The organism is Romboutsia faecis (assembly GCF_014323405.1).
Taxonomy (GTDB): domain Bacteria; phylum Bacillota; class Clostridia; order Peptostreptococcales; family Peptostreptococcaceae; genus Romboutsia_E; species Romboutsia_E faecis.
Map to the genome: position 1 here is coordinate 1 of NZ_JACRWE010000004.1, position 115,343 is coordinate 115,343.

A 115,343-nucleotide genomic window follows, 5' to 3' on the forward strand; every position below is an offset into this window, starting at 1 on the left:
TATGTGGTTACTATAGCAAAGAGGATACACCTGTTCCCATTCCGAACACAGAAGTTAAGCTCTTTAGCGCTGATGGTACTTGGGGGGCAACCTCCTGGGAGAGTAAGACGTAGCCACGTGATCTTTTTTTTATTGTTCAAATATAATTTAGCTTATTATAAAAATACATATTTGTATAAATATTATCCATAAGTTAAACTTAAAATAAATATATCTTTATATTTAAATTATAAAGATATATTTATTTTTTTTAATAAAAAATTTGCATATGGACAACTTAATTATAAGCATATTATTTATTAAAGGAGATAAATTTATGGACAATATGAGAGAAATGAGAAAAAAACGTGAAGATGGGAAGTATGATTTAACATTAGAAATAGGCGATGGAGCTTATTTCGGAACATATGAAGATGTAGACTTAAAATCAGGAGAAGATTTAGTTAGGAATTATTTAAGAAATAATTCAGATGATGCTAATTTTGAAGACATAAAAATAAACTACAATAAAAATAGACATACTATAAGGGTTACTGCTGAATTAGATTATTATAGTGGTGAACATAAGGATTATACTAATAGAGGAAAATTAATGTAAAACAGAAAATTAATGAGCGTAATTCAAAATAAATTTATTAAATAAAATTTGATTTGATACGCTCATTTTATTTTTTATATAGTTTTAAATTTAAACTTAAAATAGAATTCATATTATAATTATCATTTTATATTGATGAAACTAAAAAAAGGTAATAAATAATATTTTTATGATAAATAAATTGCACATTAAAATATATATTGCTACAATTACATTGTAAAGATTGCTAGATATACATCAATTAAATTTATATATTTCACAAAAATTAATGTAGATATCAGGAGGTGTTTATGAACGGAATAATAATAATAGGACATGGCAACTTTGGATCCGGACTTAATAGTACGTTGGAGATTATAGCTGGTAAGTATGATTTCGTTAAATATGGAGATTTTACATCAGAAAAATCACCTGAAGAGTTTAAAGCAGAGGTTAGATTAGAATTAGAAAAGTTAAGGGATAAGGATAAGATTTTCTTTTTTACAGATGTAGTTGGTGGAACTCCATTTAAAGTTGCTTGTGAGTTAAAATTAGAGGATGATAGAATAGAAGTTTTCTATGGTACAAATATGGCTATGATAATAGAAACTTGTATGAATTCACAGTTCGATATAGAATTGGACAATGATTCAATTGCTAAAATTGGAAAATCTAATATAGATTCATTTAAATTAACTAAAAAAAATCAAGCTCAAGAAATGGCAGAGGAAGGTATATAGAATAAAATTTATGAATATACATTTTCTATATAGGTAATTTCTACAAAATGATGAAAATGTATAATAATGTAGAAAACGTTTACATATTTGTGGTAATTTGTAGTAAAGATGTATATTTAGAACAAATTAGAATTAATAAAGGGGTAATTTAGTATTATATTATGTCGTATATATACGATGTGTGATATAAATGTATGATTATTAAAAAATTTATAAATACAAGAAAAAATATATATAAATTAATTTTTATATTAATCAGTTAGAAGATTTTCTAATAAGATTAATATAAAATTACAGTTTAAAAGGGGGATATTTTAATGCCAAATATAGTATTAACAAGAATAGACAATAGATTAATCCATGGTCAAGTTGCAACAATGTGGACTGCAAGTGTAGGTGCGAATTTATTATTAGTTGCTAATGATGAAGTTTCAAAAGATGAATTTAGACAAAGTTTAATGGATATGGCGGCACCAGCAGCTGCTCAGACTAGATATTTCTCTATAGAAAAAACTATAAATATAATACATAAAGCAAGTCCTTCTCAAATGATAGCTTTAATATGTGAAAGTCCTCAAGATGTTTTAAAATTAGTAGAGGGTGGTGTACCTATAAAAAAAGTTAATATAGGTAATATGCATATGGCTGAAGGCAAAAAACAGGTATCTAAGGCTGTTTGTGTGGATCAAAGTGACGTAGATGCATTTAAAAAATTAAAAGAATTAGGTGTTGAATTAGAGATACGTCGTGTTCCATCAGAATCAGCAGAAGATATAAATAAATTATTTGAATAGGGGGAATTATCATGGATTTAAGTTTTGGTCAAATTGCACTAATACTTATTGTAACAATGATAGCAGCTATAGACCAATTTAACTTCTTAGAGTCTATTTATAGACCTATAGTTATTGGTCCTATAATAGGAGCTATCATGGGAGATTTACAAACAGGACTTATGATAGGTGCATCATATGAACTTATGATGATAGGAGCTATGCCAGTAGGTGGAGCTCAACCACCAAATGCTGTTATAGGGGGGATAATGGCAACCGTATTTGGTATAAGCTTAAAACTTGATGTAGCAGCAGCATTACCACTTGCAATACCATTTGCATTACTTGGACAATATGCTGTTACTGCTTTATTTACAGTGGTATCTCCATTAATGGTTAAAGCAGAAAAATATGCAGAAGAAGCAAATCCAAGTGGAATAGTAAGATTAAACTACTTAACAATGGGATTATTAGCAGTATTATTTGCTGTAATAGTTTTAGCAGGTTTAGTAGCAGGTTCAGCAATAGGTAAACAATTATCAGAAACAATACCAGTTTGGGTATTCGCAGGATTAGGTGCAGCAGGTAAGATGATGCCAGCTCTAGGATTTGGTATGTTATTAAGAGTTATGTACAGTAAGGAATTAGCAATGTTCTTATTTGTAGGATTTGTATTTGTTGCTTATATGCAATTACCATTGCTTGCAGTTGCATTTATAGGAGTTGCTGTAGCAGTGTATGATTTCCAAATGAATACAAGAAATGTACCACATGTAAAGGAGGCTGATACTGATGGCATCTAAAGCAAAAGAATATTATGTAGATAAGCAAGAAGCTCCAAAGTTAAGTAATAAAATACTTAATAAAATGGTTTGGAGATCATTATTCTTACAAGCATCATTCAACTATGAAAGAATGCAAGCTTGTGGATGGTTATATGGTATACTACCTGGATTACAAGAAATCCATAAAAATAAAGAAGATTTATCAACATCAATGACTCACAACTTAGAGTTCTTTAATACTCATCCATTCTTAGTAACATTTGTTATGGGGATAGTATTATCATTAGAGCAAAAGAAAACTGATGTACAAACAATAAGAGCATTAAGGGTTGCAGCAATGGGACCTTTAGGAGGAATCGGAGATGCTATATTCTGGTTTACTTTAACTCCAATAGCTGCTGGTATAGGTGCTAACTTAGCGTTACAAGGAAGTATTTTAGGACCAATTATATTCTTGCTACTATTTAACGTAGTTCAGTTTGCTTTAAGATATTGGTTAATGCATTGGTCATACAAAGTAGGGATGGATGGTATCCAAGCTATGACTAAGTTTGCTAAGCAGTTTACTCGTTCTGCTACAATATTAGGTTTAATAGTTGTAGGTGCTTTAATAGCTTCTTATGTTGGTGTTAACGTAGCATTGGAAATACCAATAGGTGAAACTAGTGTAGTAGTTCAAGAAGTATTAGATAGTATAATGCCTTGCTTATTACCATTATGCTTAACATTTATGATGTATAGTTTAGTTAAGAAGAATGTAAGTCCATTATTAAATATTGGATTATTAGTATTAATAGGATTAGTTGGTGGATACTTCGGTATATTTGTATAAAATAAACTTTTAATAAAAATAGAAAAGCAGTGATAATCTTGAATTATCACTGCTTTTCTATTTTTATCTGTATATTATATTTCAAAAGCGACTTTACCTCGACATATAGTTTTTACTACATTGAATTCGCTATCAAGTATAACTATATCAGCATCTTTACCTATATCTAAGCTACCTTTTCTAGTAAGTATTCCTAACTCTTTTGCAGGGTTAATACATGCCATAGTAATGGCATCATCTAGAGAACATCCTGAGAATTCTATTACATTTTTAACACTATTTATCATAGTATTAACACTTCCAGCTAAAGAACCAGATTCTAATCTAACTTCATTTTTAATTTTTATAACTTTTTGTCCACCTAATTTATACTCTCCATCTTCTAGTCCTTTTGCTTCCATAGCATCAGTAATTAATGTTACATTATTAGGTCCTTTAATTTTAACCACTGATTTTACAGTATTAGGGTGAAGGTGAATACCATCAACGATAATTTCAGTATTTAACTCATCAAAAGCAAATCCAGCAGTTACAACACCTGGAGTTCTGTGATGATGAGGACTTTGCCCATTATGGAAGTGAGTAACACTACTAAGTCCAAAAGAAATAGCTTTTTCTATATCTTCAAAATTAGCAGAACTATGTCCTACTGATGGAATTATATTATTTTCAGAAAGGTATTTAGTAAACTCAAAGTTCTTATCTAACTCTGGAGCATAAGTAACCTTTCTTATATTATTATTAGCTTCTTTCTCAAATATCTTGAAAGATTCAACTGTAGGATCTAGTATAAATTTCTCTGGTTGAGCACCCTTATGATGACAGTTTATAAAAGGACCTTCTAGATGGATACCTAATATCTCTGGCTGTCCAGCTATGTTATTATTATTCATATAACTTGATATATTATTTAAAGCTTTATTTATATTACTTATCTCTTGAGTCATAGTAGTTGGTAAAAAAGACGTTACGCCTTCCTTAGCTAGTGTTTTGACTATATGGTCTAAAGATTCGAAAGTTCCGTCCATAGCATCTGCACCATGAGAACCATGTATATGTGTATCTATAAAACCTGGAACAGCATAATATCCTTTTGGTATATTAATTTTCCCTCCTGAATTAGAGATTTTACCGTCTTTCATAAAAATACTAGTATTAGTTAAAACTTTTATCATTTTAAATATTATCCCCCTGTTAAGATTATTTTTTTGCTGGTTTATAATTCATTTTATAAACTACAAAAGCTATTAAACATGCTAATGTAATTTTTATACACGCTATAAATAAGAATAAACGAAGTAATGACATAAAATTTAATTCATTAAAAATTAAATATATTATAACTGTAGAAGAAGCTAGAATTTCAATTATAGAAACAAACTTAAGTGACATAGTTTCTATCTTGATTAAATGCTCTTCTTTTTGAGTTATCTTTGGTGCAATTATTCTTCTAACGTATGTAAATATGTTAAAAGCTAAAAATAGAATTAAAGCTATTTTTATTATTAGCATCTTTATTAAATCCCCCTTTTGAATATTATTCCTTAAGTAAATTATACTGTACTTTATTAAAAAGATAAAAAAAATTAAAAAAATTGTATAAATATTTTTTAGGAAGGATATAATACATATGTAAAACTTAATAAATAAAAATTACTCAATCTCCCCCATTTAATAAGATCTCTATCCCCCATAGAGATCTTTATTTTTTTATCTTTAGAAAATCTTTAGAATTATATAAACTTTATCTTTAGAGTTTTTATTTACTATATAGTTATAACAGACAAACTTACTAAATTATGTAAAAAGGAGATGATATATTTATGATATTATATAATCATGAAATTTTAAAAATGTGAGGTAATAATATGAATTCATATAATATTTTAGTTGTGGAAGATGAAGTAGATATAGCAAAAGCTATAGAGGCTTATTTATTGAATCAAGGCTATAATGTGTTTTTAGGTAATAATGGTATAGATGGACTTGAAATTTTAGAAAAGGAAAATATACATTTAGCTATAGTAGATATAATGATGCCTAAAATGGATGGAATAACATTTACTATGAAAGTAAGATTAGATTATGATTTTCCAATAATCATGTTATCAGCTAAATCAGAAGAAATAGATAAAATAACAGGATTAAACATAGGCGCAGATGACTATGTAAGTAAGCCATTTAAACCATTAGAATTACTGGCTAGAGTAAATTCACAATTAAGACGATATAAAAAATTTCTAGATATGAAAGAAAATAATATTATAAATAGAAATCTATATACTGTAGGAGGTCTTGAATTAGATAGCAGTACAAAAGATGTAACTATTGATGGAAAGATTATAAAAACTACTCCTATAGAGTTTAAGATTTTAGAGTTAATGATAAAAAATCCTGGGATCGTATTTTCAGCTGAAGATATATATGAAAAAGTATGGAAGGAAAGAGCTGTAAATACAGATACAATAATGGTTCATATTAGAAATATAAGAGAAAAAATAGAAATAAATCCTAAAAATCCGAAGTATTTGAAGGTAGTATGGGGAGTTGGATATAAAATTGAAAAACAATAAATTTATAGTAAAAATAATTTTGATATTAAGCATATTAATTAGTGCTATAGGAGTTTGTACAGCATATCCTAAAATAGAAAAAGATAGTACTAAATTTAGTTACAATGTATTTGAGTCGGAACACCATTTCTTAAAATATATAAATAGAAGTAATTATGCATTGTATTATAGTACATATAAAAATAATGGTGAAGAAGTATTAAACCCATCACAACTTTTGTTAAATTTAAAATCAGTTAAGGATGATCGATATAGAATAAATAACTATGAAAAAGTATTTAATGAAAATATATATAATTGGACTGATGATTTAAAAGATCGATTAGCAAACTTGGAATATTATGCCGTAAACAAAAGTAATAGTGTAGTTGTAGAAAGAAGTAATTTAAAATTAGAAGAGTTAATAAATGATGAATCTAGCTCAGATAAAATTAGTGAATTTAAGAAAATATATGAGTTTTATGTGATAATAGATTATGATGAAAATGGAAACATGAGTATATCAAATAGTTATAATGCAAATAAAAATGAAATATTAGGTAAGCTTGATGAACTACAAAGAGACAATTATGAATTTGAAATTTCTTCACTAGAGGGTGCAAAAATTAATCCTATAAAGAATATGACATACATATATGCAGTGCCACACAATTTAATATTTTCTGATCATATATCTTATATTATGCAAAATGAAGAGTATTATGCATATTCACAAGCGTCTTATTTATTTATAAATATAGCTATAATATTTATTATATTTGTATCATTATTAGTTCCATATAAAGAAGTAAAAGATATAAAAATATTTAAAGTAATAGTAAATATACCAGTAGAAATTTTAATAATAATAGTATCTTGTGCAATAGCATTTATATATAATTCGTCTGAAATTATAATGGTAACCTCTATAAAGGGAGAATTAATAAACTTAGTTCAATTAGAATTAAATAATCAGATAAAAAATCTAATTACTTACTCATTGAACATTATTTATTTTGCAATATGGTTTAGTATAATATCAATCGGAATATTTATATTAAAACATATAAAGAGAAAAAAGGTAAGGTTGTATTTAAGGGAAAACTCTATCATAATTAAATTTATTTTAAGGATTTTAACAGCTATAAAAAAAGGTTGGAACCAATTAACGGATTTTGATTTAGCTAATAAAAACAATTCTAAATTAGTTAAACTTCTTTTAATAAACTTATTGATTATATCATTAATATGTACCATGTGGATATTTGGTATAATAGTGGCGATTATTTACACAGTAGTGATATTTTCAATTTTAAGAAAAAAGTATGAAAAGATTAATAATGATTATAATGATTTGCTTAAATTAACTAATGAAATAGCAAATGGGAATTTAGATATTAATAATAAAGAGGATCTAGGTATATTTAACTCATTAAAAGATGAGATAACGCAGATACAAAAAGGATTCAAAACTGCTGTAAGAGAAGAATTGAAGAGTCAAAAGATGAAAACAGAACTTATATCAAATGTAAGTCATGATTTAAAAACACCATTAACTTCTATAATAACTTATATAGACTTACTAAAAGATGAAAACTTAAGTTGTGGAAATCGTGAGGAATATTTAGAAGTATTAGATAGGAAATCTCAAAGGCTAAAGGATTTGATAGAAGATTTATTTGAAGTAAGTAAAGCTACAAGTGGCGATATAAATCTAAATATTATTGATGTAGATATAGTATCTCTTATGAAACAAACTTTATTAGAGTTAAGTGATAAGATAAATGAATCGGATTTAATAATAAAGAAAAATTTACCTAGCGACAAGGTAGTTCTTAAATTGGATAGTCAACGAACTTTTAGAGTATTTGAAAATCTTATATTAAATATAACTAAATACTCAATGAAAGGATCAAGAGTTTATATTGATATATTAGAGGGATTAGATAACGTAACTATAAGTTTTAAAAATATAGCAGCTGAGGAAATAGATTATGATGTAAACTATATAACAGATAGGTTTGTAAGAGGAGATAAATCTAGGAATACTGAAGGAAGTGGTCTTGGACTTGCAATAGCTAAAAGCTTTGTAGAACTTCAAGGCGGAAGTTTTGAAGTGAGTACAGATGGAGATTTATTTAAAGTTATTATAGTTTTTAAAAATTAAAATATAAAAATAAAAAAAGCGTTTCTGGATGAAATTAAATATCTAGAGACGTTTTTTAAATTAGTCTCATGATTTGGTAGGATTTAAAATTAATTAAATTGGGTAAAATATGTAAAAAATGTTCTATAAATTGAGGATAGAGTTTATATTATGATATAATTATACTTATTAGGAACGAATGTTCGGAAAGGAGTGATATTGTGGATTTTAAAATAAGCTCAGATTTTAAGCCTACAGGAGATCAACCAGAAGCAATAAAATCGATTGTTACTGCTATAAACAATGATGAAAAGTTTTCAACTTTATTAGGAGTTACAGGTTCGGGAAAAACATTTACAATGGCAAATATTATACAAGAGGTAAAAAAGCCAACGTTGATACTTGCACATAATAAAACTTTAGCAGCACAGCTTTATAGCGAATTTAAAGAGTTCTTTCCAGATAATGCAGTTGAATATTTTGTAAGTTACTATGATTATTATCAGCCAGAAGCTTATGTAGCTCATAGTGATACATATATTGAAAAAGATGCTAGTATTAATGACGAAATAGATAAGTTAAGACATTCCGCTACTGCATCAATTTTAGAAAGAAGAGATGTAATTATAATATCATCTGTGTCATGTATTTATGGTTTAGGAGATCCAGAAGATTATAAAGAATTGATGGTATCATTAAGACCAGGTATGCAAAAAGATAGGGATGAGATTATAAAACGTTTAATAGAGATTCAATACGAAAGAAACGATATTAACTTTGTCAGAGGTACATTTAGAGTAAGAGGAGATATTCTAGAGATATTCCCAGCTAGTAATGATGAAAAAGCTATTAGAATAGAATTCTTCGGCGATGAAATAGATAGAATTACTGAGATAGATTATGTAACAGGAAAAATTGCAGGAGTTAGAAACCATGTAGTTATATTCCCTGCATCTCATTACGTAACAACACCAGAAAGAATTGAACAAGCAATTATAAGGATAGAAAAAGAGCTTGAAGAAAGAGTTAAGTATTTTAAAGAAAATGATAAATTACTAGAAGCTCAAAGAATAGAACAAAGAACGAAATACGATATAGAAATGTTAAAGGAAATTGGATTCTGCCAGGGAATTGAAAACTATTCTAGACATGTAACAGGCAGGAAAGAAGGGGAAAAGCCATATACTTTAATGGATTTCTTCCCAGATGATTATTTAATGATAGTAGACGAGTCTCACGTTACGATACCTCAGGTAAGAGGAATGTATGGAGGAGATAGATCAAGAAAAACATCACTTATAGACAATGGATTTAGATTACCATCAGCTTATGATAATAGACCTTTAAATTTTAATGAATTTGAAGAAAATATAAATCAAATTCTATTTGTAACTGCTACACCAGGACCTTACGAAATAGAGCATTCTACAACCATAGCAGAACAAATAATAAGACCTACTGGATTATTAGACCCTATTATAGAAGTAAGACCTATAGAAAACCAAATAGATAATTTAGTTGGAGAGATTAATACTGTTATAGAAAAGGGTGAGAGAGTATTAATTACTACATTAACTAAGAAGATGAGTGAAGATCTTACTAACTATTTGAAAGAAATTGGTATAAAAGTTAAGTACTTGCACTCTGATATAGATACTTTAGAAAGAACAGAAATTATAAGAGATTTAAGATTAGGTAAGTTTGATGTTTTAGTAGGAATAAACTTATTAAGAGAAGGTTTAGATATACCAGAAGTATCATTAGTTGCAATTTTAGATGCAGATAAGGAAGGTTTCTTACGTTCTGAAACTTCTTTAATACAAACAGTAGGACGTGCTGCAAGAAATTCAGAAGGTAAAGTTATAATGTATGCAGATAAGATAACTAGATCTATGCAAGCAACAATAGAAGAAACTAAGAGAAGAAGAGAAATACAATCTTTATACAATAAAGAGCATGGTATAGTTCCAAAAACTATACAAAAACGTGTTAGAGATAGTATAGAAGCTACTAAGGTAGCAGATGAAGAGGTAGTATACGGAATTAAGGATACTAATGATATAGAGGAAATTAAAAATAATATAGCAACTCTACAAGCTGAAATGATGGATGCTGCACAGAATCTACAATTTGAAAGAGCAGCAGAGCTTAGAGATAAAATAAAACAACTAGAGGAAAGGATAAAAGATTAATGGAAGACAAAATTGTAATTAAAGGCGCAAAAGAACATAATCTAAAAGATGTTAATTTAGAACTTCCTAGAAATAAATTCATTGTTTTCACAGGGTTATCAGGTTCGGGAAAATCATCTTTAGCATTTGATACTATTTATGCTGAAGGTCAAAGAAGATATGTAGAAAGTTTATCTGCATATGCAAGACAGTTTTTAGGACAAATGGAAAAACCTAATGTAGAATATATAGAAGGTCTATCTCCAGCAATATCAATAGATCAAAAAACAACATCAAAAAATCCTCGTTCTACAGTGGGAACAGTTACTGAAATATATGATTATTTAAGATTACTATTTGCTAGAGTAGGAGAAGTCCATTGTCCTGTATGTGGTGAAAAAATAAGTCAAATGACTATTCAAGAAATAGTAGATAAAATATTAGAGTTTCCAGAAAGAACAAAGTTACAGATATTATCACCAGTAGTTAGAGGTCAAAAAGGAACTCATAAAAAGGTCATAGAAAATATTAAAAAAGATGGCTTCGTAAGAATAAGGGTAGATGGAGAAAACTATGAAGTTACTGATGAATTTGATTTAAACAAGAATCAAAAACATAATATAGAAGTTGTAGTAGATAGAATAATCGTAAAAGACGGAATTGAGTCAAGATTAGCAGATTCAATAGAAACTGCAGTTAAATTATCAGATGGACTTGTTATTGCTCAAATCATTGATGGAGAAGAAATTCTTTATTCTACTAAGTTTGCTTGTCCAGAACATGGAATAGGTATAGAAGAGTTATCGCCAAGAATGTTCTCATTTAATGCTCCTTTTGGTGCTTGTACTGTTTGTAATGGATTAGGAGAAAGTAAAGAAGTTGATCCTGACTTAGTTATACCAAATAAAGAATTATCAATAAAGCAAGGTGCAATAGCTGCTTGGGGTTCAGTAAGTACAAGTGATGATACGTACTATAGTAAAATGGTACAAAGTTTAGCTGCACATTTTAATGTGTCACTAGATACACCATTTAAAGACTTACCAGAAGATTTTGTTCAAGAATTACTTTATGGAGAAAATAATGTAATGGTAGAGTTTATATTTGAATCTAAGTTTGGAGGTAGAAGAGAATATAAAGCTCCATTTGAAGGTGTTATAGTAAACTTAGAGAGAAGATATAGAGAAACTAACTCTGATTATTCTAGAGATAAGATAGAAGAGTTTATGGCAGAAAGACCTTGTCCAAAATGTAAAGGTTCAAGGCTTAGAAAAGAAGTTTTATCTGTATTAGTTGATAATAAGAATATAATGGATGTAACTGATTTATCAATTAATGAACTTATAGATTATATAGAGAATATAGAGCTTACAGAAAAACAAAAATTTATAGCTCATGAAATATTAAAAGAAATAAAGGGAAGAGCATCTTTCTTAAAAGATGTTGGTCTAGATTATTTAAATCTATCTAGAAAAGCAGGGACTTTATCGGGAGGAGAAGCACAACGTATAAGACTTGCTACTCAAATAGGTTCTGCTCTTGTAGGTGTATTATATGTTCTAGATGAACCAAGTATAGGACTACATCAAAGAGATAATGATAGACTTATCGCTACTTTAAGGCATTTAACTGATTTAGGAAATACGCTTATAGTAGTAGAGCATGATGAAGATACTATGAAGGAAGCTGATTATATAGTGGATATAGGTCCAGGAGCAGGTGTTCATGGTGGAGAAATAGTAGCTCAAGGTACTTTAGATGAAATTTTAGAAAATGAAAACTCTATTACAGGTCAGTATCTAAGTGGAAAGAAACAGATAGTAATTCCTGAAAAAACTAGAGAAGGAAATGGAAGTTTTATAGAGGTAGTTAGAGCAAGTGAAAATAACTTAAAAAATATAAATGCCAAATTCCCATTGGGTAAATTTATATGTGTTACTGGAGTTTCAGGGTCAGGAAAAAGTACATTAATAAATGATATCTTATATACAGGTATTGCTGCTAAGGTAAATAGACTTAGAGAAAGACCAGGTAAACATAAAGAAATAAAAGGTATAGAAAATATAGATAAAGTAATAAATATAGATCAAAGCCCAATAGGTAGAACTCCAAGATCAAATCCAGCAACTTATACAGGTGTATTTGATCAAATAAGAGATATATTTGCTGCTACTAATGAAGCTAAAGCTAGAGGCTATAAAAAGGGTAGATTTAGTTTTAATGTAAAAGGTGGAAGATGTGAGGCTTGTAAGGGTGACGGTATAATTAAAATTGAAATGCATTTCTTACCAGATGTTTACGTACCTTGTGAAGTTTGTAAAGGAGAAAGATATAATAGAGAAACTTTACAAGTTAAATACAAAGATAAGACGATAGCTGACATATTAGATATGAATGTAGAGGAAGCTCTTACATTTTTTGAAAATATTCCAAATATAAAAAGAAAGCTTGAGACTTTAATGGATGTTGGTCTTTCATATATAAAACTAGGTCAACCTTCAACTCAATTATCAGGTGGTGAAGCTCAAAGAATTAAGCTAGCTACAGAATTAAGTAAAAGACCTACTGGTAAAACTTTATATATTTTAGATGAACCTACTACTGGTCTTCATATGGCTGATGTAGATAAGCTTATAGATGTATTACAAAGGTTAGCAGATACAGGAAATACTATCGTTGTTATAGAGCATAACTTAGATGTTATAAAAACTTGTGATTATATAATCGACTTAGGTCCAGAAGGTGGAGATAAAGGTGGAACTATAATTGCAAAAGGAACTCCAAAAGAGGTTTCTAAAGTAGAAGGATCTTATACAGGTAAATTTTTAAAAAGATACTTTGAAGAAGAAAAATAAAATATAAAGTATTTTAATAATACCTCCTATTTTAAATATTACAGAAATAGTAATGTAAGTTTAGGGGGTATTTTTTTACAAGGAGATATTTTAGGTTTTTAGGGTATAATTTTAATATAAATTTTAGTTTTGGAGGGAATAATTTGTTTGACATACAAGAACAATTAAAAAAGCTTCCAGCTGAGCCTGGAGTATATTTAATGAAGGATCAATTTGATAATATAATTTATGTTGGAAAGGCTATATCATTAAAGAATAGAGTAAGGCAGTATTTTCAATCATCGAAAAATCACTCTTCAAAAGTTAAATCAATGGTAAAGAATATAAAAAGTTTCGAGTATATTATAACTGATTCTGAGCTAGAGGCATTAATACTTGAATGCAACTTAATAAAGCAATATAGACCCAAATATAATGTTTTATTAAGAGATGATAAGACTTATCCATATATAAAGGTAACTATAAATGAAGATTATCCAAGAGTATTAAAAGTTAGAAGAGTACTAAAAGATAAGGCAAAATATTTTGGACCATATACAAATTTAACTGCAGTAAATGATACCTTAGAAATAATAAGAAATACTTATCCTATAAGAACATGCAATATAGATATAGATAAGGCTATAAAAAACAATATGAGACCATGTTTAAATATGCATATAAAGAAGTGTGTAGGGCCTTGCACAGGTAATGTATCCAAAGAAGAATATAATGAGATGGTAGAAGACATAATTATGTTTTTATCTGGAAAAGAAGAAACATTAATAGAAATATTAAAAGAAAAAATGAATAAATCTGCTATGGAGTTTAATTTCGAAGAAGCTGCCATATATAGAGATAAAATTAGAAGTTTAGAAGAAATGATGCAAAAACAGAAAATAGATGCTACCACTTCAGATCTAAATCAGGATGTAATAGCTATGGCAAGAGCTCATGATGAGGCTTGTGTTCAAGTATTCTTTATAAGAAATGGTAAGATAGTTGGAAGAGAACATTTTATATTAGTTGGTGTTATGGACAGTTCTAGGGCATCAATTTTAGGATCTTTTGTAAAACAATTCTATATGGAACAAGAGTACATTCCTAGAGAATTAATTATAGAAGATGAAATAGAAGATAGTTTTATTTTAGAAGAATGGTTGTCGGCTAAAAAAGGTCAAAAGGTAACTATAAGAGTACCTCAAAAAGGAGAAAAAAAGAATTTAGTAGATATGGTTAGGAAGAATGCTATAGAATATCTTGAAAAATTTTCAGATATGAATAAGCTTAAATATGAAAAGAGTTTAGGAGCATTGGATCAATTAAAAGATTTATTAGGATTAGAAGAAATTCCAAAGAGAATAGAATCTTTTGATATTTCTAATATTCAAGGGGTAGACTCAATAGGTTCAATGGTTGTATTTACAAATGGAAAGAAGGATAAGAAAGAATATAGAAGGTATAAAATAAAAACTGTAATAGGACCAAATGACTACGATTCTATGGCTGAAATAGTAGAAAGAAGACTAAAATACGGTGATTTACCAAATTTAATTTTATTAGATGGAGGAAAAGGACAAGTAAGCTCAGTTCAGAGGGTTTTAGATAAGTATGGTGTAGAAATTCCTCTATGGGGAATGTATAAAGACGATAAACATAGAACGAAGGGCTTAATTTCCCAGGAAAAGGAGATAGAATTAGATAAAACTACTAATTTGTATAGATTTGTAGCAAGTATACAAGAAGAAGTCCATAATTTCGCTATTAGCTATCATAGAAGTTTAAGAAATAAATCTTTGACAAAGTCAGTTTTAGATGATATACAAGGTATAGGGGAAAAAAGAAAAAAAGCTTTATTAGCTCACTTTAAAGATATAGATGCTATAAAAAAAGCCAGTGTTGAAGAATTGGCAAGTGTTGAGGGAATGAATACAGCATCAGCAGAGAGTGTTTATAATTTTTTTAAGAAGGGATAGTAAAATAGAATGGAATACTTAGATAGGGTATCAATAAATGATATTATAAAGGATTTGAAGTTAGATATTGTATATATGCCAGAAGGAAAGGAATATTATGTTGCTTCTCAAGACTTGAATAGAACAGGATTACAGTTTGCAGGTTATTTTGAGTATTTTGCTTATGAAAGATTACAAATAGTAGGTAAGGCAGAGTATAACTATTTTAGTAATATGGATTCAGATACAAGAGAAGTGGTGTTAGATAAATTCTTTTCATATGAGATACCTGCACTAATCGTTTCTAGAAATTTAGAAGTTAAACCAGATGTAATAGAAAAAGCCAAGAAATATGATAGAGTAATCTTAAGCTCGAGAAGAAACACAACAAGAATTATGAATTCATTATCAAGTTATTTAGACAATAAATTAGCACCTCATACGACTATACATGGAGTTTTAGTAGATGTATATGGGATAGGTGTATTAATAAAGGGTGAAAGTAGTATAGGAAAATCAGAAACTGCTCTGGAGCTTATCCAAAGAGGTCATAGATTAGTAGCCGATGATGCAGTAGAAATAAGAAAATTAGATGATAGTTTTTTAGTTGGTCAATCACCAGAATTACTAAGACATTTTTTAGAGATAAGAGGAATAGGAATAATAGATGTAAGAAGCTTATATGGAGTAGGTGCTGTTAAAACCTCTAAGAAAATAGATTTAGTAATACATTTAGAAGGATGGGATGAAAATAAGTATTATGATAGACTAGGATTAGATAAAGAGTATGAAGAAATTCTAGGAGAAAAAGTAGAACAGCTAGTTGTTCCAGTTAAGCCAGGTAGAAATACAGCAATGATTATTGAGGTTGCTGCAATGAACTTTAGGCAAAAAGGAATGGGGTATGATGCAGCTCAAGAATTCACAAAAAAATTATCAGATTTAATAGATAGTAAATAAATATTATATATATTAAAAATTATACAAGTTATAGATTTTTCTTTAGGAGATAAAAATATAATTAAGTTAAACACAATATAAAGGTAGTACCTAAGACTAAAGGTACTACCTTTTATTTTAATTAGTTATTCTGCAGAGCTATCAGTAGCAAGTTCTGGCTCAGTTTGAATTTCACCATATACGTTACTTTTATCAAAGTAATGAGTATGTAAGTACTTATGAGCTATATGGCCGTTAGGTTCACCTAAGAACTCGGCATATAATTTTTGTATATCTGGGTTTTCATGAGATTTACGAAGAGGTTTATGTGCATCTATTTCATATAATCCAGCGCCTCTAGCTTTAACTTTTTCATAATCTCCTCCATGGAATGGTTGACCACCACCAGCTACACATCCACCAGGACAAGCCATGATTTCTATAATATGATACTTAGATTTACCAGATCTTAATTCGTCCATAAGAACTCTGGCGTTACCTAAACTACTAGCGGCAGCAACATTTACAGTCTTTCCATTTATATTTATGCTAGCTTCTTTTATTCCCTCCATACCTCTTACGGAAGTAAAGTTAATGTCTTCTAGAGTTTCATCAGTTATTACTTCATAAGCAGTACGAAGAGCTGCTTCTAAAACTCCGCCAGTAACACCAAATATATCAGCAGCACCAGTAGAATATCCAAGAGGGCTATCAAATTCAGATTCTTCTAAGTTAGCTAAATCTAAACCAGCTTCTTTTATCATTCTAGCTAATTCTCTTACAGTTATAGATAAATCTGTATCAATTATTCCATCTTGGCCTAATTCTTCTCTTGCTACTTCGTATTTTTTAGCAACACAAGGCATTATAGATATAATTATAACTTCATCAGGTTTTTTATTTAATACCTTATCAGCAAAATAATACCTAGCTATTGGAGAGAACATACCTTGAGGAGATCTACAAGTTGATAAGTGATTTATTAAATCAGGGTATTCATGTTCTACAAAATTTACCCAAGCTGGGCAGCAACTTGTTAATATAGGAAGATTTTGATTTTGTTGTAATCTTCCTATAAACTCAGTTCCTTCTTCCATTATAGTTAAATCAGCTGCAAAGTTAGTATCAAAGACATAATCAAATCCTAATGCCTTTAAAGCAGACACTAATTTACCAGTAGATATAGAACCAGGAGCTAATCCAAATTCTTCACTTATACCAACTCTTACAGCAGGAGCTATTTGAACCATTACAGGCTTTTCTTTTTGAGATAAAGCAGCCCAAGCTTCAGATGTATTGTCTTTTTCCATTAAAGCTCCAGTTGGACACACACTTATACATTGACCGCAGAATGTACATTCAGTATCGCATAAATCAGAATTAAAGAATGTACCAACCTCTGTGTTGAAACCACGATTAACACCAGAAAGTACACCTACAGTTTGAACTTCATTACACATAGTTTCACATCTTCTACATAGTATACACTTATCGTGGTCTTTAACTATAGATTTAGAAGAAGTATCAGTTGGAGCAGTAGCTTGCTCACCTCTGAATCTTACTTTTCTTATTCCTAATTCTGCAGCTATATCTTGTAATTCACATTTTCCGTTTTTAGAACAAGATAAACAATCTTGTGGATGATCTGATAATAATAATTCAACAACGTTTTTACGGAACTTTAATGCTTCTGGAGTATTAGTATTAACAACCATACCTTCTTTAACATTTGTACCACAAGCAGGAACTAAACCTCTTCCAGCACTAACCATACATACACGGCAAGATGCACATTGGTTAACCATATTTATTTCATCCATTTTTAAATGGCATAAATTAGGTATATTAATATTTACTTGTTTTGCAGCATCAAGGATTTTAGTACCAGCTGGTACAGAGACCTCTTTGCCATTTATAGTTAAATTAACTAAACTCATTGATATCCCCCCTAAACTAATTACTTAGTGATTATAGCGTTAAATTTACACTTATCTATGCAAGTACCACATTTTAAGCACTTAGAAGTATCTATAACATGTTGTTCTTTTTTGTTACCAGTTATGCAACCAGCAGGACAAACTTTAGCACACATAGTACATCCTTTACAAGCATCTGTTATATAATAATCTAACATAGCTGTACATTTACCAGCAGGACATTTATGATCTTTGACATGAGCCAAATATTCATCATAGAAATATTCAAGTGTACTTAAAACTGGGTTAGGAGCACATTTACCTAGTCCGCATAAAGAAGTAGTTTTTATAGTAGTAGCTAAATCCTTTAAGTCAACAAGATCTTCTTCAGTTCCTTTACCTTCAGTTATTTTAGTAAGTAATTCTAGTAATCTTTTATTACCTATACGACAAGGAGTACATTTACCGCAAGATTCTTCAACTGTAAACTCAAGGAAGAATTTAGATATATTAACCATACAGTCGGAATCATCAAGAACAAGCATACCACCAGATCCCATCATAGACCCTATCGAACTTAAGGATTTAAAATCTATAGGAGTATCTAAATTTTTAGCAGATATACATCCACCAGATGGTCCACCAGTTTGAACAGCCTTGAACTCTCTTCCGTTAGGAATACCTCCACCTATTTCATAAACTATTTCTCTTAGAGTAGTTCCCATTGGTACTTCAACAAGCCCTACGTTATTTACTTTTCCACCAAGTGCGAACACTTTAGTACCAGGAGAATCTTCAGTACCATAGCTATTAAACCAAGAAGCACCTTGATTTATTATAGCTGGAATATTAGCGAAAGTTTCAACGTTATTTAAGCAAGTAGGAGAGTCCCATAATCCACGTTTAGATGAACTATAAGTTTTCATTCTAGGTTCACCACGTTTACCTTCGATTGAATGTATTAGAGCAGTACCTTCACCGCATACGAATGCACCAGCACCATATTTTAATTCTATATTAAAGTTAAATCCAGTTCCCATTATATTATTACCAAGAAGACCAGTCTCCTCAGCTTGTGCAATTGCAACTTTTAATCTTTCTATAGCAAGAGGATATTCAGCTCTTATATATATATATCCAGTATCCGCGCCAATAGAGTAGCCACATATTGCCATAGCTTCTAACACACTATGAGGATCACCTTCAAGAACTGATCTATCCATGAATGCTCCAGGGTCACCTTCATCAGCATTACAGACAACATATTTATTACCAGGAGCAGTATTAGCAGTAGATTCCCACTTGATACCAGTAGGGAAACCAGCTCCACCTCTACCTCTTAAACCAGAAGTTTTTACTTCAGCAATAACATCTTCAGGTTTTAACTCAGTTAAACATTTTCCAAGAGCAACATAACCATCGTTACCTATGTACTCATTTATATTTTCAGGATTTATGTGCCCACAGTTTCTAAGGGCAACACGACATTGTTTTTTATAGAATGACATTTCATCATGTCTTTCAACTTTTTTATGATCTAGAGCAGGCTCTTCAAATAATAATCTTTCAACGACTCTGTGATTAAGTATATGCTCTTGAACGATTTCTCTTGCATCTTCAGGTTTAACTTGAACATAGAAAACGTTATCCGGATAAACTTTAACTATTGGTCCTTTAGCACAGAATCCAAAGCAACCTGTTAGTTGAACTTCTGCATGATCAGAAAGACCTGCTTTTTCTATTTCAGATTTTAAATTTTCTATTATTTCCATACTGTCAGAAGATGAACATCCAGTACCTCCGCAAACTAGTATATCTCTTTTAGCTAAATCATCTTTAGTAAAGTTTTCTCTTAATTGAAGAGATGGTTTAAACTCTTTAACTGCTTTCTTTAATTCATCAAATGAATTTATTCTACTCATTATCTATCCCCCCTTAACAACTTAACTCTAGTTCTCTGTAATGATCTAAAATTTCACTAACTTTATCAGGTGTTACTTGTCCATAAACTTTACCGTTTACAACAACGACTGGAGCAAGTCCACAAGCACCAACACATCTCAAACCTTCTAGAGTAAACTTAAGGTCCTTAGTAGTTTCACCAGCTTTAATACCTAACTGTTTTTCAAATTCAGCTATTATCTTGTCTGCACCCTTAACAAAACATACAGTACCTAGGCAAACACTTATTTTATATTCTCCTATAGGCTCTGTAGTAAAGTAAGAATAGAAACTAACAACGCCATAAACCTTAGCAGGAGAAACCTCTAGTTTGTCTGCTATATAGAGTTGAACTTCTTTTGGAAGATAGCCAAAAATTCCTTGAGCAGTATGTAAAACTTGAATTAAAGCTCCTTTTTTAGATGGAAGAGAGTCTATAAATCTATCTAACTCTTCAAACAAGTTTTTGTTGCGAGAAACAAAATCGCACATAAAAATCCCCCTTTTAAATTTAAAGTTATTATTATATAAAAAATAATAAACTAGCACCTAAAATTAAAAAATCCCAATTTTAATATAATTTGAATAAGAAAATAAACGAAGTTGATGAGTTTTATGAATTGCATAGATGAATTAAGATAAATTTCTTGTTATTATTAACTATATTATTATTATAGTATATAAAAGTATCGAATAGTTAATATTGAAAGTTAAATATATGGAAAACATTTATAACATATATTTAGAATAGCAATGTACATCTATGATTAATTATAATAAAAAATACTCCTAAATGCATTAAATATAATTGTATTTAAGAGTATTTTTATATTAATATATATAATTTTTTTATAACAGAGGAGATAGTAGTCTAGAAATAGCTTCTTTGATTTTAATAGATCTAGGTCTAGAATTGTACATTTCTATAGTCATCGATTTAGATTTAGTAATATCCTTCTCAAATATTAGCCTTTGCTTCTTAGAAACATCTTCAGAATAAATAAAAGCATTTACCTCAAAATTAAGTTCAAAACTTCTAATATCCATATTGGCAGTTCCTATGGAACAAATAGAATCATCAATAACTATAGTTTTTGCATGTAAGAAAGCATCGTCACCATAAGTATAAATTTTAGCCCCAAATTTTAACAACTCACCCGCATAAGAACAAGATGCCCAATATACAAATGGATGGTCTGGTTTAGATGGTATCATTATTCTTACATCAACTCCAGATAAACATGCTATCTTTAATGAATCAATTAAAGTCCTATCTAAAATAAGGTACGGACTTTGTATATATATATATTTTCTAGCTTTTTGTATCATCTTAATATATCCATATTTAATTTCATCTAATTCAGTTATATCCGGTCCGCTAGAAACAATTTGAATTCCAACATTACTAGATGAATCATTGTAGTATATATTAGATGTTTGGTAGTCGTTAAAGTATTTTGCTAAGTCAAGATTTTCCTTAGTTGTGTATCTCCAATCTAAAATAAATCTTGTATTAAGATCAATAACAGATCCACCAGTAAGCCTTAAATGGGTGTCTCGCCATTCTCCAAACTTAGGGTCTTTGCCTAAATATTCATCACCTACATTATTTCCTCCGACAAATGCAACATTACCATCAATTACAACAATTTTACGATGATTTCTATAATTCAAATTGAAGTTGACTATCTTAAGTAGAGAAGGGAAGAATGCTCCGGTTTTAACACCATTCTTTTTTAATTTTATTAAAGTTTTATCTGAAAGTAGTCTACTACCAACTGAATCATATAAGAGTCTGACTTCAACTCCGCTTTTAGCTTTTTCAATAAGGATATCTATTATTTGATTTCCAATATTATCATCCTTAAAAATATAAAATTGTATATTTATATAGCTTTTAGCATTTTTTAGCTCTAGTAAAAGAGAGTCAAAGAAATCTTTAGAACGATCATAAATATTAACACTATTATTATTAGTGTAATGAGCGCTATTTGAATTAGTAAGAGCATCTATCATATCTATATTATTTTTTAAATTTTTATCATGCATAGATGAATACTTTAATATATCTTTTGTCTTAGATATATTTTCTTTTATAATCTCATCTTCTTGTTCTTTTATTTTAAACATATTGTCTTTTGCTACACCTCTACCAACTAACATATATAATATAAATCCCCCAGCAGGTAGAATAGTAAGAACTGCAGTCCAGGCAACTATTGTCTCTATACTTCTTTTTTCTTTAAAGATAAGAATTAGAATAACAATGAAGTTGATTATATATATAGATGTAGCGATAATTTCATAAGCTGAATACTCTAAAAATGATAACAATGAAGCACCTCCTAAATTTTGGGATTTATTCTATTATATAAAATAAATTAATAATTAAAAAGGATAAATATAAATCACAATACTAGTATAAACAAAAAGAGATTGAACTATCTTAGTAGAACAATCTCTTTTTGTTTATAATTAAGCAGCTATATTTTCAGTAGCTTTATTTTTATCTTCTTTTACGAATAAGAAATAATATACACCAGCAACAAATATTGCACCACCTAATATATTACCTATAGTAACAGGTATTAAGTTATTTATAAACATGCTAGGTATATTTAATTTTGCAGCTTCTTCTGCAGTTTTATGAGCAGCTTCTAAGTATAATGGATTAGATTTAGCAAATAATCCAGCGAAGAAATAAGCCATATTTGCAACGCAGTGTTCAAATCCTGTACATACGAATAAGAATACACCGAAGAAACCAGTTAAAACTTTTCCAGTTATATCTTTAGCACCATAAGTCATCCAAACTGTAGCACATACTATCCAGTTACATAATATACCAGACGCTATTGCAGCAGTCCAGCTGAATCCAAGTTTACCAATAGCATTCTTAACTACAACGCCACCGTATAAACCATTACTCCAATCAAATACACCAGATAAGCTTACTAACCAAGCTACTAATATTCCACCAAGTAAGTTACCAGTCCATACTAAAGCCCAGTTTTTGAAAGCTTGTCCCCAAGTAACTCTTTTCTTTAAAGCAGCTAAAGTTATAAGTATATTACCTGTAAATAAATCCGCACCAGCTATTAAAACAAATATAAGACCAGCTGGGAACATAAGTCCTGCTAATGCTTTACCTAATCCGTAAGTAGCAGGGTTTGCTAATAAGTTGTAAGCAGCACCTATTGAACCTAAAGCACCAAAAGCTATATAAGCTCCTGCAAGGAATGCAGATGCTAAAACTTTTTTAGTAGGTGTAGTTGCTTTTTTTACACCAGCTTCTATAGTATATTGAGCTATTTCAGCTGGAGCTAACATCATTTTTTGTGACATTAATAATTCCTCCTAAAATTTTTATTGTAAAAATTATAAATTTCGATATAAAGTGTCATTATCGACACAGCATTTAATATTATACAATAAAAAAAAATCTTTGTATACATTAAACAATGTATTATTATTGTTTTAATTTGGAAAAAGACAACAAGTATACCAATTAAGTTAGATTAAAAATATTGTATACATGAATGTGGCTTTAATATAAAAAGAAAAGGAATGATATAATAAATATGTAGTAAAAAATACCAAGGCTAATAAAGGGGGGAATTTTATGGACAAAAAATTCTTAACACCCGGGGAAATAGCTAAAGCAACTATAAATGCAGGTATCAAAAAGGCAAATCTTTCAATAAAGTCATGTATGATTCTAGGAATTCTCGCAGGTTTTTTCATAGGTTTAGGTGGTTTAGCAAATATAATAATTAGTCAATCAATTGGAGTATTTGATGCAGGTTTGGCTAAATTTTTAGGGGCAATGGTGTTCCCTGTTGGACTTATGTTGGTTGTAATCTGTGGGGCAGAGCTTTTTACAGGTAACAATCTAATGTCATTAGCAGTTATGGATAAGAAGATAACTATAGGTAAAATGTTTAGAAATTGGGGACTAGTATGGTGTGCTAACTTCATTGGATCATTGGCTTTAGTACTTCTTATATATTATTCAAATAGTCTAGGTGGAGATGCAGCTGCAAAGGCTATAGCTATAGGAGAGGCTAAGGCAAGTATTCCATTAATGGATGCTTTTTTAAGAGGTATACTTTGCAATATAGTTGTTGTACTAGCAGTATGGTTTGCTACAGCAGCTCAAGATATTATATCTAAGATATTTTCATGTTGGTTTCCAATTATGTTATTTGTATTATGTGGATTTGAGCATAGTGTTGCGAATATGTTCTTTATACCAATGGGAATGATATTAGGTGGAAATATAGCAATACAAAATCTTATTGTAAGTATAATAGTTGTAACTTTAGGTAATATCGTAGGAGGAGCATTGATAGTTCCATTTATGTATTATCACTGTTACATCAAAGAAGATAATAATAAATCAGTAAGTAATGCGACAAAATAAAACTGATACTTATAGAGAAAAAGCATATCTCAAAATAGAAATTATTTTGAGATATGCTTTTTTGTATAGCGTATCTATAATATATAAAACTTAGTTGATAACTTATATATTTTAGTAATAGCAATAGATTTTAAAATGTAAAAAAAGACTATTTATGTAATTTAATAAGTAGTTGAGGACATGAGTGAAGCGGATTTTTTATTATTTTTACTTCTTTAATATATATTGTTATTTTTTTTTTAATACATTATTATATTAAATATATAAAATTAATATAGTTAAATATAGAAATGATGAATAAATAGTATAAACTAGGAGGAAATATAATGAATAAGCAATATATATACGAAAGTTTATTAAATATAATAGATAAAAATAATATAAAAATTGATGAACCTATGAAAAAACATATATCTTTTAGAGTAGGTGGACCTGCAGATATATTAGTTAAACCAAATACAGAGAAAGAGTTAAGTGAATTAGTTAAATTTATTAAAAAGGAAAACATTCCTTACTTAATAATAGGTAATGGTTCAAATCTTTTAATAAAAGATGGTGGAATAAGAGGAGTTGTTATAGAATTATCGGATAATTTTAACAACTTCGAAATAGATGGAAACTTAGTTAATATACAGTCAGGAGCGTTACTTTCTATAGTAGGAAAGGCTGTTTTAAGAGAAGAATTAAGAGGATTTGAGTTTGCTTCAGGAATACCTGGAACTTTAGGTGGGGCATTAGCTATGAATGCAGGTGCTTATGGCGGAGAAATGAAGCATATAGTTAAATCTGTTAGACTTATGGATATGGATGGAAACATACATGAATTTAATAATGAAGAGATGGAGTTTGATTATAGAAAAAGCATACTATCAAGAGAAAACTATATAGTTTTATCTGCTGTAATAGAGTTAGAAAAAGGTAGTTATGATGAAATAAAAGAAAAGATGGCTGATTTTACTCAAAGAAGGGTTACAAAGCAACCTTTAAGTTTACCAAGTGCAGGGAGTACATTTAAAAGACCACCAGGGTATTTTGCCGGTAAATTAATTGAAGATAGTGGATTAAGAGGTCTTACTTTAAGAGGAGCACAAGTATCTGAGAAACACTGTGGCTTTGTTGTTAACTTAGGAAATGCAACAGCTAAAGATCTTTTAGATTTAATGTATGTAGTTAAGAGTACAGTAAATGCAAAATTTGGAGTAATGTTAGAGGAAGAAGTCAAAATACTTGGAGAGGATTAATAAATGCAAATACTAGCAGATTATCATACTCATACAATTTATAGTCATGGAAAAGGTACTATAGAGGAGAATGTTAAAGTGGCTATATCAAAGGGAATCAAAACTATAGGCATATCAGACCATGGATATAAGCATATGTCTTATGGAGTAAAAGTAAGAGATATAGCTAAGATGAGAGAAGAAATTGATAAACTAAATGAAAAATATAGTGAAATAGATATTCTTCTAGGAATGGAATGTAATGTATTAGATGAAAAAGGAAATATTGATCTTAGTGATAAGTTTAAATCATACTTAGATTATGTCATGGCAGGATATCATTTTGGATCTACACCTAATAATCTAAGAGGATTACTTAATCACTGCGATAATTATATTATTAGAAGTGTAAAGGCTAAGGAACATAATACAAATGCGATTATTAATGCTATGAGAAATAATGATATATTTGTTATTACTCACCCTGGAGATAAGGGGGATGTTTATATAGAAGAAATTGCAAAAGTAGCAAAAGAAACCGATACTAGATTAGAGGTCAATAGCAGTCATGGTTTTTTAAATGTTGAACAATTAAAGGCTATAAAACATTTAGAAAATAAATTGATCATAGGTTCAGATGCGCATGTACCAAATAATGTAGGTAATTTTAAATTAGCGATAGATACTATAAGAAAAGCAGGTATAGATACAAAACTAGTCGAAAATATAAGACTGTAAGAGGGGGAGTTAGGATGAAATTTGTAATTGTTACAGGTCTTTCTGGATCTGGCAAAAGTGAGGCTATGAGAGCATTAGAAGATATGGGATTTTATTGTGTGGATAACTTACCTCCTGCACTAATAACAAAGTTTGCGGAATTATGCTATCAGCCTAATTCAAGTATTGATAAGGTTGCATTAGGTATAGACATAAGAGGAAGAAAATTCTTTGAAGCTCTTCATGAAAGTTTAAACTATTTACGCAATGCAAATTATAAGTATGAAATGATGTATTTAGATTGTTCTGATAATGTTTTACTTAGAAGATACAAGATGACTAGAAGAAACCACCCTCTGGCTAATAATACTCAAATTCCTGAAGGCATAAAAATGGAAAGGAAAATAATGGAGCCATTAAAGGAAATTTCTGACTGTATAATAGATACATCTAATATGAAACCGAAGGATTTAAAAGAAGAGATATCTAAGATATATTCTGATGGAGAAAATAATCAAAATCTAACTATATCTGTTGTATCTTTTGGGTTTAAGCATGGAATTCCAGCAGATTGTGATTTAGTATTTGATGTTAGATTTTTACCGAATCCATATTATGTAGAAGAATTGAGACCTAAAACAGGCGATGATAAAGAAGTTAGAGAATATGTAATGGACTCTAAAATCAGTGAAGAATTTTATGAGAAGCTATTAGATATGATTAATTTCTTAGTTCCTCAATATATAGAGGAAGGAAAACATCACTTAGTTATAGGAATAGGATGTACAGGTGGAAGACATAGATCGGTTACTATATCTAATATGATATATGATGATTTATCAAGTAAAGGATATAGAGTAGTTAAAAAACATAGAGATTCTATGTTGAGATAACTTGGAGGAATTTATGAAAACCATATTTATTATAATTGGTATTTTAGGATGGATTTCCTTATTTATATCTTTATATCTATATAAAAAAATAACTAAGAATAGGAACCAAATCTTAGGTTCAAAAAATACCGAAAAAGAAGGACCTAAGGTAGTTGTTATTGGAGGAGGAACAGGGCAATCTATATTTCTAAGAGGGTTAAAGCACTATACTCAAAATATTACAGCTATAGTCACTGTTGCTGATGATGGAGGCGGATCAGGTGTTTTGAGAGAAGATTTAGGAATGTTACCTCCAGGAGATATAAGAAACTGTTTACTAGCTCTTGCAAATATAGAGCCTACTATGAATGAAGTTATGCAATATAGGTTTACAGATGGAAATCTAAAAGGTCAAAGTTTTGGAAATTTATTTATTGCAGCTATGAATGGACTTTATGGTAATTTTGAAACTGCAGTCTATAAAATGAGCGAAGTATTTGCTATAACAGGCCGTGTTCTTCCTGTTACATTAGAAGATGTAAATTTAATAGCTAAGTTGAAGAATGGAAACATAATAAAGGGTGAGTCTAGAATACCTGTAGAAGTTAGATCTCAAAAATCTAATATTGATAAATTAACTTTGGATCCTATGGATGTTACACCTTTAGAAGAAGTAATTACATCAATATATAATGCAGATATAATTGTCATGGGTCCAGGAAGTTTATACACAAGTATAATACCTAATTTATTAGTAAAAGGAGTAGTTAAAGCTATAAAAAAATCTAATGCACCAAAAGTATATATATCAAATATCATGACACAGCCAGGAGAGACAGGAAATTACAATGTATTAGATCACGTTAATGCTATAAATAAGCATACCAATAAAGAATTAATAGATTATGTAATTGTTAATAATGAAATATTGCCTGAAGATGTTTTTGAGAAATATAAAAAAGATGGCGCAGAACAAGTTTTATTAGATGAACTTCAAAATAAAGAATTAGATGATATGGGTATAAAAATTATAGAAGATAATTTAGTTGAAGTTAAAAAGAATTATATCAGACATGATGCAAAACATATAGCTGATATAATTGTTAACTTGGCACTAAGTCATAATTATGACAATGATAAGTAAAAAAGGATTTTAAAGATTTGTGTAGAAATCCTTATTATTATGTTAGTTTTAAGGAGTGAACATCTATGAGAGAAGAGGTTAGTGCCGGTGGAGTAGTATTGTTTGGAAATGCCGTTCTTTTACTGAGGAAGTTTAATGGAGACTGGGTTTTACCTAAAGGAAAAGTAGAAGAAGGGGAAAATAAGCAAGAAGCAGCACTAAGAGAAGTTTTAGAAGAAACAGGTGTCAAAGCAGATATATTAAAATATTTGGGAGAAATACATTATACGTTTAAAGAAAACTGGGATGAGAATAGAGCAGTTCACAAAACAGTTTTTTGGTATTTAATGAAAGCTAGAAGTATGGATACTATACCGCAAAAAGAAGAAGGATTTATTGATGCTAAATTCATTCATCTAGATAGGGTCGTTGACTTAGCTAGATACGATGATGAAAAAGAAATAATTAAAGTAGCGTTACAAGAAATAAAAAAAAGAATTAAGAATAATAGCTAGTCTATAGATTATGGGTGAATAAGATGTCATTTTCAGCTGAAACAAAGAATGAATTAGCTAGGATAATGCCTGAAAATAGAAATTGTAGCTTAAGTGAATTATCAGCTATAATAAAGTTGTCAGGAAGTATACAAATCGTAGGCTATAAGAAATTAAATATAAAAGTAATAACTGAGTTAAACTCTATAGCAAGAAAGGTATTTAAGTTATTAAAGCAAAATTTTGATATAAATACAACTATAAGTGTAAATAAGAATCAAATGTTAAAGAGAAATAATAGTTATGTTCTTGTTGTTAAAAGTGAAATGGGAGCGGAAAAACTATTAAGAGATTTAGGTATTTTGCCTTCGGAGGATGCATTTTACCCTTTAAATGAGGTGCCAAAAGAACTTTTAAAGAATGATGAATGTATAAGATCATTCTTAAGAGGTGCATTTTTAGGAGGAGGATCCATTAGTGATCCAGAAAAAAATTACCATATGGAGTTTGTGACTAATAATGAAGATTTCGCAAACTCATTAAAAGACCTTATAAATTCTTTAGGCTTTAACTCAAAAATAGTATCAAGAAAAAATAATTATGTGGTATATCTTAAAGAAAGTGAGCAAATATCTGATTTATTAAGTATAATAGGAGCACATAATGCTCTTTTAAGCTTACAAAATACTAAAATAGTAAAAGAAATGAGAAATAATGTAAATCGAATAGTTAATTGTGAAACAGCCAATTTATCTAAAACTGTAAATGCAGCAGTAAGACAAGTGGAGAACATTAGATTTATACAGGAAACTATAGGAATAAGTAGTTTACCAGAAAATCTACAAGAAATAGCAAGAATTAGAGAAGAATATGAGGATATGACATTAAAGGAACTAGGGGAAATGTTAAATCCACCTATAGGTAAATCTGGGGTAAATCATAGGCTTAGAAAGATAGAAGAAATAGCAAATAAATTAAGAGAAAATACTTATAAGTAAGGGGTTATATTTTATATAGCCTCTTTTTGTTTTAACACATGAATTTATGGTAAAATTAAATCTATAAGCAGGAGGTGATATAATGAGCAATAAATTTGTTCATCTTCATGTTCACACAGAGTATAGTTTACTTGATGGATTTTCAAGATTAAAGAAGCTTATAAATAGATGTAAAGAACTTAATATGGATTCTATTGCTATAACTGATCATGGTTGCATGTTTGGTGTTATAGATTTTTATAAGGAAGCTAAAAAGGCAGGTATAAAGCCAATAGTAGGTTGTGAGGTTTATACAGCAGCTCGTAGCTTAAATGATAAAGATCCAAATTATGATAAGTCTCAAGGACATTTAATTTTATTAGCTGAAAATATGACTGGATACAATAATCTAATAAAGATGGTATCTAAGTCTTATGTGGAAGGATTCTACTATAAACCAAGAGTAGACATGGAGGAGCTTAGACAACACAGTGAAGGAATAATAGCATTATCAGCATGTTTAGCAGGAGATGTTTCTCAAGCTCTTATGGATAGAAATTATGATAAAGCTAAAAAACTTACACTTGAATATAGAGATATATTTGGTGAAGATAATTATTTTTTAGAGATACAAGATCATAATTTACCAGAACAAAAAGAAGTAAATGCTGGAATAATAAAATTGTCAAAAGAATTGAATATACCATTAGTAGCAACTAATGATATTCACTATGTAAATAAAGAAGATTCGAAAATACACGATGTTCTAATGTGTATTCAAATGGGTAAAACAGTAAATGACCCTAATAGAATGAGATTTGGTAGCGATGAGTTCTATTTAAAATCAAGAGAAGAAATGGAAGAACTATTTCCGTATGCAATTGATGCATTAGATAATACTGTAAAAATAGCAGAGAGATGTAATATAGAGTTTGACTTTAATACAATACATCTTCCTAATTATGATGTACCGAAAGGATATACAACAGATAGTTATCTAAGAGAATTATGTTTTAATGGATTAAAGGAAAGATATGATAATCCAAGTGAAGAAGTAATAGAAAGATTAAATTATGAGTTAAGTGTTATTGAAAAAATGGGGTATGTAGAATACTTTTTAATAACATGGGATTTTATAAACTATGCAAAAGAAAATAAAATAATGGTAGGTCCAGGGCGTGGTAGTGCAGCTGGTTCTATTGTTGCTTATACATTAAAAATAACAGACATAGACCCAATCAAATACTCTTTACTTTTTGAAAGATTCCTTAATCCAGAACGTGTATCTATGCCCGATATAGATATAGACTTCTGTTATGAAAGAAGAGAAGAAGTTATTGATTATGTAAAAAGAAAATATGGTGAAGATCACGTTGCGCAAATAATTACATTTGGAACTATGGGAGCAAAAGCTGCTATTAGAGATGTTGGTAGAGTTTTAGATATACCTTATAATAAGGTTGATAAAATAGCAAAAGAAATACCTTTTGCTCTAGGAATGACTATAGATAAAGCATTAGATACTAATCCTAACTTAAGGGAATTATATGAAAATGACTCAGAAACTAAAGAAATTATTGATGTGTCTAAACAAATAGAAGGTATGTTAAGACATGCTTCAACTCATGCAGCAGGTGTTGTTATATCTAAAAATCCTGTTGACGAATATGTGCCATTATATAAGCATCAAGATGCAATAACTACACAGTTTACAATGACAACATTAGAAGAATTAGGTCTATTAAAGATGGATTTCCTTGGTTTAAGAACTCTTACGGTTATAAGGGATGCTCTAGACTTAATTGAAAAAAACTATGGAAGAAAGATTGATTTTTCAAAAATGGATTATGATGATCCTAAAGTATATGAGCTTTTATCATCAGGTAATACTTTAGGAGTATTCCAATTAGAAAGTGCTGGTATGAGGAGTTTCATGAAGCAACTGAAACCAGATAATTTTGAAGATATAGTTGCTGGAATTTCTTTATATAGACCAGGTCCAATGGACTCAATCCCAACATATATAGAGAATAAAAATAATCCAGACAAAGTAACTTATATACATGAATCATTAAGACCAATAATGGAAGTTACCTACGGTTGTTTAGTTTATCAGGAACAAGTAATGCAGGTTGTTAGAGAATTAGGTGGATATAGTTATGGACGTAGTGACTTAGTTAGAAGAGCTATGGGAAAAAAGAAAATGGATGTCATGGAAGAGGAAAGACAATATTTTATATATGGTAAAAAAGATGATGAGGGAAATACTGAGATTAGTGGATGTATTGCTAATGGGATACCAGAAGATATAGCAAACCAAATCTTCGATGATATGATAGATTTTGCAAAGTATGCATTTAATAAATCACATGCAGCTGCATATGGTGTCTTATCATATGAAACGGCATATTTAAAAGCTCATTATCCAGTAGAATTTATGGCAGCCTTAATAACTAGTATTATGGGTAATACGGATAAAGTTGTAGAATATATTAGAGAGTGTAATGCATTAGGAATAGATGTTTTAAAGCCAGATATAAATAAAAGTTTTTCTAAGTTCTCAGTTGAAGGAAGTAATATAAGATTTGGATTAGCAGCTGTAAAAAATGTAGGTGTTAATATAATTAATAATATTATAAATGAAAGAGAACTTAATGGTACTTTCGTAGATTTTGTAGATTTAGTAAAAAGACTTGATTCAAAGGATATTAATAAGAGAGTATTAGAAAGTTTAATTAAATGTGGAGCTTTTGATGATATAAGTCAGAATAGAGCAAGCTTGATGGCAGGTTATGAACAATTATTAGATAGTATTTCTATGGATAGAAAGAAAAATGTACAAGGTCAGATATCTTTATTTGATGCATTTGGTGGAAGTGATGAAACAGAACAATTCCAAGAGATATATACAATGCCGAAATTAAAAGAGTATGAAGAAAGAGAAAGGCTTAGTTTAGAAAAAGAAGTTTTAGGGATGTATGTAAGTGGTCATCCTCTGTCTCAATATAAAGAGAAATTAGAAAGAAACACTTCTATTGATAATGCAAAATTAAATTCATTAAAAGAAGATGAAGAAGCATATATAAGTTTAGACGAAAAGGAAGTTATAATGGGTGGCATGGTAGTTAACAAGACCATCAAAACAACTAGAAGAAATGATATTATGGCATTCTTAGAGTTAGAAGATCTATATGGTGCTATAGAAATTATAGTATTCCCTCAACTTTTACAAAAATATAATAGTATACTTAATGAAGATAATATTATATATGTAAAAGGTAGATTAAGCATAAAAGAAGGAGAGAATGCAAAAATTATAGCTAATGATTTTAAAGAGATAAATGAGGAACGTAATTTCAGAGACGTTGGAAATAATAGAGTTAAAAAAGAATCAAAAACAGGGCTATATTTAAAAGTTAATAGCTTTAGTAATAATAATTTACTAGAGGAAATAAAATTAGTATTAGCGAACTCTCAAGGTAAAGAATCGGTATATTTATATGCAGAAGATACAAGACAATTATATAAGTGGAATGGAATTTATGTAGATATAAATGACAATACCATTTATAGGTTAGAAAGCTTACTACCAAAAGACAATATAAAGATAAAAAGATAAGCAAAAAAAATAAAAAAATAAATACTTAGAATAGTATAAAAAATGTTTTGAGATATGATATAATATCAAAAAATGGATATTTTTAGAGATTTTTAATTTTTTTACCTGGCATGGGATGAAAAAACGATCTAGGGACTTGAAATGTCCCTGTAATTTAGAAATCAGGAGGAAATACTATGAAGACTATAGGGATTTTAACAAGCGGAGGAGATGCTCCAGGAATGAATGCAGCTATAAGAGCTGTAGTAAGATCAGCTATATATTATGGATGTAAGGTGTATGGCATTAACAGAGGATACAAGGGTTTATTAGAAGAAGATTTAGTTGAAATGAACTTGTCTTCTGTTGGTGATATTATACATAGAGGGGGGACTATATTAAAGTCTTCTAGATGTGAAGAATTTAAGACTCAAGAAGGTAGATTAAAAGGTGTTAAAGTACTTAAAAAGTATAAAATTGATTGCTTAGTCGTAATAGGTGGAGACGGTTCTTTTAACGGAGCTCAAAAACTAAGTGAGTTAGGTTTCCCAGCAATTGGAATACCTGGAACTATTGATAACGATTTAGCTTATACAGATTATACTATTGGATTTGATACTGCTATGAATACAGTAGCTGATGCTATAAGTAAAATAAGAGACACATCTTCATCCCATGAAAGAGTTAATATTGTTGAAGTTATGGGAAGACATTGTGGTGATTTAGCTTTATACTCAGGTCTTGCTGGTGGAGCTGAAACTATAATAGTTCCAGAAGTTGACTTTAAAGTTGAAGATATATGTAATAGATTAAAAACTACTCAAAAAAGAGGTAAAAGACATAGTATAATAGTTTTAGCTGAAGGAGTAGGTAATGCAAATGATTTAGGTAAAGAAATAATAAAAATAACAGGTGCAGATTTAAGGGTAACAGTTTTAGGTCATGTACAAAGAGGAGGGTGTCCATCGGTATTTGATAGAATTCTTGCTAGTAGAATGGGAGTAAGAGCTGTAGAATTACTATTAGATGGAAAATCAGCTAAAGTCGTAGGAGTAAAAGATAATAAAATAATTGATATGGATATAAATGAAGCGCTTTCTATGACAAGATCTTTTGATAAAGAAACTTATGAAATGGCAAAAATACTATCTATATAATAAATAGGAGGAATATATATATGCTAAAAAATGTAAAAAGGACTAAAATAGTTTGTACTCTAGGACCAGCTTCAGATAGTGAAGAAGTTTTAACGAAGCTTGTTGAGAATGGATTAAATGTTTGTAGATTCAACTTCTCTCACGGTTCACATGAAGAACATAAAGGAAGATTAGATACAGCTAAAAAAGTTAGGGAAAAATTAAATAAACCTGTAGCATTATTGCTAGATACTAAGGGCCCTGAAATAAGAACAGGACAATTTGCAGATCCAGAAGTATTCTTAGAAGAAGGTAGTCAATTTACTATAACAATGAAAGATGTTGTAGGAACAAAAGAAATGTGTACAGTAAGCTACAAGGGTCTTGCTAATGATGTTAAAGCAGGGGATGTAATATTAATAGATGATGGCTTAGTAGGACTTAGAGTACAAGAAGTAAATGAAGATGACATAGTTTGCTTAGTTGAAAATTCAGGTATAGTTAAAAATCATAAAGGGGTAAATGTTCCTGGTGTTAAAATAAATCTACCAGCTATAACTCCTAAAGATATAAGTGATATAGAATTTGGTATAAGTCAAGGAATAGATTTTATAGCTGCATCTTTCGTAAGAAAAGCATCAGATGTATTAGCTATAAGAGAAATATTAGAAAATAATAATGCTACAGATATACAAATAATATCTAAAATAGAAAACCAAGAAGGTGTAGACAATTTAGAAGAAATATTAAAGGTATCTGATGGTATAATGGTAGCAAGAGGTGACCTAGGCGTTGAAATACCAACAGAGGAAATGCCTATCGTTCAAAAAATGATGATAAAAAAATGTAAAGAACTAGCAAAACCAGTTATAACTGCTACTCAAATGCTTGATTCTATGATAAGAAATCCAAGACCAACAAGAGCTGAAGTAACGGATGTTGCAAATGCAATATACGATGGAACAGATGCAATAATGTTATCTGGAGAAACTGCTGCAGGAAAATATCCAGTAGAAGCGGTAAAAACAATGGCTACAATAGCTAAGAGAACTGAAGAAACTTTAGAATATGCTAGATTATTAAAAGAAAATTCTTCGAACAATGAAACAGTTACAGATGCTATAAGCTATGCGACTTGTTCAACTGCAGTTGCACTAAACGCATCAGCTATTGTAACAGCAACTTCTTCAGGATATACTGCAAAAATGGTATCTAAGTTTAGACCACAATCTCCAATAGTAGCTGCAACTGCAGATGAGAAGGTTATGAGACAATTAAATCTTAGTTGGGGAGTTTATCCAGTTAAATCTGAATTAGCATCAAACACAGATGAAGTTATAGAAAACTCTATAGATTCAGCTAAAAAAGCTAATTATGTAAATGATGGAGAATTAGTTGTAGTAACAGCTGGAGTTCCAGTTGGAGTAAGTGGTACAACTAACTTGATTAAAGTTCATGTAATGAGCGAAGAAATAGTTCAAGGAATTGGAGTAGGTAACAAAACTGTAGAAGGTAAAGTTCGTATAGTTAATTCAGGAGAAGAGTGTGTGAACTTTGATGAAGGAGATATATTAATAACTACTATGACTGATATAGAAATGAATCCTTATATCGAAAAAGCCGCTGCTATAGTTACGGAAGATGGAGGAATGACATCTCATGCAGCTATAGTTGGATTAAACTTAAATAAAGCTGTAGTAGTATCGGCTTCAAACATACTTAACTCAGTTAAAGATGGAGAAGTTATAACTGTGGATTCTTCTAGAGGTGCTATATACAGAGGATCAACAAGGGTTTTATAAAAATTGTGAATTATCAGAAAATACTTGAATGTTATGGAAAATAATGTTATTATGTATTTAAGTTATTTATGCCACTAGGTTACTAGTAAACTTAGTGGCTATTTTATAACCTTAAATTTACAGAAAATTTAAAAAAGTTAAAAATATATAATGTATACAATCTACATTTTTATTATATTAACAATTAAAAAAGGAGGGATATATAATGACTGAAAGTAGAGAAAACTGGGGATCAAAAATCGGTCTTATATTAGCAATGGCAGGAAATGCTGTTGGACTAGGGAACTTCTGGAGATTCCCTTATGTAGCTGCTTCTAATGGAGGCGGAGCATTTATGGTGCCGTACTTCTTTGCACTAATAGTCATAGGAATACCTATAATGTTAGTTGAGTGGAGTATAGGTCGTTATGGAGGAAAACATGGGCATGGAACACTTGGTCCAATGATGTATATACAAGCAAAACAAGCCATGTCTCCTAAAAAGGCAATTATAGTAGGTTCATTATGTGGAATGATAGCATTTGCAGTAACAATATTAGTTAATTCTTATTATAATCATATAATAGGTTGGTCATTAGGATTTGCAATACACTCACTACTTGGTACATACAAATCAGATCCAGGCGCATTTTTTGGAGCATATGTGCAAGATCCAAAGATGTTAGTATTTTGGGTAATATCATTAGGAATATTAGCAACTGCAGTAATGAAGGGTATACAAGATGGTATAGAATCATGGGCAAAGATAATGATGCCTGTACTTTACGTATTTGGTATTATATTAGGAATAAGAGCTTTAACACTAGGTTCACCGATTAACCCAGACTGGAGTTCCTTAAAAGGTTTAAATTTTGTTTGGAATCCAGATTTTAGTCAATTATCTTGGAGTTCAGCAATAGCTGCAGCAGGTCAAATATTCTTTACATTATCTTTAGGAATGGGGATTATACAAAACTATGCTTCATACCTAAAACCAGATGAAGATATAATAACTGCATCAGTAGCTACAGTATCATTAAATGAATTTGCAGAAGTTGTATTAGGTGGTACTGCAGTTATACCTATAGCATATGCATTTTTAGGACCAGAAGGTATAAAAGGGAGTATAGGCTTGGCATTTATGGCTTTACCAAATGTATTTAGTACTATGACTGGTGGAGGAATATTTGGAGCTTTATGGTTCTTATTATTATTCTTTGCTGGTATAACATCAGCTATAGCAATGTACAACTACTTAGTCGCATTACTAGAAGAAGATGCCGGTATAGATAGAAAAAAAGGTGCTTGGATTGTTTTTATAGGGTACTTAATAGTAGGAGCACCGATAGCTTTAGAATCAGTACTAACTAAAAGTGCAAATCTAATGTACTTTACAGAAGTTGATAACTGGATAGGGAACTATTTATTAATAGTCTTAGGATTAATAGAGATAGTAGTTATTGGATGGTGTGTAAAAGATAGTGCACTTGAAGAAATGAATAAAGGTGGGTTATGGAAGGTACCAAAATGGTTCTTTAGATTATTCCATCAGTTCTTAACTCCAGTAACAATAATAACTTTCTTAGTATTCTTTACAAGAGATTATTGGATACAAGGAAACTTTAAATTAATACCATCGTATGTTTCATCAACACCGGAGTTTATTCCTTGGGTTAACTTGGGTAGAGCAGTGGTAATTATAGTTCTTGTTATAGGATTTATACAATCTTATAAATCAATTAAAAGTAAATATACTAAAGAAATAGAAAATAATAAGGCTATGAATTTATAAGGAGATGATATATATGACTAGTTCAGCATGGTTATTTTTAGGTTGCATATGGACTACAATATTTACAACTATAGCAATATCAATGAAAAAAATAATAAAAAATCAATAGAATAAATCAAGGGGTGTATTATAAGAGATGTGTTAAAATGAGGCGAATAACCCTTTTTAAGACAAGCTCTATGAATATACTCCTTTTTAACAATTAAGAATGGACAACATTGGAGGTGTTTTTTTGAAGACAAATTTAATTTTAAGTACAGTTAATCAATTATTAGAAGAGATAAATAAGGTAAGAACAATAAAAGAGAATAAAGTTAAGAAATATAAAAAAGAATTGAAAATTATAATGTCAGAGTATGAAAAAATAGATATAGAAGAGAATTTAAAAAAACAATATAATCAATTAAATTCAAAAGGTATAGAACTGTTGCAAGGGTTAAGAAATAATAAAAAACAAGATAAAAATAAAGTAGAACATAGTATAGAAGTGTATATAAGATATCTAAATGCATCTTTATATGACTTTCAAGGCAAGACTATATATCTAAAAAAATATATAACAAGCTTTTTATTTTCATCAATATTATTTTTAGCACTATCTCCGCAGTTTTATGGATTTATTCTTCCTATATTATTCTTCTTACCGATATATATGGGATTAAAAGGTGTTAAGCAAAGATCAATTACAGGATTTTACATGACAATGAGTGTGGTACCAGTAGGTATTATGACAGCTGTAACATGGATAAGATATGGTATAAATGCTAAATCAAATTATAATGAATTTGTACAAGCGATAGTTAATGATGGAGTATCTTTAAATTTAGCTAAAAATTTAGTTTGGATAGGCCCGTTATTAGGAAGTATATTACTAGGGCTTTCATTACTACAAATTTATAGAGGGATTAAAGCTAAAAATTTATTTATATAAAATATAATTATATGATAGAATGTAATATTAAAAAAAGATTGAAAATTAGATAGTAAGCTGTTATCATATGCTTAAGTTATAATATATAAGCCACTAAATCATAGTGGCTATTTTTAAAACATTATTTATCTGAAAATTCAGTTAATTAATTTAATTATATATCTATGAATTTTATTATATATATAATTAAATTATTCATAATATATATTTTTTTTTCATATGTATTACTAAAAGGGGGGGAATAAATGACTGAAAATAGAGAGAATTGGGGCTCCAAAATAGGTCTTATATTAGCAATGGCAGGCAATGCTGTTGGTCTAGGAAATTTCTGGAGGTTTCCTTATGTAGCTGCTTCTAATGGTGGAGGCGCGTTTATGATACCATACTTCTTTGCACTAATAGTAATAGGTATACCTGTAATGTTAGTAGAATGGAGTATAGGACGCTATGGTGGTAAATATGGACACGGAACATTAGGACCTATGATGTATTTACAAGCGAAACAGGCGATGAAACCTAAAAAAGCAATTATTGTAGGGGCACTATGTGGAATGATAGCATTTGGAGTTACTATATTAGTTAACTCTTATTACAATCATATTATAGGATGGTCATTAGGATTTGCATTTAATTCATTAATTGGAGGATATAATAGTGACCCAGGAGCTTTTTTTGCAAATTATATCCAAGATCCAAAGAATCTAATATTCTGGGTTATTGCACTATGTTTTTTATCTTATGCAGTAATGAGAGGAATACAAAAAGGTATAGAGTCATGGGCTAAGATAATGATGCCTACTCTATATGTATTTGGTATTATATTAGCAATTAGATCGTTAACACTTGGAACTCCTGTTGACCCCGATTGGAGTTCGTTAGCAGGATTGAATTTTATATGGAATCCAGACTTTAGTGCGCTATCTTGGAGTTCAGCAATAGCTGCAGCAGGCCAAATATTCTTTACATTATCTTTAGGAATGGGGATTATACAAAATTATGCTTCATACTTAAAACCAGATGAAGATATAATAACTGCATCAGTAGCTACAGTATCATTAAATGAATTTGCAGAAGTAATATTAGGTGGTACAGCTGTTATACCTATAGCTTATGCTTTCTTAGGACCAGATGGTATAAAAGGAAGTATAGGTTTAGCATTCATGGTATTACCGAATGTATTTACTACGATGACTGGTGGAGGAATATTTGGAGCCATATGGTTCTTATTATTATTCTTTGCTGGTATAACATCGGCTATAGCAATGTATAACTATTTAGTGGCATTATTAGAAGAAGATGCTGGTATAGATAGAAAGAAAGGTGCATGGCTAGTATTAATTGGTTATTTAATTGTTGGAGCACCGATAGCACTGGAAAGCATATTAACTAAGAGTGCAAACTTAGTATACTTTACGGAAGTTGACAACTGGATAGGTAACTATATATTAATAGTTCTAGGATTAATTGAAATAGTAGTAATTGGATGGTGCATTAAAGATAGAGCGTTAGATGAGATGAATAGAGGAGGATTATGGAAAGTACCAAAATGGTTTTTTAGATTATTTCATCAATTTTTAACACCTGTTACAATAATTACATTCTTAATATTCTTTACAAGAGATTATTGGGTACAAGGAAACTTTAAAGTTATACCAAGTTATATAGCAGATATACCAGAGTTTGCCATTTGGGTTAATTTAGGTAGAGTAGTAGTATTTGGTGTTTTATTAATAGGATTTATTCAATCGTATAAATCTATAAAGACTAAATATTCAAAAGAAATAGAATCAAATAAGTATAATGATAAACAGACTAATAAGTAAAACCAATATCCATAAGAAGTAAATCTATAAAGGAGGAGAACTTTATGACTGGAGCTGCGTGGGGATTTATGATAAGTATATGGGTTATAATATTTGGAACTATAGGTGTATCAATGAATACAATAATGAAAGATAAGTAAAATAAGATAAAGTTCAGATAAATAAAAACCCTACTTACAATTTAGGTAGGGTTTTTTATATAATAGAGTAGAGCAAAGGGGGAAAATATAATGAATACTAAATTAGTTTTAAGCACGATAGACCAATTATTAAAAGAAGTAAATAAAGCAAAGTCTATAAGTGATAAGAAAAAAGAAAAAATTATTAAGTCATTAAAGGATGTACATATAAAATATGAGGATCTGGAAGTACCAGAAGAATTAAAGCAACAATATAATCAGTTAAACTCAAAAGGTATAGAGTTAGTAAAAGAGTTAAGAAATTCAAAAATAGATAATAAAAATGAGATAGAAAATAATATAGAAACCTATATTAGATATTTAAAAGCATCGGTTTTTGATTTTGAAGGGCGTAATAATTATCTTAGAAAATATATAACAAGTTTCTTATTTTCATCAATATTATTTTTAGCTTTATCGCCACAGTTTTATGGATTTATACTTCCTGTATTATTCTTTTTGCCAATATACTTAGGTTTAAAAGGTGTGAAACAAAGATCGATGACTGGATTTTATATGACAATGAGTGTAGTGCCTGTAGCATTTATGACGGCTGCAACATGGATTCGATATGGAATTAGTGCAAGTAAGGATTATACTCGAGCAGTAGCATCGATAGTAGAAAGTGGAGTATCTCAAAATCTAGCGCAAAATTTGGTATGGATAGGACCTTTATTTGGAGTTTTATTGTTATTATTTTCAATAATACAGCTATACAGAGGATTTAAAAGTAAAGATTTATTTATTTAAGGGCTTTATAAGCCCTTGTTTTTTTGGTAAAATAAATTCTTGTAGTTTCTTAAAAAATATGTACGGAGGATTAACCTATGTTGTCAAAAAATAAAGAGTATGTAGTAGATATAGTTGATATAGGTCAGGGTGGAGTTGGAATAGGTAAATACGATGGATTTACAGTGTTTGTAGATGGCGGACTAATAAAAGATAAAGTTAAGGTAAGAATTAATAAATCTAAAAAGAATTATGCAGTGGGAGATATAGTTGAAATAATAGAAGAATCTCCGTTTAGAGTAAAAAGAAAATGTAGTGACAATCTAAAAGATTGTGGAGGATGCCAAATTCAAGAATTAGACTATCAAAAACAACTTGATATAAAAACAAATGAAGTAAAACAAGTTATAAGTAGAATCGGAAAATTAGAAAATGTAGTAATTCATGACACTTTAGGAATGGAGGAGCCAGTAAGATATAGAAATAAAGCTCAATTCCCAATCCAAAAGGTTAATAATAATCCATTAATAGGTTTTTATAAAAAGAAAAGTCATGATATAATACCTACTGATAAATGTATAATACAACATGAGATAAATGATAAAATCATGAAAATAATTAAAACTTATATAAATGCATATAAGGTTAGTGTATATGATGAAAAATCTCATACAGGAGTTTTGAGACATTTAGTAACAAAAGTAGGGTTTACAACAAATGAAGTGATGGTTGTTTTAGTTGCTAATGGTAAGAAATTACCGTATTTAAAAGAGTTAGCATCTGTACTAGAAGAAAATGTGCCAGGGTTTAAAACTTTAGTTGTAAATGTCAATAGAGAAAAAACTAATGTTATATTAGGTAGAGAAAATATAGTTGTTTATGGAAACGGAAAAATAAATGATTATATAGGAGAATTAGTATTTGAAATATCTCCACTATCATTCTTCCAAGTTAATCCTATTCAAACTGAAGTTTTATATAATAAGGCTTTAGAATATGCGGATTTAAAGGAAGATGATACTGTATTTGATATATACTGTGGAATAGGAACAATATCTTTATTCTTAGCTCAAAAAGCTAAAAAAGTATATGGTATAGAGATAGTTGAAGATGCTATTAAAGATGCAAAAATAAATGCTAATTTAAATAATCTAGATAACGTTGAATTCTATGTAGGAAAAGCTGAAGAAGTAGTTCCTAAGATGTATAAAGAAGGTAAGAGAGCTAATGTTGTTGTTGTTGATCCTCCAAGAAAAGGATGCGATGAAAAGGTTCTTGATACTATAGTTTCTATGAAACCAGATAGGGTTGTATATGTTTCTTGTAACCCATCTACTTTAGCTAGAGATTTAGCTTATTTAGATGAAAGAGGATATAAGTGTTCAGAGATACAACCAGTAGATATGTTCCCTCATACAATGCACGTTGAAAGTGTTGCTAAGCTTGAAAGAATTAAATAATTTTTAAAAATAGACCGATATATATATACTAAATATTAGCATATGTATATCGGTTTTTAATTTGTTACATATAATATTTATATAGATAAAACAATGAGAATTTAAAATTTAAATAATATAACGAAATTGTAAGAAAATTTGTAAGATAAATTTAAGATTTATATTGTATACTAAGAATATAAGAAGGATATTAATGGATAAAAGGTCAGGGGATTAAAATGAAAAATAATATAAATAAAAATTTATTACAATATGGATTTCTAATTTTATTAATAGGTATTACTACTAGTATAGTATTTAAAACATTAGATATAAGTTTATTATCCAATGTTTTAAATATGGTAGATGAGAGATATTTAGCAATCGGAGTTTTAGCTATATTAGTAAATATAGCGTTAGAAGGTTTAGTATTAAGGATATTAATAGACGGAATATACAAAGTAAATGTTAGGCTTAGAGGATTAAAACTAGCAACTATAGGGTTTTATTATAATTTAGTTACTCCTTTTGCATCAGGAAGTCAACCAATGCAAATATATATTTTAACTAAGTATAAAATGCCTTTAAGTAAAGCTGGAGCGATAATCACTAATAAATCTATACTTTATCAACTTGTAGTTACTATGTATTGCTCAGTATTAATAATTTTCAACTTTAAATTAATAAGAACACAAATGAGTGCCATAATTCCTCTTGTTGTTTTAGGGATAGCTATGAACTTATTTACAGTATTAATGGCACTTTTAGTAATTCTTAATCCAAGTAAAGTAAAGCATTATACTAGATTATGTATAAACTTTATTTGTAGATTTAAATTATTCAAATCTTTAGAGAAGAAATGTAATAATGTTGAAGGTTTTATAGATGATTATAGCGAATCGATACAATTTTTTATGAAAAATAAAAAATTAATGATATCAACAGTTCTTATAACTGTAATACAAATAAGTTTTTACTTTAGTATTTCATTTTGGATATACAAAGCATTTAATTTACAAGGTCACACATATTTAAATATATTGACATTGCAAGTTCTTTTATATATGGCAATATCTCCAATACCAACACCAGGAAATGTTGGGGCTAATGAGTTAGCATTCTTTACAATATTTAAAGGTGTATTCCCAACATATCTAATGGGATATGCGGTATTTTTATATGGAGGATTTATGTACTATTTAATATTAATTGGAAGTGGAATATTTACAATAATTACTCATCATAGAATAAAATCGAATTGTTCACCTAAACAAAATTTAGCTTCAAGTAGACAGATATAAGATAGAAGAATCTTCTTTAATATGATATAGACATATTAGAGAAGATTTTTATTTTTAATAAAATTAATTGAATTTCTAAATAACACAAGGGTTTCCAAATATATTATGGAATTAAAAATATATATAATCATTTCAATGCAAATCTAGAAATAAATCAAAAATACATTATTTAATCTTAAAATTTCAGTTTATGTAATTATATATGAATAAATTAATAGATACATAGTATTTATTTAGTATGGGTAATTCTCAATAATTATAAAATATTTTTTAGGGGTGATAGGTATATGGAGAAAAAAGTATTAACCGTATGTCCTTATTGTGGTGCAGGATGCCATATGTATCTTGTAGTAAAAGATAATAAGATTTTAAAAGCAGAACCTGCCAAAGGAAGAACTAATGAAGGAAATTTATGTTTAAAAGGACACTATGGTTGGGATTTCTTAAATGATCCTAAGATTTTAACACCAAGATTAAGAAAACCGCTGATAAGAAAAAATGGACAATTAGAAGAAGTTGAGTGGGAGGAAGCAATAACATATACAGCATCTAAATTAAATGAGATAAAAGAAAAATATGGACCAGATGCTATTATGGGAACTGGATCAGCAAGAGGTCCAGGAAATGAAGCAAATTATATAATGCAAAAATTTATGAGAGCCACAGTTGGTACTAATAATGTAGATCACTGTGCTCGTGTTTGACATGCACCATCAGTAGCCGGTCTGGCTTACTCATTAGGCAGTGGAGCAATGTCTAACTCTATACCAGAAATAGAAGATACAAATTTATTATTTATATTTGGGTATAACGGAGCAGATTCTCATCCAATTGTTGCAAGAAGAATAGTTAGAGCAAAAGAAAAAGGTGCAAAAATAATTACTATAGATCCTAGGGTTACAGAGACAGCAAGAATATCTGATATGCATTTAGCTTTAAAGGGTGGAACTAATATGATTTTAGTTAATGCCTTTGGTAATGTTTTAATAGAAGAAAAGTTATATGATGAGAATTTTGTAGAAGAACATACACAAGGATTTGAAGAGTATAAGGAAGTGGTTAAAGAATATACCCCTGAGTATGCAGAGAAATATACCGGTATACCAGCAGATATTATAAGAAAAGCAATGAGAGAATATGCAAAGGCTAAGGACTCTATGATTCTTTATGGAATGGGAGTTTGTCAGTTTGGTCAAGCAGTTGATGTAGTTAAGGGATTAGCATCTCTAGCATTATTAACAGGAAACTTTGGAAGACCAAATGTAGGAATAGGGCCAGTTAGAGGTCAAAATAATGTTCAAGGTGCTTGCGATATGGGAGCTCTTCCTAATGTTTATCCAGGTTATCAAAGTGTTACAAATCAAGAAGTAAGGAAAAAGTTTGAAAAAGCTTGGGGAGTTAAGCTTTCTGATAATAATGGATATAGTTTAACTGAAGTTCCTAGGTTGGTATTAGAAGAAAAGAAACTTAAAGCGTACTATATATTTGGTGAAGATCCAGTACAAAGTGATCCGGATGCTTCAGAAGTAAGAGAAGCTTTAGATGAATTAGAATTTGTGGTAGTTCAAGATATATTTATGAATAAAACAGCTCTTCATGCAGATGTAATACTACCTGCAACTTCATGGGGAGAACATGAAGGTGTTTATACATGTGCAGATAGAGGATTCCAGATAATGAGGAAAGCTGTTGAGCCGAGTGGAGATGTAAAAACTGATTGGCAGATAATTAGTGAAATATCAACAGCCATGGGATATCCTATGAGTTACAATAATACAAAAGAAATTTGGGATGAAATGAGAAGCTTAACTCCAAGTTTTGCTGGAGCAACTTATGAAAAGATAGAAAAGCAAGGATGGGTACAATGGCCTTGCAAGAGTGAATCTGAAGATGATATGGGAACTATGTATCTTCATAAAGGTGGTAAGTTTTCAACTCCAAATGGGAAAGGTAATTTATTTGCAACTCATTGGAGACCTCCAATGGAGTTAGAAGATGAAGAGTATCCATTTAGTTTATGTACAGTTAGGGAGGTAGGTCATTATTCAGTAAGAACTATGACTGGAAATTGTAGAGCACTAGCTAAGCTTGAGGATGAACCTGGATATCTTCAAATAAGCGAATTGGATGCAGAAAGGTTAGGAATAAAAAATTATGAACTAATTAGAGTTAGTTCTAGAAGAGGTAGTGTGTTAACAAGAGCTTTAGTTACAGATAGAGTAAATCCAGGTGCTACTTATATGACATATCAATGGTGGGTAGGGGCTTGTAATGAGCTTACTATAGCAAATCTAGATCCAATATCAAAAACACCGGAGTATAAATATTGTGCCGTTAAAGTTGAAAAAATAGAAAACCAAGAATGGGCAGAACAACAATTAAAACAAGAATATGAAGAAATAAAATCTAAAATGTTATCTAAAAATATTTAAAATTAAAAATAAAGAAGGGAATATTCTGATATGGAAACAGTAGATATGAACGATGGTATATATGGAAAAACCTTTGAAGTTCCAATAATAAAGTTAGATGAGTTTAGTTACAACTGTACTGAGGATAATGTGATAGCAGAATATCCCTTTACCCTTGTTTTGAATGGAAGGGAGATAAATACATTTTTATGTACCCCATCTAAATTAGAAGAATTAGTCATAGGATTTTTATTGAGTAAGGGACATATAAGAAAAATTGAAGATATTATAAGTCTTGAAATTGATAAAAAAAATAGAGTTTCTAATGTAAATATAAAACAGGTATACGATAACGATGATATGGAAGATTTTATGTTAAACGAACTAAATAGCTTAAAATATAATTATATAGAAAGTAATACAAGTATATATGTAGATACCATATATGAAATTATGAAAGTTAATTTAAACTATTCAAGATTATTTAAAGAAACTGGAGGTACTCATAGTGTTGCCATTTTTGAAAATAATAAAGAAATTGTTGTTTGTGAAGATGTGGCAAGGCATAATGCTATGGATAAAGCCATTGGGCATTGTATATTAAAGAGTATACCTTTAGATAATAAGGCAATTGTTGTGAGTGGGAGGATATCATTTGATATGCTTTCAAAAGTTGCTAGAGCTGAAATTCCTATAGTTATATCAAAATCAGCACCAACGAATTTATCAATAGAATTAGCTAAGAAATCAAATATAACTCTTATCGGATTTGTAAGAGGAAAAAGAATGAGTATATATACACATTCATATAGGATTAAAGTTTAAGCTAATTAGATAAGAAAAGAAGAAAGGTGGGGGAATATGAAGAATAAATTAGGTTCATTTGTAATAGCAGAGTCAAGTAAATGTACTGGATGTAGATCATGTGAAGTTGCATGCTTTACAAGTCATAATAAAGAAAACAATGTTGGTTATACTGTTGGAACAGTAGAAGTTCCTGTAATTCCGAGGCTATATTTAGTAAAAGAAGATAATTTATGTATGCCAATACAGTGCAGACATTGTGAAGATGCTCCATGTTTAAATACATGTCCAGTAAGTGCTATATCAAGAGAAGATGGTGCGATGATTGTTGATAACGATAAGTGTATAGGATGTAAAACTTGCCTGTTAGCGTGTCCATTTGGAGCAATAGATTTGCTTCCACAATATAAAGATGGAAAAGAAGTTGAACAAAGGGTAATAGATGAGAGCAATAAGATAGCATACAAATGTGATTTATGCAAAAATGACGAAAAGATAGCTTGTATTGATGCTTGTCCTAATAAAGCTTTAAAGTTAATTACACCTATTGAGGATAAGAGAAATAAAAATAAAAAAGCTGTACTTGGATTATTGATGACTAATAAATAAGAGAGGAGGAGAGAATTATGATAATAAACATAGATAAAGATTTATGTACGGGATGTCAGGAATGTGTAAAAGTCTGTCCGACATATGCTATTGAAGGTGAATATGGAAAAGCTCAGGAAATTAACTCAGATAAATGTATAATGTGTGGACAGTGTGTTCAAATTTGTAAATCATATGCATCAATAGTTGATAAAGGATTTGAATTTGTAGAAGAAAAAAGAAAAGAAAGAAATTTACCAGATACAATAAAAGAACCTGTATTTGCTGCATATAACGTATGTGAAATAGAAAAAGTTAAAACTGCGTTAAAAGATAAAAGTAAGTTTACGATGGTTCAGTGTGCTCCTGCAGTTAGGGTAGCAATAGGAGAAGAATTTGGTCTTGAATTAGGAACTTTAACACCAGGTAAAATGGCAGCAGCTTTAAAGAAACTTAATTTTGATAGAGTTTATGATACAAATTTTCCAGCTGATTTGACGATTATGGAAGAAGGAACTGAGTTGATAAAGAGAATTACAGAGGGTGGAACATTACCTATGTTTACTTCCTGTTGTCCAGCATGGGTTAAATTTATGGAAAATAACTATCCTGAGTTAACTGATCATTTATCTTCTTGCAAGTCTCCTCAACAAATGGGAGGAGCAATATTTAAGACTTATGGAGCTCAAATAAATAACATAGATGCATCTACTATTTATAGTGTAGCTATAATGCCTTGTACTTGTAAAAAGTATGAGTGTGATAGACCAGAGATGGATTCAAGTGGATATAGAGATGTAGATGCAGTTCTAACTACAAGAGAGCTAGCTTATTTAATAAAAGATATGGGGATAGATTTTAATAATTTAAATGAAGAAAAATTTGAATCACCTCTTGGTACTTATAGTGGTGCAGGAACAATATTCGGTGTAACAGGTGGAGTCATGGAAGCAGCTCTAAGAACAGGGTATGAACTTATAACGAAAGAAAACATACCAATCATAGATATAATAGATGTAAGAGGTAATGAAGGTTTTAGAACTTCCATTATAAAAATAGGTGATTTGAATTTAAGAGTTGGAGTAGTAACTGGCCTTAAAAATATTGTACCAGTATTAGAGGACCTAAAGTCTGGAAAGTTAGATTTAGATTTTATAGAAGTTATGACATGTCCAGTTGGATGTGTTAGTGGTGGAGGTCAACCAAAGTTATTATTAGAAGAATATAGAGATATTGCATATAAAAATAGAATTAAATCAACTTATAAACATGATAAAAATTTACCATTGAGAAAATCTCATGAAAATCCGGAGATAGAAAAAATTTATAAGGACTTTTTAATAGAACCATTAGGAAGTGTATCTCATCATTTGTTACACACAGAGTATTGTGTTGGAAAGGAAGTGGCTAAATAAATGAATTATTTTGTTATAGCTAATCCAGACAAATGTATAGGATGTAGAACATGTATGATAGCTTGTGTAGTTGCTCATAATGGTGAAGATTTATTTTATAAGAATCATAGTGATATAAATTTTAATCCAAAATTAGAGGTTATAAAGACAGAGACTATTAGTGCACCAATTCAATGTAGACACTGTGAAGACGCACCATGTGCAAAGGCATGCCCTAATGATGCTATTGAAAGATTGGATAATTCGATACTAGTAAATCAATCTAAATGTATAGGGTGTAAGACTTGTATGATAGCCTGTCCATTTGGAGCTATAGATATATCTCCTTTAGATGAAATTCATGAGGATAAATTGTTGTTTAAAGAATATATGGTAGCAAATAAATGTGATTTATGTAGAGAAGTAGAAGATGGCCCTGCCTGCGTTAAAGTCTGTCCTACGAAAGCTTTTAAAATAGTTAAAGAAGACGACATAGACCTTTCTATAAAGAATAAGAGAAGGTTAGCTGCCTCAAAATAGAATTAGTAACTAGGTTTTAAAAGTCTATTATTGTGGTAATATCTAAAGTATATAGATATAAGGAGTGATAGATATGACATTTACTAAGATAAATGATATTAATAATGAAAATATACACAATAGAGCATGTGTTATGGTAGTTAATTTTAACAAGAAAGAAGGGGCTTTAATAAAAAATATTTGTGGTTTTATTGGAGTTAGGGATTGTATTTTTTTAGATAAGAGTAATGGAAATACATTAATTAAAGATGCACTAGAAAATAATATATATTCAGATTGTGAAGATGGTATTTCAAACAAAGCTGTAGTGTTTAATAATATACCTAATGTAAAAATAAATTCATTTTTAGAGAGTTTAAAGAAAATGAGAATAAATAGACCGCTTACAGCTATGGTAACTGAGACGACTTTGGACTGGACATTAAATAAGTTATTATACAATTTAGTTGAAGAACGAAAAGCATTATCCTTAGGTAAAGAGTTAAGTCATAAATAATAGAATCATATAAATATAATACTATATATAGGTTTAAAGTATATAAAATTGTATAAAATAATGTTAACTAAATAGATATATTTAAATATTATGTGTTTAGTTAACATATTAAAAAGTCCTCTATAAAATTTAGAGGACTTTTTAATATAAATTATTAGAAAAGTTAAGTTTAGTGTTATACTAAAAAATGTAAAATTTAATTAGAAAGTTTGAAAAATATATAATACTAATAATAAATAATTTTGACTTAGCTAGGAGGATATAGTTATGGACGTTAAATCTAGAATAGAAGAATTACGAAAAGAGATAGAATATCATAATAATAAATATTACAATGAAGATTCACCTGAAATTTCAGATTATGAATATGATAAATTGTCAGTTGAACTAAGAAAATTAGAAGCTGAATACCCAGAATTTAGTATGGAGGATTCACCTACTAAAAAGGTAGGAGGAACAGTAAAAAGAGAGCTAAGAAAAGTAGAACATGATGTACCTGTAATAAGTTTACAAGATGTATTTGGAAAAGAAGAAGTTTATGAATATGTAAATAAGATGATAGTAGAGCTAAATAAGCCTAAGTTTGTTGTAGAAAAGAAAATAGATGGACTTTCAGTTGTACTAAGATATCACAATGGAGAACTTACAGAGGGTATAACAAGAGGGGATGGTGTAATTGGTGAATCAGTATATGAAAATTTACTTGAAATAAAGAATATACCAAAGATAATACCATCTAAGTTACCATACTTAGAAGTACGTGGAGAAGTATACATATCAAATAAAGCTTTTGAAAAAGCTAATAAAAAGCAAGAAGAAATAGGAGGGAAGAAATATCAAAACCCTAGAAATCTTGCTGCAGGAACATTGAGACAATTAGATCCATCAATAGTTAGAGATAGAAATCTTGATATATTTGTATTTAACCTTGAAATATCAGAAGGTAAGGAATTTACTTCACACTCGGAAACATTGGAGTGGCTTAAAAATCAAGGATTTAAAGTAAGCCCAGATTTTACAGTATGTGAAACTGCAGATGAGGTATGGGATTATATATCTAAGGTAGGAAATGAAAGATGGAATTTACAATATGCTATAGATGGAGCTGTTGTAAAAGTAGATAATTTAGAGGATAGAAAAAAACTTGGAATGACAAGTAAAGTTCCAAGATGGGCAGTTGCATACAAATATCCACCAGAACAAAAAGAAACTATAGTAAAAGATATAATAATACAAGTAGGTCGTACTGGGAGACTGACTCCATTGGCTATATTAGAACCTGTTAGATTAGCTGGAACTACAGTATCTAAAGCCACTTTACATAATCAAGATGTAATAAATGAAAAAGATGTAAGAATAGGTGACACTGTAATTGTTCAAAAAGCAGGAGATATAATTCCTGAGGTTATAAAAAGTATTCCTGAAAAAAGACCTGCTGATTCTAAACCATATGTAATACCAAATATATGCCCTATATGTGGGGAGGCAACTGTTAGAGATGAAAATGGAGCAGATACTAGATGTATAAATTCAGAGTGTGATGCTCAAGCAACTAGAAGTATATCTTATTTTGTTTCAAAGGATGCGATGAATATAGTTGGATTTGGTAAAAGTAAGGTAGAGGCTCTTATGTCTGAAGGATATATAAAAGATATAGGAGATATATATCAATTAGAAAATTATAAAGATGAAATATTAGAGAAGAATGTTATTGGTAGAGAAAAGTCTGTAAATAATCTTCTTAATGCAATAAATGAGTCAAAAAACAATAACATAGATAAATTAATTACAGGTCTTGGAATAAAAAATGTAGGTAAGCAATCAGCAAAAGTATTAGCTGAAAATTTTGCTGATATGGATGAAGTTGCAAATGCAAATTATGATCAACTAATAAACTTACCTGATTTTGGAGATACAATGGTAAATGATATAATAAAGTACTTTAGGAGTGAAAAATATCATACTATAATATCGAAATTAAAAGAATATGGTGTAAATGTAATTTCAAAATCATCTGAAACAAAATCGGATGATAGTAGATTTGAAGGAATGACATTTGTAATAACAGGAACATTACCTACAATGAAAAGAGATGAAGCATCATCATTAATTCAGTCACTTGGAGGAAAGGTTTCGGGAAGTGTGTCTAAAAAAACAAGTTATGTTTTAGCTGGAGAAGAAGCTGGAAGCAAGTTAACTAAAGCTGAAACACTAGGAATAACAATAATAGATGAAGAAGAATTTAAGAATATGATAAAATAATAGGGAATATTACAGCATAGATAAATTTAACTTTGATAATATTGAAATTGTATAACACTTACAAATTTAGAAAATAATAATTGAATAAGAATATACAATTTGTAACATTAAAAATAAAGTCAATTCATCGATTTTATTATGTGTAGTAAATTAATGTAAAGAGTGCTAGAATTATTAAATAAAGTATTAAAATTCTCAGCTAGAATCTTAGACAGAAACTGTACTGTCTTTTAGAAATAAAACTAAGAAGATAGATTTAAGAGAGGTAAAAAATGACTAGAATTGATAATAGAAAATATGATCAAATAAGAGACGTAAAGATAACTAGAAATTATACTAGATATGCAGAAGGGTCTGTACTTATAGAAATGGGAGAAACTAAGGTTATATGTACTGCTTCAGTTGAAGATAAGGTACCACCATTTTTAAGAAATACAGGTACAGGATGGATAAATGCTGAGTATTCTATGTTACCTAGATCTACACAACAAAGAAAAATAAGAGATGCTTCTAGAGGTAAAGTAGATGGAAGAACTCAAGAAATACAAAGATTAATAGGAAGAGCGATAAGATCAGTTATAGATTTAGATAAAATAGGTGAAAGAACAATTTGGATAGATTGTGATGTTATACAAGCTGATGGAGGGACTAGAACTGCTTCGATAACTGGTGCCTTTGTAGCGGTAGTAGACGCAATCTATAAACTATATAAATCAAAAGCAATAAAGAAAATGCCAATAAGAAATTTTGTATCTGCTATAAGTGTGGGTATAGTTGATCAAAAACATATGATAGACTTATGCTATGAAGAAGATTCAACAGCACAAGTAGATATGAATATAATCATGACTAATACAGGAGAATTTGTAGAAATACAAGGTACTGGGGAAGAAAGACCATTCTCTAGAAATGATTTAAACTCTTTATTAGAATTAGGTGAAAAAGGGAATAAAGAATTAATAAAGAAACAAAGAGAAGTTCTTGGAGAAATAGCTGATGAAATATTAGGTATGGAGTATGGTGATGACGTGGTAATTGCTACTAATAATGCTCATAAATTAGAGGAAATCGGAGCTATATTAGAGGACTTTGATTATAATATACATTCTTTAAAAGATGTAGACTTAGATGGAATTGAAATTATAGAAGATGGAAAAACATTTGAGCACAATGCACTTATAAAAGCAAGAGTGATAGCTAAGAAAACTAATATGATAGCAATATCTGATGATTCAGGTTTAGAAGTGGATGCGATAGGTAAAAAACCTGGAGTATACTCAGCAAGATTTGCAGGTGAAAATGCTACTGATGCAGAAAATAGAGAAAAGTTATTAAAAATGATGAAGAGCGTTCCTGCTAGCAAAAGAAGTGCAAGATTTGTATCCGCTGTAGCAGTTGTATTCCCTGATGGAAAAGAGTTTGTAGTAAGAGGAACTTGTGAGGGATCTATAGCATTTGAAGAAAAGGGAAGCAATGGTTTTGGATATGACAACTTATTTATAGTTAATAAGTATAATAAGACATTTGCTGAAATTCCATCATCAATAAAGAATGCTATAAGTCATAGAGCTAATGCTTTAGAGATAATGAAGAAGGAGTTTTCAAAAAGGGTAGTGAGATAATGAGGATAGGTATAGTTAGTGATACTCATAGAATGGAAAATTTTATGAATAAATCAATACCGTATTTGAAAGAATGTGATTTAATAATACATGCAGGAGATAATTTTTCAGATTCGAAATATATACATAAAATGACAAATACAGACATTATAGCTGTAAAAGGAAATTGTGATTTTGAAGATGTAGAAGATGAGTTAGCTTTTGAAGTAGAAGGAAAAACTATTTTTGTATGCCATGGTGATAACTACGGGGTTAACTATGGTTTAATGGAAATAGAGGAAAAAGCTAAATATATATGTGCAGACATAGTTATTTTTGGCCATACTCATATTCCTTTGTGTATTGAAAGAGATGGAATTTTATATTTAAATCCAGGTAGCATGTCTCTGCCTAGAGGAGGGTCTTCAAGAAGATTTGTTATTATGGATATACAGGATAATAGAATTAATTTAGAAGAAGTAATAATATAATTTGGAAATGAGCCTTCACAATAAAGGGAAGGCTTGTAAATACTTGTAAATAAAAAAACTTATGTGATATAATTAAAGAGTTAAACAATAAGTATAATTTAATTACAAATCATTACATACATTTTAGGAGGAAAAAGTTAATGAAAGCAGAATTAATAAAAAAAGAAGGCAATAAAGTAACTTTTAATTTAACTGTAGATAACGATAAATTTGAATCAGCAGTTACTAAAGCTTACAATAAAAATAAAGGTAAATTCAACATACAAGGATTTAGAAAAGGGAAAGCTCCAAGAAAAATAATAGAAGCTCAATATGGGAAAGAAGTATTCTACAATGATGCTATAGATATAGTATTACCAGAGGTTTACCCACAAGCTATAGATCAATTAAATATAGATCCAATAGATAGACCGTCATTAGATGTTCAAGAAATAAGCAAAGATAACGGTTTAGTTATGGTTGTTGAAGTTGAAGTTAAGCCAGAGTTTGAATTAGGTGCTTACAAAGGAATAGAAATATCTAAAGTTGATAATACTGTAAGTGAAGAAGAAGTAGAATTAAGACTTCAAGAAATGGTTAACAAAAATGCTAGATTAGTTAGCGTTGAAGATAAAGCTATAGAAAGTGGAGATACTGCTGTTATAGACTTCGAAGGATTTGACAACGGTGTTGCTTTCGAAGGTGGAAAAGGTGAAAATCATAACTTAGTTATAGGTTCAAACTCTTTTATACCAGGATTTGAAGACCAATTAGTAGGTAAAAAAGTTGGAGAAGAAGTTGAAGTTAATGTTACTTTCCCAGAACAATATCATGCTGAAAACTTAGCTGGAAAGCCAGTTGTATTCAATGTAAAGATAAATGATGTAAAAGTTAAAGAATTACCAGCTTTAGATGATGAGTTTGCTAAAGATACAACTGAATTTGACACTTTAGCTGAGTTAAGAGCTGACGTTAGAGTAAAAGCAGAAGAAGAAACTAAAAATAGAGCAGAAGCTGAAATGAGAAACTCTATAGTAGAAAAAGTAGCTGAAAACACAGAAGTTGAAGTACCAAATGCTATGGTAGAACATCAAATAGACAATATGATAATGGAACTTAATTACCAATTACAATACCAAGGATTAAACTTACAACAATTATTAGAAATGACTGGTAGAAGTATAGAAGAATTAAGAAATGAAAGAAGAGCTGACGCTGAAAGATTAGTTAAGTCATCATTAGTATTAGAAGCTATAGCTAAAGCTGAAGGTATAGATGCTACTGAAGAAGAATTAACTGCAGAATTAGAAAAAATGGCTTCTATGTATAACATGGAAGTTGAAAAATTAAAAGCTTCTTTAAGAGATGCTGACTTAGAAGACATAAAAGGTCAATTAAAGATAAGAAAAACTATAGATTTCTTAGTTGAAAATGCAAATATAGCTTAATTTTATAGCTTAATTTTTTACAGTAGCCGTTAGGCTACTGTAAATTATATATAGAATATAGAAGAGATAGAGGGGGTATAATATATGGCGTTAGTACCTACAGTCGTAGAACAGACAGGAAGAGGAGAAAGAGCATACGATATATATTCTAGATTATTAAAAGATAGAATAATATTCCTAGGAGATGAAGTAAATGATACTACAGCAGGGCTTGTAGTTGCTCAGCTATTATTTTTAGAAGCTGAAGACCCAGATAAAGATATACATTTATATATAAATTCACCAGGCGGAAGTGTAACAGCAGGTATGGCTATTTATGATACTATGCAATACATAAAGCCAGATGTAAGTACAATATGTATAGGATTAGCAGCTTCAATGGGTGCATTCTTATTAAACGCAGGAGCTGAAGGCAAGAGATTTGCTTTACCAAATAGTGAGATAATGATACATCAACCTTTAGGTGGGGCAAAAGGTCAAGCAACTGATATAGAGATTCATGCTAAATGGATACTAAAAATCAAAGATAAATTAAACAAAATACTTGCTGAAAGAACAGGTCAGCCATTAGAAAAAGTTCAAATGGATACTGAACGTGATAACTTTATGAGTGCAGATGAAGCTAAAGAGTATGGTCTAATTGATGAAGTAATTACAAAAGCAAAAAGACCGTAGATGAAAAGAGGTGCTTAATATGTCTAAATACGAAGATAAAAGACAGTTAAAATGTTCATTCTGTGGCAAGAGCCAAGATCAAGTAAGAAGATTAATCGCAGGTCCAAATGTATACATTTGTGATGAATGTGTTGAACTTTGTGATGAGATTATTCAAGAAGAGATAGAAGAGACTATTGATGAGGATACAACATCTCTACCAAAGCCAAAAGAAATGATGGAAATATTAAATGATTATGTAATAGGTCAAGAAAGAGCTAAAAAAGCTTTATCAGTTGCTGTTTACAATCATTATAAAAGAATATATAGCAAAAAGGCTACTAGCAAAGATGTAGAAATACAAAAGAGTAATATACTTTTACTAGGTCCAACTGGTTCAGGGAAAACTTTATTAGCTCAAACTTTAGCTAAAACTTTAAATGTACCATTTGCAATGGCTGATGCTACATCATTAACAGAAGCTGGATATGTTGGTGAAGATGTTGAAAACATACTTTTAAAGCTTATTCAAGCGGCTGATTTTGATATGGAAAAGGCTGAAAGAGGTATTATATATATAGATGAGATAGATAAGATAGCTAGAAAATCTGAAAATCCATCTATAACTAGAGATGTTAGTGGAGAAGGTGTTCAACAAGCACTTTTAAAAATATTAGAAGGAACTGTTGCTAATGTTCCACCACAAGGTGGAAGAAAACATCCACATCAAGAATTCTTAAAAATAGATACTACAAATGTACTATTTATATTAGGTGGAGCGTTTGATGGTATTGAAAAAATAATTCAAAGACGTGGAACAGAAAAAACTCTAGGATTTGGAGCTAAGATTGAAAGTAAGAAAGAAGTAGACTTAGGTAAAGTATACTCTAAGGTTCTTCCAGAAGATTTATTAAAGTTTGGTATAATACCAGAATTTATAGGAAGAATACCAGTTGTAGCAACACTTGATTTATTAGATGAAGATGCTTTAATGAGTATATTACAAAAGCCTAAGAATGCTCTTGTAAAACAATATAAGAAATTACTAGAATTAGATGATGTTGAACTAGAATTTGAAGATGACGCTCTTCGTGCTATAGCTAAAAAAGCTATAGAAAGAAATACAGGAGCAAGAGGTCTAAGAAGTATAGTTGAAAGTGTTATGATGGAAAGTATGTATGAAGTTCCATCAAGAACTGACATTAAAAAAGTATTAGTAACGAAGGAATCAGTAGAAGGAAAATCAAATCCTATTATGATACTTAAAGATCAAGAAGAAAGTGCATAATTAGCAAGAAGGAGCTTTTAAAGCTCCTTTTTAAATTGAAATGATTATATGATTAAATATTTAGTTGAAAAATTTATAAATAAGTTGCCCAAAATGATTTTTTAATTTAAAATAAATAATGTTTTAAATTAAAGCTTTTAGGTAAAATAATATAGTATATTAATGTGTTATAATTAAATAAGGAGATATTTAATTAATATTCATACAAATAGTATTAATATTATATTATTACATAATAATAAAATAAAGTTAAAATATTCATTAGCAAAAGTATTAATATTGAAAATTCGGTTTTGTAAATATATAATATAAAAAGCAACAAAATACAGCACTTTAAGGAGTGATAACAGTGGAAGAGAATTATACTAAGATAGATCGTGAATTACCGTTAATTCCTCTTAGAGGATTAGCAATTTTTCCATATATGATATTAAATTTCGATGTAGGTAGAGAAATATCTTTAAAAGCATTAGATGATGCAATGCTAGGAGATGAATTAGTATTCTTAACATCTCAGAAAGAAGCTGAGACAGATGAACCTACAGAAGATGATTTTTATCATGTTGGAACTATATGTAAAGTAAAGCAAATGATAAAGTTACCTGGGGATACAGTTCGTGTATTAGTAGAAGGTATATCAAGAGGTAGAGTAAAGGAATTAAATCAAGAATCAGGATTCTTTAAAGCTACAATAGAAGAAATTGTTTATGATCATGAAAATGCAGAGAATGATAAAGAAGTAGAAGCACTTGTAAGAAACGTATTTGATGCATTTGAAGAGTACATAAATATTGGAAATAGAGTATCGCCAGAAATACTAATATCTTTATCTGAAACAGAGAATGTAGATAGATTTATAGATACAGTAGCTTCAAATGTATATTTAAAAACAAATCAGAAACAAGATGTATTAGAAGAATTTGATATTAAGAAAAGATTAGAACTAGTATATACAATATTACTAGAAGAGATAGATATATTAAAAATTGAGAAGAAAATAACTCTAAGAGTAAAAAAACAAATGAATAAGGTTCAGAAAGAGTATTATCTTAAAGAACAATTAAGAGCTATACAAAAGGAATTAGGCGAAGAAGAAGATATAAATTCTGAAGCTGATGAATATAGAGAAAAATTAAAGAAAATAAAAGCTCCAAAGGAGACAAAAGAAAAAATAGCTAAAGAAATAGATAAGTTTTCAAAAATATCTCCGATGTCTCCAGACTTATCTGTAAGCAGAGGATATTTAGATACAGTGTTCTCTTTACCTTGGAATAAGGAAACTAGAGACAAGTTAGATATAGCTAAGGCTAAAGAAATTTTAGATAAAGATCATTATGGTCTAGAAAAGGTTAAGGAAAGAATACTAGAGTACTTAGCGATAAGAAAATTGTCAAAGTCAATGAAAGGACCTATAATATGTTTAGTAGGACCTCCAGGTGTAGGTAAAACTTCTATCGCAAAATCTATAGCAGAATCTTTAGGTAGAAATTTCGTAAGAATATCTTTAGGTGGAGTTAGAGATGAAGCTGAAATAAGAGGTCATAGAAGAACTTATGTTGGATCTATACCAGGTAGAATAATAAATGGATTAAAAGAAGCTCAAACTAAAAATCCAGTATTCTTATTAGATGAAATAGACAAGATGGCATCTGACTATAAAGGTGATCCAGCATCTGCTATGCTAGAAGTATTAGATCCAGAGCAAAATAAAACTTTCGTAGATCACTATTTAGAAATACCTTTTGATTTATCAAAAATATTATTTGTAACTACTGCAAATAGTTTAAGTACAATACCAGGGCCTTTATTAGATAGAATGGAAATAATAGAAGTATCTGGATATATAGAAGAAGAAAAGTTAAAGATAGCAGAAAGATATTTACTTCCAAAACAAATAAAAGAACATGCTTTAAAAGAAGATTTCGTAAAAATGGACGAATCTACAATAAGAGATGTAATAAATTATTATACTAGGGAAGCTGGAGTTAGAACTCTAGAAAGAACTTTAGGAAAAGTATGCAGAAAAGTAGCTAAGAAGTATGTTGAAAATCCGGAGTTAGAAGTTGTAGAGGTAAATCAAAATAACTTAGAAGATTACTTAGGAAAAGATAAGTATAGATATGATCTTGCAGGTACTAAGCCAGAAGTTGGACTTGTTACAGGATTAGCATGGACTTCAGTAGGAGGAGTTACACTTACGGTTGAAGTTAATGTTCTTCCAGGTAAAGGACAAGTTGTTCTTACTGGTAAATTAGGTGATGTAATGAAGGAATCTGCGCAAGCAGCTATATCTTACATTAGATCTATAGCAGATAAATTTGATATAGATCCAGATTTCTATCAAAAGAAAGATATACATATCCACTTACCAGAAGGTGCAACTCCAAAAGATGGACCATCAGCTGGTATAACTATGGCACTTGCAGTAATATCTGCTTTAACTAAGATACCAGTTAGAAATGATGTTGCGATGACGGGTGAAATAACTCTTAGAGGTAGAGTTTTAGCTGTAGGGGGAGTAAGAGAAAAATTATTAGCTGCCCATAGAGCTGGTATTAAAAAGGTATTACTACCTAAAGAGTGTGAAGCTGATTTAGATGAAATACCTGAAAATATAAAAGAACAGATGGAATTTGTTCTTGTTGAAAACATGGACCAAGTATTAGATGAGGCATTAGTAAGGAATGGTGACAAATAATGAAAATTAGAAGCTCAGAGATGGTTGTTAGTGCAGTAAATAGAAATCAATATCCAACAGAAGGAATACCAGAGATAGCATTAGTAGGAAGATCAAATGTAGGAAAATCTTCTACTATAAATACCTTATTAAATAGAAGAAACTTTGCTAGAACTAGTCAAACGCCAGGTAAGACTAGAACTATAAATTTTTTCCTTATAAATAATGAATTTTACTTTGTTGACCTTCCAGGGTATGGATATGCTAAGATTGCAAAATCAGAAAAAGAAAAATGGGGCACAATAATGGAAAGATATTTACAAGATAGAGAAGAGCTTTGTGCAATCTTTTTACTTGTAGATATTAGACATGAACCTACTAATGATGATGTAATGATGTATGAATGGATAAAGCACTTTGGATATAATTGTGTAGTAATAGCGACAAAAGCAGATAAGATATCTAGAGGTCAATATCAAAAACATATGAGCATAATACGTAAAAAATTACAGTTGGATAAAGATGAAAAAATAATACCGATATCTTCACTAAAGAAAACTGGTGTAGAAGATGTATGGAATGAAATTGTAAATCAATATAATCAAGCTGGTTATGAAATAACGATCGATTAATTATATAATATTATAACTTTAAAGGTTAAGGCTAGACTAAATTCTAGTTTTAACCTTTTTTATATGTTTGAAATGTCTCTTTGATTGAACTCAAGTGAAACAAATTTTCTTTATTGTTTGTAACATTTTAATATTGAATATTAAAAATATGCCATGAAGTTTTGAAAATAAAAATATTTAAATTGAAAATGTCAGAAAATTAAAATAAAATATATATAATCTGTTTAACTTTTATTATATATGTGGTAAAATGTCTAAACATAGAAATAATTTTAGTAAATAATATGAATTTATAAATAAGGAGAAGAGTATGAGCAATAATAATCAAACATTAAGAAAAACTATTGGACTTAGTGCTGCTCTTTCTACTGTAGTTGGAATATTGATAGGCTCGGGAGTATTTTTTAAACCACAGGCTATATACACAGCTACCAATGGAGGACCAGGATTAGGTATATTAGCATGGGTAATCGGAGGAATCATGACGATTGCTGCAGGTTTAACTGCATCTGAAATATCAGCAAGTGTAACTAAACCAGGTGGAATGATGGTATACATGGAAGAAATTTATGGAGAGAAAATAGGATTTTTAACTGGTTGGGTACAAGGTATGTTATTTATACCAGCAATAGCTGGAGCATTAGGAATCGTATTTGCTCAAGAAGTTGTTTCTTTATTGGGAATACAAAATAAAACTTTTGTAATAGTTATAGCTATATCAGTAATAGTATTTTTAGCATTACTTAACTCATTAGGAGCAAAGTTTGGTGGAGGAATACAAACCGTATCAACTATATGCAAGTTAGCTCCGCTAGCGGTTATTATAATATTTGGTTTTATGAATGGTGATTCTACATCTGAAATTATGACTCCTATGGTAGGAGAGGGAATAAGTATGGTATCGGCTATATCTCAGGTGCTTTTAGCTACTTTATTTGCATATGATGGGTGGATATTTGTTGGGGCATTAGCAGGAGAAATGAAAAATCCATCGAAACATTTACCGATAGCTATAGTAGGGGGTATATCTGTTGTTATGGCAGTATACTTATTAATAAATGTAGCTTATTTATTTGTAGTACCAGCATCAGAGCTTGCTATGTCAAATGCACCAGCGACTTTAGTTGCAAGTAAGTTATTTGGAAGTGTAGGAGCTAAAATCATAAGTGTAGGAATACTAATATCAGTATTTGGAACTTTAAATGGATTTATACTAACAGGAGGAAGAGTACCTTATACAATGGCTTGTGAAGGTAAAATACCTTTCTCAAATATATTTTCAAGATTAAATAATAATGGAGTTCCTATAAATGGAACTTGGTTGGTTGTTGGATTATCTGTGTTATACTCTTTAACAGGACAATTTAACTTATTATCTGACTTAGCGATGTTTACAATATGGATATTCTATACAATGTTATTTATAGGGGTTATGAAGCTTAGAAAAACTAGACCAGACATGGATAGACCATACAAGGTACCTTTATATCCTATAATACCTATAGTGGCTACACTAGGAGGTATATTCATTGTAACAAGTACTCTTATGAGTCAAACAAAGAATGCTTTACTAGGAATATTAATAACATTAGTAGGTTTACCTGTATATTCACTTACAGTTAAGAATAAAAAGAACGATAGAAAAGATCAAGATAAAACAGCTTAATTAAAATAGAAATAAATATCTCCTAGGTTTCAAAAAAGATATATTTTATATATGTTTGTTAATTATTACATAGTAACAAAACATGTGTAAAAGTAATATCTTAAAGTAGTAGAAATCTTAGGGGGTATTTATATGTCAGGAAAAGTTAGAAAAATATTTCCAGGGGGAAATACATCAAATGGTTCAAAACCATTATTTGAGTATATAATACCTGAAAATGTAAATAGAATTTTTTGTTTAAAAGGTGGTCCAGGAGTAGGGAAATCATCAATGATGAAAAAGATAGCAAAAGAATTTATAGAAAATAATTATGATGTTGAACTACATCATTGTCCATCAGATCCAAGTTCACTAGATGCAATTGTCATAAAAAAACTAGGTGTTGTTTTTTTAGATGGAACTGCACCGCATATTGTAGACCCTAAAAATCCAGGAGCTATAGATGAAATAGTAAACTTAGGTGAATATTGGAATGAAGAGGAGTTAGAAAAGAATAAAAAAGAAATAATAGAATGTAATAAAGAAATAAGCAGTTACTTTAGCAGATGTTATAAGTTCCTAAAGGCTGCAGAACCTATATATTATGATATAGAAGAAAAATATAAAGATTGTATGAATTTCGGAAAGGTAAACAAACTTACTGAAAATTTCATAGAAAATATTTTTAAAGATATAGAAAATAAAGGAGAATATAAAAGACCAAGACATCTATTTGGAACAGCTATAACACCAATTGGTCATATTGATTATGCTGATAGTTTATTAAGTGAAGCTGATAGAGTTTATTATTTGAATGGAGAAATTGGTTGTGGAAGGACTACTTTTTTAAGAAAAGTATATGAGAAAGCATTAGAAAAAGGAATGAAGGTTGAAGTCTATCATTATCCGTTAATACCAGATAAGATAGAAACTATATTAATAAATGATTTAAAAATAGGTATAACTACAAGTAATATATATAGTGATAGAGAAGTTATTGACCTAACTGAATTTTTAGATAAAGACAAATTATTAAAGTATGAAGATGATATAAATTTTGATAAGCATATATTTGATGAATTAATAAACTATGCTATATCTAATTTGAAGAGAGCTAAATCTAAACATGACGTAGTTGAGGCATACTATGTGCCTAATATGTATTTTGATGAAATAAATAAGTTAAAAGATGAATTAGTACAAAAGATTTTAAAATATGAAACTGAATAAATAAAATATATAAATAAGTACTATGTAAGAATAAGTGGTTTGTTAATTATTTTTACATAGTACTTATTTTACTTTTATTATTAAAAATTAAAGAAAAGATTAATGGATATTTTAATAAGGTTAAAATAAAATAGAATGTATAAGATATAAAATATAGTAATGATAGAAATAAAATTTATTTTTGACATAAAAAATAATTTATAGGGAGTTAGGTTGTATGAAAAAAAAATATGTGTTGATAATACTAGCGAGTATTATTTTAGGTGTACTAATTGGAAGTATGATAAAGGACTTAAAGTCAGTTAAAGGACTGAATATAAGCAAGGATGATATAGATAAAAGAGAAATAAAAATGATGAGTAAGTCTATTAAAAAACTTCAAAATGAAAAGGTAGATTTAGACAAAGAGAAAAATATCTTAAGAGAAAAATATACTGACATAGATGAAATTAAAAAGATGGAAAATATGAAAGAAGTATTATCTTATACAGATATAAAAGGAAAAGGGATAATTATTACAATAGATTCACTAAATGAAGATATAGGGAATATTGCAAATACTATTGACTATAATAAAATACTCATAAATTTAGTTAATGAATTAAAAATAAATGGAGGTGAATTTATAAGTATAAATGGTCAAAGAATAAATCAATATTCAGCAATTATTCTAGCGGGAAGTCATATAAATATAAACTCTACCCCAATAGCACAACCCTATGAAATTAAAGTTATAGGAGATACGGATAAGTTGTATTCATACATAAGTAAGGAGAATAATTATATAGATAATATAATAATGAATTATCCTATGAAAGTAGAGCACAAGGTTGAAGATAGTATAAATATGCCTAAAATTGAAATACCAAATAAGTTAAGATATATAAGGGAGGGATAGTATATAAGTCAAGAAGATGGAATATTAAACATTATTCCTGGAAAATTAGCTAGAAAGTACAATTTATTCCCAATAAAAGTTGAGGGTAATAAACTAGTAGTAGGAATAGAAAATGAGGATATTCATGCTATACAAGATTTAAGATTAGCAACAGGTATGAATGTTGAATTAAAAAAGATAAATGGCGACGTAATTAAAAGTAAAATGGATGCATGTTATAAACATCATATAAAATCTAATGAAGAATACGCAAAAAATTTATTTAATGATATATTATCAAAGGCGATAAAGTCTAAAGCTAGTGATATACATATAGAACCATTTAGTAACTTTTTTATAGTTAGAATAAGAGTTGATGGTGAATTAAGAGAGGTTAGTAGACTTTCAATTGAATTATATCCTGCTTTATCAACAGTAATTAAATTAAAGGCATATATGGATATAACAGAAAAAAGATTACCTCAAGATGGAAGAGTAGATATAGAAGTTGAAAATAATTTAATTGATATTAGGGTATCTACTATACCAACGATATATAGAGAAAAAATTGTACTAAGAATTTTAAATAGAAATTCATTTTTAAAGACAAAGTCTGAATTAGGATTTTCAAAGAATGCAATAGAAAAAATTGATAATATAATTAATAAAAAATCAGGGATTCTATTAGTTACCGGGCCGACTGGAAGCGGTAAAACTACCACTGTATATTCTATTTTAAATGAACTACAAAATACTAGTAAAAATATAATGACAATAGAGAATCCAGTTGAATATAAAATGGATGGAGTAAATCAAATCCAGGTAAATTCAAAAATTGGACTAACATTTGAAGAAGGATTACGTTCTATTTTGAGACAAGATCCCGATATTATAATAATAGGTGAAATTAGAGATGTAGAAACAGCTAAAATAGCTATTAGAGCAGCGATAACTGGACACTTAGTAATAAGCACAATGCATACTAATGATTCTATATCATCGATAGCAAGATTAATTGATATGCAGATTCCTACATATCTAATAAATGCATCTCTTATAGGTGTTATATCTCAAAGATTAGTCAAAAAACTTTGTCCACATTGTAGTCATGATATTATAATAACTGATGATTGTGATAATAAAATCAATACAAAAGTAGCAATTGGATGTGATAAATGTAACAAAGGATATTCGGGAAGAACAGCTATATATGAAATTTTAGAATTTAATGATGAAATAAGATCGTCAGTAAGTGAAATGAAAGAATCTGAAGAAATAAAAAATATAGCAATAAAAAATGGAATGATAACATTTGAAGATACTTATAAAAAATTATTAGAGGAAAAAGTAATAACAATAGAAGGATATTTGATTTCGAATTGTGATCAGATATAAGGAGATATACTTAGTGAATACATATAAATGTATATTTTATAATGAAGATAATGAGAGAAAGGTTCTTAAAGTAGAGTTAGGGTCTAAAGAAGATGTAATTGATTATGCTATTAAAAATAAATTTAAAATTGCGTCTATAAGGAGTATTAAACCATTTTCGTTTAAAAGTACAAAAATAAATTACAAAGATCTTAGAATATTATGCAATGAAATGGAAATATTACTTGAATCTGGATGTGAAATAACAAAATTATTTGAAATGGTAAAGATTAATTTCAATAAAAAGTTGGTTAGTGTACTTGAAGAAGTGTCTAGTAACATTCAAAAAGGAAATTCTATCAGCGAATCATTTAAGAAAACAAATAAGTTCTCTTTATTTTTCGTTAGCATGGTTAAAGCAGGAGAAATAAGCGGAAATTTAGATATGGTTATGAGCCGTTTATATGATTATTATGATAAAGAATATAAGTTAAAGTCTAAATTGATATCTATATTAACTTATCCAATTTTTTTAATGATTTTAGCAATGGCAGCAGCTTTATTTATGTTCATTTCGATAATTCCAAATTTTCAAATTATATTTATTAATAATGGAGTAGAACCACCATCATTTACAAAATTTTTAATAAGTACATCCATATTTATTAGAAATTATTATATGTACATAATATCAATTAGTTTCATAAGTTTGATTATATTATTTTACAAAATAAAAACGAGTAGTAACGTTAAATTTTATATAGAAAAAATCCAATTAAAAATACCATTCATAAAAAATATAACCCAATTAGTAATTACAACTAAATTTTCTAGAGCATTCTATATACTAATTAAAAGTGGTATAGAAATAACACAAGCTATAGAAATATCATCTCAAGTCATAGATAATGGAATCTTATATAATGAAATTTCAAAATGTAAGAAGTATATTAAAAATGGAAATACCATAAGTAAATCTCTAAACTTAGTTGAAACTTTTCCTAGCTTATTTATAAATATGATAACAATAGGTGAAGAAAGTGGCAGCTTAGATAAAACTTTAAGTTCAATAACTAAATTTTATGAGCAAGAGTTAGAAAATAAAATAGAACAAGGTATGAAAATTATAGAACCTGTAATAATCATAATGGTAGCGGCAGTTATAGGGGTTTTAATAATAGGAATGTTATTGCCTATGTTTGATACAATTTCAACAATATAAATTTATAAAATTAGGAGGAAAGAAAAGATGTACCTGAAGAAGTTAAAAATGAAAAAAAGAAAAGGATTTACTTTAGTAGAAATGGTGATAGTGGTAGTTATATTAGGGATACTATCTAGCATGGCTTTAATGAAATATAATAATGTTCAAGAAAATGCCAAAATGAAAGCAGATTATGCAACTGCATCAACTATTGCAACAGCAACAATTGTGGCGCTGAATGATGGAAAAGTTAGTGGAAATTCAGTAAATGTTAGTGAATTAGTAAGTAAAGGATATTTACAATCAAATGTAAAGTGCAATTCGACAGGAAAAAATTTCGACATAACTATAACTGGTGATAGTGTAAAAGTATTGTCAGATGGAAAAAATTATTATCCTATAATTGAAGAAGCAAGCAAAGAATAATAAATTAATATTAAGGAGTGGTACTATTAAAAAAATTATCAATATAGAAATAACTAAATCGTATGTAAGGGTAATTTTTCTAAGGCAGGATATGAAAAATATTTATATAGATGATGATATACAAGAAGATATAAGTCTAAATATTAGCAATGAAATTATAGGAAATACAAATAAGTACTATATAAATGATACTGAAAAAGAAAAGTATGTAGAAAATATAACTAAAATAATAGAGTCTAAAATATATAATACAAAAAAGTTCACATCAAAATATAAGTCAATACTTTATAACATACAAACCGAAGATGTAATAATAAGGATGATTGATAATGTAAATATTAGTAATAAATCAGATATATTAGGCTTGATAAAGTTTAATATAAATCAGTATATGCATATAAGTGTTGATGATTATGTAATTGAATATAAAATAATAAATCAAATAAATAAAATGGCGAAGATACAAGTAATATTATTTCCAAAGTACTTAATAGACCTATGTAAAAGCATATCAAAAAATCTTAAAATAAAATCACAAATAATAAATGTAAACTATGATATTTTACAAAAATTAATAGAATTAAATTTAATAACTAATTTAGAATCAAATTCATTATTTATAGAAAATAGAAATGAAGAAATATTATTTAATAAAGTTATAGATAAAAAGATATGTGAATCATATATATTATCTAAAAATGAACAATATCTAAATTATATAAATAACTTAGATGAAAAAATAGATAAAGTCTATTACTATGGTATTGAAGATAAATCTATAAACAATGAAATTAACTCCTTTTCTTCATTAAATGTATCCCCTTTAAATTTAGAAAATAATAAAAGGTCTATAATAATATCTAATCAACTAGGAGAAGATTTAAAAAAATATATAAATGCTATAGGTATGATTATATAGATAACAAAACGAGGTTCTTTTATGAAAAGTTATAAAACTATAAATTTTATTAAGCCTTATACTTTAAATAGAAAAGATATAAAAATAGTATACATCCTTGTTATATTAATTATAATAGGTGGAATTTATAAAGTAACTATAAATAAAGAAAAAAATATGAATGTTTATAATGAGGAAGATATTTTGCATGAAAATGTTGATATTATTGAAAGCGACGTAGAAAGTTTATATATAAATTTTGATAATATAAAGGTAGCATTTAATTTGTTAGGAAAAGAAAATATAAATAGAATATTAGTAGACAACTCTGGTATAGAAATTGAGGGTGGATGCAATAATTTGGATATATTAGAACAATTAAGAAGTAAGTCAAATGCTAGTTATTTTTCTATAAATAGTCTATCAAAACAAGGTAATAAGTATACTTTTAATCTAAAATATAATATAGGAGAATAGTGAAGAATTGAAAAGAAAATTCAGTAATAGAGAAAAATTTTTAGGGTTAATTCTCCTAGGAATAACTGCAATTTATGCAACACAGTTAATAGACACAAATAAAGAAAATGAAGAACAAAGCAATTTAGGTGCAAAAAAGAGTATAAAAATAGATAGAATCGCTTTTTCTAATAATGAAAAAGATATACTTTTGCAAATCGAAAACGAAATAAAAAATATAGTAACCATAAATTATATAAATAAAGATTCATATATAGATGAATATAACAATAAATGCACAAATATAGAATTACATATAAGTGGTAGAATCAATGATATACTCAAGATCGAAGGATCGTTAAAGAAGATAGGTCTAGAAAAAAGTGTTAATAAAATAGAAATTGTAAAAAATACAAAGAATATTAAAGAAGAAAATATAGATAAAATAAATGATCATGTAGACTGTATTATGAAGATTAAAGTCGTATAATAAATAAGCTTAGACAATTAGAGTGCAATATAATAGTTTATAGCATAAGATAGCACAAATAGTATTACGATAAATAGTAAATATTGAAGGGATATAAACGAAAAGGGTAGAAGATTATATTAAAGTACAACACAATTCCAAAACTTAACAAATAGTATATATTGCAAAATATAAAAGAATTGTAGAATGATTTGAAAAATAATGGTATAATAATTAATTGTACTTTAATTTAGAAATAAAGGAGTGAAAGTCACCTTGTTAGGTAGAAATGATTTATGTCCATGCGGAAGTGGTAAAAAATATAAAAAATGTTGTTTAAATAAAGATATTGCATCTGAGAGATCAAGCAGAAAGATTGGGCTTTCACAAAAGCAATATTACGAGCTATATGCTAAATTACATGAATTCTCTAGAAATGAGAAGTTCAATGCAGAATATGAAAGAGCAAAGGAAACATTCTTCATAGTGGAAGATGAAGAAATAAATGCTAAATTTGAAAGATTCTTTAATACGTACTTTATACAAGATCATATAATGGAAAATAAGAAAGTTATGACTGTAGAGTTCTTCGAAGAAAACAGAGATAACTTAGATATAGCAGAAAGAGATATATTAAGAAGCTTATTCGAATCTTATGTAAGTGTTTATGAAGTAAAAGAGATAAAAGATGAAAAAGTAATATTAAAAGATTGTCTAAATGATAAAGAAATTTGTACGGAAGATATAAATCTTTTAAAAGACTTTAAAGTTGGAAGTCCTATGATAGCGAGAGTTGTTACTGTAGGAGATACAAATATATTAATAGATATAACAATAAGTATATCAGACGGTATAAAAGATATAATTGTAAGTGATATAAAAACTTTATTCAGTCAATATGAAGACATTTATAAAGATATGAAGACATTCTTAATACATCATACTCATATACTATACAAGTATATACAACAATTATTAGAGCCAAGTATAGCAGAATACTTAAAAGCTCAAAGAGAAGAAAAAGCAACTAAAGCTCAAGCTGTAGAAGTTTCTGAAGATGATTGTAAAGTAATAACTATGTTAAAACAAAACATAGAAGATGAATTCTTACAAGATGGTATAAACTTCTGGAATGAGTATAAGAAAACTCAAGGAGAAGTAAAAGGTGCTGAGAATGGATGGGCAGCTGGTGTAGAATACTATGTTAAAAAAGAAGCTGGACAAACTATAACTCAGGCTCAAATAGCTAAGAAATATGAAATAAGCCCAAGCACATTAGGAAAGAGATATAAAGACCTTAAGGCGTAATAATATTTTAATTTGCTTAATTAATAATAACTTATATATAATAAAATTAGAGGAATTATATTAATATAGTTCCTCTAATTTTAGTTTTAGGAAAAAGTTTATGTAAAAAATTGGAGGGTATATAAAATTATATACAAATTTAGATTTAAATTATAAAAAAAAGGTTTTAATATATAGAAATAATGTATAAAATAGAATTATATAATACACAGAAAGAGGTATAAATATGAATCTTAGTTTAGGAAATGCAATAGCAGTGTCAACAAATTTTATAAAATCTAATCCAGCGGTACCTGTGTACAATGGAGAGCAAACTCCAGAAAATTTATATGCAGTTATCTACCATATAGAAATAGGATATAACCAAGGTGCTTCTCAAGAATTAAAGCAATACATAATAATAGATTATAAAGAGTTTGATTTATCAATAGATTCAAAAAATCAACTAATCGAAGTTGCTAAAGAATATTGTGCATCAAAAAATATAGAAGAAGGCAATAATTTAGAAATAGCTCTTTTAGATAATGAAGAAGCAGAAAACTTCCTAGAAAAAGTATTTAATAATATGAAAGTTATAAGAGGTCTTATAACTAAAAAGGACTAGATAATATGAATTTATTAGGAATTGAAGAAATAACTCCATATAAAGATTCATTTGAATTTAAGATTTTTAAGTATGATAATAAAATAGAGTTAGGAAATGAGAACTCATTTATATGCGATTTAAAGGTAATAATAGAGAGAATAGATGAAATATATATAGATAAATTTAAAAAGAGTTTTAAGGTTATAGCTTTAGTAAAAAATTTAACTATAGAAGAGATATCTATAGATGATATAAAAGAGTTCATATTAGATGAAGTTTGGATAGAAAATCTAGAAAAAGATAATATAGATGTAATGTTTATAAAAGGGGCTGCCTCAAAATAAATGATTTGATGTATTCTTGTTTTAGGCTTATATATAAATTAAAAAACATTTGTATTCGCAAATGATAAATAATTTTATATATAAGTCTTTTGCTAGTATACATAGTAAATTAATTTTGAGACATTCCCTTTTATGCTGTTGAGTAAGAATAATTTAAAGAGGTGAAAATATGTTAAGAGTATCGAATATAAAAATAAGTATAGATGAAGATCCATCTATAATAGAAAAACTTGTCATTAAGAAATTAAAATTTAAGTCTAATGATTTAGTTAAGTATTATATTTATAAAGAATCTATAGATGCTAGAAAAGGAAATATAAATTTTGTTTATACTGTAGACGTGCAAGTAAAAAATGAAGATAAAATATTAAATAAACATATAAAAGATGTAGTAAAGATAAAAGAATTAAAATATGAAGGTGTAGAATCAGGAACAGAGAAACTAGACAAAAGACCTGTGATTATAGGTAGTGGGCCGGCAGGGTTGTTTGCCGCATTAGTATTAGCTCAAAGGGGATATAAACCTTTATTATTAGAAAGAGGTTTAGATGTAGATAGAAGGAGTGAAGATATAGATTTATTCTGGAAAGAAAGAAGGTTTAAGAATAATTCTAATGTACAGTTTGGAGAAGGTGGAGCAGGAACTTTCTCTGATGGAAAATTAACAACAAGAATAAAGGATATTAGATGTAGAAAAGTTTTAGAGGAACTTGTAAACTTTGGTTCTCCAGAAGAAATATTATATTCTCATAAACCTCATGTTGGTACTGATATTTTAAAAGGGGTAGTTAAAAATATACGAAATGAAATAATTAGGCTTGGTGGAGAAGTTAGATTCGATTCCAAAGTAACTGATATATGTAGAGTTGATAATGGCATAAAATCTATAACTATAAATGACAATGAAGTTATAGATACCAATATAGTTGTCCTTGCTATAGGGCATAGTGCTAGGGATACTTATGAAATGCTATATGAAAGAGGTGTTCATATAATTCAAAAACCTTTCGCAATAGGAGCAAGAATAGAACACCCTCAAGAGTTAATAAATAAATCTCAGTATAAGGATTTCCATAACCACCCAAGATTAGGTGCAGCAGATTATAGATTAATAGAACATACTTCAAACGGAAGAACTGCATATACTTTCTGTATGTGTCCAGGTGGTAGTGTCATAGCATCGGCATCAAATGAAGGACAAGTTGTCACTAATGGTATGAGTGAACATGCTAGAGATAAAGAAAATGCAAATAGTGCATTTTTAGTAAATGTAGTGCCAGGTGACTTTGGAAGTGACCACCCATTAGCGGGAATGTACTTCCAAGAAAAATATGAAAGGTTAGCATATGAATTAGGTGGTCAAAATTACAATGCTCCAGTTCAGTTAGTTGGAGATTTTTTAAATGATAGGATATCTACTAAAATAGGAAGTGTTAAGCCTTCTTATGAGCCAGGATATACTTTTGTGGATCTAAGAGAATGTTTGCCACAATTTGTGACGGAAACAATGAAGGAAGCATTATCTGGTTTTGATAGAAAAATAAAAGGATTTGCAATGGACGATGCAGTTTTAACTGCTGTGGAAACAAGATCTTCAGCACCTATAAGGATAGTAAGGGATGATGAAACATTGGAGTCTATAAATACTAGAAATCTATATCCTTGTGGAGAAGGTGCAGGTTATGCAGGAGGGATAGTTACTGCTGCTGTAGATGGTATTAAATGCGCTGAAAAAATAATTGGTAAATATTCAAATAAGTAAAAAGTTAAGGAGAATTATATAAGTATAATAAAATATTTAACAAAAATTGAACAAAAACTTAATACAAATTTAATATTTAACATATATTTAACACTAATGTCTTATTCTATTTGATAAAATACAATAGGACATTAGTTTTTAGACAATTATAATTATCCTTAAGGAGGAAGCAAAAAAGTGGAGATAGCAATAAGTCTTATGGGTGGTCTAGGGCTATTCCTATATGGAATGAATCTTATGGGAGAAGCACTAGAAAAATCAGCAGGAACTAGACTGAAGAAGATCATAGAGTTACTTACAAGTAATATCATAATGGGTGTCTTAGTAGGAGCTTTAGTTACAGCAGTTATACAAAGTTCTAGCGCTACAACAGTTATGGTAGTTGGTTTCGTAAATGCAGGTATAATGACATTGCCTCAAGCTGCAGGAGTCATAATGGGTGCTAACATTGGAACAACAATAACTGCTCAGTTAGTATCTTTTGATTTAAATGGCCTTGCACCGGTAGCATTAGGAATAGGTATAATTCTTTACTTATTTAGTAGTAAACAAAAGGTAAAACATATAGCTGAAATACTAATAGGTTTTGGTATATTATTTACAGGTATGGATTTTATGAAACAAGCAGTACAACCTTTAGCAGAGTATAAAGGATTTACGGACTTATTATTAACATTTGGTACATATCCATTACTAGGTCTTTTATTAGGATTTGGTATAACAGCAATAGTTCAAAGTTCAAGTGCATCAATGGGTATGTTAGTTGCATTATCATCACAAGGTTTAATACCTTTAGCTTCAGCACTTCCTATATTATATGGGCAAAATATAGGTACTTGTGTGACATCTTTAATATCAAGTATAGGTGCTAATAAGAATGCAAGAAGAGCTGCCATGATACATTTGATATTTAATGTACTTGGAACAGTAGTATTTTTAATATTCTTAAATAAGCCAATAGTAAAGATGGTAACAGCAGCTGATCCAGGGAATGTTGCAAGACAAATAGCTAATACACACACGTTATTTAATATAATATCAGTTATATTAATGATACCATTAAATAAATTTATAATAAAACTAGCAGTTACATTAGTTCCAGATAAGTCTAGTGATGTAGAAGAAGATGATGATAAGATAGTTAAATATATAGATGAAAGAATGATAGAAACACCTTCGATTGCATTAGCTAATACAGTAAAAGAAGCCCTAAGAATGGGAGAGAAATCTAAAGAATCATTAAACTTAGCTATGGAATCAATTTTAGATGATAATAAAGATAATATAGATAAATCTTTAAAAATAGAGAAAGAAATTAACATATTACAAAAAACAATTTTAAATTATTTATTAAAACTATCAAAAGCACCTTTAAATGAAGATTCAAGAGAAGTTGTTGATGCTTTATTTAACACAGTTAATGATGTTGAAAGAATAGGTGACCATGCTGAAAATATAGCAGAATTATCAGAGGCAGCAATAAACTATGAAGTTGAATTCTCTACTCAAGGTAAGGATGAACTAAATGATATGTACAATAAAGTTATCTCAACATACACATATGCATTAGAATCTATGAGAACTAATGATGTTGATTTAGCTTGTAAAGTTATCAAAATGGAAGAACAAGTGGATATAATGGAAAAGTCGTGTAGACTTAACCATATGAGAAGATTAAATGAAAATTTATGTAGTATAGATAGTGGAGTAATTTATTTAGATATAATAACTAACCTAGAAAGAGTTTCTGATCATGCAGTAAATATTGCTCAACAGGTAATAGCTCAACAGGTAGGACATAATTAATAAAATTTTAATTTCTTTAAAAACAAAATGAAATAAGCCATGAGTATATAGTATTGTATTTTTACTACGTACTCTAGGTTTATTTCATTTTTATTTTAATGAAAGCAAATATTCATCATCGATAAAAATATATAACAGTACTAAAATTAACTTTCCATTTGGATTTTTTTAGTAAAAATCAGTATAGAGTTATGATATAATTTTGATAGACTATTTTAAAGAAAGAGGTAAGTTTATGGGAAAAGTAAAGTTTGACTATAGTAAAGCACTGAATTTTTTCAATGAAGAGGAAATTATGTCTATGCAACCTTATGTTGATGTAGCACATAAGATGATTCATGAAAAAACTGGATTAGGAAATGATTTTTTAGGTTGGGTAGAACTACCTAATGATTATGACAAAGAAGAGTTTGGAAGAATAAAAAATGCGGCTGAAAAAATAAAATCAGATTCAGATGTATTAATAGTAATTGGGATAGGTGGTTCTTATTTAGGGGCAAGAGCTGCTATTGAAATGTGTAGCCATTCTTTTAGAAATAATTTAAGTAAAGAAGATAGAAAAGCACCAGAAATATATTTCGTAGGACAAAATATAAGTTCTACATATATGATGGATTTATTAGATGTTATAAAAGATAAAGACGTATCAATAAATGTTATATCAAAGTCAGGGACTACTACTGAACCTGCAATAGCCTTTAGGGTGTTTAAAGACTTTTTAGAAAAGAAATATGGAAAAGAAGAAGCTAATAAAAGAATATATGCAACTACAGATTCTAAAAAAGGTGCTCTTAAGCAATTAGCGGATGAAGAAGGGTATGAAACATTTGTTATACCAGATGATGTTGGTGGAAGATTCTCTGTTTTAACACCAGTAGGATTATTACCAATAGCTGCATCTGGATTAGATATAGATGCAATGATGAAAGGTGCACAAGAAGCTTGTGAAGAGTTTAAAAGCACAGATCTAAAAGAAAATCAAAGTTATCAATATGCGGTAGTAAGAAATCTTTTACATAGAAAAGGAAAAGATATAGAACTATTAGTAAATTATGAACCACAATTACACTATGTAAGTGAATGGTGGAAGCAGTTATTCGGTGAAAGTGAAGGTAAAGATAATAAAGGCATATTCCCTGCATCAGTAGACTTCTCAACTGATTTACATTCTATGGGTCAATATATACAAGAAGGAAAGAGAATATTATTTGAAACAGTTATAACTGTTGAAAATGCAAAGAGAAATGTTACTATAGAAAAAGAAGATATAGATTTAGATGGGTTAAATTATTTAGCAGGAAAGACTATAGATTTTGTAAATGAAAAAGCATTCCAAGGAACTTTATTAGCTCATACAGATGGACAAGTTCCAAACTTATTAGTAAGCATGGAAAGACTAGATGAGCATAACTTTGGATATCTGGTTTATTTCTTTGAAAAAGCTTGCGCAGTAAGTGGGTATTTATTAGGTGTAAATCCTTTTAATCAACCAGGAGTTGAAGCATACAAAAGAAACATGTTTGCTTTATTAGGAAAACCAGGATTTGAAAAAGAAAGAGCAGAATTGGAAAAAAGACTTAATAATTAAGGTTTAATTAAGATTGAAATTATATAATGAAATCATCATAAGATAGAAGTAACTTCTTATGATGATTTCTTTTTTATTTGGTATATAAATTTGTATTAAAAATAAGAAAGTGCAAACAATAAAAAATAGAATATTTCTAAAGTTAATAATTAAAAACATGGAGGAGGGATATTATGTCGCGTAAAAGAGGCATAGGATTAGTAGTAATTGTAGCTATAATTAGTTCAGTTTTAAGTTCTTTATTAACAGTAGCGGTGGTAAAAAATAATATATTAAGTGGAACAGGGACAACAAACTCAAGTTCTGAAATAGTAGTAAATGAAAATGGTAAAAGTCAAAATATATATCATGCAGTAACGGAGAAAGCAATGCCTTCAGTAGTTGGTATAACGACTACCACAATAAGTACAAATAATAGATTTGCAATACCTACAGAATCAGAAGGGGTTGGGACAGGTGTTGTAGTAGATGCTAATGGATATATATTAACTAACTCACATGTTGTATCAGATGGAAAAGCTAATAAGGTAAATGTATTATTCAATGATGGTACAACGACAGAAGGTCAAGTTTATTGGTATGATGCTCAGTTAGATTTAGCTATAGTAAAAGTGGAAAAAACAGGTTTAACTCCTGCTGAGTTTGGAGATAGCGATAATGTTAGAACTGGAGATATATCTATAGCAATAGGTAACCCACTTGGTTTAGATTTACAAAGAAGTGTTACTCAAGGTATTATAAGTGGATTAGATAGAACAATAGAAACAGAACAAGGTACTATGACAGGTCTTCTTCAAACTGATGCTAGCATCAACTCTGGTAATAGTGGAGGACCTTTATTAAATCAAAATGGTCAAGTAATAGGTATAAACACAGCAAAAGCTTCTCAAGGAGAAGGTTTAGGATTTGCTATTCCTATAAATACAGCAAAACCTATAGTTGAATCTATAATAAAAACAGGAAAATTTGAAAAAGTAACTTTAGGTATAAAAGGTATAGATGCATCAACATATGAAGCTGCAACAAATCAAAAATTAGGTACAGATAATGGTGTATATGTGGCAGAAATTTTAGATAATACTGCAGCGAAGTCAGCAGGAATAAAGGTTGGAGATATAATAGTTAAAGTAGGGGATACTAGTTTAACAGGTATGTCAGATTTAACAAAAGCTTTATATACTTATTCAAAAGGAGATACAACAAAGATTGTTGTATATAGAAATGGAAAAGAAGTAACTTTGGATGTTAAATTTTAAATATAGAAATGAATAAAGGTGAAATTGAATTATCAATTTCACCTTTATTATTAACTTAATAAATTTTATTTAAACTGTTTTCTGTACAGATTGTTCTTTTATTTGTGTATCTTCCATTGAGTTACAATTAGAACTTGAAGGACAAGATGAACAACTAGAACAAGAACTACAACCACTAGATTTTTTTCTTAACATTTTATATAGTATAAATATAGCTAATAATACTATCACTGCACCTATTAATAATTCTACTAAAGATCCACTTGAAACAGATATAACTTCATTTCCTATGATACTTACTATAAAAGCAGCAACCCAAGCTAATGCAAACTGATATATTAGAGATATAAGCATCATTTTATTTCCATATTCTTTTCTCATAGTTGCAAGAGCTGCTATACAAGGTGTATAAAGAGCAGAGAATATTAAGAATGAGTAAGCACTAACTCCTGTGAATATTGTAGGTAAAACTATTTTTAAGTCACCGAAAAGTACTATCAGTGTATTAACAACTATTTCTTTAGCCCCTAAACCTGTAAGTATAGAAACAGAGATTCTCCAGTCTTTAAATCCTAAAGGTGCAAATATAGGAGCTATTATTTTACCTATTGAAGCTAAGAAACTATCGTTTATATTTTCAGTAAATCCAGAGAAGTTAAATGATGAAAGTGCCCATATAACAACAGACATAGCAAACATTACAGTAACAACTCTTATCAAAAATCCTTTTGATTTATTCCAAGTATTTTTCAGTAATCCATTTATAGTAGGAAGTTTGTATTCAGGCAACTCTAATATAAATGGTTCAACTTGTGTCTTATAAACTGTTTTATTTAAAACTAAAGCAACTAATATAGCTACCAATATACCTATTAAGTATAAAGACGTTGTAACTAAAGCCTCATTATCAGGGAAAAATATAGATACAAATAAGGCATATATTGGAAGTTTTGCACCACAAGTCATAAGAGGTGCTATTAAAGCTGTTATTTTTCTATCTTTTTCGCTTTCTAATGTTCTAGTTGCCATTATAGCAGGAGAAGAACATCCAAGACCCATTACCATTGGTATAAAGGCCTTACCTGATAAGCCAACTTTACTCATTACTTTATCCATTAAGAATGCTGTTCTAGACATATATCCGCTATCCTCAAATATAGATATCCCTAAGAATAAAGTAAATATAAGAGGGAAGAATGGTAATGTTCCACTTATTCCTCCTAAAATACCATCTATTATAAGAGATCTAAACCATTCACTTGAGTTAGCCAATAAAGTATCCATAGGAGCCATTACATAAGTTTCTATAAGTCCTCCTAGTCCTTCTTGAAGAGGTCCACCTACCCAATCAAATGTAAATTTGAATAAAAGGAATAATAAACCTAAAAACACAGGATAAGCGAGTATTGGATTTAATACTATATCATCTATTCTATCACTTATACTTTTCTTTTGTTCTGAAGTTGATTTACTACATCTAGAAAGTATAGTTTCTAGCTTTTTATAAGTTTCAACTTCACCACCAAAGTTATTATTATAAGCAGTTTCTTTTCCTACTGTATTCTTTATTGTGCTTTCTATAGCATCAAGATTATTTTTCTTTTTTGCAACTGTAGGAATTATAGTTACATTAAGTTCTTTGCTAAGTTTTTCTGTGTCTATATCTATACCCCTGGATTTTGCTACGTCCATCATATTTAATAAAACTATTATAGGTTTATTAAATTGCATAAGTTGAGTAGTTAAATATAAGTTTCTACTTAAGTTAGCTGCATCTACTACATTAACTATTATATCTACATCATCATTTTCTAAATATGATTTGGCCACTTTTTCTTCATTAGAAAAAGTATCCATTGCATATATACCAGGTAAATCAACTACTTTTATGTCTTTACCTAAAAATCCCTCTTTCTTTTCGATAGTAACTCCAGGCCAGTTTCCAACATATTGATTCGAACCTGTAAGTGAGTTGAATATAGTGGTTTTACCAACATTTGGATTACCGAGTAATGCTACATTAATCATAAATGATCACCTCTTCTATTTTAGTGAAATATTTTTTGCATCAGATTTTCTAAGTGCAAAATCAAATCCTCTAAACCTTATTATTATTGGGTCGCCAAATGGTGCAACCTTTTTTACTTCTATTTCTGTATTATCTATACAACCTAAAGCAAGTAGTCTTTTAACTAACTTGTCGTTACCGTTAATTTTATCAATTAGGCCTTTTTGACCAATTTTTAAATCGTAAACAGTCATTATTTATACCTCCTAATGAAATTCATTATCATTAAAATTGTACCAGTTGAGGCTTGAAAAGTCAAGAAATGTGGATAACGCATATATATAATTAAAATTATATATATAAATTATTTTTTTGTTAATTAAAAGAGTTTTTTAGTGTTTTTTGAATTATAATTAAAGTATAACTTAAAAAGAAAAGAAAATAATATTTGGGGATGAAAGATATGAAAACAAAAAGACTTACATTTTTAAGTCTAATGATAGGATATAGTTTAATATTATATATAGTAGAAACATATATTCCAAATCCATTGATAATATTATTCCCAGGAGCTAAGTTAGGATTAACTAATATTATAACTTTAATTTCTTTAATATTATTAGGGATAAAAGATACATTTATAATAGTTACAATTAGAGTTATACTATCATCTATATTTTCAGGACCATTATCTTATTTATTATTTAGCATAGGGGGTGCTTACTTAAGTTTATTATTGATGTATATTATTTCTAAGATTGATGGTTTTTCATTAATAGGAGTAAGTATAATAGGTGCGGTTGGTCATAATATAGGACAGTTAATAGTAGCTAGTATAATAGTTGAAAATACCTTGGCAATAGGATACCTTCCGTTTATGCTAACAGCATCTTTAGTTACAGGACTTTTTGTAGGAATAGTAGCAAAATATTGTATACCATTAACTGGTAAATTATGTAAAACGCATTGACAGAGAATATCAGGATTTGATAGAATGTACATAAAAATATAAATTAAAATAGTGGTGATTAATATGGCTAATAGCGAATTGGAAACACTAAAAACTGAAATAGAAGAATTAAGGCAAGAAATAAATACTTATATACAATATCCAGAAATATTTAAAGAAGAATTAATTGAAGCAAGTCAAAAAATAGATGTTTTAATTAACAAATATATATTTTTGAGTAAATAGTCCCACGAAAGTGGGTTTTTTTATATCTAAAATTATAAGTATTATTGTTAACATGTTAAGTATAATTAAAAATAAATAGCAAATATTAAATAATTAAGATAGAATTTTATTTAACATGAAGGATGATGAATATGTTTGTTACTAAGATTATAAATACTATTATTTTAGTTATAATTTCATACACACTACTTAAGCTTATACACTTCCTTTTGCGTCGATTGTTTGAATTTACAAGATTTGATGTAAGGTATGAAAATACCTTATATAGTGTTTTATCATCTGTATCTTATTATATAGTGTTTGTTATATGTATTATTCTAATTTTAAGAGAGTTTGGGATTGTAGATGCTACCAAGTTTGGATCATTAGTAACAGGAGCCAGTATAGTTGGACTAATAGCAGGTTTTGCATCTCAAAGCATTTTGAAAGATATATTTAATGGTTTTTTTATATTATTTGAAAAACAAATTCAAGTAGGCGATTTTGTTATCATTAATGAAGAGTTTAGAGGAACTGTAGAAGAAATTGGGATAAGGAGTACTAGCATAAGGGATTGGGATTTAAGAAGAATAACATTACCTAATGGAAATATAACTAGCATAAAAAATTATAGCAAAAATAAAATGAGAGCAGTTATCCATGTTAAAGTATCATACGAAGAAGATCCAATGAAGGTAATATCAGCATTAGAGGAAGTATGCCAAATAATGAATGATAAGTATAAAGAATACCTATATGATTCTAATGAGATGTCTAGGTCATTTAAGGTATATGGGATAACAGATATAGACAAAAGTTCAATAGGAGTTCAGTATACTATAACTGGAATAGTAAAATCTTATAAATATTTTTCTGCACTTAAAGAAGCTAAACTTCAAATTTTATTAGTATTTAAGAAAAATAATATTAAAATAGCTTATCCTAAACATATAAATATTATAAGTTATGAAAATCAAGATAAAGATATAGATTAATTATAATACACAGATCTATTAAAGATCGGGGGAGATTATTATAGGATTTAGTGAAATTATAATAAAATTATTGTTAGCATTATTTATTGGTGGATTAACAGGATTAGAAAGAGAAAAATCACACCAATTTGCAGGTTTTAGAACACATATATTAGTATCTGTAGGTTCTTGTATTACATCTATAACAGCGCTAAGTTTATTTAATCAATACCATGATTACGCTAATATAGACCCGGCAAGATTACCAGCACAGGTACTATCGGGAATAGGCTTTTTAGGTGCAGGTGCTATTTTAAAAACATCTAATGGGATCAAGGGATTAACAACAGCAGCAGGAATATGGGCGACTGCATGTATTGGAATAACAATAGGATATGGTCAGTACATATTAGGTGTATCTGCGTGGATTTTTGTCATGTCTACATTATACATTTTAAAAAGAATTGATAAAATTTTTTTTAAAAATAGAGAAACTATACTTAGTATAACTATAAATAATATTGAAGCATTACCAGAAGTTTATAATAAACTAGCAAAGTCTCAAATTATTATAAAAAATATGGATATGGAATCAGGCGGCAATAATATATGGAATATAAGATTTTTCGTAATATATGATAGAAGATTAATGTTAAGTGAATTTAGTAGTGAATTAAAGAAGATTAATTATGTAATGTTTATAGATTTTTTATAATAAAAATTATTTAAAGGAGAGATAAATATGGTTAAAGATAGAAATTCTATAGAATCTATATACAAATGGAATATAGATGAAATGTACAGTGGTAAGGAAGCTTTAGAAAAGGATATTAAAAGGGTAGAGGGTTTAATAAGACAAGTAAAAGAGTATAGAGGTAAGTTAGTTACCAATAAAGATTATTTATATCAAGCACTTAAAACATCTGAAGATGCATCAAGAATAGTACAAAACTTATATGTATATACTCACATGAAACAACATGAAGATACAAGAATAAATGAAAACCAAGCAATGGCAACTAAAATAGAAATGATTTCAACAGAGTTATCAATGGCAACATCATATATGGTACCAGAGATAATATCAATAGATGAAGAAAAGTTAAATGAATATTTAAATTCGAAGGAATTAAGTTTCTATAAAAAATATATTGAGGATATTTTAAGAGAAAAGCCACATACATTAAGTGAAAAAGAAGAGGAAATATTAGCAGCAGCATCAGATATATCAGGCGTAGCTGAAAATGTATATGACATGTTATCTTTTGCAGATTTAGAATTTCCTGAGATAGAAGATGAGGATGGAAATAAAGTTAAGTTAACTCATTCTAATTTTTCTGTATTCTTAAAGAGTAAAAGTAAAAAAGTAAGAAAATCTGCTTTTGAATCTTTATATTCTGTATATGATAAATATAAAAATACATTTGCATCAACTCTTTATGGTGGAATAAAATCAGAAATATTTTATTCTAAAATGAGAAAGCATAAATCTGCATTAGAAGGATCATTATTTAATGATGATGTAAGTGTGGATGTTTATAATAATCTTATATTAGCAATTGATGAAAACTTGGATTCGCTTAATAAATACGTAGAACTTAAGAAAAAGTTTCTTGGATTAGACACAATCCATATGTATGACTTATATGTACCGTTAACAGAAAAATTTGATATTAAGATTCCTTATGAAAAGGCTCAAGATATAATACTAAATGCTTTAAAGCCATTAGGAGAAGAATATTTAGATATAATAAGGAAAGCATTTAAAGAAGGTTGGATAGATGTTTATGAAAATGAAGGGAAACAAGGTGGAGCGTATTCTTGGGGTAGCTATGATTCACATCCTTATATCCTTATGAACTATCATGATGATTTAAATTCATTATTTACGTTAATACATGAATTAGGTCACTCAGTTCATAGTTATTATTCTAGAACTAGCCAAGAGTATTTATACTCAAGTTATAAAATATTCGTAGCAGAGGTAGCATCTACTTTAAATGAATTATTATTAATAAATTATTTATTGGAGAATTCACAATCAAAAGAAGAAACAATTTATTTATTAAATTATTATTTAGAACAATTTAGAACTACTGTGTATAGACAAACGATGTTTGCGGAGTTTGAAAAACTTACGCATGAAAGAGTAGAAAATAAAGAGCCATTAACAGCAAAAGAGTTTACAGATATATATTATAATTTAAACGAAAAATACTATGGAAAATCTTGTGATGTAGATAAACAGATTGGATTAGAGTGGGCTAGGATACCACATTTCTATTCAAACTTCTATGTATATAAGTATGCGACAGGATTCTCTGCTGCAAGTGCATTAAGTCAACAGATATTAACTGAAGGAGAGACTGCAGTCCAAAGATATATAGAATTTTTAAAAAGTGGAGGTTCAGACTATCCGCTTAATCAATTAAGAGCTGCCGGTGTAGATATGGAAAAGAAAGAATCCGTAGATCAAGCATTAAGTGTATTTAGTGGATTAGTTGATAAACTAGAAGAAGAATTATAAAGATATAGGGCTGTATCAATATTGATATATGCCCTGTTTTATATTTTATACATAAAGAAAGGGATAAATTTTATGAGTGAACTATTTGATTTGTTTAAAACCTTTTGTAGAATAGGTGGATTAACCTTTGGAGGAGGTTATGCTATGCTACCTATGTTGGAAAAAGAAGTAGTAGAAAATAGAAAGTGGGCTACAAGTGAGGAGTTATTAGACTATTATGCTGTTGGACAAACAACACCAGGAATCATAGCAGTAAATACGGCTACATTTATAGGATATAAAGTTAAGGGGATTATGGGTGCATTATTTGCAACTATGGGAGTTGTGTTTCCTTCTCTTGTAATAATTATGATTATAGCAACATCCTTACAAAGCTTTTCTAAATATGAAGTTGTACAAAATGCATTTTCTGGAATTAGAGTAGTGGTAGCAGTACTTATACTTAATGCGATTATGAAACTATGGAAAAATTCTGTTATTGATAAAGCAGGGATAGTTATTTTTGCCTTAACATTCATATGTGGAGCATTATTAAAAATTTCATCCATTTATATGGTTATTTCAGCAGCTATATTAGGACTAATAATTAAGTATAGGAGAAATAAAGACTAATGATTTATTTACAATTATTTTATGAATTTTTTAAAACAGGATTATTTGCAATAGGAGGAGGATTAGCAACATTACCTTTCTTATATGATATTGCAAGGAACTATCCTTGGTTTAGTGAATCGACACTTGCAGATATGCTAGCTATATCTCAATCAACACCAGGTCCTATAGGCATAAATATGGCAACCTATGCAGGTTTTGATGCAGGAGGAATAATAGGATCGCTTGTGGCAACTACAGCATTAGTAATGCCTTCTTTTATAATAATTATTATAATTGCTCATTTCTTAAATAAGTTTAGAGAAAGTAAGCAAGTTGAAGCTGTATTTTATGGTTTAAGACCTGCAGTTACAGGACTTATAGCGGTGGCATGGTTTGAAGTAATAAATATATCTATTTTAACCTTAAGTAAATTTATAGATACGAAGAATATAGTTAATATGTTTGACTATAAAGCGTTGATTTTATTTATAATAGTATTCTTTATGTCTAGAAATTCGAAAAAACACCCTGTTGTATTCTTATTAATAGGTGCAATTGTGGGAATTTTATTTAAATTATAGTATATTTACATAGTCTTAACAATATTTACTTCTATTTAACTAATTTATAATATTTAGTTAACAAAAGATTTGTATTATTGAAGTGTAAAGAAAAGCCAATAATACAAATTATAATATATCGGGGGTAATGAAATGTTTAAGAAAAGAGTATTAACATTATTATCAAGTACAATATTAGTTGCAGGACTAGCTGTAGGATGTGGATCTAATTCAGAAGTTGATGCTAACAGTGCTAAAGAAACAAAAGTAACAATATCAGGATCTACTTCAGTAGGGTCACCAATGGAAAAATTAGCAGAAGCCTTTGAAGGTAAGAACTCAGGCATTAAAGTTGAAGTCCAACAATTAGGTTCTTCAGCAGGAATAAAAAATGCTATAGAAGGTGTATCTGAAATAGGAATGTCTTCAAGAGATTTAAAAGATGAGGAAAAAAGTTCAGGATTAAAAGAAACTATAATAGCAACTGATGGTATAGCTGTTATAACTAATAAAGCAAATAAGGTTACCGATTTAACTTTAGACCAAGTAAAAGATATATATACAGGAAAGATAACTAACTGGAAAGAAGTTGGTGGTGAGGATGCTCCAATAGTAGTTGTTTCAAGAGAAGACGGTTCAGGAACTAGAGATGGATTCCAAGAAAAGGTAGGATTTGAATCAGAAGAGTTAATCAAAGATGCTCAAATAAGTGATGGTTCAGGAAATATAAAATCTACTGTTGAAGGAAATGCAAATGCGATAGGTTACATATCATTTGGATATGTTGATGAAGCTGTAAATGCTGTAAAAGTTGATGGAGTAGAAATAAACCATGAAACTGTTGCAAATAATGAATATGTAATAGCAAGACCATTTATATTAGTAAATAAAGATGGTATCTCTGATAATGCACAAGCTTTAATTGACTTCATATTAAGCGATGAAGGACAAAGTATATTAGAAGAAAAAGGGTTCATAAGAGTAAAATAATATAGATTTCCACTAAATTAAAAAAGAGCTATTTTAAGAAATGCTGATTCTTAAAATAGCTCTTTTTTATGTAATGTAAAATACGCGTTAAAACTATGTAATATTTTTACCTTTAATTAACCTGGATATAATTTGGATTTAACTTTTCTACTATATTATTAAATTAAAGAAAAGCATTTTGAATATAAACATAAGAAATTTATTTTAAATAGTGAAAAAGTGGGAGGTTGTTTTATGTCAGTTGAATCTCAAGCTGTAGGCATAAAGAAAAAATACAAAAATAGAAACAATAAAGGTAAATATATAGCTGAAAGTGTAGCAAAGAATATATTTTTTATGAGTGCATTAGTTGCAGTAGTAAGTTTATTACTAATAATAGGATTTGTATTTTATAAGGGGTTAATACCATTCATATCTAAAGGATACTCATTTACAGCTTTTTTAACAGGAGTTGATTGGTTACCTTCATCAGATAAATTTGGAATATTACCAATGATTATAGCTTCATTAATAGCTACAGTTGGATCGTTAATTATAGGAGTACCAGTAGGAATTTTAACTTCAGTATTTATAGCAGAAATAGCTCCTAAAAAAGTGGCTAAGTTAATGTCACCAGCTGTAGAACTTTTAGCAGGTATACCATCAGTATTATATGGGATATTTGGTTTAGCATTTATAGTACCAGCAATACAAGATACATTTAATCTACCTAAGGGTCAGAGTTTATTAGCAGTAATAATAGTTTTATCAATAATGATGTTACCAACAATAATATCTGTATCAGAAACGGCAATAAGAGCAGTGCCTAGAGCGTATAAAGAAGGTTCATTAGCATTAGGTGCTTCAAAAATAGAAACAATATTTAAAGTTGTTTTACCAGCTGCAAAGTCAGGAATACTAGCAGCAGTAGTATTAGGAATTGGTAGAGCATTAGGTGAAACAATGGCAGTAATATTAGTAGCAGGTAATTCACCTATGATACCAAGTTCTTTAATGGATAGTGTAAGACCACTTACAACAAATATAGCTCTTGAAATGGGATATGCATTTGGAACTCATCAAGAAATGCTATTTGCAACAGGAGTAGTATTATTCTCATTCATATTAATTTTAAATCTAATACTAAATAAATTATCTAAGGGGGTAGATTAAGATGAGAAAATTTAAAGAAAACATACTAAAGTTTTTAATCTATCTATCAGCAATATTTACAGTAGGAACACTAGCAATAATAGTAGGGTATATATTTACGAAGGGAGTTGGAAAGCTTAATTTACATTTTTTAATAAGTGATTATTCATCTTCGGGAGATGGTGGTATATTACCTATGATAGTTAGTACGGTATATATGGTAGGCGTTTCTATAGCAATAGCAACACCAATAGGAATATTAGCAGCAATATATATGCAAGAATATGCAAAACAAGGTAAATTAGTAAAAGCAATAAGATTTGCAACAGAAAGTTTAGCAGGAATACCATCTATAATATATGGGTTATTCGGAGGTATTTTCTTTGTTACAGTATTAAAGTTAAGTTTCTCCATTTTATCAGGAGCACTAACAGTTGCAATAATAATATTACCTTTAATAATTAGAACTACAGAAGAAGCTTTAAAAACTGTACCAAGATCATATAGAGAAGCATCATTAGCTCTTGGATCAACAAAGTTCCAAACGCTTTATAAAGTAGTGCTTCCAAGTGCAGTACCAGGAATATTATCAGGAATAATATTATCAGTAGGTCGTGTTATTGGAGAATCAGCAGCAATATTTTTAACAGCGGGGACTGTTGCTCAAATGCCTTCGGGGATATTTGATAGTGCAAGAACATTAACTGTTCATGCATATCTTTTAACTAAGGAGTCTGGAGATATTCAAACAGCTGCAGCTTTAGGTATAGTATTAATATTTATAGTATTAACTTTAAATACAATAGCAAAAACAATAGCAAAGAAATTAAACAAAGCGAACTACTAAAATTTATATAAATTAAATATTAACTCATTAAAATTGGTAATTTAAATAATATGTCTAAGAGGTGAAGATATGAGTATAATTAATTCAACAAAATTAAACGTAAAAGATTTAGAATTATTTTACGGAGACAATAAAGCATTAAAAGGTATAAATATGAATATAAAGTCTAATAGAGTAACAGCTCTTATAGGACCTTCTGGATGTGGAAAATCAACATTTCTAAGAACGCTAAATAGAATGAATGATTTGATAGATAATGTAACAATAAAAGGTTTAGTAGAAGTAGATGGCGAAGATATATATAAATCTGATGATGTTATAAAATTAAGAACTAAGGTAGGTATGGTATTTCAAAAGCCAAATCCATTCCCTATGAGTATATATGATAACGTAGCATATGGTCCCAGAACTCATGGGATAAAAGATAAAAAAGAACTAGACAAAATAGTAGAAGAAAGTTTAAAAGGAGCTGCAATTTGGGATGAAGTTAAGGACAGACTTAAGTCTTCAGCGCTAGGATTATCAGGGGGGCAACAGCAACGTATATGTATAGCAAGAGCTATAGCTATGAAACCTGAAGTTATACTTATGGATGAACCAACATCAGCATTAGATCCAATATCTACATTAAAGGTAGAAGAGCTTATTGAAAATTTAAAAAAACAATATACAATTATAATTGTAACGCATAATATGCAACAAGCAGCTCGTATTTCTGATGACACAGGATTTTTCCTAAATGGGGAATTGGTAGAGTTCAATGAAACGAAGACTATCTTTACTAATCCATTTGATAAACGTACAGAGGACTATATTACTGGAAGATTTGGATAAAATAAGGGGTTAAAAATTTATAAAGGAGAGCGAGTATGATTGTGACAAAATTAGAATTTAATATAAATACTCTTAAAGAATATGCAGTTAGAATGGTTGAAAAGTGTGAGGAAGCTGTTTCTTTATCGGTTAATAGCTTAGTAACTAAGGATTTAGATTGTGCGAAAAAAGTTATAAAACTAGATGAAGATATAGATACACTAAGAGAATATATAAGAGATAGAACTATAGAGTTAATGGTATTAAAGCAACCAATGGCTAGAGACTTAAGAGAAATATATGCTTTAAGCAATATAGCTATAGAGTTAGAAAGAATAGGAGATTATGCTGAAAATATAGCTGAAGAAACATTAGCTATAGGTAATGAAGAGCATATAGTAAATTTAGATTCAATCTTAAAAATGTCTAATGTATGCTTAAGCATGCTTAGCGATATTAAAAAATCTCTAATTGAGTGTGATGAAAAGTTAGCTTATGATATTGCTATGAGGGATGATATCATAGACAAAATATATGAAGAATCAAGGGGGCACTATATAAGCAAAATGTGCAAAAACCCTAATAATGTAGATCAAGGTACTAGACTTTTATTTGTAGGAAGATATCTTGAAAGAATCGGAGATCATATAACAAACATATGTGAAAAAATTATATATGTTGCAAATGGAAAAATGATAGAAATTCAGTAAGTGTGATGATGAAAGCTCGGGCTGAAATATAAAAATACTAGGCAAGCAGCTGAGAAAATGTTGCAAATGTCTGGTATTTTTATATTTAGACTTATATTTTTTATTATCAAACTAACTAAATTATTCTAGGTTAACGATAAAAAATTAAAAATTTAAGTTAAAATAAGAAATGAAGTAAAGTAAAAAGGATTTTACAGAAAATTAAAAAAATTATTAAGGAATTAAGCTTTAAGTATTGGAAAAGAGTTATCTAAAGTATACAATATAAAAGGGTTAGAAAATAAATAATTAGGGGTGTAGGTAATGAGTATACAATTAAAAGAAGGTTTAGGACAAACAGTGGAAGAGGAAATAAATGAAGTTAATGCTACTCAATGTATAAATAAGATAATAAGTGATGTTAAGCATAGAAATAAAGGAGATGAAGAATTTCATCAAGCTGTTGAAGAAGTTTTACATTCTTTAGAGCCAGTATTAGTTAAGCATCCAGAATATATAAAAGAAAGTATATTAGAAAGACTAGTAGAGCCAGAAAGACAAATAATATTTAGAGTTCCTTGGATTGATGATGAAGGAGATGTTCAAGTAAATAGAGGTTTTAGAGTACAATTTAATAGTTCAATTGGACCATATAAAGGAGGACTAAGATTCCATCCATCAGTTAATGCAAGTATAGTTAAATTTTTAGGATTTGAGCAAATCTTTAAAAATTCATTAACAGGACTGCCTATAGGAGGAGGAAAAGGAGGATCAGATTTTGATCCTAAGGGGAAATCTGATAGAGAAATAATGAGATTCTGTCAAAGTTTTATGTCAGAATTATATAGACATATAGGTCCAGATATAGATGTACCAGCTGGTGACATAGGTGTTGGAGGAAGAGAGATAGGATTTTTATTTGGACAATATAAGAAACTAAGAAATGCTAATGAACCAGGAGTATTAACTGGCAAAGGATTACATTATGGTGGTTCATTAGTAAGAACAGAAGCTACTGGATATGGTCTTATATATTTTGTTAATGAAATGCTAAAAGCTCATGGCCATAATTTAGGTGGAAAAAGAGTTGTTATATCAGGTGCTGGAAATGTTGCAATATATGCAGCTCAAAAAGCTGAACAATTAGGTGCACATGTAATTGCTATGTGCGACTCAGATGGATACATAGTTGATGAAGATGGAATAGATATAGATTTAGTTAAAGAAATAAAAGAATTACAAAGAAAAAGAATTAAAGAATATGCACAGAGAAAACCTAATGCTAAATATTTTGAGGGACAAAAAGGAATTTGGTCATTAAAGTGTGATATTGCTTTACCTTGTGCAACTCAAAATGATATAAGTATAGAAGAAGCTAAGTTATTAGTTGAAAATGGTACAATTGCTGTAGGGGAAGGTGCAAATATGCCTTGTACTAATGAAGCCTTAAATTACTTACTACAAAATAATATACTAGTTGCACCTGCAAAAGCTGCTAATGCAGGTGGAGTTGCTACTTCAGCATTAGAAATGTCTCAAAATAGCATGAGGCTTTCTTGGTCATTTGAAGAAGTAGATGAGAAATTACAAAATATAATGGTAAAGATATTTAATGCATCTAAGGAGGCTGCTAAAGAGTATGGTTCAGAAGGAAATTATGTTGTTGGTGCCAATATAGCAGGATTCTTAAAAGTAGCAGATGCTATGATTAGTCAAGGAATCATATAGTAACTATATTTGATTTACAATAAAAATAGATTATGTTAGAATATAGTCGCATAAAACATATATAAGTTCATAGAATGATTGAATGTTTCTACCAACTTCCGTATCAGTTGATTATATGTTTTCCTTATTGGAATAACTCTATCAATTTACATGTGTTAGTTGGTATTTTTATGCAAAAGTATAAATTCAGAGGAGAAATAAATATGGCAGATTATATGACTACATTTTCAAAAGCGAATTTTTTACCACTGTGTCCTAATAAAGATGATATTTTAATAGATGATATTGCTCATGCGTTATCACTTATGTGTAGAGCAAATGGACATTTTCCAGAATTTTATTCGGTTGCACAACATAGTATTTTCTGTTGCGAAGAAGCGATACAAAGAGGATATAGTAATAAAGTTGTTTTAGCATGTTTGCTACATGATGCTAGTGAAGCATATATTGCAGATATAACTAGACCAGTAAAGAAATATTTAGATAAATATCTAGAAATAGAAATGTCATTACAAAATGAGATTTATGAAAAGTATCTTGAAGCTAAATTAACTGATGAAGAACAAAAAATGATAGATTCAGTTGATAATACTTTACTATATCATGAATTTATTCATTATACAGGAGTAGAATTAGATGTAGAAAAAGAGGACCTACTAAGTAAGCCAGTATTTAAATTTGAAGAGTTTGCATCAGTAGAAAATAGATATAAAGAACTATTTTATAAATTAACAAATATTGATAATTAGTGATTTTAGAAACGAAAGCATGTAGAACAGTTACATGCTTTTAGTTTATTAAGTATTTTACTAAAAAGTACAGTAGAATAAAATGGAATATTGTTTAGTGGCTACCATAATTTTTTTTTATGGATTATACTATATAGGTAAAAAATATAAATAACCATAGTTATATCAGGAGGTTTTATCATTGAAGTTTAAGTTGGGCATGAGAAATATAAAAAGTGGTATAGCAGTTATGCTTTGCTGTATTTTAGGACAATACATTATTGAAAATTTATTTTTTGCAGTAGTAGCATGTGCAATATCAGTGCAAGGAACAGTTAAGGGGTCTGTAAAAGCAGGTCTAGGCAGGGTAAAAGGAACTATGTTAGGTGGATTGATTGGATATTTAACAGTTCTTATTAAGCCTGGAGATCCTATTTTATGTGGTCTAGGTGTAATGGCAGTTATATATGGATGCACTGCTTTAAAGAGCCCGGGACTTGTAGTATCTTTAGTAACATTTTCAGCTATACATTTAGGTAATATAGGAACAATAGATCCAGCATATTATGCTATACATAGAGTTATAGATACATCCATGGGAGTAGTTTTTGGTGTAGCAGTAAACTGTTTATTTGCAAGGCCAGATTATTTTGAAAATACAATGAATGAATTTATAAAGATGGAAAAGTTATCAAAAGAGTTTATAAAATTAAGAATAATAAACAATGAACATTTTGATATAGAAAAATATGGTTTAGCATTTAATAAACTAGAAAGTGTATATTCAAAATTCTTAGATGAATTAGATTTTACTAAAAATAATATAAATACAGATCAACTAGAAGAATCAATCGGAGTATGTGAGCAAATATATTTTCATATGAAATCTATAGAACTATTAGAAAAGAAATTATATCTTAATAAGAAAAACTATAAAGTACTTAAGAAATTCTATAGGGGTGAGGATTTTGATTGGGAGATTGACGATACAAAAAGCCCCGTATTTAATTTTCATTTAGAAAAAATAATAGAAAAAATAGATCAATTGAATTCTTTAAATAATTTCAAATAACAACTCATAAATAAAATGCAGTACCTCTACAAATATTAGATATATAAGTCAACTAAAGGAGGTACTGTATGAAACCTATCTGTTTAGAAACTCAAATTTTAAATAAATATAAAACAATAATTTTTAGAGAATTAATAAAGTTAGTATGGAATGAGAATCTGGATAATATAGATGATATTCCTAAAAATATATTAGAACATGTAAAAAGTGAAAGTAATCAGGAAATAGATGAAGATACAATCATAAATTTGATAAGAGTAATTTTAGGCCTTAATCCATTAGAAAGTATTGAAAATATTAGATTAAAAGACATGATTTATGAATCAATAAATTTAGATAAAGTAGAGATGCCGATAATCTCTATTATAGATGATGCATGTAAATATTGTGATAATACTAAATATGAATGTTTGATTAAGAACAAGCATATAAATTGTAATAAACAAAATACATGCAGTGCTTGTGGAGAATGTATTTCTAAATGTAAGCTAGGTGCTATATCAGATAAAATTGAATTTATTCCAATTATAAATATATTAAAAAATAAGAAACATCCAGTATATGCAATTTTGGCACCTGCATTTACTGGACAATTTGGTGAAGATATCAGTTCGGGAATATTAAGAGGGGCACTTAAGAGTATTGGTTTTAAAGATATGATAGAAGTAGCACTTGCAGCAGATATTCTCACAATAATAGAGGCGTATCATTACTATGAGCATATGAAAAATAATAATAAGGATTACTTTATAACTAGCTGTTGTTGCCCTGTATGGGTGAGTTTAATAAAAAGTAAATTTCCTGAAATTGTTGGGAATATATCTTCTTCTGTATCGCCTATGATTGCATGTGCAAGGATAATTAAAGTTTTAAATCCAGAAGCAAAAGTTGTTTTTATAGGTCCTTGTATTGCAAAAAAGAAAGAAGCAATATCTGAAGACTTAAAAGGAGATGTAGATTTTGTGCTTACATTCCAAGAATTAGATGAAATATTTAAAGCTCTGAATGTAAATTTTCTACATATAAAGGAAGACAACAGATTAGAGTCCTCTTACTGTGGGAGAGTATATGCAAAATCAGGAGGTGTTAGTAAATCAATAGAAATGGTTTTAAAAGAAATTGATGAATATATAAAGTTTAATCCCATAGCATTTCAAGGGCCTAAAGAGTGTATGGAAGGCCTTGAAAAATTAATTAATAAAGAAATTGATGTGACATTTATAGAAGGTATGGGTTGTAAGGGTGGATGCATAGGAGGTCCTAAAAAACTAATACCACTAGATGAAGGCGAAAAATATATGGACAAGTACCTACAAGAATCAAAATTAGAAACTCCGTTTGATAACCTAAATGTTGCACAATTTTTACTAGAAATAGGTATAAAAAAAATCGAAGATTTAGGGGACACAAATCAAGATAAAATCCAACAAATTTTCAATAGGAATATAGAAAATTAACTAAAATTAATCTTTATTAAGAGGAGATTATAATAATGGGGGAAAAGAAAAAAGTATTAAAGATGTTAATAGGTATATTTTTAATAGCAATTATAGTATGTATAGGAGTATCTTATAATCAAAGTAGCAAGACAATAAATAAAAATATTAATATTGATAAAAGTATAAATGATATTAAAAAAAACACATTTAATGAAACAAGTAAAGGATCAGATACAAAGCCAGAAAAAATAGCATATATAACAATAGATGATGGTCCTTCAAAATATACAAGCCAAATATTAGATATATTAGATAGTAACAATGTAAAAGGAACATTCTTTATGTTAAATAATAATATGATATTGCACAAAGAAGAAGTTAATAGAATGATAAAAGAAGGTCATGGTGTTGGATTTCATGGTGTAAGTCATGATATAAAGGAATTGTATAAAACAGAAACATCTTCATTAGAGGAATTTGAAACCTGTAATAAAACGCTATATGACATATGTGGAAAAAATTCGAAGCTAATAAGACTACCATATGGAAGCAAACCATATACACCACAAGAAAATTATGATAGCTTAATTAAAAATGATTACTTGATATGGGATTGGACCTTAGATACCCAAGATTGGAAATCATCAACGGACCAAATTGTAAGTAATATATTATATTACGGGAGAGAAAGAGAAGAAATAGTAATATTAATGCACGAAAAAGAACAAACTGTAAATGCATTAAATGATACTATAAAAATTTTAAAGGAAAGAGGATATACAATACTTCCTATAACAGAAAGTATATCTCCAAAAAATTTCTGGATAGGCAATACGAATAGCTAAAATAACTTATATTATTATTAATAATTGACAATAATAAAGGAAATTGGATATAATTAATAAATACAATAATATAAAAAAATACAGTGAAGAAGAGGATTATGTAAATACTGCTAATAGAGAAGAAAACTCATAGGCTGAAAGGTTTTCTAAGTATAGGTTTACAGAAGGTAGCTTCGGAGTTTCTAGGTTGAATTAATAGTAGACTTAGACGGTGAAAATCGTTAAAATTTATTGAGAGCTAAGAGGAAAATTTTTTGTATTTATAATGTTGCAACAGTACAATAAACCATACAATTTTGAATTTAAATCTTAGAATTAAGGTGGTAACGCGAGCTTTTCGTCCTTATTATGAGGACTAAAAGCTCTTTTTTATTATAAAAATAAGACTAATTAATAAGCAGGAGGAAATATCAATGGAAAATACTAATTTATCAAAAACGTATAATCCTAAAGACTTTGAATCAAGATTATATTCAGAGTGGGTAGAAAAAGGATACTTTAAATCTAAGCCAAATCCAAATAAAAAGCCATTTACAATAATGCTTCCGCCGCCTAATATAACTGGGCAATTACACATGGGACATGCTCTTGACCATACATTACAAGATATACTTATAAGATGGAAGCGTATGGACGGATACGAAGCTCTATGGCAACCTGGAACTGACCATGCTTCTATAGCAACAGAAGTTAAAGTTGTTGAAAGAATAAGAGAACAAGAAGGAAAAACTAAGTATGAATTAGGAAGAGAAGAATTCCTAAACAGAGCTATGGATTGGAGAAATGAATTTGGTAGAAAAATAGTAGACCAAATGAAACAATTAGGAGACTCTTGTGACTGGGATAGAGAAAGATTTACAATGGATGAAGGATGTAACGAAGCTGTTACTGAGTTCTTTGTGAAACTTTATGAAAAAGGTCAAATATACAGAGGAAATAGAATAATAAACTGGTGTCCAGATTGTAAAACAACTTTATCTGATGCAGAAGTTGAACATGAAGAATACGAAGGTAAATTCTATCACATAAAATATCCAATAGCAGGTAGCGATGAATTCTTAGAAATAGCTACAACTAGACCAGAAACAATGTTAGGAGATACTGGTATAGCTGTAAATCCAGAAGATGAAAGATACAAGCACTTAGTAGGAAAGCATGCAATACTTCCATTAATAGGAAGAGAACTTATAATAGTTGCTGATGATTATGTTGATTTAGAGTTCGGTACTGGTGCAGTTAAGATGACTCCAGCTCATGACCCTAATGACTATGAAGTTGGTCAAAGACATAACTTAGAGCAAATAAACGTAATGAATGAAGATGGAACAATGAACAAATTAGCTGGTAAGTACGAAGGTATGGATAGATATGAGTGTAGAAAACAACTTATAGCTGACTTAGATGAAGCTGGATATCTAATAGCTATAAAAGATCATAATCACAATGTAGGATCTTGTTATAGATGTCATACAGTAATAGAACCAAGATTATCAGATCAATGGTTTGTTAAGATGGATGAACTTGCAAAACCTGCAATAGACATACTTAAGAAACAAGAATTAAAATTCGTTCCAGATAAGTTTGATAAAACTTACTTACAATGGTTAGAAAATATAAGAGACTGGTGTATATCTAGACAGTTATGGTGGGGGCATCAAATACCTGCTTATTACTGCCAAGATTGTGGTGAGGTAATAGTTGCTAAGTCTATGCCAGATGCTTGTAAGTGTGGATGTAACAACTTCAAGCAAGATGAGGATGTATTAGATACTTGGTTCTCTTCAGCATTATGGCCTTTCTCAACATTAGGTTGGCCAAACAATACAGAAGAATTAAACTACTATTATCCAACAAGTGTACTTGTAACTGGATATGATATAATATTCTTCTGGGTAGTAAGAATGGCATTTGCAGGAATGTTCTGTATGAATGAAAAACCATTTGAACATGTATTAATACATGGACTTGTAAGGGACTCTCAAGGAAGAAAAATGAGTAAGTCTTTAGGTAATGGTATAGATCCATTAGAAGTAATCGACCAATATGGTGCTGATGCTCTAAGATTCATGTTAGCAACAGGAAATTCCCCAGGAAATGATATGAGGTTCTACATGGAAAGAGTAGAAGCTGCAAGAAACTTTGCAAATAAATTATGGAATGCGTCAAGATTTGTATTCATGAATATAGACACAGAAATAATGAAAGGTGTAACTAGAGAGTCTGTTGAAGCTAACTTAACTTTAGCTGATAAATGGATAATATCAAGAGCAAACAATGTTGTTAAAGAGGTTTCTGATAACATGGATAAGTTTGACCTAGGTATAGCAGCTCAAAAAATATATGACTTCGCTTGGTCAGAATACTGTGACTGGTATATAGAAATAGTTAAACCAAGATTATACAGTGAAGATAAAGAAGCTAAACAAACTGCTTTATACACATTAACTTACGTATTAGAAAAAATATTAAAACTATTACACCCATATATGCCATTTATAACAGAGGAAATATATACTCATCTTCCAACAGTAGAAGGAAGTATAGTCATAGCTCAGTGGCCTCATTACACTGAAGCTGATAATATGGCTAAAGAAGAAGAAATGATGAATTTAACAATGGATGGAATAAGAAATATAAGAAATGTAAGATCAGAAATGAATGTTCCGCCATCAAAGAAAGCTAAAGTTATAATAGTCCCAACTGAAGAAAAGAAAGAAGCAATGGAATCTGGTAAAGACTACTTTGTAACATTAGCATCTGCATCTGAAGTTGAAATAGTAGCTGATGAAACTAATATACCTGAAGATGCTGTAAGTGTTGTTATAGACGGTGTTAAGATATTCATACCACTTGATGAATTAGTTGATTTTGCAAAAGAAATTGAAAGATTAAGCAAAGAAAAATCTAAGTTAGAAAGTGAAATAAAAAGAGTTAATGGAAAACTTTCTAATGAAGGGTTCGTTGCAAAAGCTCCAGAAGCACTAATAAATGCAGAAAAAGCTAAGAAAGAAAAATTCGAAGAAATGATGAAGTCTGTAGTAGAAAGACTTGAGAATCTTGAATTAAAAATGAAATAGATAATACCTTATGCTGATGTAATTTTATCACTTAGGAATTAATATGAATAGCCAGTACAAGCAACTGAAAAGAAGCTGCAAATGTACTGGCTATTTCATAATTCACTACTTTCAATTGGGAATTACATTCACCAAATATATTATTTTTAATTTTATTAAGAAATTAGTTAAGTTAATTACTCTATAATATTGTCAGGATCAGCGAATTCATTTTCGACATAGTTGTTTAGGATGTGTATTATTAGGTTGTCTACTGTCATATGATTTTCTGTTGCTAAGATATCTAATTGAATTTTCAAGTCTTTAGGCAAGTTAAAAGCTATATTATTTTCATTAGTCATATAAAATCACCTCTTAAAATTTATTATATCCAAGATAGTCATAATTAATATTAAAGATGTCTTTGAGAAAATAATAAAACATTTTTTTGAGTTTGTAAAACCATTTTCCGTTTTTATGCAAATATATAATATCGGAAAATAAACTTCAATATTTTAAAATTATATAAAATAATATGATAATAAATAAAGGTAATAGTAACTATCCATTAAACTTTGTTATAATGATTTAATAATATAAACTTAATAGCAATGTCACTAGTATATATCTGTAAATATAAAGAAAGGGTATAGAATAAATTATGCTAAGGGGAATAACAATAGAAGAGTTATTAAAAAAATCAAGTGTAGTAATATTAATTGGTGGAAAATCTAGTAGGATGGGGTATAAAGATAAGTATAATTTAAAAATAGGACAAAAGAGGTTTATTGATTATATAATAGAAGAACTAAATTGTTTTGATTATATTGTAATATCTGCAAATAAAAATCAAGACTTAGCAAATTTAAATAATAAAGTCATTATAGATGAAATTGATGAAATAGGTCCTATCGGTGGAATATATACTGCGATGAATAATATTGACAGTGAAATATTATTTTTGTGTACCTGCGATGTTCCAAATATAAGTAGAGAAATAGTATATAAGTTATATAATAATTTTGATTTTGAATATGATTGCATAATACCAAGAATAAATGGAAGAGTACATCCATTACTGGGGGTATACCAAACAAGAATAAAAGATATAGTAAAAGAAAATATTAAAAACTCAGATTATAAAATAAGGAACTTACTGGATAGAGTTAATACAAAATATATAGATTTTGACAAAAAATATGATGAAGTATTTAGCAACATCAACACTATAGAAGAATTCGAAGAATATTGTAAATATAAACGTACTAAAAAAACATTACTATGATATAAAAATTATAGTAATATTTTTTATATATAGGAAGAGTTATAATTTGCATCGAAATATACTATAATTAACTTAGAAATTACAAGATTATATAAATTAGAAACAACAAGTTTTAGCAAATATATAAATGATTTATTTATTCAAAATTTAACTATCACAAGGGGGAGAAAAAATGAACTACCAAGAGTCACTAAAATATATAGCAGATACACATAAATTTGGAATTAGATTAGGTTTAGACAGTACAGGAAAATTATTAGAACTTTTAGGTAATCCTCAGGAAAACTTAAAAGTAGTTCATGTGGCAGGAACAAATGGAAAAGGATCAGTTTGCTCATTTGTAGCAAATATATTAAAAGAAGAAGGATATAAAGTAGGATTATATACATCTCCATACTTAGAGACTTTTACAGAAAGGATAAGAGTAAATGGAAAAAATATACCTAAAGAAGATGTAGCAAGAATAATAACTCTAATAAAAGATAAGATAGAAGTGATGGTTAATGAAGGTTATTCTGCTCCTACAGAATTTGAGATAGTAACAGCTATGGCATTTTACTATTACAATGAGCAAAAAATGGATTATGTAGTATTAGAAGTTGGATTAGGTGGGAGATTTGATTCAACAAATGTTATAAAAAATCCATTAGTAAGTGTATTAGTGTCTATAAGTTTAGATCATATAGGAGTACTTGGAGACACAATAGGGAAAATAGCTTATGAGAAGGCGGGAATAATAAAAGAAAATGGAGCAGCAATAGTATATAAGCAAGTTAAAGAAGCTGAAGATGTTATCAAGGAAGTTTGTAATGAAAAGAATGCAGAGTATATAGAAGTAAACTTTAATGATATAGAAGTTAAAAAATCTGATATTTATTCACAAGTATATGACTGTATAGTTATGGGTGAGAAATTCGATAACTTAGAAATAAAACTAATAGGTGATCATCAAATAAATAACTCAATAGTAGCATTAAACGTAATTAAATACTTAAGAGATAATAAAAATGTTGAAGTCAGTAAAGAATCTATAGAAAAGGGTCTTTTAAATACTAAATGGCCAGGGAGAATAGAAAAAATAAAAGAAAAACCAATGTTTATAATAGATGGGGCTCACAATGAGGATGGAGCAAAATCTTTGGCAAATGCTCTAGAAAAAAACTTTCCAAATAAGAAATTAACTATATTAATCGGAATGTTAGCAGATAAGGATATAGATAGTGTTTTAGAAATATTAATGCCTAGATTTAATAAGGTAATAACAACAACTCCGGATAATAATAGAGCTATAAGCTGTGAAGAATTAAAAAATAAAATATCTAAGTATGTTGAAGATGTAACAGCAATCGAAAACATCGAAGATGCAGTTAAATATACTTTAGATAATGCAAAAGAAGATGATGTCATAATTAGTGCAGGTTCTTTATATATGATAGGAACAGTTAGAACATTAGTAAATGAAAAAGAATTAGTTATACAAAAATAAATTGATATCTTTCTAAAATATAAAGGCTACCTTAGAGTAAGATTTACTTCAAAGGTAGCCTTTATATTTTATATAAAAAAAACTAATTACTAACTATAGATTAAATCTATAACTATCATGAATATATTGTATATTTCTATATAACTTTACTTAAAAAGGTTATTTGATATAATTTAACATGGCTTAATGGGTCTGTGTGTAAATAAAATAATCGGAGGAGTAAAAATGAAATCAAACAAAAAAGTAAAAGTTTTATCAATAGGTGTATTATTAGTATTAACATTAAGTAGTATTGTTGGATGTTCATCTAATAATGTGGAAGAATCTTATAGCGATGTAGACTCAACTAAAACTATAAATTTAGTTGAAGAAAATGAAAAAACATTAGTTATAGATGTTAGGAGTTCGGATGCATATGCGAAAGGACATTTAGCAAATGCTATAAATATACCATTTGATGAGTTTGAAGATAAAATCAATGATTTAGATGGATATAAAGATCAAACTATAATATTAATATGTAATACAGGGAACAAAAGTGGTAAAGCAGCTAAAATGTTATCAGACAAAGGTTTTACTAAGGTATATAATGCAGAAGATGGAATGGATGAATTTGACTATAAAACAGTTAAGTACAACAATATAACAGGTAGTGAACTTGAGCAATTAGTAGGAAAAAATAAAGATACAGTTATATTAGACGTAAGAGATACTAAAGATTACAATAAGGGACATATAGAAAATTCTATAAATATACCAATAGATGAGGTTGAATCAAGAATTGATGAACTTAAAGACTATAAAGATAAAGAAATACTAATTTATTGTTCAGTAGGAAGAAGGAGTGCTCAAGTTGCAGAAATATTAGAAAATGGTGGATATAAGGATGTTTCTAATACAGTAGATGGAGTAAAAGAATATGAATTTAAATTAGTTAAATAATCTAAATTAAAAGGGGCTATATAAATAAAATATTTTATATATCTCCTTTATTTAATAATAGAGAGGGTTGATTAATATCAGTAATATAAAAGAAAACAAAAGAAATAGTCTAAACAAAACATTTTGGATTACTTTAGGAATTTTAGTAGCACTAATTATAATTTATTTATTTATTCCTCAAGTAAATAGTGTAATAAACAAAATGACTTCTTATTTAGTAGCCCTTGATATGGAAGGTTTGAAGCAATATGTGTTATCGTTTGGAGTGTGGGCTCCGATAATATCATTCTTACTTATGATACTTCAATCAATAGCAGCACCACTACCAGCTTTTGTTATAACCTTTGCAAATGCAGCATTATTTGGATGGGTAAAAGGAGCGATACTATCATGGTCAAGTGCTATGGCAGGAGCAGCATTGTGTTTTTATATAGCTAAATTTTTAGGTAGAAATACAGTAGAAAATCTTACAAGTAAATTTGCACTTAATAGTGTAGACGATTTTTTTCAAAAATACGGCAAACATACTATTTTAATAGCAAGATTATTGCCATTTATGTCCTTTGATTTAGTAAGTTATGCAGCAGGTCTAACATCTATGAGTTTTATATCATTCTTTATAGCTACAGGTATAGGTCAATTACCAGCAACTATAGTTTACTCATATGTTGGTGGAATGTTAACAGGTGGAGCTAAGCTAATGATGACAGGACTACTTACATTATTTGCCCTAAGTATACTTATATATGTAATAAAAATGGTTTGGAACGAAAAAAATAATAAGAAATAGATTTTTAAGGGGATGTTTAGAAATATTAATATTTTAAGACATCCCATTTATAAAGTGGTGGTGATTACATATGAATAAGATAAATCTTAATAATAAAACCCTAGAAATAGTGAGAGAAAAATATAAGGACTGTATAAATTGTAAATTATGCTTTGAAATATGTCCTATGATGAAAGAGTATAGTTCTTCTCCAAAAGAATTAATGAATGAGATAATTAAGCATAAAAATGTAGATAAAAATATTCCATATTCTTGTATGTTATGTAATGCTTGCGAATCAAGATGTCCTAGAGATATAGATTTAAAGGAGATGTTTTATAATTTACGACAAGATATAATGAGCAGTAATTCTAAAGATTTAAAGAGCTTAGGGTATAATACAATTAAGTTCCATCAAATAAATAGCTTCTCACCAATATTTTCAAAGAGTTATATAAGTGATAATACTAAAAAAATATTCTTACCTGGATGTAGCCTTTCAAGTTATAGTCCAGATATAGTAATGAAAACTTATGATTATTTAAAATCTAATATAGATAATATTTCATTAGCAATAGAGTGTTGTGGAAAGCCTACATTATCTATGGGAGATGAGACAAAATTTAAAAGTTATTACTCTAAATTAGATAGCATGTTCAAAGAAAATAAAATAGAAGAGATAATAGTAGCTTGTCCCAATTGTTTTGATACGATAAGAAACAGCAGTAAAGATGTTAAGGTAACTTCATTATGGACAGTAATTAATGAGTTCAAAATACCTAATAAGTTAAAAAATAACTATGTTAATATAGAGAAAGAATTTTCTCTTCACGATCCTTGTCCAATAAGATATGAGAGTAAAATACATAATAATGTAAGAAGTATTTTAAATGATTTAGGTGTTAAAGTAGTAGAGTTTGATAAAAATAGAGAAAAAAGTGAATGCTGTGGAGCAGGTGCTATGGTAAGGGTAACTAATCCTGCAATTTCAATAAAGCAGACTAAAAAGAGAGCCAGTGAGGCTAAAAGTGATACAGTAGTATCTTATTGTCAATCTTGTTGTGAATCTATGATGTTTGCTGGAAAAAACTCATTACATATATTAGATTTAATTTTTAATGATGATGTAATAAACAAGAAAAACTTTACTCAAACCAAAACTTCTGTGATTCACAAATGGAAAATGAGATATAAAACGGTTCAAAAAGGAAAAAATAATAAATTTTAATGGAGATATTTATTGTGAGAAAAGATAATCAAAAAATGTTAAAGATAGCTTTAGGTATTTTATTTTTATCTATCGTATTAGTAGTTATTTATAAGGTATATAGCTTAAAGTTGAGTGTAGAGGATATTAAAAACTATGTAATAGGGTTTGATAAGATTGGAGCATTAGTATATATTCTAATGTTTTCATTAGTACCACTGACTTTATTTCCAGACTCGGTTCTAGCAATAGCAGGAGGTCTTATATTTGGATTATTTAAAGGATATATATATACAACAATAGGTGCATTAATTGGAGGAACTATATCTTTTTATATATCTAGATATTGGGGAAGAGAAATGGTGAAAAAACTTACCAAAGAAAAATTGGACAAGGTAGAAGCAATGATTAATAATCGAGGATTTATAATAATATTTTTATTAAGATTGATTCCACTATTTCCATTTGATGTAATAAGTTATGGAGCAGGACTTACATCAGTTAAATATAAGGATTTCTTATTAGCAACATTATTTGGGACTATACCAGGAATATTAGTCTTTACTAATTTAGGAGCTCAATCTGTTAATGTTGGGAGTAATAGATTCTATATATCTATAGCCCTATTAATTCTTTTATTTATAGCATCTATATTTTTAAAAAATAAGTTTATATCAAGAGAAATTAAAAATGACATAAATTAAAAGAGGAGGAAATAATGCTAGATACACATGCAAGAAAATATATTAATCCGATCATTGAATTGGGAGCAAAATTATTTTTGAATTTAAGACTAAAGCCTAATCAAGTTACTATAATAGCTCTATTAGTAGGAATATCTACTTCGTTATTATTATATTTTGATATGAGGATAATTGCAGTTGTAGTCCTATGGCTTTCTGGGTACTTAGATGCGGTAGACGGAGCAATGGCAAGAGGAAGTAATTCAACATCATCTTTTGGAACTTTATTAGATATAGTTTCAGATAGAATAGTTGAAGTAGGAATGATAATTGTATTTGGAATAAAATTTATAGATGTTAGATTTAATTTATTAGTACTTGCAATATCTATACTAATGTCTATGACTATATTTTTAACAGTTGGAGCATGTACAGAGAAAAAAGGTATGAAGTCATTTTACTATCAAGCAGGAGTTGCAGAAAGAAGTGAAGGATTTATATTGTTTTCACTAATGATTTTATTACCACAATATTTAGGAATAATAACAAATATATTTTCGATATTAGTTTTATTTACAGCAGGACAAAGATTTTTTGAAGCAAAAAAAATATTAGATTAGGAGAAGTGTTATGAAGAAGAAATTATTAAGTATGCTATGTATAATGCTAACAATATCAGTTGCTTTAGTAGGATGCTCTAAAAAAGCGGAAATAGCTAATAATGTAACTGTGTTAGAAAGTAATTATGATGAAGTTTTAGAAAAAGCAAAAGGAACTACTGTAAACTTCTATGGATATGGTGGTAATGAAGTAATGAACAAGTGGTTTGATACATATGTAGTAGACCAAATGAAAGAAAAATATGATATAACAGTAAAAAGGGTAGGTATGAATATAGATGAAATATTAAACCAATTATTATCAGATAAGCAAGCTAATAATGAAAAAGGTTCTATAGATGTAGTTTGGATAAATGGAGAAAACTTTAAAACTGCAAAAGATAGCAATTTATTATTAGGTTCATTTGTAGGGAAGCTTCCAAACTTTAATGATTATGTAAATACTGCATCTGAAGATGTAACTGTAGATTTTGGTACAGAAGTTGAAGGATTAGAAGCTCCTTGGGGAAAAGCTCAATTTACTATTGCAGTTAATTCAGATAAAGTATCACAAATAATAAATGATACAAAGTCTCTAAGAGAAGTAATAATGGCTAATCCAGGCAAGTTTACATATCCAGCATTACCTGACTTTACTGGTAGTGCATTTGTAAGAAATGTGATATACGATATAGTAGGTTATGAGAATGTGGCAAATTTACCAGAAGATAAAGAAGAAGTAAGAAAAGCTATACAGCCAGCAATGGATTATTTAAATGAGATAAAACCATACTTATGGAATGAAGGAAAAACATATCCATCAACAACATCTCAGTTAGATAATATGTACTCAGATAATGAAGTTTACTTTACAATGACTTATTCTCCAAATTCATTAAAAGGAAGAATGGAAAGTGGAGAACTTAGTAAGGATACAGAAATAATAGAATTTAAAAATGGTAATATAAGTAATACTCACTTCTTGACTATACCATTTAATTCACAGAATCAAGCTGGAGCTATGGTATTAATAGATTTTTTAATGAGTATAGATGCTCAAGCATCAAAAACTTTCACTGAAAATTGGGGAGATACTACAGTTTTAGATATGGATAAGGTACCCGCTAAAGATCGATCAAAGTTTAGTTCAGATAGTATAACAATAAAAAATTCAGTACCAGAATTAAGCGCGGGTATGGTTCCTATAATCGAAGAAATATGGACTGAAGAGGTGCTAGAGAGTGAATAAAAACCTAAAGCCATACTTATTAATTGCTCCTGTAGCTATTTTATTAGGAACAGTTATGATAGTAGGGATAAGTAATTGTATAACACAAAGCTTAGGTTATTTTCCACAAATAGGTATGAACAATGTGACTTTAGATTACTATAAAGAGATTTTAGGAGAGGCAACTTTCTTAAAATCTCTTCTCTTTAGCATGAAAACTTCATTAATATCTGCGTTCATATCAGTATTTATAGGTGTAGTATTAGCATATTTACTTTGTCAAAGTAAATATTCGAAGTTGAGGATATATATATTAAATTTGCCTATAATAATTCCACATATAATAGTAGTAATATTGACTATATTTATATTTTCGCAAACAGGAATTATATCTAGAATATTTTATAAACTAGGAATAATAAACGATTCATCAGATTTTATAAATCTAATTTTAGATAAAAAGGGAATTGGGATAATATTAGTATATTTATGGAAAGGAATACCTTATGTTGTGCTTACAGCTTATAATATACTTAGAAAAGTAAGTGAAAAACTAGAGATAGTAGCTTTAAATTTAGGGGCAAGTAAGATTCAAAGTTTTATATATGTAGTTTTACCATTAGCAATGCCATCAATAATATCATCTTTTATAATATTGTTTTCATTTGCATTCGGATCATATGAGGTTCCATTTTTAATTGGACCAAGCACACCAAAAGTACTATCGGTATATGCATATGTTAACTATATAAGTTCAGACTTGAGTAAGAGATCTTTTGCTATGGTTATAAATACGATATTATCTGTAATAAGTTTTGTTCTCTTAATAATATATAATAAGATATTTAATAACATGTATAAGTATAAATTATAGGTGAAAATATGAAGAAAAATATAAGTAAATTAGTTTTAGATGTAAGCATGATATCAATTATAATTCCTATTTTTATATTAGGAATATGGTGCTTTACAAAGAGTTGGCCTTATCCAGGGTTACTTCCTCAAAATTATTCAAGTATAGGGTTTGAATATATATTTAATGTTTCAAATTTAAAAGTATTAATAGATAGTATATTGATATCGCTAATTATTACATTTATAACTATTATAATTAGCATACCTGCATCAAAAGCTATAGCATTGTATAAATTTAAAGGGAAAAAAATATTTGAATTGTTGATACTATCTCCTATAATAATTCCAATGATATCTGTGGCAATGGGGATACATATTACATTTATAAAACTTGGATTAGCCAACAGTTTATTAGGTGTGGTAATAATAAATATAATTCCATGTATACCGTATGCTGTAAGAATAATAGGTGATGTATATAAGTTGGTAGGAAATAAATTGGAGATACAAGCTGAATTGTTAGGAGCAAATAAATTTAATGTATTCAGATATATAACATTGCCATTAATATTACCAGGAGTAATTGGAGCAAGTAGTATGTGTTTTATAATTTCTTTTAGTCAGTATTTTTTAACGATGCTTATAGGGGGAGGTCGTATAGTAACTTATCCTATGATAATGTTTCCATATATTCAAAGTGGAGATAGAAATATTGCAGCGTTATATAGCATGGTATTTTTAATAGTAAGTATAATGGTATTAATATTAATAGAAAAAAGAATAAAAATATACTATATAGGTAATGAGGAAACTTCATATTTAATATAGTAAAAGTTATAGATAAACTTCAAGGAGATAAACATGTCGCATGTTAAATTAATAAATCTGACTAAACGTTTTGATAAAGTAGAGGTACTAAAAAATATAAACTTAGATATAAAAGAAGGAGAAATAGTATCTTTATTAGGTCCATCAGGATGTGGGAAAAGTACAACTTTAAAAATAATAGCAGGGATATTAGAACCAGATGGTGGAAACATTTTATTTGATGAAAAAAGTGTGAACAGTATACCTACAGGAAAAAGGGATGCATCAATAGTGTTCCAAGAATATCTGTTATTTCCGCATATGAATGTATTCGAAAATATAGAGTTTGGTCTAAAAATGAAAAAGGTAAATAAAAAAGATAGAAAGATAAAAGTAGAAGAGTTAATAGATTTAGTAAAATTAAGTGGATTTGAGAATAAATATCCATCAGAATTGTCTGGTGGTCAACAGCAAAGAGTGGCAATAGCAAGGACTCTAGCTATAAACCCCAAAGTACTGCTTTTAGATGAACCATTTTCTAACTTAGATATAAATTTAAGAAATGAGATGAGGGAATTTGTACTAAATCTACAAAAAAAACTAAAAATAACAACAATTTTAGTAACACATGATAAAGAAGAAGCTTTAATGATGAGTGATAAGATAGCTGTGATGCTAAATGGAGAGATAAAACAGTTCGATACACCGAAAAACCTTTATGAAAAACCAAAAACAAAATGTGTTGCAAATATATTCGGAGAGCGTAATTACATAAGAGGTAAAATAAGAGATAATAAATTTATAAGTGACTTTATAGATTTAGATCTAAGTTATTGTGAGTTATTAATAGAAGGAATGAATAATGTAGAATTGATGATTCCTCAAGAAAGTATAAAGCTACATTCAATAGAAACAGAAGAAGGAACTAAAGGCAAAATAATAAAACGTAAGTATGCAGGTGAAAAAACCTATTACCATGTAGATATAAATGAATTAGAACTAAAATCATCTGTTGCAAATAGTAATTTTACTGAAGGAGAGATTGTAAGAGTTGAGATACAAACAGATAAAGTAATTCCATTCAAATTAAATGATTAAAATATATTTATAAATTAAAAATGGTGTTCAATATTTAGATATAGAACACCACTTTTATGTAATTATTTAATAGCTTCTCTAAGAGCCTTAGATAGTTGATCAGGGCAAGATGTAGTTTTACCACCGCATGGTATATTTTCAAGTCTTTTTGCTACATCATTAGCATCTCCACCCATGACTAATTGCTTTATACCAATTAGATTACCAGGACATCCACCTATAAAATCAACATCGATAATTTTATTATTTTCGTCTAATTCAAAAACCATTTCTCTACAGCATACGCCACTTGGTTTAAAAGAAAATCTCATAATTATGTCTCCTTTATATATATAGTTCAAAAATAATAATAACAATATAAGGAATATAAAGCAATGAATAATCCTATAAAATTAATAATATATTGTTATGTAGTATATAGATTATAGAATATGATAGGGGGGATTTTTTGAAGGTATATGTATCCAATTATCTATAAAAAAGCATAAGTATAATAGATTATTACACCCTTGAACCAGAAGTTGAAATAAACTTAGATGAAAGTATATATCCACATCATTTTTGTATAGACAAAGAAAAAAACTTAATTTATATACCCAGCTCAAGCGATGGAATAATTTATATTTTAGATTTAAAAGAAAATAAGATATTAGACACAGTATCAGCTGGAGGTAATTTAAGTCAGATAGTTTTATGCAATGAAGAACTATATATTGCAAATGAAGATTCAGATAGTATTTATATTTTAGATAGAGAAACTTTGACACCTGTTGGAGTTATAAATTTAGGATATACACCTCATGGATTAGATTTTGATAAATGCTCAAATAAACTTTATGTATCTTGTATAAATTCAATAGTATGTGTAGATGTCGAAAAAAAGAAAATTGTAAATAAACTTGATATCGATTTTAAAGCATGGCATCTTAGAATTAATAAAGAAAATGAAGATATATATATATCTACGTTGGATGGTAACGTAGTAATAATAGATCTAAAAAAAATGCAAATAAGGGAAATTTTAAAAGAATTCTTATTACCACTTGAAATTAGGTTTAATTATAAGAATAAAAAAGTATATATAGCTGATTTAGGATATAAAAATATAAAAATACTAGAAAGTAATACTGGTAAATACTTAGGAAAAATAAAGGTAGATGGTGTACCACAAGGTTTAGAAGTTTCTGAGGATGGAAATTTTTTATTTGTGTCTGATACTCAAAATAATTCAATTAAGGTTTATAGTTGTATAACAAATCAACTAGTAAAAGAGATTAAAGTTGGAAAAGAGCCTACAACCATAGTGTGTATGTAGGCTTAGTGATTGTTGCTTATTAGTAAATCTATAACTTCTGCATACATATCAGATGCATTATTCTTCCAATTATTACAAATAAGTTGCGCTTGTTTTTCAGAAGAAACATTTAAATTTAAATCTATTAAATTACATTGATTTTCTATTACTCTTAAATTGACTATAAACTCATTGTCGCTTTGTTTTACAAAGCTAGATTTAACTTGAGTTTCAGCTAATAAATTTTCTTTATTAGTAAGTATGTACTCATCAACCTTTTTAGTAGAATTTTCTGGTATTCTAGATAAAAAATATTCTAAAGTTTCAACCCCTTTTTGTGTAAGAGCATAATATTCCCTATCAGAGTCTTTGTATGTAATTAAAAACTTAGATTCCATAAGTTGAGATAAAAGTTGCTGTAATGAAAAGTAATTCATCATTTCTGTTTCTAAAACAACTTGTGTTATTTGAGAATTAGTTAAATCCATATTAATTTTATCTAATATATATAAAATTAATAGCTTATGATAAGCTAACTCTTCAGATGAGTTTTCAAACATAGTATCATCCTCCGTAAAACTATTTCTATATATTATATTAAACCAAATTATATAAAAATAAAAGTAGAATTTAATTAATATTTAAATTGATATAAATAAAAAGAAAAGGCTACCGAATAATTGGTAGCCTTACTTTACCTAGGTATAAAATTTACTATTAGCTATTTGCCTGCCATTTGTTGTTCAGCCATTTCAACTAATTTTTTAGTCATATATCCACCTACGTAACCATTTTGTCTAGCAGTTAAGTTACCTTTGTCAATGTTTTCGTAGTTAGATAAACCTATTTCGTTAGCTATTTCTAACTTCATTTGGTTTAAAGCTGCTTTAGCTTCAGGAACGACTGTTCTGTTATTAGTATTTGACATAGTAAATTTCCTCCTTAGATGTCATTTACAACACATTTGTTTGTGTTGTTACTATTAATATTGCCATATTTAAAAATTATATTCTGAGAAAAAAAGGTAAATTTGAAATATTTAATTAAATGTTTTATGGTTCATTTTTATTTTTTTATTTTTTCTTATTCCTTCATATATGTTATGAGCTTCTCTGTTTGTATTAGAAATATTACGTCCAAGAGTGTGTACAGTAGATTTTAAACTATCTTTTGATTGAATATTTTTTAATGAATTTTTTATATCTGCCATTATTACACCACCTTTTATTTTATTCTTAACTTTAAATTGCCCAAATAAGAAATTTATCTTTGTAGTAATTTTTTGAAATAAAAAAAAATAAATTTTAAGTATATAGATTCTCTATAAAAAGGAGGTGTAATATGAATTCAAAAGTCAAAAGAGCTAAGGCGTTTTTTTTAAGTATAACTTTTTTTGCAACAGCATTATTATTGGTGTTTGCCTTAGTCTATGGGATAAAGTACATATGCTCTATAAATGATAATGCAGATATGCCGATATATAGGGTTGATACCGATGAGAAAAAAATAGCAATTACTTTTGATGTAGCTTGGGGTACTGAAAATATAAATAAGATAGCAGAAATACTAGACAAACATAATATTAAGGCTACATTCTTTTTAGTTGGAAGTTGGGTAGATGATAACAAAGAATTAGTTAAAATGCTCAAGGAAAAAGGACATGAATTTGGAAATCATTCAAATACTCATCCGAATATGAAAGAGCTATCAGATGAAGATATAATGAATGAAATAGAAATAACATCAGAAAAAATTTCAAACATAACGGGTGAAAATGTTAAATTGTTTAGACCTCCATTTGGAGAAGTAAATGAGGACGTAATGGATGTATGCGAAGCTCTAGACTATACTGCTGTGAAATGGGATGTAGACTCACAAGATTGGAAGAATATTGGACCAGTACATATAATCGAAAGAGTTTCTAAAAGTGTTCAACCTGGATCTATAGTATTATTTCATGCTAACTCAAGTAATGTAGAAGAATATCTAGATACAATAATTACTCAATTAGAAAGTAAAGGATATAGTATGGTAAAGGTATCTGACTTAATTTATAAAGATAGTTATACCATAAATTCCTCTGGAGTACAAAAAACTAGAGATTAAAAATTTATGTCTAAGGATATTTTTCTAATATTTTAGGAGGTAAAAGAAGATTATTCTTAGACATAATACTATACGATTTAATTTTTAAAAGGAAATATAAATGTGTAATAAATTTCTGATTTAATAAATATATTTATTATATAGATTGAGATAAAGTAAATGAATTAACAATTTTATGGGGGGATAAAAAATGATCGATGTTAAGGATGATACTAATGTAGTATACCTAAGAGGAGAGCTAGATGAAAATATGGAGTTTAGCCATGAGATTTTTGGAGAAAAGTTTTTTAATGCAAAAATAAAAATAAACCGACTAAGTGAGTCTTATGATGTACTTCCATTAACTGTATCAGAAAGGTTATTACAAGATATTGATATTAAAAGCAATAATAAGGTTAATGTAATTGGACAGCTTAGATCTTATAATAAAAATATAGATAATAGAAATAGATTAGTGTTAACTGTATTTGTTAGAGAAATAAAACAGATAGAAGATGAAAATAGAGATCCAAATAGCATATTCTTAGATGGATATATATGCAAAGAACCAATATATAGAAAAACACCACTAGGAAGAGAGATAACAGATTTATTAGTAGCTATAAATAGACCTTACAAT

The 115,343-nt window shown here is 28.8% G+C and carries 103 protein-coding genes, 1 rRNA gene, 1 riboswitch and 1 other annotated feature (1 of these 106 running past the window's edge); of the genes, 90 read left to right on the forward strand and 14 right to left on the reverse strand.

Annotated elements, in window-relative coordinates:
- The first annotated feature begins 2 nt into the window (after positions 1-2).
- From rrf to H8923_RS09280, 6 genes are all read left to right on the forward strand, one after another.
- Positions 3-119: ribosomal RNA gene (rrf, locus tag H8923_RS09255) — 5S ribosomal RNA — on the forward strand.
- A gap of 197 nt (positions 120-316) precedes the next feature.
- The gene (locus H8923_RS09260; RefSeq protein WP_153972309.1) at positions 317-598 is read left to right on the forward strand and encodes a hypothetical protein; all 282 of its coding nucleotides are present in this window, start codon (positions 317-319) and stop codon (positions 596-598) included.
- Between the two features lie 290 nt (positions 599-888).
- Positions 889-1,317: a PTS sugar transporter subunit IIA gene (locus H8923_RS09265; RefSeq protein WP_153972308.1), complete on the forward strand. Its 429-nt coding sequence runs from the start codon at positions 889-891 to the stop codon at positions 1,315-1,317.
- Between the two features lie 317 nt (positions 1,318-1,634).
- Positions 1,635-2,111, forward strand: coding sequence for a PTS galactosamine transporter subunit IIB (gene agaB / locus H8923_RS09270; protein WP_153972307.1), 477 nt, complete (start codon positions 1,635-1,637; stop codon positions 2,109-2,111).
- Positions 2,112-2,122: 11 nt separating this feature from the next.
- The gene (locus H8923_RS09275; RefSeq protein WP_153972306.1) at positions 2,123-2,893 is read left to right on the forward strand and encodes a PTS mannose/fructose/sorbose/N-acetylgalactosamine transporter subunit IIC; all 771 of its coding nucleotides are present in this window, start codon (positions 2,123-2,125) and stop codon (positions 2,891-2,893) included.
- A complete protein-coding gene (locus H8923_RS09280; protein WP_153972305.1) occupies positions 2,883-3,707 on the forward strand; it encodes a PTS system mannose/fructose/sorbose family transporter subunit IID in 825 nt (274 codons plus the stop codon). Before H8923_RS09275 ends, H8923_RS09280 begins: the two co-directional genes overlap by 11 nt.
- A 74-nt stretch (positions 3,708-3,781) precedes the next feature.
- On the opposite strand, the gene nagA is transcribed toward H8923_RS09280, so the two are convergent.
- Positions 3,782-4,930, reverse strand: a complete 1,149-nt coding sequence (gene nagA / locus H8923_RS09285; protein WP_317982869.1) for an N-acetylglucosamine-6-phosphate deacetylase — start codon at positions 4,928-4,930, stop codon at positions 3,782-3,784.
- The gene (locus H8923_RS09290) at positions 4,908-5,219 is read right to left on the reverse strand and encodes a hypothetical protein (RefSeq protein WP_153972303.1); all 312 of its coding nucleotides are present in this window, start codon (positions 5,217-5,219) and stop codon (positions 4,908-4,910) included. The genes nagA and H8923_RS09290 overlap by 23 nt, the downstream gene beginning before the upstream one ends.
- 356 nt (positions 5,220-5,575) lie before the next feature.
- On the opposite strand from H8923_RS09290, the gene H8923_RS09295 reads away from it, so the two are divergent.
- The 6 genes from H8923_RS09295 (at position 5,576) to hprK (ending at position 16,325) form a co-directional block, all read left to right on the forward strand.
- On the forward strand, positions 5,576-6,280 hold the full coding sequence (locus H8923_RS09295; protein ID WP_153972302.1) for a response regulator transcription factor: 705 nt from the start codon (positions 5,576-5,578) through the stop codon (positions 6,278-6,280).
- The gene (locus H8923_RS09300; protein WP_153972301.1) at positions 6,267-8,426 is read left to right on the forward strand and encodes a sensor histidine kinase; all 2,160 of its coding nucleotides are present in this window, start codon (positions 6,267-6,269) and stop codon (positions 8,424-8,426) included. Before H8923_RS09295 ends, H8923_RS09300 begins: the two co-directional genes overlap by 14 nt.
- 200 nt (positions 8,427-8,626) lie before the next feature.
- Positions 8,627-10,597, forward strand: a complete 1,971-nt coding sequence (gene uvrB / locus H8923_RS09305; RefSeq protein ID WP_187127904.1) for an excinuclease ABC subunit UvrB — start codon at positions 8,627-8,629, stop codon at positions 10,595-10,597.
- Entirely contained in the window at positions 10,597-13,431 is a 2,835-nt protein-coding gene (gene uvrA, locus H8923_RS09310) for an excinuclease ABC subunit UvrA (RefSeq protein ID WP_153972300.1), read from the forward strand. The genes uvrB and uvrA overlap by 1 nt, the downstream gene beginning before the upstream one ends.
- A 143-nt stretch (positions 13,432-13,574) precedes the next feature.
- Positions 13,575-15,386, forward strand: a complete 1,812-nt coding sequence (gene uvrC / locus H8923_RS09315) for an excinuclease ABC subunit UvrC (protein ID WP_153972299.1) — start codon at positions 13,575-13,577, stop codon at positions 15,384-15,386.
- Positions 15,387-15,395: 9 nt separating this feature from the next.
- On the forward strand, positions 15,396-16,325 hold the full coding sequence (hprK, locus tag H8923_RS09320; protein ID WP_153972298.1) for an HPr(Ser) kinase/phosphatase: 930 nt from the start codon (positions 15,396-15,398) through the stop codon (positions 16,323-16,325).
- Positions 16,326-16,450: 125 nt separating this feature from the next.
- Here hprK and H8923_RS09325 read toward each other — a convergent pair whose 3' ends face one another.
- The 5 genes from H8923_RS09325 to H8923_RS09345 all read right to left on the reverse strand — a co-directional run bounded on the left by H8923_RS09325 (position 16,451) and on the right by H8923_RS09345 (position 23,506).
- The gene (locus H8923_RS09325) at positions 16,451-18,241 is read right to left on the reverse strand and encodes an NADH-dependent [FeFe] hydrogenase, group A6 (RefSeq protein WP_153972297.1); all 1,791 of its coding nucleotides are present in this window, start codon (positions 18,239-18,241) and stop codon (positions 16,451-16,453) included.
- A gap of 20 nt (positions 18,242-18,261) precedes the next feature.
- A complete protein-coding gene (locus H8923_RS09330; protein ID WP_153972296.1) occupies positions 18,262-20,142 on the reverse strand; it encodes an NADH-quinone oxidoreductase subunit NuoF in 1,881 nt (626 codons plus the stop codon).
- 13 nt (positions 20,143-20,155) lie between these two features.
- Positions 20,156-20,653: an NADH-quinone oxidoreductase subunit NuoE family protein gene (locus tag H8923_RS09335; protein ID WP_153972295.1), complete on the reverse strand. Its 498-nt coding sequence runs from the start codon at positions 20,651-20,653 to the stop codon at positions 20,156-20,158.
- Positions 20,654-21,010: 357 nt separating this feature from the next.
- Positions 21,011-22,495 carry a cardiolipin synthase gene (gene cls, locus H8923_RS09340; protein WP_153972294.1) on the reverse strand — a complete coding sequence of 495 codons (1,485 nt, stop codon included), beginning with the start codon at positions 22,493-22,495 and terminating at the stop codon, positions 21,011-21,013.
- A gap of 141 nt (positions 22,496-22,636) precedes the next feature.
- Positions 22,637-23,506, reverse strand: coding sequence for a formate/nitrite transporter family protein (locus tag H8923_RS09345; RefSeq protein WP_153972293.1), 870 nt, complete (start codon positions 23,504-23,506; stop codon positions 22,637-22,639).
- Between the two features lie 277 nt (positions 23,507-23,783).
- Here H8923_RS09345 and H8923_RS09350 point away from each other — a divergent pair, with 277 nt between their 5' ends.
- The 46 genes from H8923_RS09350 (at position 23,784) to htrA (ending at position 79,190) form a co-directional block, all read left to right on the forward strand.
- Positions 23,784-24,584: a formate/nitrite transporter family protein gene (locus H8923_RS09350; protein WP_153972292.1), complete on the forward strand. Its 801-nt coding sequence runs from the start codon at positions 23,784-23,786 to the stop codon at positions 24,582-24,584.
- 326 nt (positions 24,585-24,910) lie between these two features.
- A complete protein-coding gene (murB, locus tag H8923_RS09355; protein WP_153972291.1) occupies positions 24,911-25,825 on the forward strand; it encodes a UDP-N-acetylmuramate dehydrogenase in 915 nt (304 codons plus the stop codon).
- Between the two features lie 3 nt (positions 25,826-25,828).
- Positions 25,829-26,542, forward strand: a complete 714-nt coding sequence (locus H8923_RS09360) for a PHP domain-containing protein (RefSeq protein WP_153972290.1) — start codon at positions 25,829-25,831, stop codon at positions 26,540-26,542.
- 14 nt (positions 26,543-26,556) lie between these two features.
- Positions 26,557-27,414: an RNase adapter RapZ gene (rapZ, locus tag H8923_RS09365; RefSeq protein ID WP_153972289.1), complete on the forward strand. Its 858-nt coding sequence runs from the start codon at positions 26,557-26,559 to the stop codon at positions 27,412-27,414.
- 13 nt (positions 27,415-27,427) lie between these two features.
- Positions 27,428-28,537: a gluconeogenesis factor YvcK family protein gene (locus H8923_RS09370; RefSeq protein ID WP_153972288.1), complete on the forward strand. Its 1,110-nt coding sequence runs from the start codon at positions 27,428-27,430 to the stop codon at positions 28,535-28,537.
- Between the two features lie 65 nt (positions 28,538-28,602).
- Positions 28,603-29,031, forward strand: a complete 429-nt coding sequence (locus tag H8923_RS09375) for an NUDIX hydrolase (RefSeq protein WP_153972287.1) — start codon at positions 28,603-28,605, stop codon at positions 29,029-29,031.
- A 23-nt stretch (positions 29,032-29,054) separates the two neighbouring features.
- Positions 29,055-30,008 (forward strand): DNA-binding protein WhiA, encoded by a 954-nt coding sequence (gene whiA, locus H8923_RS09380; RefSeq protein WP_153972286.1) that lies wholly within the window; start codon positions 29,055-29,057, stop codon positions 30,006-30,008.
- Between the two features lie 82 nt (positions 30,009-30,090).
- Complete coding sequence (locus tag H8923_RS09385; RefSeq protein WP_153972285.1) at positions 30,091-33,606, forward strand: DNA polymerase III subunit alpha; 3,516 nt, start codon at positions 30,091-30,093, stop codon at positions 33,604-33,606.
- Between the two features lie 176 nt (positions 33,607-33,782).
- Positions 33,783-34,742: a 6-phosphofructokinase gene (pfkA, locus tag H8923_RS09390; RefSeq protein WP_153972284.1), complete on the forward strand. Its 960-nt coding sequence runs from the start codon at positions 33,783-33,785 to the stop codon at positions 34,740-34,742.
- A 20-nt stretch (positions 34,743-34,762) separates the two neighbouring features.
- Positions 34,763-36,523, forward strand: a complete 1,761-nt coding sequence (gene pyk, locus H8923_RS09395; protein ID WP_153972283.1) for a pyruvate kinase — start codon at positions 34,763-34,765, stop codon at positions 36,521-36,523.
- A gap of 205 nt (positions 36,524-36,728) precedes the next feature.
- Positions 36,729-38,294, forward strand: coding sequence for a sodium-dependent transporter (locus tag H8923_RS09400; RefSeq protein ID WP_153972282.1), 1,566 nt, complete (start codon positions 36,729-36,731; stop codon positions 38,292-38,294).
- Positions 38,295-38,526: 232 nt separating this feature from the next.
- Positions 38,527-39,225, forward strand: a complete 699-nt coding sequence (locus H8923_RS09405; RefSeq protein WP_153972281.1) for a hypothetical protein — start codon at positions 38,527-38,529, stop codon at positions 39,223-39,225.
- 245 nt (positions 39,226-39,470) lie between these two features.
- Entirely contained in the window at positions 39,471-41,048 is a 1,578-nt protein-coding gene (locus tag H8923_RS09410; protein WP_153972280.1) for a sodium-dependent transporter, read from the forward strand.
- Positions 41,049-41,278: 230 nt separating this feature from the next.
- Complete coding sequence (locus H8923_RS09415) at positions 41,279-41,977, forward strand: hypothetical protein (RefSeq protein ID WP_153972279.1); 699 nt, start codon at positions 41,279-41,281, stop codon at positions 41,975-41,977.
- 77 nt (positions 41,978-42,054) lie between these two features.
- A complete protein-coding gene (gene rlmD / locus H8923_RS09420) occupies positions 42,055-43,416 on the forward strand; it encodes a 23S rRNA (uracil(1939)-C(5))-methyltransferase RlmD (RefSeq protein ID WP_153972278.1) in 1,362 nt (453 codons plus the stop codon).
- Positions 43,417-43,634: 218 nt separating this feature from the next.
- Positions 43,635-44,696, forward strand: a complete 1,062-nt coding sequence (locus tag H8923_RS09425; protein ID WP_153972277.1) for a lysylphosphatidylglycerol synthase transmembrane domain-containing protein — start codon at positions 43,635-43,637, stop codon at positions 44,694-44,696.
- A 287-nt stretch (positions 44,697-44,983) separates the two neighbouring features.
- Positions 44,984-47,128, forward strand: a complete 2,145-nt coding sequence (gene fdhF, locus H8923_RS09430) for a formate dehydrogenase subunit alpha (RefSeq protein WP_153972276.1) — start codon at positions 44,984-44,986, stop codon at positions 47,126-47,128.
- A gap of 30 nt (positions 47,129-47,158) precedes the next feature.
- Complete coding sequence (fdhD, locus tag H8923_RS09435) at positions 47,159-47,932, forward strand: formate dehydrogenase accessory sulfurtransferase FdhD (protein ID WP_243139967.1); 774 nt, start codon at positions 47,159-47,161, stop codon at positions 47,930-47,932.
- Positions 47,933-47,968: 36 nt separating this feature from the next.
- The gene (locus H8923_RS09440; RefSeq protein WP_153972275.1) at positions 47,969-48,520 is read left to right on the forward strand and encodes a 4Fe-4S dicluster domain-containing protein; all 552 of its coding nucleotides are present in this window, start codon (positions 47,969-47,971) and stop codon (positions 48,518-48,520) included.
- A 17-nt stretch (positions 48,521-48,537) separates the two neighbouring features.
- Complete coding sequence (locus H8923_RS09445; RefSeq protein WP_153972274.1) at positions 48,538-49,914, forward strand: [FeFe] hydrogenase, group A; 1,377 nt, start codon at positions 48,538-48,540, stop codon at positions 49,912-49,914.
- Positions 49,915-50,433, forward strand: coding sequence for a 4Fe-4S dicluster domain-containing protein (locus tag H8923_RS09450; RefSeq protein ID WP_153972273.1), 519 nt, complete (start codon positions 49,915-49,917; stop codon positions 50,431-50,433).
- A gap of 73 nt (positions 50,434-50,506) precedes the next feature.
- Positions 50,507-50,929: a DUF3783 domain-containing protein gene (locus H8923_RS09455; RefSeq protein ID WP_153972272.1), complete on the forward strand. Its 423-nt coding sequence runs from the start codon at positions 50,507-50,509 to the stop codon at positions 50,927-50,929.
- Positions 50,930-51,196: 267 nt separating this feature from the next.
- Complete coding sequence (ligA, locus tag H8923_RS09460; RefSeq protein WP_153972271.1) at positions 51,197-53,191, forward strand: NAD-dependent DNA ligase LigA; 1,995 nt, start codon at positions 51,197-51,199, stop codon at positions 53,189-53,191.
- A gap of 272 nt (positions 53,192-53,463) precedes the next feature.
- Positions 53,464-54,813, forward strand: coding sequence for a ribonuclease PH (gene rph, locus H8923_RS09465; protein ID WP_153972270.1), 1,350 nt, complete (start codon positions 53,464-53,466; stop codon positions 54,811-54,813).
- The gene (locus H8923_RS09470; RefSeq protein WP_153972269.1) at positions 54,813-55,283 is read left to right on the forward strand and encodes a metallophosphoesterase family protein; all 471 of its coding nucleotides are present in this window, start codon (positions 54,813-54,815) and stop codon (positions 55,281-55,283) included. Before rph ends, H8923_RS09470 begins: the two co-directional genes overlap by 1 nt.
- Before the next feature lie 140 nt (positions 55,284-55,423).
- Positions 55,424-56,710 (forward strand): trigger factor, encoded by a 1,287-nt coding sequence (tig, locus tag H8923_RS09475; protein ID WP_153972268.1) that lies wholly within the window; start codon positions 55,424-55,426, stop codon positions 56,708-56,710.
- Positions 56,711-56,794: 84 nt separating this feature from the next.
- A complete protein-coding gene (gene clpP, locus H8923_RS09480) occupies positions 56,795-57,385 on the forward strand; it encodes an ATP-dependent Clp endopeptidase proteolytic subunit ClpP (RefSeq protein WP_153972267.1) in 591 nt (196 codons plus the stop codon).
- A gap of 19 nt (positions 57,386-57,404) precedes the next feature.
- Positions 57,405-58,652: an ATP-dependent Clp protease ATP-binding subunit ClpX gene (clpX, locus tag H8923_RS09485; protein WP_153972266.1), complete on the forward strand. Its 1,248-nt coding sequence runs from the start codon at positions 57,405-57,407 to the stop codon at positions 58,650-58,652.
- Between the two features lie 349 nt (positions 58,653-59,001).
- Entirely contained in the window at positions 59,002-61,350 is a 2,349-nt protein-coding gene (lon, locus tag H8923_RS09490; RefSeq protein WP_187127905.1) for an endopeptidase La, read from the forward strand.
- Complete coding sequence (yihA, locus tag H8923_RS09495; RefSeq protein ID WP_153972265.1) at positions 61,350-61,961, forward strand: ribosome biogenesis GTP-binding protein YihA/YsxC; 612 nt, start codon at positions 61,350-61,352, stop codon at positions 61,959-61,961. The genes lon and yihA overlap by 1 nt, the downstream gene beginning before the upstream one ends.
- Positions 61,962-62,271: 310 nt before the next feature.
- Positions 62,272-63,627, forward strand: a complete 1,356-nt coding sequence (locus tag H8923_RS09500; protein ID WP_153972264.1) for an APC family permease — start codon at positions 62,272-62,274, stop codon at positions 63,625-63,627.
- 132 nt (positions 63,628-63,759) lie between these two features.
- Positions 63,760-64,836 carry an ATP-binding protein gene (locus H8923_RS09505; RefSeq protein ID WP_153972263.1) on the forward strand — a complete coding sequence of 359 codons (1,077 nt, stop codon included), beginning with the start codon at positions 63,760-63,762 and terminating at the stop codon, positions 64,834-64,836.
- A gap of 217 nt (positions 64,837-65,053) precedes the next feature.
- Positions 65,054-65,734 (forward strand): DUF881 domain-containing protein, encoded by a 681-nt coding sequence (locus H8923_RS09510; RefSeq protein ID WP_153972262.1) that lies wholly within the window; start codon positions 65,054-65,056, stop codon positions 65,732-65,734.
- A gap of 3 nt (positions 65,735-65,737) precedes the next feature.
- The gene (locus tag H8923_RS09515; RefSeq protein WP_408639063.1) at positions 65,738-67,108 is read left to right on the forward strand and encodes a GspE/PulE family protein; all 1,371 of its coding nucleotides are present in this window, start codon (positions 65,738-65,740) and stop codon (positions 67,106-67,108) included.
- A gap of 13 nt (positions 67,109-67,121) precedes the next feature.
- On the forward strand, positions 67,122-68,309 hold the full coding sequence (locus H8923_RS09520) for a type II secretion system F family protein (RefSeq protein ID WP_317982858.1): 1,188 nt from the start codon (positions 67,122-67,124) through the stop codon (positions 68,307-68,309).
- A 27-nt stretch (positions 68,310-68,336) separates the two neighbouring features.
- Entirely contained in the window at positions 68,337-68,717 is a 381-nt protein-coding gene (locus H8923_RS09525) for a prepilin-type N-terminal cleavage/methylation domain-containing protein (protein ID WP_153972261.1), read from the forward strand.
- A gap of 91 nt (positions 68,718-68,808) precedes the next feature.
- Entirely contained in the window at positions 68,809-69,636 is an 828-nt protein-coding gene (locus tag H8923_RS09530) for a hypothetical protein (protein ID WP_153972260.1), read from the forward strand.
- Between the two features lie 21 nt (positions 69,637-69,657).
- Positions 69,658-70,092, forward strand: a complete 435-nt coding sequence (locus tag H8923_RS09535; protein WP_153972259.1) for a hypothetical protein — start codon at positions 69,658-69,660, stop codon at positions 70,090-70,092.
- A gap of 7 nt (positions 70,093-70,099) precedes the next feature.
- Positions 70,100-70,561: a hypothetical protein gene (locus H8923_RS09540; RefSeq protein WP_153972258.1), complete on the forward strand. Its 462-nt coding sequence runs from the start codon at positions 70,100-70,102 to the stop codon at positions 70,559-70,561.
- Positions 70,562-70,816: 255 nt separating this feature from the next.
- Positions 70,817-71,848 carry a YecA family protein gene (locus H8923_RS17690; protein WP_153972257.1) on the forward strand — a complete coding sequence of 344 codons (1,032 nt, stop codon included), beginning with the start codon at positions 70,817-70,819 and terminating at the stop codon, positions 71,846-71,848.
- Between the two features lie 226 nt (positions 71,849-72,074).
- Complete coding sequence (locus H8923_RS09550) at positions 72,075-72,452, forward strand: hypothetical protein (protein WP_153972256.1); 378 nt, start codon at positions 72,075-72,077, stop codon at positions 72,450-72,452.
- A 5-nt stretch (positions 72,453-72,457) separates the two neighbouring features.
- Positions 72,458-72,778, forward strand: coding sequence for a hypothetical protein (locus H8923_RS09555; RefSeq protein ID WP_153972255.1), 321 nt, complete (start codon positions 72,458-72,460; stop codon positions 72,776-72,778).
- Between the two features lie 169 nt (positions 72,779-72,947).
- Complete coding sequence (locus H8923_RS09560) at positions 72,948-74,540, forward strand: NAD(P)/FAD-dependent oxidoreductase (RefSeq protein ID WP_153972254.1); 1,593 nt, start codon at positions 72,948-72,950, stop codon at positions 74,538-74,540.
- Between the two features lie 177 nt (positions 74,541-74,717).
- Positions 74,718-76,346 (forward strand): Na/Pi cotransporter family protein, encoded by a 1,629-nt coding sequence (locus H8923_RS09565; protein ID WP_187127906.1) that lies wholly within the window; start codon positions 74,718-74,720, stop codon positions 76,344-76,346.
- Positions 76,347-76,581: 235 nt separating this feature from the next.
- Positions 76,582-77,934, forward strand: coding sequence for a glucose-6-phosphate isomerase (locus H8923_RS09570; RefSeq protein ID WP_153972253.1), 1,353 nt, complete (start codon positions 76,582-76,584; stop codon positions 77,932-77,934).
- A 170-nt stretch (positions 77,935-78,104) separates the two neighbouring features.
- On the forward strand, positions 78,105-79,190 hold the full coding sequence (htrA, locus tag H8923_RS09575) for a serine protease HtrA (RefSeq protein ID WP_317982870.1): 1,086 nt from the start codon (positions 78,105-78,107) through the stop codon (positions 79,188-79,190).
- 69 nt (positions 79,191-79,259) lie between these two features.
- Here htrA and feoB read toward each other — a convergent pair whose 3' ends face one another.
- Together feoB and H8923_RS09585 are read right to left on the reverse strand one after the other, a co-directional pair.
- Positions 79,260-81,218, reverse strand: a complete 1,959-nt coding sequence (gene feoB, locus H8923_RS09580) for a ferrous iron transport protein B (RefSeq protein ID WP_153972251.1) — start codon at positions 81,216-81,218, stop codon at positions 79,260-79,262.
- Positions 81,219-81,233: 15 nt separating this feature from the next.
- Positions 81,234-81,452 carry a FeoA family protein gene (locus H8923_RS09585; protein WP_147539679.1) on the reverse strand — a complete coding sequence of 73 codons (219 nt, stop codon included), beginning with the start codon at positions 81,450-81,452 and terminating at the stop codon, positions 81,234-81,236.
- Positions 81,453-81,661: 209 nt separating this feature from the next.
- Here H8923_RS09585 and H8923_RS09590 point away from each other — a divergent pair, with 209 nt between their 5' ends.
- From H8923_RS09590 to H8923_RS09675, 18 genes are all read left to right on the forward strand, one after another.
- A complete protein-coding gene (locus H8923_RS09590) occupies positions 81,662-82,168 on the forward strand; it encodes a Gx transporter family protein (RefSeq protein ID WP_153972250.1) in 507 nt (168 codons plus the stop codon).
- A gap of 63 nt (positions 82,169-82,231) precedes the next feature.
- Positions 82,232-82,393 (forward strand): aspartyl-phosphate phosphatase Spo0E family protein, encoded by a 162-nt coding sequence (locus H8923_RS09595; RefSeq protein ID WP_147539561.1) that lies wholly within the window; start codon positions 82,232-82,234, stop codon positions 82,391-82,393.
- A gap of 131 nt (positions 82,394-82,524) precedes the next feature.
- Positions 82,525-83,367: a mechanosensitive ion channel family protein gene (locus H8923_RS09600; protein ID WP_172976740.1), complete on the forward strand. Its 843-nt coding sequence runs from the start codon at positions 82,525-82,527 to the stop codon at positions 83,365-83,367.
- A 70-nt stretch (positions 83,368-83,437) separates the two neighbouring features.
- On the forward strand, positions 83,438-84,061 hold the full coding sequence (locus H8923_RS09605; RefSeq protein ID WP_153972248.1) for an MgtC/SapB family protein: 624 nt from the start codon (positions 83,438-83,440) through the stop codon (positions 84,059-84,061).
- A 27-nt stretch (positions 84,062-84,088) separates the two neighbouring features.
- Positions 84,089-85,873, forward strand: a complete 1,785-nt coding sequence (gene pepF / locus H8923_RS09610; RefSeq protein WP_153972247.1) for an oligoendopeptidase F — start codon at positions 84,089-84,091, stop codon at positions 85,871-85,873.
- 72 nt (positions 85,874-85,945) lie between these two features.
- Entirely contained in the window at positions 85,946-86,485 is a 540-nt protein-coding gene (locus tag H8923_RS09615; protein WP_153972246.1) for a chromate transporter, read from the forward strand.
- A complete protein-coding gene (locus H8923_RS09620; RefSeq protein ID WP_153972245.1) occupies positions 86,485-87,048 on the forward strand; it encodes a chromate transporter in 564 nt (187 codons plus the stop codon). Before H8923_RS09615 ends, H8923_RS09620 begins: the two co-directional genes overlap by 1 nt.
- A gap of 132 nt (positions 87,049-87,180) precedes the next feature.
- Positions 87,181-88,017: a phosphate ABC transporter substrate-binding protein gene (locus tag H8923_RS09625; protein WP_153972244.1), complete on the forward strand. Its 837-nt coding sequence runs from the start codon at positions 87,181-87,183 to the stop codon at positions 88,015-88,017.
- A gap of 234 nt (positions 88,018-88,251) precedes the next feature.
- On the forward strand, positions 88,252-89,169 hold the full coding sequence (gene pstC, locus H8923_RS09630; protein ID WP_153972243.1) for a phosphate ABC transporter permease subunit PstC: 918 nt from the start codon (positions 88,252-88,254) through the stop codon (positions 89,167-89,169).
- Position 89,170: 1 nt separating this feature from the next.
- Positions 89,171-89,995 (forward strand): phosphate ABC transporter permease PstA, encoded by an 825-nt coding sequence (gene pstA / locus H8923_RS09635; protein WP_153972242.1) that lies wholly within the window; start codon positions 89,171-89,173, stop codon positions 89,993-89,995.
- Between the two features lie 69 nt (positions 89,996-90,064).
- On the forward strand, positions 90,065-90,829 hold the full coding sequence (gene pstB, locus H8923_RS09640; RefSeq protein ID WP_153972241.1) for a phosphate ABC transporter ATP-binding protein PstB: 765 nt from the start codon (positions 90,065-90,067) through the stop codon (positions 90,827-90,829).
- A 35-nt stretch (positions 90,830-90,864) separates the two neighbouring features.
- Complete coding sequence (gene phoU, locus H8923_RS09645) at positions 90,865-91,518, forward strand: phosphate signaling complex protein PhoU (RefSeq protein WP_153972240.1); 654 nt, start codon at positions 90,865-90,867, stop codon at positions 91,516-91,518.
- Positions 91,519-91,821: 303 nt separating this feature from the next.
- Positions 91,822-93,225 carry an NADP-specific glutamate dehydrogenase gene (gdhA, locus tag H8923_RS09650; protein WP_153972239.1) on the forward strand — a complete coding sequence of 468 codons (1,404 nt, stop codon included), beginning with the start codon at positions 91,822-91,824 and terminating at the stop codon, positions 93,223-93,225.
- 37 nt (positions 93,226-93,262) lie between these two features.
- A riboswitch (purine riboswitch) is annotated at positions 93,263-93,359 on the forward strand.
- A 69-nt stretch (positions 93,360-93,428) separates the two neighbouring features.
- Positions 93,429-93,974 (forward strand): HD domain-containing protein, encoded by a 546-nt coding sequence (locus tag H8923_RS09655; RefSeq protein ID WP_153972238.1) that lies wholly within the window; start codon positions 93,429-93,431, stop codon positions 93,972-93,974.
- Positions 93,975-94,155: 181 nt separating this feature from the next.
- Positions 94,156-95,025, forward strand: a complete 870-nt coding sequence (locus H8923_RS09660) for an FUSC family protein (RefSeq protein ID WP_153972237.1) — start codon at positions 94,156-94,158, stop codon at positions 95,023-95,025.
- Between the two features lie 68 nt (positions 95,026-95,093).
- Entirely contained in the window at positions 95,094-96,482 is a 1,389-nt protein-coding gene (locus tag H8923_RS09665; protein WP_153972236.1) for a [Fe-Fe] hydrogenase large subunit C-terminal domain-containing protein, read from the forward strand.
- A 35-nt stretch (positions 96,483-96,517) separates the two neighbouring features.
- On the forward strand, positions 96,518-97,309 hold the full coding sequence (locus tag H8923_RS09670; protein ID WP_153972235.1) for a polysaccharide deacetylase family protein: 792 nt from the start codon (positions 96,518-96,520) through the stop codon (positions 97,307-97,309).
- A gap of 74 nt (positions 97,310-97,383) precedes the next feature.
- Positions 97,384-97,657: a binding site (T-box leader), on the forward strand.
- 65 nt (positions 97,658-97,722) lie between these two features.
- Complete coding sequence (locus tag H8923_RS09675; RefSeq protein ID WP_153972234.1) at positions 97,723-100,386, forward strand: valine--tRNA ligase; 2,664 nt, start codon at positions 97,723-97,725, stop codon at positions 100,384-100,386.
- A gap of 176 nt (positions 100,387-100,562) precedes the next feature.
- On the opposite strand, the gene H8923_RS09680 is transcribed toward H8923_RS09675, so the two are convergent.
- The gene (locus H8923_RS09680; RefSeq protein WP_153972233.1) at positions 100,563-100,727 is read right to left on the reverse strand and encodes a hypothetical protein; all 165 of its coding nucleotides are present in this window, start codon (positions 100,725-100,727) and stop codon (positions 100,563-100,565) included.
- A gap of 299 nt (positions 100,728-101,026) precedes the next feature.
- Here H8923_RS09680 and mobA point away from each other — a divergent pair, with 299 nt between their 5' ends.
- The 11 genes from mobA to H8923_RS09735 all read left to right on the forward strand — a co-directional run bounded on the left by mobA (position 101,027) and on the right by H8923_RS09735 (position 111,324).
- A complete protein-coding gene (mobA, locus tag H8923_RS09685; RefSeq protein ID WP_153972232.1) occupies positions 101,027-101,650 on the forward strand; it encodes a molybdenum cofactor guanylyltransferase in 624 nt (207 codons plus the stop codon).
- A 172-nt stretch (positions 101,651-101,822) separates the two neighbouring features.
- Entirely contained in the window at positions 101,823-103,136 is a 1,314-nt protein-coding gene (locus H8923_RS09690) for a bifunctional folylpolyglutamate synthase/dihydrofolate synthase (RefSeq protein WP_153972231.1), read from the forward strand.
- A 225-nt stretch (positions 103,137-103,361) separates the two neighbouring features.
- Positions 103,362-104,078 (forward strand): rhodanese-like domain-containing protein, encoded by a 717-nt coding sequence (locus tag H8923_RS09695; RefSeq protein ID WP_172976739.1) that lies wholly within the window; start codon positions 103,362-103,364, stop codon positions 104,076-104,078.
- A gap of 67 nt (positions 104,079-104,145) precedes the next feature.
- Positions 104,146-104,868 carry a TVP38/TMEM64 family protein gene (locus H8923_RS09700; RefSeq protein ID WP_243139965.1) on the forward strand — a complete coding sequence of 241 codons (723 nt, stop codon included), beginning with the start codon at positions 104,146-104,148 and terminating at the stop codon, positions 104,866-104,868.
- 70 nt (positions 104,869-104,938) lie between these two features.
- Positions 104,939-106,075 (forward strand): (Fe-S)-binding protein, encoded by a 1,137-nt coding sequence (locus H8923_RS09705; protein WP_153972229.1) that lies wholly within the window; start codon positions 104,939-104,941, stop codon positions 106,073-106,075.
- A gap of 14 nt (positions 106,076-106,089) precedes the next feature.
- Entirely contained in the window at positions 106,090-106,758 is a 669-nt protein-coding gene (locus H8923_RS09710) for a TVP38/TMEM64 family protein (RefSeq protein ID WP_317982865.1), read from the forward strand.
- 14 nt (positions 106,759-106,772) lie between these two features.
- Positions 106,773-107,357: a CDP-alcohol phosphatidyltransferase family protein gene (locus H8923_RS09715; RefSeq protein WP_153972228.1), complete on the forward strand. Its 585-nt coding sequence runs from the start codon at positions 106,773-106,775 to the stop codon at positions 107,355-107,357.
- 10 nt (positions 107,358-107,367) lie between these two features.
- Positions 107,368-108,585 (forward strand): ABC transporter substrate-binding protein, encoded by a 1,218-nt coding sequence (locus H8923_RS09720; protein WP_153972227.1) that lies wholly within the window; start codon positions 107,368-107,370, stop codon positions 108,583-108,585.
- Positions 108,578-109,438: an ABC transporter permease gene (locus tag H8923_RS09725; protein ID WP_187127907.1), complete on the forward strand. Its 861-nt coding sequence runs from the start codon at positions 108,578-108,580 to the stop codon at positions 109,436-109,438. The genes H8923_RS09720 and H8923_RS09725 overlap by 8 nt, the downstream gene beginning before the upstream one ends.
- A gap of 8 nt (positions 109,439-109,446) precedes the next feature.
- Complete coding sequence (locus H8923_RS09730; protein ID WP_153972226.1) at positions 109,447-110,247, forward strand: ABC transporter permease; 801 nt, start codon at positions 109,447-109,449, stop codon at positions 110,245-110,247.
- Positions 110,248-110,280: 33 nt separating this feature from the next.
- On the forward strand, positions 110,281-111,324 hold the full coding sequence (locus H8923_RS09735; protein ID WP_153972225.1) for an ABC transporter ATP-binding protein: 1,044 nt from the start codon (positions 110,281-110,283) through the stop codon (positions 111,322-111,324).
- 62 nt (positions 111,325-111,386) lie between these two features.
- Here H8923_RS09735 and H8923_RS09740 read toward each other — a convergent pair whose 3' ends face one another.
- Positions 111,387-111,635 carry a TIGR03905 family TSCPD domain-containing protein gene (locus H8923_RS09740; protein ID WP_153972224.1) on the reverse strand — a complete coding sequence of 83 codons (249 nt, stop codon included), beginning with the start codon at positions 111,633-111,635 and terminating at the stop codon, positions 111,387-111,389.
- 449 nt (positions 111,636-112,084) lie between these two features.
- On the opposite strand from H8923_RS09740, the gene H8923_RS17340 reads away from it, so the two are divergent.
- Positions 112,085-112,639: a YncE family protein gene (locus H8923_RS17340; protein ID WP_243139964.1), complete on the forward strand. Its 555-nt coding sequence runs from the start codon at positions 112,085-112,087 to the stop codon at positions 112,637-112,639.
- 2 nt (positions 112,640-112,641) lie between these two features.
- Here H8923_RS17340 and H8923_RS09750 read toward each other — a convergent pair whose 3' ends face one another.
- The 3 genes from H8923_RS09750 to H8923_RS09760 form a co-directional block, all read right to left on the reverse strand.
- The gene (locus H8923_RS09750) at positions 112,642-113,178 is read right to left on the reverse strand and encodes a DUF4364 family protein (RefSeq protein ID WP_153972223.1); all 537 of its coding nucleotides are present in this window, start codon (positions 113,176-113,178) and stop codon (positions 112,642-112,644) included.
- Positions 113,179-113,339: 161 nt separating this feature from the next.
- Positions 113,340-113,546 (reverse strand): alpha/beta-type small acid-soluble spore protein, encoded by a 207-nt coding sequence (locus H8923_RS09755; protein WP_153972222.1) that lies wholly within the window; start codon positions 113,544-113,546, stop codon positions 113,340-113,342.
- Between the two features lie 111 nt (positions 113,547-113,657).
- Positions 113,658-113,828: a hypothetical protein gene (locus H8923_RS09760; RefSeq protein ID WP_153972221.1), complete on the reverse strand. Its 171-nt coding sequence runs from the start codon at positions 113,826-113,828 to the stop codon at positions 113,658-113,660.
- Positions 113,829-113,959: 131 nt separating this feature from the next.
- Here H8923_RS09760 and H8923_RS09765 point away from each other — a divergent pair, with 131 nt between their 5' ends.
- Together H8923_RS09765 and H8923_RS09770 are read left to right on the forward strand one after the other, a co-directional pair.
- On the forward strand, positions 113,960-114,724 hold the full coding sequence (locus H8923_RS09765; protein ID WP_153972220.1) for a polysaccharide deacetylase family protein: 765 nt from the start codon (positions 113,960-113,962) through the stop codon (positions 114,722-114,724).
- 190 nt (positions 114,725-114,914) lie between these two features.
- Positions 114,915-115,343, forward strand: the 5' portion of a protein-coding gene (locus H8923_RS09770) for a single-stranded DNA-binding protein (protein ID WP_153972219.1). Its footprint extends 210 nt past the window's final position; only the first 429 of its 639 coding nucleotides appear in the window; it begins with the start codon at positions 114,915-114,917; its stop codon lies off the right edge, out of view.

Coding starts and splice junctions, on each gene's coding strand:
- H8923_RS09260 (WP_153972309.1), top strand. CDS start 317: ATGGACAATATGAGAGAAATGAGAAAAAAACGTGAAGATGGGAAGTAT.
- H8923_RS09265 (WP_153972308.1), top strand. CDS start 889: ATGAACGGAATAATAATAATAGGACATGGCAACTTTGGATCCGGACTT.
- agaB (WP_153972307.1), top strand. CDS start 1,635: ATGCCAAATATAGTATTAACAAGAATAGACAATAGATTAATCCATGGT.
- H8923_RS09275 (WP_153972306.1), top strand. CDS start 2,123: ATGGATTTAAGTTTTGGTCAAATTGCACTAATACTTATTGTAACAATG.
- H8923_RS09280 (WP_153972305.1), top strand. CDS start 2,883: ATGGCATCTAAAGCAAAAGAATATTATGTAGATAAGCAAGAAGCTCCA.
- H8923_RS09290 (WP_153972303.1), bottom strand. CDS start 5,219: ATGCTAATAATAAAAATAGCTTTAATTCTATTTTTAGCTTTTAACATA.
- H8923_RS09295 (WP_153972302.1), top strand. CDS start 5,576: ATGAATTCATATAATATTTTAGTTGTGGAAGATGAAGTAGATATAGCA.
- uvrA (WP_153972300.1), top strand. CDS start 10,597: ATGGAAGACAAAATTGTAATTAAAGGCGCAAAAGAACATAATCTAAAA.
- hprK (WP_153972298.1), top strand. CDS start 15,396: ATGGAATACTTAGATAGGGTATCAATAAATGATATTATAAAGGATTTG.
- H8923_RS09325 (WP_153972297.1), bottom strand. CDS start 18,241: ATGAGTTTAGTTAATTTAACTATAAATGGCAAAGAGGTCTCTGTACCA.
- H8923_RS09330 (WP_153972296.1), bottom strand. CDS start 20,142: ATGAGTAGAATAAATTCATTTGATGAATTAAAGAAAGCAGTTAAAGAG.
- H8923_RS09335 (WP_153972295.1), bottom strand. CDS start 20,653: ATGTGCGATTTTGTTTCTCGCAACAAAAACTTGTTTGAAGAGTTAGAT.
- H8923_RS09345 (WP_153972293.1), bottom strand. CDS start 23,506: ATGTCACAAAAAATGATGTTAGCTCCAGCTGAAATAGCTCAATATACT.
- H8923_RS09350 (WP_153972292.1), top strand. CDS start 23,784: ATGGACAAAAAATTCTTAACACCCGGGGAAATAGCTAAAGCAACTATA.
- murB (WP_153972291.1), top strand. CDS start 24,911: ATGAATAAGCAATATATATACGAAAGTTTATTAAATATAATAGATAAA.
- H8923_RS09360 (WP_153972290.1), top strand. CDS start 25,829: ATGCAAATACTAGCAGATTATCATACTCATACAATTTATAGTCATGGA.
- rapZ (WP_153972289.1), top strand. CDS start 26,557: ATGAAATTTGTAATTGTTACAGGTCTTTCTGGATCTGGCAAAAGTGAG.
- H8923_RS09370 (WP_153972288.1), top strand. CDS start 27,428: ATGAAAACCATATTTATTATAATTGGTATTTTAGGATGGATTTCCTTA.
- H8923_RS09375 (WP_153972287.1), top strand. CDS start 28,603: ATGAGAGAAGAGGTTAGTGCCGGTGGAGTAGTATTGTTTGGAAATGCC.
- whiA (WP_153972286.1), top strand. CDS start 29,055: ATGTCATTTTCAGCTGAAACAAAGAATGAATTAGCTAGGATAATGCCT.
- H8923_RS09385 (WP_153972285.1), top strand. CDS start 30,091: ATGAGCAATAAATTTGTTCATCTTCATGTTCACACAGAGTATAGTTTA.
- pfkA (WP_153972284.1), top strand. CDS start 33,783: ATGAAGACTATAGGGATTTTAACAAGCGGAGGAGATGCTCCAGGAATG.
- pyk (WP_153972283.1), top strand. CDS start 34,763: ATGCTAAAAAATGTAAAAAGGACTAAAATAGTTTGTACTCTAGGACCA.
- H8923_RS09400 (WP_153972282.1), top strand. CDS start 36,729: ATGACTGAAAGTAGAGAAAACTGGGGATCAAAAATCGGTCTTATATTA.
- H8923_RS09410 (WP_153972280.1), top strand. CDS start 39,471: ATGACTGAAAATAGAGAGAATTGGGGCTCCAAAATAGGTCTTATATTA.
- H8923_RS09415 (WP_153972279.1), top strand. CDS start 41,279: ATGAATACTAAATTAGTTTTAAGCACGATAGACCAATTATTAAAAGAA.
- rlmD (WP_153972278.1), top strand. CDS start 42,055: ATGTTGTCAAAAAATAAAGAGTATGTAGTAGATATAGTTGATATAGGT.
- H8923_RS09425 (WP_153972277.1), top strand. CDS start 43,635: ATGAAAAATAATATAAATAAAAATTTATTACAATATGGATTTCTAATT.
- fdhD (WP_243139967.1), top strand. CDS start 47,159: ATGGAAACAGTAGATATGAACGATGGTATATATGGAAAAACCTTTGAA.
- H8923_RS09440 (WP_153972275.1), top strand. CDS start 47,969: ATGAAGAATAAATTAGGTTCATTTGTAATAGCAGAGTCAAGTAAATGT.
- H8923_RS09445 (WP_153972274.1), top strand. CDS start 48,538: ATGATAATAAACATAGATAAAGATTTATGTACGGGATGTCAGGAATGT.
- H8923_RS09450 (WP_153972273.1), top strand. CDS start 49,915: ATGAATTATTTTGTTATAGCTAATCCAGACAAATGTATAGGATGTAGA.
- H8923_RS09455 (WP_153972272.1), top strand. CDS start 50,507: ATGACATTTACTAAGATAAATGATATTAATAATGAAAATATACACAAT.
- ligA (WP_153972271.1), top strand. CDS start 51,197: ATGGACGTTAAATCTAGAATAGAAGAATTACGAAAAGAGATAGAATAT.
- rph (WP_153972270.1), top strand. CDS start 53,464: ATGACTAGAATTGATAATAGAAAATATGATCAAATAAGAGACGTAAAG.
- H8923_RS09470 (WP_153972269.1), top strand. CDS start 54,813: ATGAGGATAGGTATAGTTAGTGATACTCATAGAATGGAAAATTTTATG.
- tig (WP_153972268.1), top strand. CDS start 55,424: ATGAAAGCAGAATTAATAAAAAAAGAAGGCAATAAAGTAACTTTTAAT.
- clpP (WP_153972267.1), top strand. CDS start 56,795: ATGGCGTTAGTACCTACAGTCGTAGAACAGACAGGAAGAGGAGAAAGA.
- clpX (WP_153972266.1), top strand. CDS start 57,405: ATGTCTAAATACGAAGATAAAAGACAGTTAAAATGTTCATTCTGTGGC.
- yihA (WP_153972265.1), top strand. CDS start 61,350: ATGAAAATTAGAAGCTCAGAGATGGTTGTTAGTGCAGTAAATAGAAAT.
- H8923_RS09500 (WP_153972264.1), top strand. CDS start 62,272: ATGAGCAATAATAATCAAACATTAAGAAAAACTATTGGACTTAGTGCT.
- H8923_RS09505 (WP_153972263.1), top strand. CDS start 63,760: ATGTCAGGAAAAGTTAGAAAAATATTTCCAGGGGGAAATACATCAAAT.
- H8923_RS09510 (WP_153972262.1), top strand. CDS start 65,054: ATGAAAAAAAAATATGTGTTGATAATACTAGCGAGTATTATTTTAGGT.
- H8923_RS09525 (WP_153972261.1), top strand. CDS start 68,337: ATGTACCTGAAGAAGTTAAAAATGAAAAAAAGAAAAGGATTTACTTTA.
- H8923_RS09530 (WP_153972260.1), top strand. CDS start 68,809: ATGAAAAATATTTATATAGATGATGATATACAAGAAGATATAAGTCTA.
- H8923_RS09535 (WP_153972259.1), top strand. CDS start 69,658: ATGAAAAGTTATAAAACTATAAATTTTATTAAGCCTTATACTTTAAAT.
- H8923_RS09550 (WP_153972256.1), top strand. CDS start 72,075: ATGAATCTTAGTTTAGGAAATGCAATAGCAGTGTCAACAAATTTTATA.
- H8923_RS09555 (WP_153972255.1), top strand. CDS start 72,458: ATGAATTTATTAGGAATTGAAGAAATAACTCCATATAAAGATTCATTT.
- H8923_RS09560 (WP_153972254.1), top strand. CDS start 72,948: ATGTTAAGAGTATCGAATATAAAAATAAGTATAGATGAAGATCCATCT.
- H8923_RS09570 (WP_153972253.1), top strand. CDS start 76,582: ATGGGAAAAGTAAAGTTTGACTATAGTAAAGCACTGAATTTTTTCAAT.
- feoB (WP_153972251.1), bottom strand. CDS start 81,218: ATGATTAATGTAGCATTACTCGGTAATCCAAATGTTGGTAAAACCACT.
- H8923_RS09585 (WP_147539679.1), bottom strand. CDS start 81,452: ATGACTGTTTACGATTTAAAAATTGGTCAAAAAGGCCTAATTGATAAA.
- H8923_RS09590 (WP_153972250.1), top strand. CDS start 81,662: ATGAAAACAAAAAGACTTACATTTTTAAGTCTAATGATAGGATATAGT.
- H8923_RS09595 (WP_147539561.1), top strand. CDS start 82,232: ATGGCTAATAGCGAATTGGAAACACTAAAAACTGAAATAGAAGAATTA.
- H8923_RS09600 (WP_172976740.1), top strand. CDS start 82,525: ATGTTTGTTACTAAGATTATAAATACTATTATTTTAGTTATAATTTCA.
- pepF (WP_153972247.1), top strand. CDS start 84,089: ATGGTTAAAGATAGAAATTCTATAGAATCTATATACAAATGGAATATA.
- H8923_RS09615 (WP_153972246.1), top strand. CDS start 85,946: ATGAGTGAACTATTTGATTTGTTTAAAACCTTTTGTAGAATAGGTGGA.
- H8923_RS09620 (WP_153972245.1), top strand. CDS start 86,485: ATGATTTATTTACAATTATTTTATGAATTTTTTAAAACAGGATTATTT.
- H8923_RS09625 (WP_153972244.1), top strand. CDS start 87,181: ATGTTTAAGAAAAGAGTATTAACATTATTATCAAGTACAATATTAGTT.
- pstC (WP_153972243.1), top strand. CDS start 88,252: ATGTCAGTTGAATCTCAAGCTGTAGGCATAAAGAAAAAATACAAAAAT.
- pstA (WP_153972242.1), top strand. CDS start 89,171: ATGAGAAAATTTAAAGAAAACATACTAAAGTTTTTAATCTATCTATCA.
- pstB (WP_153972241.1), top strand. CDS start 90,065: ATGAGTATAATTAATTCAACAAAATTAAACGTAAAAGATTTAGAATTA.
- phoU (WP_153972240.1), top strand. CDS start 90,865: ATGATTGTGACAAAATTAGAATTTAATATAAATACTCTTAAAGAATAT.
- gdhA (WP_153972239.1), top strand. CDS start 91,822: ATGAGTATACAATTAAAAGAAGGTTTAGGACAAACAGTGGAAGAGGAA.
- H8923_RS09655 (WP_153972238.1), top strand. CDS start 93,429: ATGGCAGATTATATGACTACATTTTCAAAAGCGAATTTTTTACCACTG.
- H8923_RS09665 (WP_153972236.1), top strand. CDS start 95,094: ATGAAACCTATCTGTTTAGAAACTCAAATTTTAAATAAATATAAAACA.
- H8923_RS09670 (WP_153972235.1), top strand. CDS start 96,518: ATGGGGGAAAAGAAAAAAGTATTAAAGATGTTAATAGGTATATTTTTA.
- H8923_RS09675 (WP_153972234.1), top strand. CDS start 97,723: ATGGAAAATACTAATTTATCAAAAACGTATAATCCTAAAGACTTTGAA.
- H8923_RS09680 (WP_153972233.1), bottom strand. CDS start 100,727: ATGACTAATGAAAATAATATAGCTTTTAACTTGCCTAAAGACTTGAAA.
- mobA (WP_153972232.1), top strand. CDS start 101,027: ATGCTAAGGGGAATAACAATAGAAGAGTTATTAAAAAAATCAAGTGTA.
- H8923_RS09690 (WP_153972231.1), top strand. CDS start 101,823: ATGAACTACCAAGAGTCACTAAAATATATAGCAGATACACATAAATTT.
- H8923_RS09695 (WP_172976739.1), top strand. CDS start 103,362: ATGAAATCAAACAAAAAAGTAAAAGTTTTATCAATAGGTGTATTATTA.
- H8923_RS09705 (WP_153972229.1), top strand. CDS start 104,939: ATGAATAAGATAAATCTTAATAATAAAACCCTAGAAATAGTGAGAGAA.
- H8923_RS09715 (WP_153972228.1), top strand. CDS start 106,773: ATGCTAGATACACATGCAAGAAAATATATTAATCCGATCATTGAATTG.
- H8923_RS09720 (WP_153972227.1), top strand. CDS start 107,368: ATGAAGAAGAAATTATTAAGTATGCTATGTATAATGCTAACAATATCA.
- H8923_RS09730 (WP_153972226.1), top strand. CDS start 109,447: ATGAAGAAAAATATAAGTAAATTAGTTTTAGATGTAAGCATGATATCA.
- H8923_RS09735 (WP_153972225.1), top strand. CDS start 110,281: ATGTCGCATGTTAAATTAATAAATCTGACTAAACGTTTTGATAAAGTA.
- H8923_RS09740 (WP_153972224.1), bottom strand. CDS start 111,635: ATGAGATTTTCTTTTAAACCAAGTGGCGTATGCTGTAGAGAAATGGTT.
- H8923_RS09750 (WP_153972223.1), bottom strand. CDS start 113,178: ATGTTTGAAAACTCATCTGAAGAGTTAGCTTATCATAAGCTATTAATT.
- H8923_RS09755 (WP_153972222.1), bottom strand. CDS start 113,546: ATGTCAAATACTAATAACAGAACAGTCGTTCCTGAAGCTAAAGCAGCT.
- H8923_RS09760 (WP_153972221.1), bottom strand. CDS start 113,828: ATGGCAGATATAAAAAATTCATTAAAAAATATTCAATCAAAAGATAGT.
- H8923_RS09765 (WP_153972220.1), top strand. CDS start 113,960: ATGAATTCAAAAGTCAAAAGAGCTAAGGCGTTTTTTTTAAGTATAACT.